We start from the raw sequence: 111,120 nt of genomic DNA on the forward strand, positions 1-111,120 counted from the left end.
CCCGAGACCCTCATCACCTCAGACCCGCGAACCGCCTACGACTGGGCGAAGGAGCTTGGGCGTCCGATCGTCTACAAACCCATGGACGGAGTGGTCCACGCCGACGAGGGACGGGTCCGCATCCTCTACACCGCCCCCGTCATCGATCGTGAGAGCCTTCTCGATCCTGCGTTCGGCCGCACTGCCCAGATGCTCCAGGAGCGCGTCCAGAAAGCGTTCGAGGCACGCGTGACCGTGCTCGGAAACGAGGTGTTCGCTGTCCGCATCGACGCCACCGGCACCGCGGCACAGGAGGACTGGCGGTCGGACTACGACGCCCTGTCCTACAGCGTCGTCCATTTGCCGTTCGAGCTTCGGGCCAAGCTGCTACAGCTGATGGCGCGGCTCGGCCTCGTGTACGGCGCGTTCGACCTGATTCATGACGTCTCGGGCCGCTGGGTCTTCCTGGAGGTGAACCAGCGCGGCGAGTTCGGATGGATCGCCGACGCGACCGGTCTCGGGATCTACTCGGCCATGGCCGATCTACTGGAGAAGGGTGCATGAACAACACCGAGGAACTGGCCGCTTCGCTCGGCGTCGGCGGGGAGTGGCTGCGGGCGATGCGGGCGGCACCCCGCGAGATCTTCGTGCCGGACGTCGGTCTGGCCTGCCCCGAGGGCGGTGCCTGCTACCCGATCGACCGGCGGGCGCGTCCTGAAGAGTGGCTGGGGGCCGTCTACTCGGACGCCTCGATCATCACCCAGCGCGAAGACGGCAAGGGTGACCCCCTGAAGATCTCGGACGGAATGCCGTCCAGCTCGATCTCCGCACCCGGCATCGCCTTCCAATGCCTGGAACTGCTGGCCCCGCGCGACCACGACCGGGTCCTGGAAATCGGCACCGGAACCGGATACACCGCCGCCGTCCTGTCGGCGCGCGTCGGGGAGAAGAACGTCGTCACCGTGGAGGTGGACGCCGGGATCGCCGAGCAGGCCGAGGCCAACCTCGCGAGGGCCGGATTCACGCCGACCGTGGTCCTGGGAGACGGCCGGGCGGGGTTCCCGGACAACGCGCCTTACGATCGCGTGCACGTGACCGCGGCCGTCGCCGAGGTGCCCTTCACCTGGGTAGAGCAGACCCGGCCCGGCGGCGTCATCGTGGCGCCGTGGCAGCCCCTTCGCGGCCACGGCCTGCTCACACGGCTGACGACGACCCGCGACGGCGCGTACGGGCGGTTCCACGGACCGGCCGGGTACATGATGCTGCGTTCCCATCGCGCCGAGCTGGTCTGGCAGGTCCGCCACGAGGACGAGGCCGAGGTGACGGCGACCACGTTGGATCCCCGTACCGTCTTCGCGGCCGGGCCGGGGCTCCAACTCGCCACCGTGGCTCTGTCGCCTGGTCTGGCGTATTGGGAAAAGCACTTCGACGACGGGTCGTTCTCACTGCTGCTGTTCGAGATCGGCGATCCCGACGGACCGTGGGCCGCCTGCGACTGGGAGCCCGGACACGACCACTACGAGGTCACCCAGTACGGCGGGCGCCGCCTGTGGGACGAGTTGGAGGACGCCTTCGAGTGGTGGGTGCGGCATGACGGTCCCGGCGTCGACCGGTTCGGGCTGACCGTCACCCCCGAGGGCGACAGGCTGTGGCTGGACGAGCCGGCCCGCCTGGTGTGACCGGACGCGAACGAGCCCCGGACCGGCCTGGTCCGGGGCTCGTGCTGCGCGTGCGGTGTCAGATGAGGCCGAGCTTGCGGACTGCGTCGCGCTCCTCCGACAGCTCGTTCACCGAGGCGTCGATGCGGGCGCGGGAGAAGTCGTCGATCTCCAGGCCCTGGACGATCTCCCACTTGCCGTCCTTCGTGGTGACCGGGAAGGACGAGATCAGGCCCTCGGGGACGCCGTAGGAGCCGTCCGACACGACCGCCATGGACGTCCAGTCGCCGTCGGCGGTGCCGTTCACCCAGGTGTGGATGTGGTTGAGCGCTGCGGACGCGGCCGACGCCGCCGACGACGCGCCGCGCGCCTCGATGATCGCGGCGCCGCGCTTGGCGACGGTCGGGATGAAGTCGTTCTCCAGCCAGTTCTGGTCGTTCACCGTCTCGGCGGCGTTCTTGCCGGCGATCTCGGCGTGGAAGATGTCCGGGTACTGGGTCGCGGAGTGGTTGCCCCAGATCGTCATCTTCTTGATGTCGGCGACGGACACGCCCGCCTTCTTCGACAGCTGGGCGAGGGCCCGGTTGTGGTCGAGGCGCGTCATCGCGGTGAAGCGCTCGGCGGGGACGTCCGGCGCGTGCGCCTGCGCGATCAGCGCGTTGGTGTTGGCCGGGTTGCCGACCACCAGGACCTTGATGTCGTCCGCCGCGCCGGCGTTGATCGCCTCGCCCTGCGGCTTGAAGATGCCGCCGTTGGCCTCCAGCAGGTCACCGCGCTCCATGCCCTTCGTGCGCGGCCGGGCGCCGACGAGCAGCGCGACATTGGCCCCCTCGAACGCCTTGGTCGCGTCGTCGAAGATGTCGATGCCGGACAGCAGCGGGAACGCGCAGTCGTCCAGCTCCATCGCGGTGCCCTCGGCGGCCTTCACCGCCTGCGGAATCTCCAGCAGCCGCAGGCGTACGGGCACGTCCGCGCCGAGGAGGTGGCCGGCCGCGATGCGGAACAGCAGCGCGTAGCCGATCTGGCCCGCGGCGCCGGTAACGGTGACGTTGACTGGGGTGCGCGTCATTGTCCTTCTTCTCCTGCAGTGACCTGACGGGGCTCAGGCGGCCATCCTTGCGACCCCGACCGCCCAGAGTCCCCCTGCGGCCGATACGGCGCGGGTTCTCTCGCCGTCGAGATACTTCCGGGCTCAGGCTATCGCGCACCCCCTACCCGCCGGCGCGCAGGTGCACCCACCCGTCTCCGAACATGTGGAAGGCCGCCCCGGACGGATCCGGGACGGCCCTCGAAGACTCGGCGAATCAGCCGTTGATCTTCTTCTGGAGGTTGGTGTCCAGGGCCTCCAGGAATTCCTGCGTCGTCAGCCAGGGCGTCTCGCGGCCGACGAGCAGCGCCAGGTCCTTGGTCATCTGGCCGCTCTCGACCGTCTCGACGCAGACCTGCTCCAGCTTGCGGGCGAAGTCGATGACCTCGGGCTGGCCGTCGAGCTTGCCGCGGTGCTCCAGGCCCCGGGTCCAGGCGAAGATCGACGCGATGGGGTTGGTCGACGTCGGCTTGCCCTGCTGGTGCTGCCGGTAGTGCCGGGTCACGGTGCCGTGCGCGGCCTCGGCCTCGACGGTCTTGCCGTCCGGGGTCATGAGGACGGACGTCATCAGGCCGAGCGAGCCGAAGCCCTGGGCCAGGGTGTCGGACTGGACGTCGCCGTCGTAGTTCTTGGCCGCCCAGACGAAGCCGCCGTCCCACTTGAGCGCGGCGGCGACCATGTCGTCGATGAGCCGGTGCTCGTAGGTGAGGCCCTTGGACTCGAAGTCGGCCTTGAACTCCGACTCGTAGATCTCCTGGAAGATGTCCTTGAAGCGGCCGTCGTAGGCCTTGAGGATCGTGTTCTTCGTGGAGAGGTACAGCGGCATCCGGCGCTCAAGGGCGTAGCGCATCGTCGCCCGCGCGAAGTCGCGGATCGAGTCGTCGAAGTTGTACATGCCCATGGCGACGCCGCCGCCGGGGAACTGCGCGACCTCGAACTCCATCGGCTCGGCGCCGTCGTCGGGCGTGTAGGTGATCGTCACCTTGCCGGGGCCGGGGACCACGAAGTCGGTGGCGCGGTACTGGTCGCCGTGCGCGTGCCGGCCGATGATGATCGGCTTGGTCCAGCCGGGGACGAGCCGGGGGATGTTGGAGCAGATGATCGGCTCACGGAACACCACGCCGCCCAGGATGTTGCGGATCGTCCCGTTCGGGGACCGCCACATCTTCTTCAGGCCGAACTCCTCGACGCGCGCCTCGTCGGGGGTGATGGTCGCGCACTTGACGCCGACGCCGTGCTGCTTGATGGCGTTGGCGGCGTCGATCGTGACCTGGTCGTCCGTGGCGTCACGGTGCTCCATCCCCAGGTCGTAGTACTTCAGGTCCACATCGAGGTAGGGCAGGATCAACTGGTCCTTGATGAATTTCCAGATGATCCGCGTCATTTCGTCGCCGTCGAGTTCGACGACCGGGCCCGCTACTTTGATCTTGGGCATACTTGTGCTGTCCCTTTCCTACACCTGGCCAGCAGTCCTTGTAAGGCTCAACTGGCAAGGCTAGCCGAGGCCGTTACGCGGTCTAGACCTGACCTGGCCTCGCGCTCCGCCACCTGGGACGACGTGTCAGCCCGGGGACCGCTTCCGGGACGGCGAGGAGCGCCCGGTGAGCAGGAGGCGGCCGCCGCGGACCGCCATCGTGAGGGCGATCAGGACGCCGAACGCGCCCGCGAGGATCAGACCGGTCTTGTTCATCGGCGGGACGCTCAGCGACACGAACGCCACCATCTCGCCGAGGATCACGAGCGTCCAGCAGTCGACGGAGCGGCTGCGGACGGCGAGCGGGCCGAGCTGCGACTCCGGCAGCAGCAGCCGGGCGAGCGCGCCGATCAGCAGCGCGGCGGCCATCAGGCCGGAGCCCTTGCGGAAGTAGTTGAAGGCGCACAGGGTCAGCCCGGCACCGACCCCGCTGAGCACGAGGAGATACGGCAGTTGCACGAGCCAGTGCGGCGCGGCGTCCCCGCGGCGCGGCGCCTTCCGCCTGCGCCGGTGCACCTGAGTGCTCATGGCCCTCACGGTATCGCCCCTCGGACGGGGGGACGACATCGCCGCGACGGTCCGCCTTGTCGTCCCGCGCCTGGAATGACCGCGCTACGGACGGTGTCCGGGTGATGCCGAAGTGGCCGGAATCCCTTACGCCATCGGTGCTACTCGCCAGTAGGAGGGTGTGACGGCACCACGCCCGGGTAACCCGGCAGACAGGGGTCGCTAACTAGCTGGGAGGACTGCCGTGGAGGGGCCGTTCATGCGGATCGAGGACAGCGGGCTGGTGATGCCGCTGCGCCCCGACGTTACAACGGTCGGGAGAGGGAGAGGAGTCGATATCCGCCTCGACGACCCGAGTGTGTCCCGATTGCACGCAGAGATCGTCCGACGCGGTCCGTACGTCTACGTGGTGGACATGGGACTGTCCCGCAACGGGACGCGCGTCAACGGCCGGCCGATCGCCCGCCGTGTCCTGGAGGACGGTGACGTCGTGAGCTTCGGCACGGCGCGCTGCCGGTTGGGGGGCATCCCCCGTGAGGAGGTCGACCCGGACGTCGAACTGCGGCGCGCCGTCGCGCCCGAGCTCACCCGCCGCGAGGTCGACGTGCTGACCTCGCTGTGCCGTCCCGCCCTGTCCGACGAGGCGTTCGTGGCCCCCGCCACGGCGCGCGACATCGCCGGCGAACTGGTGGTGACGGAGGCCGCGGTCAAGCAGCATCTACTGCGTCTCTACCAGAAGTTCCGGATTCCCGAGGGCGCCAACCGGCGCACCCGGCTCGCCAACGAGGTCATCGCGATGGGCCTCGTCCGCCCGCTGCCGCCGGTGCACGTCCCCCACCAGGGCCGTCCGCCGATGGACGGCCGGGTCTCCGGCGTGCGGGGCACGACGGAGACGCGCCGGCCGGGCTCGCCGGGTCACGGACACGGGCCGGGACGTCCGGCACCGAGCACCGCGGGACGGAGGGCCAGCTGAGGTGAACCTGCGGTCGCCCTCACGGCAGCGCGAGCACGAGGGCGATCGCTGAACCCTCCAGGACGGGCCGCGTAAGTGACGGCGCGGCACCGGCCGGAGCAACGGGTACGGGGCCGCCACCCGGGTGCTGGGTGGCGGCCCCGACCACGTCTCGGGCGCCCCCGTCAGGCGCTCTGCTCGGCGGCCTCGACGACGTTGGCGAGCAGCATGGCGCGGGTCATCGGGCCGACACCGCCGGGGTTGGGCGCGACCCATCCGGCGACCTCGCGGACGTCGGCGGCGACGTCGCCCGTGAGCTTGCCGTCCACCCGGGACACGCCCACGTCGAGGACGGCGGCGCCCGGCTTGACCATGTCGGCGGTGATGAGCCCGGGAACGCCGGCGGCGGCCACGACGATGTCGGCCCGGCGGGTGTGCGCGGCCAGGTCACGGGTGGCGGTGTGGCAGAGGGTGACGGTCGCGTTCTCGGTGCGGCGGGTCAGCAGCAGGCCGAGCGAACGCCCGACCGTGATGCCGCGGCCGACGACGGTGACCTCGGCGCCCTTGAGCGGGACGCCGAAGTGCCGCAGCAGTTCGACGATCCCCTTCGGGGTGCACGGCAGCGGCCCAGGCTGCATCAGGACGAGCCGGCCGAGGTTCGTCGGGTGCAGCCCGTCGGCGTCCTTGTCGGGGTCGATGCGTTCCAGCACGCGCTGCTCGTCCAGGCCCTTCGGCAGCGGAAGCTGGACGATGTAGCCGGTGCAGGCGGGGTCGGCGTTCAGTTCGGCGACGGCCCGCTCCACGTCGTCCTGGGTGGCGGTGGCGGGCAGGTCGCGGCGGATGCTCTGGATGCCGACCTCGGCGCAGTCCCGGTGCTTCATGCCGACGTAGGCGTGGCTGCCCGGGTCGTCGCCCACCAGCACCGTGCCGAGCCCCACGGTGACGCCGCGGTCACGAAGCGCCTCGACGCGGCCCTTGAGGTTCGAGCGGATCTCGGCGGCCGTGGCCTTGCCGTCAAGGATCTGTGCCGTCATGCGTACCTCCGCGTGTCGCCAAGGGCCCGCAGGACCGAGCCCGGCTCAAGGTCCCGTCCACCCAGGCGCGCGGTGTCCGGACTGTCGTTCGCTCCCCGGTGGTGCCCCACCTTGCCGCGCCAGTCACGTGAACCCCATGGTAGCGGCGGGGTGCGCCGGCCCTTCGAGCGCTAGTCCTCCGAGCGCTGCCGCCAGGCGATCACGCGGTCGGTGCCGTGCCAGCCGAGCCGCGCGGCGAGGACCGCGGCCAGGAAGGCGGCGATCAGCCCGATCAGCTGCCGGGACTCCATCAGCAGCGCGTCGGCCTGGTACACCGACCTCAGCATGAGGGCAATCAGCACGTCCATCGCGCCTCCATCAGCGGAATGCCCGCGCCGGGGTCAGGGGGTCACGATGGGCGCGGTCGGGCAGAGGGTACCCGACCGGACAGCGCGGGAAATCCGGCCGCAAACCCGGTGCGGCGGTGTTCTGCGCCACACCGGGCCCCGCGCCGGTCAGTGGAAGAAGTGCCGGACGCCGGTGAAGTACAGGCTGACCCCGGCCTTCTCCGCCGCCTCGATCACCTTGTCGTCGTTGACGGAACCGCCCGGCTGGACGATCGCCCGGACGCCCGCCTCGGCGAGCACCTCCAGGCCGTCCGGGAACGGGAAGAACGCGTCGGACGCGCCCACGGCGGACGCGGCCCGCTCCGCGCCGGCCCGCGCGACCGCGAGCTTGGCGGAGTCGACCCGGTTGACCTGGCCCATGCCGACGCCGACGGTCGCGCCGCCCGCGGCCAGCAGGATCGCGTTCGACTTGACCGAGCGGATCGCCCGCCACGCGAACGCCAGGTCGCGGAGCGTCGCCTCGTCCGCGGCCGGGCCGGTCTTCAGCTCCCAGGTGGACGGGTCGTCGCCGGACGCGTCCACCCGGTCGACGTCCTGCAGCAGGACGCCGCCGTCGATGCGCCGGTACTCGGTCGCGCCCGCCGGGGCGTCCGGGCAGACCAGCAGCCGGACGTTCTTGAACCGGTTCTTCAGCACGGTGACGGCCTCGTCCTCGAAGGACGGGGCGACGACCACCTCGGCGAAGCTCTCGGTGACCTGCCGGGCCATGTCCGCGGTGACCGGGCGGTTCGCCGCGATCACGCCGCCGTAGGCGGACACGGGGTCGCAGGCGTGCGCCTTGCGGTGCGCCTCGGCGATGTCCGCGCCGACCGCGATGCCGCACGGGTTGGCGTGCTTGATGATCGCGACGCAGGGCTCGGTGAAGTCGTGGGCGGCGCGGCGGGCGGCGTCGGTGTCCACGTAGTTGTTGTAGGACATCTCCTTGCCGTACAGCTGCTCCGCGCCGGCCAGGCCGGTCTCGCCGGCCGCGCGGTACAGGGCCGCGCGCTGGTGCGGGTTCTCGCCGTAGCGGAGCGTGGCCGAACGCTCCCAGGTGACGCCGAGGAAGTCGGGCCACCGCGTCTCGGCGGCGGTCTCGTCGGGGGCGTAGGTGCTCGCGAACCAGGAGGCCACGGCCACGTCGTAGGACGCGGTGTGCGCGAACGCCAGCGCGGCGAGGCGGCGGCGCTCGTCCAGGGTGAAACCGCCGGCCCGCACCGCGTCGAGGACCGTCCCGTAGGCGGACGGGTCGACGACGACGGAGACGCTCGCGTGGTTCTTCGCGGCGGCGCGCACCATGGTCGGCCCGCCGATGTCGATCTGCTCGACGCACTCGTCGGGCTTGGCGCCCGAGTTCACGGTGTCGGCGAACGGGTACAGGTTCGCGACCACCAGGTCGAACGGTTCGACGTGCAGGTCTTCGAGCTGCTGGAGGTGGTCCTGTTTGCGGCGGTCGGCGAGCAGGCCCGCGTGCACCTTCGGGTGCAGGGTCTTGACCCGTCCGTCCAGGCACTCGGGGAACCCGGTGAGCTTCTCCACCTTCATCACCGGGACGCCGGCGGCGGAGATCCGGCCCGCCGTGGACCCGGTCGAGACGATCTCCACTCCCGCCTCGTGCAGGCCCCGGGCCAGCTCCTCCAGCCCGGTCTTGTCGTACACGCTGATCAGCGCGCGCTTAATCGCCACCCGACTCACCGGCCGAGCTCCCCTCTTGATCGGACGAATCACCACAGGTCCTGCTCTTCAACGAGACCCGCCTGCCGCGCGTGGTCCAGCCGTCGCGGGCGAGCCGTCCGACGACGCCGACGAGGAGCCGGCGTTCCACCCGCTTGATGCGCTCGTGCAGGGAGTCTTCGTCGTCGTCCCCGCCCACGGGGACGGTCTCCTGGGCGATGACGGGTCCGGTGTCCACGCCTTCGTCGACGAAGTGAACCGTACAGCCCGTGACCTTCACGCCGTACGCCAGGGCGTCCCGAACGGCGTGCGCGCCCGGGAACGAGGGGAGCAGCGCCGGATGGGTGTTGACCGTCCGGCCGCCGAACCGCGCGAGGAAACGCGGGCCGAGGATCTTCATGAAGCCGGCGGAGACGACGAGGTCGGGCTCGTGCTTCGCGACGGCCTCGGTCAGGGCCGCGTCCCAGTCGTCCCGAGACGGATAATCTGGGATACAAACCGTGAAAGTGGGCAAACCCACACGTTCTGCGCGCTCGGTTCCCCCGATATCCGGGCGATCGGCCCCCACGGCCACGACTTTCGCCCCGTAGGCTGGATCCGCGCACGCGTCGAGCAGCGCTTGTAGGTTGGTCCCCGCACCGGAGACGAGGACGACGAGCCGGGCGGACACCATGACTCCCTGCTGGACGTTGACGGGGTTGTGCGGCCGTTACGAAGCCTATCGGCCGCCTCGACGCCGCTTCACCGCAGAGCACACCACCCCCGGTCAGGAGGAGACGAACGTGAGCGAGCAGCAGGGCCGCGAGGTCCGGCCCGAAGACCGCCCGGACGGGCGGCCGGCGGGGCAGCCGCCCGCGGGACCGCGGACGCGGCAGACCGGCCTGCGGGCCCTGTGGCTCGGCGGCACCGCCCTGCTGACCGTGTTCTTCTTCTACCCGCTCAGCCTGGTGCTGGGCGTCGCCGCGCTCGTCGCCGGGGTCAAGGCCCGCCGGGAGGCGCGCCAGGCCAGGGACGTCGCCCCCGGTGCCGTCCAGGGCATGGTGCTGGGCGCCGTCGGCCTCGGGCTCTCGCTGGCGGCGGTGACGACGACGGCGGTCCTGTGGACCGAGTGGAGCGGCTACCAGAAGTGCGTCAGCACGGCCAACACGCACCTCGACAAGCAGTCGTGCCGCGACGAGTACTACCCGAAGATCGAGAAGAAGCTCGACCTGCCCGCGGGCACCATGGACAAGTACGGGATCCTGCTCTAGCTCCCGCTCCGCCCGTCCCGCTCGGGCTCTTCCCGCAGGACGTAGATCGCGCCGCCCCGGTTCTCGGTGCGTCCCGGGTCCGTGCGCGGCGGCGGGACGGCCCCCGGCGGCTCCCCGGGCCCGGGGCGCGGCTCGGCCACGATCTCGTCCGCGATGTGGCCTTCGAGGACGACCGTGCCGGCACCCGGGGGCGGCGGGGCCGGTTCCGGATCGGTCCGCTCCCCGTCCGGATCGGGCGGCGCCTCCCCCCGGCGGCGGGGCCGCCGGGGGGCGAGGACGGGGTCGGCCTCCTCGAACTCCACCGGATCGGGCGCATGCGGCGCCTTCGGCGCCGGCTCCCTCCGCTCGCGCAGCTCCCGCAGGTCGTAGTCGCCGGGGACGGGCGCCCCCAGCGGCACGGTCGCGGGCTCCGGACGGGCGGGCCTCCCGGCGCGCCGCTCCGGCATCCCCGGTTCCTGCGCCTTCCCCGGCTTCTTCGGCCCCCTCGGCTCCTTCGGCTTCCTCGGGGCCTTCGCGCGGGCCGGACGCCGCAGCACCATCCAGTTCGCCACCCACGCCGCGATCGCCGCCGCGATCCCCACCTCCAGGGCCGCGAGCAGCCCCACCTGCCAGGCGGACGGCCCCACGGTCGCCATCCGCCCGCCGCCGAGCGGCCCGCCGGACAGCGCGCTCAGCAGCGCCGCCACCACGCCGGTCAGCGCGCCCGACACGAACCCCCACAGCGGCGCGCCCTCCGACACCGGGCTCGGCAGCGACCTGATCGTGAGGACGCCGCCGACCGCGCCCGCGACGAACGGCGCGGCCAGCGCGAGCAGCGACAGCGCGGGCGCCGGCCCCGGCTGCGGCAGCGCGGCGAGCGGCGGGAACGCCGGGACGACGTCCAGGACCACCCCGGTCGGGGAGACGCTCGTCCCGGCACCGACCGAGAACCCCGCCCCGACCGCGTACGCCATCCCCCAGATGACCGCGTTCGGCAGGAACGCCAGCTCGACCAGCAGCAGCAGGACGCCGCCGACGACGCCGGGCGCGAGCACCCGGTACAGGTTGTCGGCGTCCGGCATGTGCATCGCGAGGGCCGCGGCCACGAGCACCGCACCCGACGCGAGCAGCACGCCGAGCGCCCCCGCGACCCCGATCACCAGCGAACGCGGCCGTTCGGGCAGCAGCCGCAGCAGCGCGCCGAGCCCGGACCGGACCCGCCGTCCGCGCGCCTCGGCCGCCACCTGCGCGGCGACCACGGCCCGCGCGGCACCGAGGCCGCCCGCGATGACGGCGACGAGGAAGCAGGCGACGAGCGCCTGCCACACCGACGGCCGCACCTCCCGCGCCGACGCCGCGATCGCGAGCAGCGCGGCCAGCCCGGCGTACGGGGCGGCCTGCGCGACCGCGACGTGCACGACCGCGACGCGGGGACGGTGCCGCAGCCCCGCCACCCGGATCATCCACCCGCCGCCCCGGTACAGCAGCGCACCGGGCAGGACGAGGACGCCGAGCGGCAGCAGCCCGACGCGTCCCTGCCCGTAGGAGAAGCCCGCGTGGTGGGACACGAGCCAGAAGTTCACGGCCGTCCGGAACACGCCGGCCAGGCCGTGGCCGAGCGCGGTCTTCGGCGCCGCGATCCACCCGATCAGCGTGATCGTGGTGAGCACCGCGAGCCCGATCCCGACGCACCACAGCGCGGCGACCAGCCCGGTCACATACAGCGGCCGGGCCGCGGCGGGGGCCGGCGGGCGCCGCGCCGCGTGCTGCGCACGCGCCCGCCCCGCCGCGGTCTTCGACGGTTCCCGCTTCGCGCGCCGTCCGGGGATCTTGTCGCTCACCGCTCCATGCTGGCACCGGCTCCGCCCCCCGCCGCCCCGCCCGCCCGGCGTGTCGCCTTTGTCGTCCCGGCTTCCGGGCGCACACGAAAGACGCCCGGGCCGCGGGGGCGGCTCGGGCGTCTTTCGTGTGCTCGCGCGGGATCAGCGGTTCTGCATGATCTCCCGCATGATGACGGCGGTCTCGCTGGGGGTCTTGCCGACGCGGACGCCGACCTTCTCCAGGGCCTCCTTCTTCGCCTGCGCGGTGCCGGCGGAGCCGGACACGATCGCGCCCGCGTGGCCCATGGTCTTGCCCTCGGGGGCGGTGAACCCGGCGACGTAGCCGACGACCGGCTTGGTCACGTGCTGCTCGATGTAGGCGGCGGCGCGCTCCTCGGCGTCGCCCCCGATCTCACCGATCATCACGATCGCGTCGGTGTCCGGGTCGTCCTGGAACGCCTGGAGGGCATCGATGTGGGTGGTCCCGATGATCGGGTCGCCGCCGATGCCGACGCAGGTGGAGAAGCCGATGTCGCGAAGCTCGTACATCATCTGGTAGGTCAGCGTGCCCGACTTCGACACCAGGCCGATGCGGCCGGGCGTGGTGATGTCGGCCGGGATGATGCCCGCGTTCGACTTGCCGGGGGACGCGATGCCGGGGCAGTTCGGCCCGATGATCCGGGTCTTGCTGCCCTTCTCCTCGGCGTACGCCCAGAAGTAGGCGGTGTCGTGCACCGGGATGCCCTCGGTGATGACCACGCAGAGCGGGATCTCGGCGTCGATCGCCTCGACGACGGCGTCCTTGGTGAACTTCGGCGGGACGAAGACGACGGAGACGTCCGCGGTCGTGTGGGCCATGGCCTCCTTGACGGTGCCGAACACCGGGAGGGTCGTGCCGTCGAAGTCGACCGTCTGGCCGGCCTTGCGGGCGTTCACGCCGCCGACGACCTGGGCGCCGGACGCGAGCATCCGGCGTCCGTGCTTGGTGCCCTCGGAGCCCGTGATGCCCTGGACAATGATCTTGCTGTTCTCGGTGAGCCAGATGGCCATGTCATGCACCTGCCGCTGCGAGTTCGGCGGCGCGCTTGGCCGCCTCGTCCATGGTGTCGACCTGCTGGACGCCGGGCAGCGCCGCATCGCTGAGGATCTTGCGCCCGAGCTCGGCGTTGTTGCCGTCCAGCCGGACGACGAGGGGGCGGTCGACGGCCTCGCCGCGGTCGGCCAGCAGCTGGTAGGCCGAGACGATGCCGTTGGCGACGGCGTCACAGGCGGTGATGCCGCCGAAGACGTTCACGAACACCGACCTGACGGCCGCGTCGGACAGCACGATCTCCAGCCCGTTCGCCATCACCTCGGCGGACGCGCCGCCGCCGATGTCGAGGAAGTTCGCCGGCTTCTGGTTGTCGAACTGCTCGCCCGCGTAGGCCACCACGTCCAGGGTGGACATGACCAGGCCGGCGCCGTTGCCGATGATGCCGACGGTGCCGTCCAGCTTCACGTAGTTGAGGTCCTTGGCCTTGGCCGCGGCCTCCAGCGGGTCGGCGGCGGCCTTGTCCTCGAACTTCTCGTGGTCCTGGCGGAACCCGGCGTTGTCGTCCAGCGTGACCTTGCCGTCGAGGGCCTTCACCTGGCCGTCGGCGGTGAGGATCATCGGGTTCACCTCGACGAGGGAGGCGTCCTCGTCGGTGAACACGGCCCACAGCCGCTCGATCAGCTCGGCGGCGCCGTCGAGCGCCTCCTGCGGGAGTCGGCCCTTCTCGGCGATCTCGCGGGCCCTGGCCCGGTCGATGCCGTCCAGCGGCGAGATCGGCACCATCGCCAGCCGGTCGTGCGGCACCTCCTCGATCTCCACGCCGCCTTCGACGGAGCAGATGGACAGGAAGGTGCGGTTGGCGCGGTCGAGCAGGAAGGAGAAGTAGTACTCCTGCGCGATCGCGCTGCCCTCCTCGACCAGGACCTTGTGGACCGTGTGGCCCTTGATGTCCATGCCGAGGATCTGGCCGGCGAGCGTCTCCGCCTCGTCGACCGTGTCGGCCAGCTTCACGCCGCCGGCCTTGCCGCGGCCGCCGGTCTTCACCTGGGCCTTGACCACGACCTTCTTGCTGCCCGCGGAGAACAGCTCCTCCGCGATGGCACGCGCTTCCTGGGGAGTACGGGCGACCTTGCCGGTGGGCACCGGTACCCCGTACTCGGCGAAGAGTTCCTTCGCCTGATGTTCGAACAGGTCCACGAGGGCGTCCTTAACGGATCGACAGCCAAAGACCACACGAGTCGGCGATCTGCACGGGTTGCCGTGCGGCCGGCGCTCTGCGGTCCGCTCCGTCGATGCAGCCTAGTCAACCCCACTTCGTGGTGATGCCGCCGGGTCCATATGTCACCGGCCTGATTCCCGCGAGGGCAAGTGCCACCAGGCAAGAGGTGTCTCATCCTGAAGGGTGGGCACGAGTGGCCCCTGAGGAGGATGAACCGATTGACGTAGTTTGATGTACTCATTTCGCGTCGGCGGGTGCGGCAAAGGGGACGAACGCATGGCGATGGCGGAAGAACGGGACACATCCGTCGTTTCCCCCGTCACCGCGGCACCGCCCCCGCCCGACCGGGCACCCGCGCGCCGGCGGTCCGGGGTTCACAAGATCCGCCGCACGGCCGCCCTGCTGATCGTGGCCGCGCTCGTCGCCACCGGCGGCGCCACCGTACCGGAACCGCCGAGCCCCGGCTGGGCGAGCCCCGGGCTGATCGGCGGGGGCGGCTGGCCGTTCACCGGCGTCCCGATCTCCCCGGAGCAGGGCGAGGGGGCGTCCTACCTGCCGGACAGCTCGGTCGTCCGGCTTGAGGACGGACGTATCCGGCTCATCCCGTCCGGTGGCGATACGCCCATCACGGTGGACGCCTCCGACCCGCGGGTGGACCGGGCCGTCCGATCCGACAGCGCGTGGCTGGCACAGGGCACGATCCCGACCGGCGGGCACGACCGCGCCTACCGCGACATGGCGGTGCGCGCCCTGCTCGACCTGCGGCTCCTCACCCGCCCGAACGGGGCGTCACTGGCCTCCTGGTACACCAAGTGGCGGTACTGCTGGCCGCGTGACTCCGCGTTCGCCGTCGCCGCGTTCACCGTCACGGGGCATCCGTCGGAGGCCCGCCGCGTCCTGCGCTTCCTCGCCCGCACCCAGAGCGGCAACGGCATGTGGGCCGCCCGCTACAACCCCGACGGGACGGCCGTCGCCGACGGGCGCGCGTTCCAGCTCGACTCGCTCGGCTGGGTGCTGTGGGCGGCCTGGTTCCACCGCGCCCGGACCGGATCGTCCGACGAGCTGCCCGTCCTGTGGCCGATGGTGCGGCGCGCGGCCGACCATCTGGCGCGCTCGCTGGACGCCGAGGGGCTGCCGCCCGCCTCGTCCGACTACTGGGAGCGCGACCCCCAGCGCGAGCAGGACCCGCGGCGCCCCACGCTCGGCGTCGTCGGGCCCGTGCTGGCGGGCCTGCGGGCCGCCGCCGACCTCGCGCGGGCGCGCGGCGAGACCCGCAAGGCGGCCGAATGGCGGCACGCGGCGCAGCGGGTCTCCGACGCCGTGGCCAGGCAGTTCGCCCCTTACGGCTACCCGCGCTCGCCCATCCGCGGCGGGCGGATGGACACCTCCGTGACGTTCCTCGCGCCGCCGTTCGCACCGGCCGACACGCGGGTGACCTCCGCGATCGCCGACGCCGCCCGCAAGCAGGCGCTGCCGAACGGGGGCGTCCTGCCGGGCGAGCGCTGGTCCGGCGACCCGAAGGTCGCCTGGACCCCGGAGACGGCGCTCTTCGGGCTGGCCGCCGCCGCGGCGGGGCGGACGGACGAGGCGCACGAGCGGCTCGGCTGGCTGGCCTCCCACCGCACCTCCCTGGGCGCCCTTCCGGAGAAGGTCGGCCAGACCGGCAGGCCCGCGGGCCCGGCCCCGCTCGGCTGGACGGCGTCCCTGGTGCTGCTCAGCCTCTCGGCTCTGGAGCGGCCTCTCCCCATTCCGTAGCGAGGACGGCCCAGACCTGGCTGTCGCGGCGCTTCCCGCCCAGCACGAACGACTGCCGGTGGACGCCCTCGCAGGTCATGCCGAGCCGCTTCGCGACGGCCGCGCTGGCGGTGTTGCGCGTGTCGCAGACCCACTCCACCCGGTGCATTCCCCGCTCGTGGAACGCCCAGTCGATCATGTGGCGGACGGCCCGGTTGATCAGCCCCCGCCCCCGCATCTCCGCGGCGAGCCACACTCCCACCTCGCAGACGCCCGTGCCGGCGTCGAACGTCCGGAAGACCGTCCCGCCCTGGAGGACGCCGTCGACCCAGATGCCGTAGATGCCCGCTTCGTCCTTGGCCTGCTTGTCGGCGTAGGACTGCAGGTACTCCCCGGCCGTCCGCTCGTCCACGACCGTCCAGGCCCAGGGGATGTAGTCACGGATGTCCGGGCGGACCCGATCCGCGTGCTTGGCGAACTCGGCCGCCCGCCACGGCTCCAGCGGACGGAATTCGGCACCGTCGGCGAGCTGGTGAGCGAACATCGGGCCTCCCGGGGGCACGTACCGAACGTTTGTTATGTACTCTACGGGAATGCCCGCCCGAGGTGATCACGATGCCCGCCGCCGGGACGTGTCCGAGGCCGTCTGGCGCGTCCTCGCCGACCGCGGCTTCGGCGGCCTGACCCTGCGCGCGGTCGCGGCGGAGATGGGCGCCTCCACGGGCCTGCTCACGCACTACTTCCCGAACAAGAAGGCCCTCGTCGCCCACGCCCTCGACCTGGCCGACGAACGCACCGCGAACCGTCCCCTCCGCACGGCCCCGCCCGGGCTCCCCGGCCTGCGCGCCGCCCTCCTGGACGTCCTGTGCGTCACCCCCGCCGCCACGGCCATGAACCGCGTCTGGGTGAGCTCGTGGGACGTCTCGCTGGCCGACCCCGACCTCTCCGCCCGCCAGAAGGACCGCTACGAGAACTGGCGCAACCGCCTCCGCCCGCACGTGGCGGCGGCGGTCTCGCTCGGCGAGCTCCCCGCCGCATCCGACATCGACGACATCGTCGCCGCTTCGGCCGCCTTCGCCCACGGCCTGGTCGTCCACGCCCTGTTCGACCCCGGCGCGTTGCCGCCCGAACGCCAGACCGCGATGCTGGACGCCTTCCTGGCCTCCCTCGGGACGTGAGCATCCCGGTGCCATGACGACCGGCAGGCGGGGGGCACAATGGCCCTCGAAACGGCTTCCGTCAGAGCTTTTCGATCGTGGCGAAGCGCAGCACCAGCGTCCGCACACCGTACTCGCCACCGAAGTCGACGCTGGCCTTTTCACCCCGGTCGTAAACGGAGACGACGGTGCCGAGGCCGAAGGCGTCGTGGGTCACCTTGTCGCCGGGAGAAAGGGACGGAACCGGCCGATTCCCCGAGGATCGGGTCCCCGGCCGCTGCGCCATCCGCGACATCGCCGGCGTGGACATGGACGACGCCTCACGCTCCCATTCCATCAGGGATTCCGGCACCTCGCCCAGGAACCGGGACGGCGGATTGACCTGCGGCGCGCCCCACGAACTGCGCATCGCCGCACGTGACAGATAGAGCCGCTGCCGGGCACGGGTAATGCCGACATAGGCGAGGCGGCGTTCCTCTTCGAGTTCCTTGGGATTGCTCATGGCGCGCAGATGCGGGAAGACGCCGTCCTCCATGCCGGTCAAGAACACGACCGGAAATTCGAGGCCCTTTGCCGTGTGCAGCGTCATCAGCGTGACAACGCCCTGATCGGTCTCTTCCGGCTGCTCGCCCGGCGGAACCGGACCGCCCTTGGCGCCGCCGGGAATGGAGTCGGCGTCGGCGACCAAGGCGACCTGTTCCAGGAATTCCGCCAGCCGCCCCTCGGCGGACTCGCCGTCCAGCCGCTCCTCGAACTCGCGCGCCACCGCCTCCAGTTCCCGGAGGTTCTCGACGCGGGTCTCGTCCTGCGGGTCCTTGGACGCCTCCAGTTCGGCGAGGTAGCCGCTGGCCTCCAGCACCTCGGCGATCAGGCCGGCGGGGGTGAGCGATTCGGCGGCGGCGCGCAGCTCGTCCAGCAGCGCGACGAACTCGCGGACGGCGTTGATCGAGCGGGTCGCCATGCCGGGCACGTCCTCGGGCACCCGCAGCGCCTGCCAGAACGAGATCCGCTCGCGGGACGCATGCGCCTCCACGCACGCCTCGGCCCGGTCACCGATCCCCCGCTTCGGCACGTTCAGGATGCGCCGCAGCGAAACGGTGTCCTCGGGATTGGCGAGCACCCGCAGATAGGCGAGCGCGTCCCGGATCTCCTTGCGCTCGTAGAACCGGACCCCGCCGACGACCTTGTACGGCAGCCCGACCCGGATGAACACTTCTTCGAAGACACGCGACTGGGCGTTGGTCCGGTAGAAGATGGCGACGTCACCGGGGCGGGCGTCCCCCTCGTCGGTGAGCCGGTCGACCTCGTGGGCGACGAACGCGGCCTCGTCATGCTCGTTGTCGGCCACATACCCGGTGATCTTGTGGCCTTCGCCCTGGTCGCACCAGAGCTTCTTCGGCTTCCGGTCGGCGTTGCGCTCGATGACGGCGTTGGCCGCCGACAGGATCGTCTGCGTGGAGCGGTAGTTCTGCTCCAGCAGGATCGTGGTCGCCTCCGGATAGTCGCGCTCGAACTCCAGGATGTTCCGGATCGTCGCACCCCGGAACGCGTAGATCGACTGGTCGGCGTCACCGACCACGCACAGTTCGGCCGCGCCGACCCCCTCCACCGGGGCGGTCAGCTCGCGCACCAACTGGTACTGCGCGTGGTTCGTGTCCTGGTACTCGTCCACGAGGACGTGCCGGAACCGCCGCCGGTAGTGCTCGGCGGCCTCCGGGAACACCTGCAGCAGATTGACCGTCATCATGATCAGGTCGTCGAAGTCCATCGCGCCGGCCTGCTGCAGCCGCGCCTGGTACATCTCGTACGCCTCGGCGAGCGTCTGCTCCATGTGCGTCGACGCCCGCGCTTTGAACGTCTCGTAGTCGATCAGCTCGTTCTTCAGGTTGGACACCTGGGCGCTGAACGACTTCGGCGGATACCGCTTGGGGTCGAGGTCCAGTTCGCGGCAGACGAGCGCCATCAGCCGGTTCGCGTCGGCCTGGTCGTAGATCGAGAAGCTCGTCGGGAAGCCCAGCCGCTTGGCCTCGCGCCGCAGGATCCGGACGCACGCGGAGTGGAACGTCATCACCCACATGGCCCGCGAACGCGGCCCGACCAGGGCGTCGACGCGCTCCTTCATCTCGGCGGCGGCCTTGTTGGTGAAGGTGATCGCGAGGATCTGCCCGGGGTGCGCGTCCCGCTCGCCGAGCAGATGGGCGACGCGGTGGGTGAGCACCCGGGTCTTGCCGGAACCGGCCCCCGCGACGATCAGCAGGGGTCCGCCGGAGTGCACGACGGCGGCGCGCTGCTGCGGGTTGAGGCCATCGAGCAGGGGATGAGCTTCGGTCTTCGACATCATGTGCGAGTCTACGGCGCCCGCCGGATGTTTTCGGCGCCTCCGCCAAGCCGGCGAACCGCTCCGGCACCCCCGCGATGGCGACATGTGGACAGCGCGATGGCGACATGTGGACAGATGGCGATGCTTTTTGATTCCGCAGGTTGACTCGATCTCTCCACCGGCGGAGCGTGTGGCACAACGGGGTGGACACTTACCGGCCGGGTCCGCCGACCCGGCCGCCCAGGAGAACCCGGCCGTGCCGGGGAGCCCGGCCGCACGGGGGGGAACTCGGCGGTACAGCGGAGCAGCAGGACCCGTACCGGCATGTCCATCCACAGAAGCGCAGAGTCGGCAGGGACTCGCGCACTGTCAGGGGAGGTGGCTTCACATGAAGATCCACCAGCAGGACATCCAGGCCCAGCGGGAGACCGAGACCATCCAGGTCGAGGTACCCGCGCAGTGGCCGGGACGGGCGTCCACGGCCGTGCAGGAGGCGGCTCCGCCGACTCCGCGTCCCGCCCCGAGGCCGGTTCCGATCCCGGTGCCGATCCGCACGGGTCACCGGTTCCTCATCTACAAGCAGGACCCGTCGGTCACCGAACTCGGCGCCCGGCTGACGTTCATCCCGACCGTGGTGCTGAACGGCCCGGCGGACGCACGCGTCCGGACGGAGCTGCAGGACGTCACCCCGGTCGCCCGCAACATCAACGGCGACTTCGTGTTCACCGCCGGCAGCCCGCAGTTCGACTGCGCGCACACGTTCGCCGTCGTCCGGCAGACGATGGCGATGTACGAGCGGCACAACGGCGGCGACCCGATCCCGTTCGCGTGGAACGTCGACGGCGACACCGAGCGCATCACCGTCTTCCCCCACGCGGGCGAGGGCGCGAACGCGTTCTACACGAGGACGGGCAAGGCGCTCAAGTTCCTGTTCTTCACACCGCAGGGGCAGCCGCCGGGCAGCGTCCTGCACACGTGCCGGTCCCACGACATCGTCGCGCACGAGACGGGGCACGCGATCCTGGACGGGCTCAAGCCGGGCTGGCTGTCGGCGGGCAATCCGCCGCAGACGGGCGGCCTGCACGAGTCGTTCGGCGACATCACCGCGATCTTCCTGGCGCTGGCGGAGCCGGACCAGGCGGATGCGCTCGTCGCGCTCACCAAGGCGAACCTGCACGACAAGTCGTTCCTGTCGGAGCTGGCGGAGGAGTTCGGCAAGGCGCTCGGCATGCCGTCCGGGCTGCGCAACGCCGACAACGATCTCAAGCTCAGCCAGGTCGGCAACGAGGTCCACGCGATCTCGCAGGTGTTCACCGGCGCGATCTACGACGTGCTCGCGGACGTGTACACGTTCGAGCTGAGCCGGCAGCGGCGCACGAAGGACCCGGCGATCGTGCTGATCGAGACGGCGTCCGCGCTCTGCAAGCTGGTGTTCGACGCGATCGTGGCGTCCCCGGCGACCGGCGCCCGGTACGTGGACGTGGCGAACCAGATGCTGCAGGTCTCGGCGACCCGCGGCGACCCGGCGATCTACCGGACGTTCATCCGCAACCGGTTCGCGGTCCGCGAGATCACCACGGCGGTGACGCCGCTGCGCGACCTGATGAGCGGGCGGATGGCGATGACCGAGGCCGGCTACACCGGGGACGGGCAGGACGTCACGGAGGTCGAGCCGCACGACGAGCACTCGGCGAGCCTGCGGGCCGACCAGGACAGGTCGCGGTGCTGCGGCACGATGCAGATGCCCGAGTACGAGGTCATCGACGCCGAGAAGCTGGCCAGGGGCGGCTCGCTGGAGGACGATGACATCCTCCGCGACGAGCTGGACGGGCTGCGCCGGGCCTTCAGCGCGTAGCGGGCGGCGGAGATCCGGCGGGGAGGTGCGGACGGCATGCGCGTGCGGATCGAGAGCACCGGCGGGTTCACCGGCCGGAGCACGGTCGTCGCGCTGTACGACACCGCCACGCTCCCCGCCGGGACGGCCGGGCGCGTCCGGGACGCGGTGGACGCCCTCGCCGCCGCCCAGGCCCGCGGCGAGCCGGGCGAGATCGGCGCCGACCTGCCCGCGTACCGGATCACGGTGGACGAGCCCGGCGAGGAGTCCCGCGTCTACGAGGTGCGGGGCGAGCCGGCGGCGGGCGTCACGTCCGCCCTCGGCATCCTCCTCGAAGGCCCCGACCTGTCCTGACCGGCCGAACCCGGCCCGAACCTGGCTCGGCGGAGGCTCAGCCGGCCTTGCGGTGGTCGCGGGCGGATTCGGCGGCGGCGTGGACGGCGGCGAGGCCGGCGCCCGCCGCGGCCATGGACGCGGCGGCGACCGACCCCTCGACCAGCGGCGCGTCCGCGAGCAGCACGTCGTCGCCGGCGTCCTCGATGAGCGTCTTCGCGGTGAGCACGGAGCTGCCGATGTCGGCGAGCAGCACGACGCCGTCCCCGTCGTTCGCCGCCGCGACGGCCTGTTCGACGAGGTCGATGCTGGTGCCGAGCCGTCCCTCCGCGTCGCCTCCGGCGGGTTCGACGACGGCCTTGCCGACCCCCATCGTGCGGGCGACCTCGGCGGCGCCCTCGGCGAGCGTGCGGCTGTGCGAGATGATCACGATCCCGACCATGTCAGCCCTCGCCCGCCACGTCGGCGAGCCCGCGCAGCACCAGCGCGGTGGACGCGGCGCCCGGGTCCATGTGCCCGACGCTGCGCGGCCCGAGATAGCTGGCCCGTCCCTTGCGCGCCTGCATGAGGACGGTGTCGTCCGCGCCCTTCGCGGCCGCGTCCGCGGCGGCGCGCACGCAGTCCGCCAGGCCGGAGCCGTCCGCGAGCGCCGCCTCGTAGGCCGCGACGGCGGGTGCCAGCGCGTCGACCATCGTCTTGTCGCCCTCGGCGGCCTTGCCCAGCTCCTGCACGCCGTCCAGCGCGGCCCGGAGCGCGGCACCGAGCCCGGCGGCGCCCACGTCGCCGGCGTCGCCGACCGCCTTGCCCGCGCGGCGCAGCGCCGTCCCGTAGAGCGGCCCGGACGCACCGCCGGTCCTGGACACGATCGACCGTCCCGCCGCCATCAGCACCTTGCCCGGGGGGACGCCGTCCGGCAGCGCCTCGGCGGCGGCGCGGAACCCCCGGTCGAGGTTGTGGCCGTGGTCGCCGTCGCCGATGGCGGCGTCCAGCCGGGTGAGCCGCCCGGCGTCGGCGGAGACCAGTTCCGCGGTGTGCCGGATCCAGGCGGCGAAGGCGGCGGCGTTCACCGGCCCCACCGCAGCCCCGGCGTCTCGACGGGCGCGTCCCAGAGCCGGGTCAGCTCGGGCGTCATCCGGCACACACTGATCATGCAGCCGGCCATCTCCAAACTCGTCACGTAGGGGCCGACCAGCCGCCGGACGACGGTCGCGCCATGCCCCGCCAGCCATTCGGCCGCCGCCGCGTACGCGATGTACTGCTCGATGAGCGGGGTGCCGCCCATCCCGTTCACCAGCACCAGCACCTCGGACCCGGCCAGTGGCATGTCCGCGTTGATCGCGCTCAGCGCGGCGTCCACGATCTGCGCCGCCGTGCCGGCCTTGGCACGTTCCCGGCCGGGCTCGCCGTGGATGCCGATGCCCAGCTCCATCTCGTCCTCGCCCAGTTCGAACGTGGGCGACCCGGCGGCCGGCACCGTGCAGGACGACAGCGCGACGCCGAACGACCGGCTGCGCTCGTTCACCTCCCGCGCGGCCGCCGCGACCGCGTCCAGCGACGCCCCCTCCTCGGCGAGCGCACCGGCGATCTTCTCCGCGAACAGCGTGGCGCCGGTGCCGCGCCGCCCGGCGGTGAACGTGCTGTCCTCCACGGCGACGTCGTCGTCGACGATGACGGAGGTGACCTCGATGCCCTCGTCCTCTGCCAGCTCGGCGGCCATCTGGAAGTTCATGACGTCACCGGTGTAGTTCTTCACCAGGTGCAGGACGCCGGCGCCGCCGTTCACCGCCATCGTCGCCGCGATGATCTGGTCGGGCACGGGGGAGGTGAACACCTCGCCGCAGCAGGCGGCGTCCAGCATGCCGGGGCCGACGAACCCGGCGTGCAGCGGCTCGTGCCCGGACCCGCCACCCGACACCAGGGCGACCTTCCCGGCGCGCGGCGCGTCCGCCCGCACGACGGTGCCGTTCGCCGGATCGACCTTCAGCGACGGATGCGCGGCGGCCAGGCCGCGCAGCGCGTCGCAGACCACGTCCGCCGGGGCGTTGATGAGTTTTCGCATGTCTCAGCTCTACCCCGGCGCGGCACCGCGTCCCAGGCCCAATTAGTGATCACTGCGACGCGGGGTCCCGTATAGGTTGCCTCTGTGACCAAGGCGACCACGTTCCTGTACGACTGCGACACCGGCATCGACGACGCGATGACGCTGCTGTACCTGGCCTCACTCGTCCAGGCGGGCGAGGCGGAGCTGGTGGGGGTCGGCACGGTGCACGGCAACGTCGACCCGCTGACCGGCGCGCTGAACACGCTGCGCGTGCTGGAGGCGGCGGGGATCACGGAGGGCGTGCCGGTCGCGGTGGGCGCGACCCGGCCGATGGCGCAGGACGTCCACTACGCGCTGGACTGGCACGGGACGGACGGCCTCGGCGACACGCATCTGCCCGCCCCGGCGGGACGCCCGGTCACCGGGTCGGCGGCCGCGCAGATCGTCCGGCTGGCACGGTCCAGGCCGGGCGAGCTGACGCTGCTGGCGACCGGCCCGCTGACGAACCTGGGCGCGGCGCTGCTGCTGGACGACGCGTTGCCGTCACTGATCCGCGAAGTCGTCATCATGGGCGGCGCGTTCGACCACCCCGGCAACATCACCACCCACGCCGAGGCGAACATCTGGCACGATCCGGAGGCCGCCGACCTGGTGTTCGCGGCGGACTGGCCGATGATCCTGGTGCCACTGGACGCCACGCACCCGACCGCCGTCCACGACGACTGGCTGGACCGGCTGGCCGCCCACGACGCCCCGGTCGCCCGCTTCGCCGCGAAGATCCTGAAGTTCTACGAGGAGGCGTACACGCCCACCCTCAAGCGGCGGGGCGCGGTCATCCACGACGCGCTCGCCGCGATGCTGGCGGTCGACCCGGAGCTCGGTGAGTACGTCCACCGTTGCGTGCGGGTGGAACTGCGGGGCGAGCTGACCCGTGGCACGACGGTGTGGGACGCCCGGTCGCTGCCCGCCGAGGACACCCGCCGCCCGGTGCAGGTCGCGGTCGGCAGCGACGTGCCGGCGTTCCAGGAACGCCTGCTCACGGCCCTGCTGTCGCTCTGACGGGGCCGCCCCTCCGGCGGGGGACGGCCCTCCGGCGGGCGTCCTGCGCCGAATTTCTGATCAACTGGCGGTGCCCGAACCCGTTCGCGGAGCTTATGGTTGAAACTGTGACCAATGTTCTGGACGACGGCGACCTGCAGCGGATCCTCGTGGTGATGGCGCACCCCGACGACGTCGACTTCGGCGCGGCCGGGACGGTGGCCGGCTGGACGGATCTGGGCATCGAGGTCGTCTACCTCATGGTGACCGACGGGGACGCGGGCGGCTCCGACGACGCCGTCACGCGCGCGGAGATGGCGGCGCTGCGGCGGGAGGAGCAGCGCGCGGCGGCCAAGTGCGTCGGAGTGAGCGACGTCCGGTTCCTGGGGCGCCCGGACGGCCGGGTCGAGGCGACGCTGGACCTGCGCCGCGACATCGCACGGGCGATCCGGCAGGTGCGACCGGACCGGGTGCTGATGCCGAGCCCGGAACGCAACTACGAGCGGATCCACCCGAGCCACCCCGACCACCGGGCGGTCGGCTCGGCGGCGCTCGACGCCGTCTATCCCGACGCCCGCAACCCGTACGCGTTCCCGGAACTGCTCGCCGACGAGGGCCTGGAGGCGTGGACGGTACGGGAGGTGTGGCTCAGCGGCGGACCCGTCGTGAACCACTACGTCGACATCACCGACCGGTTCGAGCGGAAGGTGAACGCGCTGCGGGCGCACGTGAGCCAGACCGGGCACATGGGGGACGGGCTGCCGGAGATGCTGCGCGGCTGGCTGGGCGCCAACGCCGCGGCGGCGGGACTCCCCGAGGGCCGGTTCGCCGAGCCGTTCCAGGTCGTCAATACGGCCTGAACCGCACCCCCGGTTTTCGTCACCCTCGAAATACATCTACTTACCAACCGTAATCGGGGCCGAAGCGGGCATGTACCCCCTGCGACAGAACACGGGGGGTTGTCATGCCGGACGAGATAGAGGCCATCGCCACCTCCTGCGCGGAGCCGGAGGTGATCTTCAAGCATCTGTGCCTCCCGGAGGCGTGGCGCGAATGGGGCGGCCTGTGGATCCGCGCGCGGCGCGAGGCGGACGGGACCGACCACCGGAACGGGATCGGGGCCGTCCGGTCCGTCCCACCCTGGCGTGAGGAGGTCGTGGCCTGGGATCCGCCCCGGCACTACGGCTACCTCGCGCTGGCCGGGCATCCGCGGCGCAGCGTCCGGGCGGACGTCACGCTGGAGCCGCACGCCGCGGGCACGCTGATCCGCTGGCGCGGCGAGGTCGACGCTCTCCCGGGCACCGGGCCGTTCACCCGGGCGGCGCTGCGCCGCCGCTTCGGGAAGTACGCGCGCCGGGTGGCCCGGCACTCCGAGTGCTGCGAGCCCGGCTGCCCGGCCCGGCTGCCCGGCGTCCTGTGACCCGCGGATCACCACAGGCCGCAGTGCCAGGCTCACGGGGTTCGTCCCTGGCGGACAGGCGAGGAGGGGCAGCGCGGGGGCACTTCCAGGCGGAAGGCGGCGCCGAAGAGAGGCGGCGCTGAAGGAGGAGTGGCGCTGAAAAAAGGGGGGGCGGTGAACGGCGCCGGCCGCGTCACCGGACGCGATCACGCACCCTGCGTGCCGCGTACTGAGCGAGATGTCCCGGTATGTCCCGGGACCGGGCGGCGGGCCGGCCGCCCAGCGGACGCCGGGATCGTCAGCGGTGCAGCGGCCGGGTCAGCTTCGTGCCCTCGCCCGCGGCCACGGCGACACAGGTGACGTCGCGGTCACCCTGCCTCCACGACTCGGCCGTGGGGTAGTAGTAGGAGTTCGCGAGGCTGCCCGCGGCGGGGTCGCGGCCGATCCTGGCCTGGGTGCGGATCTTGCATCCGTTCGAGGCCAGCTGGCGCAGTTGCGCGTCCGCCGGCATCGTGAACCCCGACAGCTTGAAGATGGCCATCACCTCGCCATCGTGGGGCCCGGTGCACGGGACGATCTTGACGCTCTGAACCTCGACGGGCTCGCTGGTCGAGGGGTTGGACGCGCTGGCGTTGTCGTTGATGCAGTCGCCGACCTTCATCTTCTGCGCGTCCACCTCCTTCGGCTTGGTCCGGGTCGCGGTGGGCGCGGGCCCGGCGCCGCTGGAGGAGTCACTGCTCGCGGCGAGGACAGCGATGGTGATGCCGGTGACGAGCCACAGGCAGGACAGGACGATGCCGGCGATCGCGAACCCGCGGCCCCGGCCGCCGTTCCGGCCGATCTGCACCAGCGAGATCGCCCCGAGGACGATGCCGAGGACACCGAGGCAGCCGAGCAGGCCGGTGACGAAGGCCGCGACCGCCAGGCCGTTGGTCTTGTCGTTCCGGTACGGGGAGCCGTGGCCCGGGCCGGGCGGCATCGGCGGAGGGGGATAGGGGGCTTGTGGACCTGGATGGCCAGGTCCGGGGGGAGGATATGTCATGGTCAGCGACTTTATCGGCCGCCGGAACCGGTTTTATCCGCGACGCCGCTAGACGAGTCTCCGGGCGGCGGCCCAGCGCGACAGTTCATGCCGATTCGACAGCTGGAGTTTGCGCAGGACGCTGCTCACGTGCGTCTCCACCGTCTTCACCGAGATGAACAGCTCCTTGGCGATCTCCTTGTAGGCGTAGCCGCGCGCGATCAGCCGCAGGACCTCCCGCTCCCGCTGGGTGATCTGGTCCAGCTCGGGGTCGACGGCCGGGACGTCGGTGGCGGCGAACGCGTCCAGCACGAAACCGGCGAGGCGCGGCGAGAACACGGCGTCGCCCTCGGCCACCCGCCCGATCGCGTCCGTCAGCTCCGGGCCGGAGATCGTCTTGGTGACGTAGCCGCGCGCTCCGCCCCGCACGACCCCGATCACGTCCTCCGCCGCGTCCGACACCGACAGGGCGAGGAACTTGGACGGGACGGTGCCGTGCAGCCGCCGCAGCACCTCGATGCCCCCGCCGCCGGGCAGGTGCACGTCCAGCAGCACCACGTCCGGCAGCGTCTCGCGGATCACCGAGACGGCCTCGTCGACGTCGCCGGCCTCCCCGACGATCTCGACGCCGCCGCCCAGCTCCGCCTTGACCCCGGTCCGGAACATCTGGTGGTCGTCGACCAGCACGACCCTCTTCAACGGCTCGCTCACACCCTGCCCCTTCGGGGGGACGCCCCCGGTCCGCTCATGATTTCTTCATCTCCAAACGCACTTCGGTGCCCTCGCCCGGCGCGGTGCGGACGGTGGCCTTGCCGCCGTTGCGCTCCATACGTCCGATGATGGACCCCCGTACGCCCATCCTGTCCTCCGGGACATCGTCCAGGACGAACCCCTTGCCGCGGTCGCGGACGAAGATGGCGATCCCGTCGCTCTCGACCTCCGCGTACACCGACACCGACGGCGCCTCCGCGTACTTGGCGGCGTTGACCATCGCCTCCCGGGCGGCCTGCAGCGCGGCGCCGAGCCGCTCGTCCAGTGCGGTGTCGCCCACGCAGACGATCTCGATCGGCACGCCGTGGTCGTCCTCGACCTCCCCGGCGATCTCCCTGATCGCGGCGGCGAACGTCCGGTCGGGGTCGGCGCGCGGCTGGTAGAGCCACGTCCGCAGCGTCCGCTCCTGGGACCGGGCGAGGCGCTGCACCTCCCGCGCGTCGTGCGCGTTCCGCTGGATCAGCGTCAGCGTGTGCAGCACCGAATCGTGGATGTGCGCGGCCAGCTCGGCACGCTCCTGGGAGCGGATGCGCTCGTGCCGCTCGGCGTCCAGGTCCTGCCAGAGCCGCACCACCCAGGGCGTCACGATCACCGCGACCCCGGTGAGGATGATCAGCATGGCGATCACGACGGACCGCGCCTGTTCGGCCTCCACGTTCTGCGCGACGACGCCGCCGATGCCGCCGACGACGAGCAGCAGGCCGAGCAGGCTGCGCAGCCACCGCTCGCGGAGCGGCAGCGTCCAGCGCTGCCGCTGGTCGCGGTCGGCCTGCTGCCACAGGATCGCGGCGCCGACACCGCCGATGACGAACGGCCACAGCGCCCACTGGACGGGCCCGGCCACGCCCCACGGCAGCGCCGCGAGCCCCAGCGTGACCACCACGTAGACGAGCAGCTGACCCCAGTCGCGACCGCGCCGGAGCCCGGCCGCCGGGACCTTCTCCGGCGCGGGAACGAGGATCCAGAACGCCGCGTACGCGGCGATGCCGAGCCCGCTCGCGACCGTCAGCAGCACGAAGGCGGCGCGGACGAGCAGCACGTCCACGCCCAGGTGCACGGCGAGCCCGCGGCACACCCCCGCCACGAGCCGGCCCGCGGCGGCGCGTTCCAGCCCGGAGGCCCGCGCCGGCGTCGCACCGGGCCGTCCGGCCGTCTCCTGTTCCACGTCATCGATCGTCACACGCCCACGCGGGGTCCGCATCCGGGGCCTACCCGGGGACCCGGCTCAGGGGCGGATCAGGGACGTCCCCCATACCCCGCGCGGGACGGGACGGGCCACGATGGTGGCATGGGCATGGCAGGCATGGCGGGCAAGAGCGAGGCGGAGAGCCGGGAGCGGACGGGCCGGGGATACCCGCGGCTGTCGCGCGACGCCGACCGGCGGCTGATCGCGGGCGTGTGCACCGGGCTCGGCCGCTACACCGGCATCGACCCCGTCGTCTTCCGCGTGGGGTTCGCGATCCTCGTGCCGGCGCCCGGGCAGGGCGTTCTCCTGTACATCGCGGCGGCGCTGCTGATGCCCGCGAACCCCGGCGAGTCGTCGGCCGCGGAGCGGTTCTTCAAGCGGTGGTTCGACGCGCAGGCCGTCCTGTCGATCCTCGGGGCGCTGCTGTGCGTGGGCGTCGCGCTGACCCTGTTCGGCGGGGCCTACACCGACGCGGTCGCCGTCCTGGTGGTGTTCGGGCTGGTGCTGCTCGTCGCGCGTTCGCGGGGCGTGGACCTGGTGGCGGCGGCGCGGACGGTCCCCGAGCGGCTCGCCGGGCATCCGCCGGACCCGTCCGCCGGGTGGACGCGGCCGGAGGACACCACCGCGGGCGGCGTGTCCCTCGCCAAGGGCCGGCCGGGCGGGCCGGCCGCGCCGGCCGGGGGCGGGCTGCCCGAGGGCATGGTCGACCTGGCCGAGTACTCGGCCGCGCACACCGACGTCCCCGCCGCCGGCGTCCCCGCCGCCGGCGAGCCCGCGGCGCCCCGCGAGCGCGGCGGGTCGCCGGTCGCCGCGCTCACGCTGATGGCGGCGATGGCGGCCGGCGCGGCGATGATCCCCGTCGCGGCGTCCCGCCCCGCGCCGGACTCCTGGCTGATCGTCATGGCGCCCGCGCTCGCGGTCATCGGGCTGGGCCTCGTCCTCGGCGGCTGGTTCCGGTCGCGCGGCCTCGCGACGGCCGGCACCGTGCTGACGCTCGCGATGCTGACCACCTCCGTCACGGGCGACGCGCCGCGCAACGCCGAGTACGGGGAGGTCGACTGGCACCCGACCGACGTCTCGCAGACGAACCAGACCTACAAGATCGGCGTCGGCCAGGGCGATCTGGATCTCACCGCCCTCCCGCTGTCCCCCGGCCAGCGCGTCACGATCGACGCGCGGGTGGCGCTCGGCGGGCTGGAGGTGACGGTGCCGCCGGCGGCCCGCGTGCTGGTGGACGCGAAGATCGCCCTCGGCGACCTGCGCATCCGACACCGGACGACGAGCGGGCCGAACGCCAGGGTCATCCGGGTTCTCGAACCGGAGCGACCGGGCGGCGACCCACCCGTGATCGAACTGCGGATACGTGGCAAGGTCGGAGACGTGGACGTGCACCATGGCTAGGAGAAACGCGGCAGAGAAGAACGTGTCCGGGCGCTACCGGTTCGACCCCGCCGGCCCGGTGGCCGGGCTGTTCTTCCTCGCCCTCGCGGGCCTGTTCCTCGCGGACGGCCTGTCGGACGGAGGCGTCCTGTCCGCGACGATCCTGGCGCCGGTGGTGCTGATCGGGCTCGGCCTCGTCGGGACCGTCCGGGTGCTGACCCGCTCCCGCCGCCGCCACCTGCGCTGACCGCGCTCCCGACCGGCCCCGCCTGCCTCCCGGACACCCGGAGCGGGAAGTAGTGTGATCTCGACGGCTGGTGACGGAGTGGGGTTCGATGTCAGGGCACACTAGGACGCCGGAAGCGGGATGCACCGACGTGCTGCCCGGCTCCCGTTCCGCGCTGGACCCGGGCCGCGCCATCAAGCCCGGACGGCACGGTCTCTCCCCCGAGACCGTCGCCGGCATCCAGCGGGAACGGCTGATCGACGCGTTCGTCCAGGTCGTCTCCGACCGGGGGTTCGCGCACACGACGATCAGCCGGGTCACCTCGGGCGCGGGCGTCACGAAGAAGACGTTCTACGCGCACTTCACCGATCTGGACGAGTGCTTCCTCGCCGCCTACCAGCGCGGCATGGACATCCTGCTCCGCCGTATGACGGAGGCGCACGAGGCGGCCCCCGACTGGCCGGACGGGATCCACGCGGCACTGCGCACGCTGCTCGCCGCGCTCGCCCGCGAGCCCCGGTTCGCGCGGGTGTCGCTGGTGGAGGTGAACGCGGCGGGCCCGCAGGTGCGGCAGGCGCGGATCGACAACCTGACCAGGTTCCGCGGTTTCTTCACCGGCCCGTCCCCGCCGCCGATACCGGTCGCCGTGGTGGACGCGATCGTGGGCGGCATCTACAGCGCGATCCACGTCCAGATGGAGACGGGCGAGGCGGAGGAGCTTCCCTCGCTGCTGCCGTCTCTCACCTACTTCGCGCTGCTCCCCCTCATCGGCCGGGAGGCCGCCGCCGGCTACCTCGGCGACCAGCCCCGCTGAGACCGGACGGCCGGTCTCAGGGACGGGCGGTCTCAGGGACGGGCGGTCTCGGGGACGGGCCCACCCGCGTGCAGGCTGACCGCGAAGGCCGGGCCGGGGTTCGTCAGTGCCTGCGGGCCGCCGTGCACGCGGACGCGGTTGGCGCGCAGCGGGCGTTCGGTGACGCCGCGCTCGGTGAGCGTCACCACCGCCAGCTCACCGGCGACCAGGGTGCTGACCCGGCCGTGGACCGTACCGCCGTGCCCGGGTGGCCAGGTGGTGAGCCAGGTGGTGTCGTCCAGCGGGACGTCCCGGGGGCGGTCGCCGTCGAACCGGACGAGCCGCCACCATTCGTCGGGACGTCCGGCCAGGTCGCGGATACGGGCGGCGAGCTGCCCGGCGGTCGGCGGGCGGACGGTGGCGGTGCGGCCGTGCGGATCGTCCTGGCCGCGCATGGTGAGATCGGGAACCACGGAGAGGTCCACGGAAGAAAGTCCTTCGTGTACGGGTGTCGGCCGGAATGAACGGGTTCAGCGACAACACGAAGGACACAGCGCGCTGGCCGCGCGGCGCAGGGCCACGGGGCTGTCGGTCGACACGCGCTCGGTCACGCTCCAAGCAGACACCGGTGACCGAGGGTTGTCAAGCTGATCATGGCGGATCAGCGGCTGATGAGCACGTACACGATCCCGCTGAGGATCAGGGTGACGATCAGTGACCCCAGACATCCAAGTCGAGACGAGGAGGACAGGAACATAACGCCCCTCTACCCGAAACCCCAGCTCATCGCCTCTCGGCCGGCGGCCATCCTTCTCCCAGACATCGGTAAATAAGCGACGTCGGGGACTAGTACGGGATTCACCCCCCGGCATAGGTTCGTAGGGTCGCCTGCCTCGGAGGTGGCCCCGATGACGTGGCCGGACCAGCGAGCCCCGCCCGGGGGACGTCTCTTCCAAGTCCACCCCAAGACGTCCCCGGGAGAAACGCATGCCACGTATCCGTGTCGAGGTCGACGGTGCGACGTATGAGGACGACGTCGAACCTCGCCTCCTTCTCGTCCACTATCTGCGCGAACGGCTGGGGAAGGTCGGGACCCCGGTCGGGTGCGACACCAGCAACTGCGGAGCCTGCACCGTCCTGCTGGACGGGATGAGCGTGAAGAGCTGCTCCGTGCTCGCCGTCCAGGCGGACGGCCGTGACGTGACGACCGTCGAGGGGCTCGGCGTCGACGGCACCACGCATCCCATGCAGCGGGCCTTCCACGAGGAGCACGCGCTCCAGTGCGGCTACTGCACGCCCGGCATGATCATGGCGTCGCTCGATCTGCTGCGGGAGAACCCGGACCCGTCCGAGGAGGAGGTCCGGGAGGGGCTGGAAGGCAACCTGTGCCGGTGCACCGGCTACCAGAACATCGTCAAGGCGGTCCGGCGGGCGGCGAGCGAGATGCGCGAGCCCGCCGGGCGGGAGGTGACGCCGTGACCACGCAGGAGGTCGGCAGCCCGCGGAAGCGGTCGGAGGACGCCCGGCTCATCACCGGGCGGACGCGGTGGACCGACAACATGACACCGGCGGGGACGCTGCACGTGGCGTTCCTGCGCAGCCCCCACGCACACGCCCGGATCACGGGTGTCGACACCTCGCAGGCCAAGAAGAGCCCCGGTGTCGTCGCCGTGTTCAGCGGCCGGGACCTCGCCGAGGAGCAGGGGGCGCTGCCGTGCGCGTGGGTCGTGACCGAAGACATGAAACACCCCGACCATCCGCCCATGGCGGTGAACGAGGTGCGCTACGTCGGTGAGCCGGTCGCGTGCGTCGTGGCCCGTGACAAGGCCGCGGCCGTGGACGCCTTGGAAGAGATCGACGTCGACTATGAGCCGCTGCCCGCGGTCGTGGACATGGAGGCGGCACTGGCCGAGGGCGCCGACCTCGTCCACGATGACCTCGGGACGAACAAGTCCTACACGTGGGTGTTCGAGAACGGGGATCTCGACGCCGCGATGAGGGACGCACCGGTCGTCATCGAGCGCCGCTACGTCCAGCAGAGGCTCATCCCCACGGCGATGGAACCGCGGTCGGTTCTGTGCGTGCCCGAGGGGGACGAGTTCACGCTGTACTCGGCCACGCAAATCCCGCACATCCTGCGGCTGATGCTGGCCATGGTCACCGGAATCCCCGAGCACCGGATCAGGGTCGTCGCACCGGACGTCGGCGGCGGCTTCGGCTCCAAGCTGCAGGTGTACGGGGAGGAAGTCCTCGCGCTGCTGCTGGCCCGCAGGCTGGGCCGCCCCGTCAAGTGGACGGAGACGCGCAGCGAAGGCAACATGACCGTCCACCACGGACGCGACCAGATACAGCGGCTCACGCTCGCGGCAGAGCGGGACGGCCGTATCCGTGGCCTGAAGGTGGACCTGCTGGCCGACATGGGGGCATACCTCATGCTGGTCACACCCGGCATCCCGCTGCTGGGCGCGTTCATGTTCAACGGCATCTACAAGATGGACGCGCTGTCGTTCACCTGCACAGGCGTCTTCACGACGAAGGTGCCCACGGACGCGTACCGGGGCGCGGGCCGTCCGGAGGCCACGTTCGCGATCGAGCGGATGATGGACGAGCTGGCCGCCGAACTGGACATCGACCCCATCGAGGTCAGGCGCCGCAACTGGATCAAGCATGAGGAGTTCCCGTACGAGACGATCGCGGGCCTCACCTACGACTCCGGCAACTACGAGGCGGCGACGGACAAGGCCCTCGAACTGTTCGGGTACGACAAGCTGCGCGCCGAACAGGCCGACCGGCGGGAGCGCCAGGACCCGGTGCAACTGGGCATCGGCGTATCGACGTTCACCGAGATGTGCGGTCTGGCACCGTCGCGTGTGCTGGGCTCGCTGTCATACGGCGCCGGTGGCTGGGAGCACGCGTCCGTGCGCGTTCTGGCCTCCGGCAAGATCGAGGTGATCACCGGTGCGTCCGCGCATGGGCAGGGCCACGAGACGGCTTGGGCTCAGATCACCGCCGACAGGCTCGGGGTCCCGTTCGAGGACGTGAAGGTCCTGCACGGCGACACGGCGATCTCGCACAAGGGCATGGACACCTACGGTTCCCGTTCACTGGCCGTGGGCGGGGTCGCGTTGTTCTCCGCCTGCGAGAAGGTCGTCGACAAGGCCCGCAAGGTCGCCGCGCATCTACTGGAGGCGTCCGAGCAGGACCTTGAGTTCACCGGCGGACGGTTCAGCGTCCGCGGTGTCGAGCAGGAGGGCAAGACGCTGCAGGAGGTCGCGCTGGCCGCGTTCTTGGCGCACGACCTGCCGGACGGCATCGAACCCTCGCTGGACTCCGAAGTCACGTTCGACCCGGAGAACTTCTCCTTCCCGCATGGCACGCACCTGTGCGCCGCCGAGGTCGACACAGAGACGGGCATGGTGAAGATCCGCAAGTACGTGGCGGTGGACGACGTCGGCAAGGTCGTCAACCCGCTCATCGTGGAGGGCCAGGTCCACGGCGGGCTGGCGCAGGGCATCGCCCAGGCCCTCTACGAGGAGGCCGTGTACGACGCGGAGGGCAACCTCACGACGACGACCATGGCCGACTACCTGATCCCGTCGGCGATGGACCTGCCGACGTTCACGACCGACCGCACCGAGACGCCCGCGACGTCCAACCCGATGGGCGTGAAGGGCGTCGGCGAGGCGGGCACGATCGCCTCGACCCCCGCGGTCGTCAACGCGATCGTGGACGCGCTGCGCCCGCACGGCGTCACGGACGTGCCGATGCCGTGCACGCCCGAACGCGTCTGGCGCGCGCTGCGCGCGGAATCCAGGCCGGCGGCGACCGAACCGGGCGCGGGCGGCGGGCTCGGCTCGGCCGGAGGTGACCAGTGATCCCCGCGACGTTCGACTATGTGCGGCCCGCCTCGCTGGACGACGCCGTGCGGGCGCTGTCCGACGCGGGCGAGGACGCGAAGGTCCTGGCCGGCGGGCAGAGCCTGATGCCGCTGCTGCGGCTCCGGCTCGCCGTCCCGGACGCGCTGATCGACCTGGACCGCATCGAGGGGCTCCGGGAGATCCGCGACACCGGCGACGCGATCGTCATCGGCGCGATGGCGACGCACCACCAGGTGATCCGCGACCCGCTGGTGCGCGCGCACCTTCCGCTGATCGCGCAGGCCACGCAGACGGTCGCCGACCCGGCCGTGCGGCACCGCGGCACGTTCGGCGGCTCCCTGGCGCACGCCGATCCGGCGGGCGACCTCCCGGCGGTCGCGTCGGCGCTGGACGCGGTGTTCCTCGTCCGGTCCACGCGCGGCGACCGGGAGATCCCCGCTTCGGAGTTCTTCGTCGACTGGATGACGTCGGCGATGGAGCCGGACGAGCTGCTCGTGGGCGTCCGCGTCCCGAAACTGGGCGCGGGCTGGGGCGTGCACTACGAGAAGTTCCATCGGACGGCGCAGGCGTGGGCGATCGTCGGTGTCGCGTGCGCCGTCCGCCGCGATGGCGACGGGATCGAGGACGCGCGTGTCGCGCTGACCAACATGGGGCCGGCCCCCGTGCGGGCCGGCGCGGTCGAGACCGCGATCAGGGGCGGGCCGGCGTCGCAGGACGCGATCCGGGCCGCCGCCGCGCAGGCGCCGGCGGGCACCGAACCGCCCACCGACCTGCACGGATCATCGGAATACCGGACGCATCTGGCGACGGTGCTCACCGCGCGGGCGCTGACCGCCGCGGCGGGATGACATGATCATGCGGCCGGATTCCGGGATCGGCGTCCGGCCGCATGATCGCGCCGCCGCGGGGTACCCGCCCCGTGAACCGCGCTTTGGACAAGCTGGACCGGGCCCTACTGGCGGCGGGATGACCCGCCGCCGTAATGTCGCGGGCAAGTTCTCCGGACGATAAGGACTTTGATCATGGAGCTCGACCACGATTTCACCGTCCCCGTGCCGGTGGATCAGGCCTGGTCGGTGCTGCTCGACGTGGAGCGGGTCGCGGGCTGCATGCCGGGCGCGACGCTCGACTCCGTCGAGGGCGAGGAGTACTCGGGACGAATGAAGGTGAAGGTCGGCGCCATGACCATCACCTACCGCGGCACCGCGCGGATCGTCTCGGCCGACGAGGCGGCCCGGGTGCTGACGCTGGAGGCGTCCGCGAAGGAGGCCCGCGGCTCCGGCACGGCGGCGGCGACCGTCCAGGCGCGGCTGAACGCCGAGGACGGCACGACGCGGGTGGCCGTCCACACGAAGCTGAACGTGACGGGGCGGCCGGCGCAGTTCGGCCGCAACATCCTGTCCGAGGTCGGCGCGAAGATCATCACGCGGTTCGCGAACGCGCTGGCGGCCGAACTGGAGTCGCCCGGCGAGACCGCCCCCGCCGTCTCGGCCACCGCCCCTGCCGAGCCCGCCGAGCGCCCCGCCGAGCCGACCGAGCACCCGGCCGAGCCCGCCGAGCGCCCGGCCGAGCCCGCGGAGAGCCCGGCGGAGGCGGCCGAGCCCGAGGCGGCGGCCGAGTCCGGGGCCGCGGCCGCGCTGCCCGAGGAGCCCGCCGAAAAGCCCGGCCCGGTGGAGGCCGAGGCGGCACCGGCGCGGCCGGAGCGGCCGCTGCGGGTGGCGCGGGAGGAGGAGGCGATCGACCTGCTGGAGATCGCGGGTCCGTCGATCGCCAAGCGGGCCGTCCCGGTCATCGGCGGCCTGGTCGCGCTGCTGCTGGTCATCCGCTTCCTCGTCCGGCGGCGCCGTAACCGCTGACATCGGCGCGCCGGGAGCACGGGCACCCGGCGGGGTCAAGCGCGGGTCAATGATCCGTCCGGGGTCGGCGACAACGGTGGAACGGGCCACCGCCGATGCCGTCGGCTTGTCCACGTGGACACCATCGAGCTTCAGCGGATCACGCGGATCGAGAACGACAACTGGTGGTACCGCGAGCGGCGGAAGATCCTGTCCGCGGAGCTGCGGCGGTTCGGCGCGCCGGGCACGGCCGTCGACATCGGCGCGGCGTCCGGGGCGGGCTGCCGGGTGCTGGCCGAGCACGGCTGGCACGCGACAGGGATCGACCTGAGCCCGGCCGCGGTGGCGCTGGCGCGCGCGCACGGCGTCGAGGCGTACGAGGGCGACGCGCGCTATCTGCCGCTTCCGCCGTGCGAGTACGACCTGGCGCTGGCACTGGACGTCCTGGAGCACATCGAGGACGACGCGCGGGCGGCGGCGGAGATCGCGCGGGTGTTGCGTCCGGGCGGGACCGCGCTGGTGTCCGTGCCGTGCGACATGGCGCTGTGGTCGGCGCACGACGTGGCGCTCGGCCGCGTCCGCCGTTACACCCGCCGGGGGCTCGTGGAACTGGTCGAGGGCGCCGGGCTGGTGCTGGAGGCGGTGTGGAGCAGGGGCGTCCTGCTCCGTCCGCTCCTGCGCGGGCTCAGGCACCGGACGGCCCGGTGCGAGGACCTGGCACCGCTGCATCCGCTCGCCAACGAGGTGCTGCGCCGGTCGGCGGCGCTGGAGCGGCGGCTGCCGGTGCGCGGATGGCCGGGCGTGTGGCTGTTCGCGCGGGCCCGCCGCCCCGGCTGACGCTCAGGTCTCCCCGAGGAGGCGGTCGACGACCCTGGCCGCGGCCCGGCCGTCGTCGTGCGGGCAGTACTTCACGAAGAACCGGTCGTAGGCGTCGGCGTAGCGCCGTTCACTGTCGGGTGCCGCCCTGACCTCCCTGGCGACCTCCGCCGACGTCGTCACGACCGGTCCCGGAGCCTCCGCCTCGAGGTCGAAGTAGAGGCCGCGCATATGGTCGCGGTAACGCTCCAGGTCGTAGGTGTAGAGGACGATGGGGCGGCCTAGGACGGCGTAGTCGAACATGGCGGACGAGTAGTCCGTGACGAGGACATCGGCCACCATGTAGAGCTCGGCGATATCGGGGTAACGGGACACGTCCAGGAGGAAATCGTCCGTCGCCGTAGGAGCTCGGTCGGTGACGAGGTGATGGGCCCGCAGTAGAAGGACGTGGTCGTCGCCCAGGGCCTGCCGCATGGTCTCGATGTCGAGTTCCAGGGAGAAGCCCTGCCTGCCGGGGCCGTGGCGCCGGTCGTCCCGCCATGTGGGTGCGTAGAGGACGACCTTCTTCCCGTCGGGGATACCTAGGCCCTTGCGTACACGGGACTCGACGTTCTCCCATTCGGGGGGACTGAGGACGTCGTTGCGCGGATATCCCGCCTCCAGGACCTCCCCCTCGTAGCAGAACGCGCGACGCATGAGCCGGGTCGCGTACGGGCTCGGGGACAGCAGCAGATCCCATCGCGGCACCTCCCGCTCCGTCCAGTCCACCCAGTCCATGCGTCCTGTGCGCTGGTACGGCATGTCCCGAAGGTCGTAGCCGAGACGCTTCAGCGGGGTGCCGTGCCATGTCTGGACGTAGGTCTGGCCGTCACGCTTGAGGTACCAGGGTGGAAGCCCATGGTTGGTGATGATGTGCCGAGCCCCCGCGAGGACGCGGTAGTGCTCGCGGCTTCCCGCCAGGACGGTCCTGGCCTTCCCCTCGACCACGAACTGGTTGTCCTGGGTGACCCACACGCATTCCAGGTCCGGATTGCGGAGGACGAGTTCTTTATAGATGGCCTTGGGGCTGCAGCTGTATTGGGTGCCGCCGTAGCTGTCGAAGACGACGAGGTCCGACAGTGGGCTTCGCAGATAGGCGGGGTAGTCCCGCTGCTGGAGCAGTGCTTGTGCGCGTCTTCCTCGCTCGTCGTCGCCCAAGGCGGGACGGCTGCGCAGCGTCAGCGCGTCGACCTGGTGTACGCCGATCTCGAATTCGTGGGTGCCGACGCGTCGCCGGCCGGGCAGGCCGGGGATCGCCTCACGTTCGACGACCACCGCCACTTCCCCGGAACGCATGTGCGCCAGCACATCCCATGTTCCGCTGCTGAGCGGCAGGTCCGTTCCGAACACGGCCATCGCGGCGGGCGTGAACGCGGCGGTGAAGCGGTGCTCCTCCCAAGTGACGGGGATGCGGTGCTCGTCGCCCGAGCAACGCCGGCGCAAGAGGAAGTGGTCTGGCCGGTCCTGCGGATCGGCGAAGTCACCGTTGAGGGTGAGGAGGCCGCTCACGTCCCATGCGGCGGTCCTGACGACCGGGCGGGCCGTGCGCTCGACGGCGCGCAGATTGCCGAACGCCGTCCGCATGAGGGCGACCTCCCGGACGGGTCCGGCACCCGCCGGCGGGTTCGGGACGGGCAGGACGTACCGGACGGGCTCGACGTCGCTCGCGACGGTGACCCGCAGCGGGCCGCCCTCGCCGGTCAGCCGGATGTCCCAGTCGATGGCGTCCCGCAGGTGCGTCCGATAGGGCGCGGGGCCGTCGGGGGCGGAGGTCAGCGACGTCAGCGGGAGCCTCGCCGTGAAGTCGAACCCGGTGCCCTCCGCCATGCGCATGACGGCCGACTGGCGCAGCGTCACCTCGCCGTGGACCTCCTGTCCCCCGTGCCGGCGGGACGCGACCACGGCGGCGTCCGTGCCGAGGGCACGTCGCGTCCAGCCGGCCAGTTCGAGCACGTCCCCGTCGCGGTGGATCCGGAGGAGGACGGCCTTGGCCCGTTTGACGTGGATGGCGAACACGTCGTCGTCACCGGCCGCCGGCTGGACGGCCACGTGCTCGTCCACCTGGCGCGCCTCCGTCCAGCGCACGGCCGGAGCCATGGCGGTCAGTCTCCGCACCGCCCTGTGTCCCGCCGTGGTCACCTCGGCGAACAGCTCGTAGGTGGCCGTCCGCCATCCGCCGCCGTCCAGCAGGTATTCGGGCTCCACTCGCACGATGAATCCCGACCAGTCGTAGGAGACGTTCGCCTGTCCGGACCTTGCCGTGACCTCCGGCTGGCGGACCCGTTTCACCGGCAGCCGGACCTCTTTGCCCGTCTTCGCATCCCGCATCCAGACCCTGATCCGGGAGTCGGTCACCGCGGATACGTCGAACCGGTCGAAGTGAGCGTGCCCTTCGATGATGAGGGTGTCGACCTCCCATTCGACACGGTCGACATCGGCCTGTAGGTCGATCTCGTCGGTGACGTCGTACACGTCCTCGGGAATGCCGCGTCCGGCCTCCCCAAAGAAGGGGTAGCCGGCGTACCAGCGCGGACGGAGGCGCCCCCTGGACACGATCGGGACGTCCCGGAGAAGCCCGTCCTCCTCGAAGCGGAGCACCTCCAGCAGTTCGGGCACCCTCCTTTGGCCGAGCAGGTGCAGCTCAAGGCGCCTGATCGCCTCCAGCCCCGCAGTACATGACCGGCCGGCGGCGGTGACGGCCTCCGCGCCCAGCTCGACCAGCCGTCCGCATTCCTCCAGTGTGGCAGCGGGCAAGGCGAGCATCAGCTCGTGCACATCCATGTCGAGCGCGTACATGTCGTGGACGGCGAGAAGCTCCGGCGCATGGTCGTGGACGCACTCCCGCACGGCTGCCAGGGTCGCCATCCGGCGAATGATGTCGGCGGGTTCGGGACGGGGGCGCGTGGCCGTCCCCGGACGGTCGCGCCGAAAGTAAACGGGCGTGTCCAGGACGTCCACGGCGGAGGCCCAGAGCTGCGCCTGCACGGCGACCAGGACGTCCTTGTCCTCCCCCAACTCGAACCGGTGTGCGTCCCAGAAGGAGCGCCGGAAAACCTTGTTCCAGAGCGTCCTGTCCCGTAGGAGAGCCGGGTGATGGATGACGTGCGTCGACTTCCTGGTCATCGCGTAGGGCTCGCTGTGCGGCGGTGACTGCCGCACCTGTTCGCCGTCCAGGCACATGACGTTGCCGCCGGCGAAGTCCGATCCGGTCGAGTCCAGAGTGCCGACCATCAGCTCGTAGGCGTAGGGCGGGAGCACGTCCTCACCGGCCACGAAGGCCAGATACCTGCCCTTGGCCTGTTCCACGCCGGCGTCGGCGGCCGTTGTGCCGGGGCTCGGCTGGAGCAGCGTGAAGCGGCCGTCGCGCCCGGCGAACTCCTTGGCGACGACCCCGCCGCCATCGTCCGGCCCGTCGTCCACCATGAGCACCTCGATATCGCGCAAGGTCTGCCCGGCGAGCGACTCCAGGCACTCGGTGAGGCGGTCGCCGGTGTCGCGGAACGGGACGACGATGCTGATGTGCGTGGGACTGATGTGCGGGGACACGAGTGACTCCGTGATGGGGGTTCGAGCGGGGCTCTTCGCCGCGCCGATGGGATTCAGTGAACGTCGTGGAGGACCCGGTCGAGGACGCGGGCGGCGGCGTGACCGTCGTCGTGCGGGCAGTACCGGGCGGCGAACGCGGCGCGCGCGTCCCGGAATCCGTCCGCCAGCACGTCCGGCTCGCGCAACGCGTCGATGACCTCCTGCGACGTGCTCAGCAGCGGCCCGGGGGCCTCCGCCTCGAAGTCGAAGTAGAAACCGCGCACATGGCCGCGGTAACGCTCCAGGTCATAGGTGAAGAACACCATTGGACGGCCGGTGACGGCGAAGTCGAACATGGCCGACGAGTAGTCCGTGACGAGCACGTCGCTGATGAGGAACAGTTCGGAGATGTCGGGGTAGACGGACACGTCCATGACGCAGTCGCCCGCCCGCGGCTTCGGCCGGTCGGTGACGAAATGGTGCGTGCGCAGAAGCAGGACGTGGTCACGGCCCAGCACCGCCCTGAACCGGTCGATGTCGAGTTCGAGGCGGAACGCGCGCTCTCCGATGGCGTGGTGCAGGTCGTCGCGCCACGTCGGCGCGTACAGGACGACCCGCTTGCCCTTGGGGATGCCGAGCCGCCGCCTGACCGCCGCCGCGATCTCGTCCCGGTGCGGGCTGCTCAGGGCGTCGTTGCGGGGGTAGCCGCTTTCGAGGACGTCCCCTTCGTAGCCGAACGCCTGCCGGAACAGCGGCACGGAGAAGTCGTTCTGCGCGAGGAGGAGATCCCACTGCGGAACGTCGTGCTCCATCCAGTCGACGTCCTCGGTGCGTTTGCAGGGCATCTGCTCGACGTCGCGCCCCAGCTTCTTCAGCGGCGTCCCATGCCAGCACTGCACGTACGTCTGGTAATTGCGTTTGGTGAACCATTCCGGCTGCGACCAGTTGCCGAAGACATAGCGCGCGTGGGCGAGCGCCTCGTAGTACTCCCGCGTACCGGCGAGAACGGTCCGGGCGCCCGGCGGTCTGCCGAACTGACCGTTCTCGGTGACCCACACGCACTCCAGGTCGGTTCCGCGCCGTCGAAGCTCCTCATAGATGCCGCGCGGGTTGCACGAGTATTGGCGTCCTCCGTAGGAGTCGAACACGGCGAGGTCGCGCACGGGAAGGTTGAGGTGGCGCCGGTAGTGCCCGGACCGCAGCTGGCTCTGCGCATAGGCTCCACACTCGTCGTCGTCCAGTGCTGTCTCGATCCGCAGCACCAGTTGGTCGGTCTTCTGCGCATGGACGGTGACGAGATGCAAGCCCGCTTCGAAAGGCTCGGGCAGGTCACGGAGGGTGTGGCGCCTGACGACGACGGGCTGTTCCTGCCCGCCGATGGTCGTGAGCACGTCCCATCGGCCGGCGACCAAGGGACGGGACAGGCCGAGCACAGACATGCGCGCGGGAGCGAACTTCGCGGTGAAACGGTCACCTTCCCAGACCAACCTGACGATGTGCTCCTCGCAGGAACGTCGTCGTCGGAGCGTCAGTGAATCAGGCTGTCCAACACGGTCGGTGCATGTTCCCGCCAGGTGCAGGGCTCCGTCGTCCGACCAGGAGACCCCGTCCACGATGAGCGCCCGTCCGCGCGCGACGATCCGCAGGGTGCTCCGCCGCGTCCTGGCGATCTCCAGCTCGCCGCCGGGGACGCGGAACGCGGTGCCGGCCGCGGCCGCGTCCAGGTACGGCTGCACGCCGCCCGGCAGGCTGATCTCCCACTCGCCCTGGCACCGGGCCAGCCCCGCCACGGGCAGCCTGGCCCGCATCCCCTCGCCCCGGGCCGCCTCGCCCTCCTCGCCCTCGATCCTTTCGACCGGGCCGGTCACCGTCGCCCGGCCCGTCTTCGGCGTCGCGGTGATGCGCGGCTCATCGCCGAGCGGGGCACGGCTCCAGCCGTCCAGGCACAGCTCACCGTCCTCCAGACGGCACCGGACGACCGCCGCGGGCGTCCGCCGCACCTGCACCACGAACCCGTCCCGGCCCGCGACGCCCTGCACGAGGACGCCCGGCGCGCACTCCCGGTCGTCCGGCCACCGCCGCCCGGTGAGCCGCGGGTTCGCGAACGTCGCGCGGCGCCGCAGCCCCCGGTTGACGATCTTCGCGTGGGGGACCCAGTCGGCGTCCCGCCAGCGTCCGAGCGTCTTCAGCGTGGACGGGTCGATCTCCGCGACGAACCCGGACCAGTCGTAGGAGACCACCGACTGCCCCGACCGGGCGGTCACATCCGGCCTGCGGACCCGGCGGACCGGGACGCGCAGCATCCCGCGCCGGTTCGCCGCCCTCAGCCGCAGCCGGATGCGGGACCCGTCCCCGGTGGAGGAGTCCAGGTGCCGGACGTAGGCGTGGCCCTCGATGCGGAGCCGCCCGTCCACCCAGGTCACCCGGTCGATCGCCGCGACCGGCTCCAGCTCGTCGGTCACGTCGTACACGTGCGCCGGAACGGCCCGCTCCTCGTCCTCGAAGAACGGGAACTCCGCATACCAGCGACGCCGCAGGCCGCGCCGGACCCTCGGCGCGTCCACCGCCTTCCCCGACTGGACGAACCACAGGACCTCCAGCAGCTCCGGCAGCATCCGCCGGCGGAGCAGGTGCAGTTGCAGCCGCGTCATCGCGGGCCGGCGCTTCAGCACGCGGGGGCCGATCCGGGCGGCCAGGTCCGCGCCGACCGCGACGAGTTCGTCGCGGTGCTCGTCCCGCGTCCTGGGAAGCGCCTCGAACAGGGCGTGAAGCTCCACCGGAATCAGGACATGCTCGTCGTAGGCGTTCAGCAGACGCGGTGCGTAGTCGGCCAGACCGTCCCGTACTACGCCCGCGGACGCCATGCGCCGGCTGATGTTGTCCCAGTCATAAGGGTCCTCTGTGGTGGACCCCGGCTGCTTACGCCGGTAGTAGACCGTCTCACTCAGGACGTCCACGGAACGAGCCAGCGCGTACGCGCGCACCGCGACAGGAGGCCCCTCGTAGTAGCCCGTGGGAAATTCGAGGCCGGCCTTGTCCCAGAACCCACGCCGATACACCTTGTTCCACGGCGTGCCGTCGCGCACCAGCACCGGCTTGGACAACACACGCGTCCCCGAGCACGGCTCCGTGAACACACCGTCATGCAGAGGCGACTGCCATTTGCGGTCGGCGTCCATGTGCTCGACGTTGCCGGACGCGATGTCGGAGCCCGTCCGGTCAAGGGAGCCGACCAGCCGCGCATAGGCGTCCCGCTCCACGACGTCGTCGGCATCGGCGAAGGCCAGGTAGTCGCCCTTCGCCTGCCGCACCCCCGCGTCACGGGCCGGTCCCGGGCCCTCGTGCTCTCGCGTGAGCAGGTGGAACCGCTGGTCGCGGGCGCACATCTCCTTCGCGATCACGGCGCCGTTGTCGGCGGACCCGTCGTCCACCAGGATCACCTCAAGGTCGCGCAGGGCCTGACCGGCGAGCGACTCCAGGCATTCCCGGAGGTACTCCTCGGTGTTGTGGAACGGCACGACCACGCTGAGCTTCGGGGACATGGGGCCTCCTCCTCGCCCCACCGATCATGATGACGACACGCCACCGCATGAACGCACATCGCCATGGCCGGGCCGTCCCCTGACGCAGACTTGACCTTGCCCGGCCGCGTTTTACCGGCGCGTTAGGTTCGGACGGCGCGGATGCCAGGGGCGACGCCGGAGTCGGCGACGGCGACCCGGACGCTCTCCGCGAGCGTCTGGAACTCCTCCACGCGCGGGCACGTCGACCGGAACCCGAGCCCGATCCTGCGGAACGGCGCGGGCGCCGCGAACCGGTGCAGGCCGAGGTTCGGCGCCCGGCGCGTCTCCACCGGCAGCGCGGTCTCCGGCACGAGCGTCACGCCGAGCCCGCCCGACACGAGCTGGACCAGCGTCGCCAGGCTCGTCGCGTAGGTCGCCGCCGCGGCCCGCGCGCCCACGTCCCGGCAGACCTCCAGTGCCTGGTCGCGCAGGCAGTGGCCCTGGTTGAGGAGGAGGACGTCCAGGTTGTTCAGGACCTCGCGCGGTATCTCCGCGCCGCCGAGGTCGAACCCGGCGGGCGCGACGAGCACGAAGTCCTCGTCGTACAGGGGGATCTCCGTCACGCCGGCCGCGGGCACGGGCAGCGCCAGGAGCACGACGTCCAGCCGGCCGGCGAGCAACTCCGTGACGAGGTGCTCGGTCTGCTCCTCATGTACCGACAGTTCCAGCTCGGGGAACTCCTTGGCGAGCCTCGGCAGGACGATGGGCAGCAGATACGGCGCAACGGTCGGGATCACCCCCACCCTGAGCGGCCCCACGAGCGGCCCCCGGACGGCCTTGACCTCGTCTACCAGCCGCTCCAGTTCCGCTAGGACGACCTCTGCGCGCCGCGCGACCCGCTCCCCCGCCGGTGTCAGCAGGACTTTCCGTGTCGTCCGCTCCACGAGCCGGGTGTCGAGGGTCTCCTCCAGCGCGGCCACCGCCCCGGACAGGGCGGGCTGGCTCATGCGCAGCGCGGCGGCGGCGTCCCGGAAATGCAGGTTCTCCGCGAGTGCCAGGAACGCCCGCAGCTGAGCCACCGTCGGTCTGCTGATCGCCATCTTGACCTGAACGTTACCCAACTCCGGTCACAGATCGTGACGCTCCACAGGTCATCGCCAGTGGCCTTCGCCACAGTTTGCGATCCCCGCAGGTCGGACAGCCCAGGCGCGGGTTCAGGGCGCTGGCCGGTTCACCGGTGGACTCGGGCGCGGGGAGGTGGGCCGGGAGTCCGCTGTGAGGCTTTCGTCGCTTGGTGTACGTTCGGCGCGCCGCGCTCTACACTGGCTCGCCACGGAGAGCAATGTACCTTTTGGGCACCTCAATGTGATTTACACCAAATCGACGCGCGGACATCTGGTTCGATGCTCTGCTCCGCCGCAGGTCAATGGGCTTCTCCTGGGATTGATAGGCATCCCCTATCACATCATTGGGATATATCGATTTCTCTTTTCGGGTGAGCTGCGGCACGCTGAGTGACATCGGCCGCCGAGGGTGCAACCCTGCGGCCCCTGGGCCTCCTCAGAGTGGAGGCGACCCTTTCTCAAGATGAAGGAGCATGCGTGCTTACTGTCGGTGACCAGTTCCCCGAGTACGAGCTCACCGCCTGCGTCTCGCTGGACGCCGAGAACGCGTTCGAGACGATCAACCACAAGTCCTACGAGGGCAAGTGGCGGGTCGTGTTCTTCTGGCCGAAGGACTTCACGTTCGTCTGTCCCACCGAGATCGCCGAGTTCGGCCGGCTCAACGAGGAGTTCGCCGACCGCGACGCGCAGGTGCTCGGTGCGTCCGTCGACAACGAGTTCGTCCACTTCGCGTGGCGCAAGGACCACCCGGACCTGCGCGAGCTCCCGTTCCCGATGCTGTCCGACCTCAACCGCGAGCTGTCCGAGGCCCTCGGCATCCTCACCGAGGACGGCGTGGCGCAGCGCGCGACGTTCATCGTCGACCCCAACAACGAGATCCAGTTCGCCATGGTGACCGCTGGTTCCGTCGGCCGGAACGTCAAGGAGGTCCTGCGGGTCCTGGACGCGCTGCAGAGCGACGAACTGTGCCCCTGCAACTGGAACAAGGGCGAGGACACCCTCGACGCCGCCAAGCTGATGGCCGGCGCCTGATCCGCCGAGCTCGTTCACGGCCGGCCGCCGACGGCGGCCGGCCGTTCGCACGAAAGGACGCATGACCATGAGCGTTGACGCGCTGAAGAGCGCCCTTCCGGGCTACGCCAAGGACACCAAGCTCAACCTCGGTTCGCTGACCACCACCTCCCAGCTCACCGAGCAGCAGCTGTGGGGGACGGTCCTGGCCTGCGCCCTCGCCACCCGGAGCGCCACCGTCATCCGGGAGCTGGCCGAGGAGGCGGGCGGCTACCTGTCCGCCGAGGCGTTCGAGGCGGCCAAGGGCGCCGCGTCGATCATGGCGATGAACAACGTGTACTACCGCGCCACCCACCTGATCGGGGACGAGACGTACGCGACACTGCCCGCCAGGCTGCGGATGTCGATCATCGGCAGGCCGGGCGTGGACAAGGTCGACTTCGAGCTGTGGTGCCTCGCCGTGTCCGCGATCAACGGCTGCGGACAGTGCCTGGAGTCGCACGAGAAGGTCGTCCGCGAGGGCGGCCTGTCGCGGGAGCTCATCCAGGAGGCACTGCGGATCGCCGCCGTCGTCAACGCGGCCGCCGCGACGCTGGACGCCGAGGCCGCACTGGCCCCCGCCACCGTCTGACCCGCGCACAATCCGAGGCCCGAGCGCGGATCGCGCTCGGGCCTCAGGCTCTGTGGGTCACTCCCACTCGATGGTGCCCGGGGGCTTGGACGTGATGTCGACCGTGACGCGGTTGATCTCGCGGACCTCGTTGGTGATGCGGGTGGAGATCCGCTGCAGGACGTCGTAGGGGAGCTTCGCCCAGTCGGCCGTCATCGCGTCCTCGCTGGTGACCGGACGCAGGACGATCGGGTGCCCGTACGTACGGGAGTCACCCTGCACGCCCACGGACCGGACATCCGCCAACAGCACCACGGGGAACTGCCAGATGTCGCGGTCGAGACCGGCGCGGGTGAGCTCCTCACGGGCGATGGCGTCGGCGTCGCGGAGGATGTCCAGGCGGTCACGCGTGACGGCGCCGATGATGCGGATACCGAGGCCGGGGCCGGGGAACGGCTGCCGCCACACGATTTCGGACGGCAGGCCGAGCTGCTCACCGAGCGCACGGACCTCGTCCTTGAACAGGCTCCGCAGCGGTTCGACGAGCTTGAACTGGAGGTCTTCCGGGAGGCCGCCGACGTTGTGGTGCGACTTGATGTTGGCCGCGCCGGTGCCGCCGCCCGATTCGACCACGTCCGGGTAGAGGGTGCCCTGGACGAGGAATTCGACCGGTTCGGCGCTGTCGCCGACGATCTCCCGGGCCGCCTCCTCGAAGACCCGGATGAACTCACGGCCGATGATCTTGCGCTTCTCCTCGGGATCGGTGACCCCGTCGAGGGCGGCGAGGAAACGGTCCTGTGCGTCCACGACGTGCAGGTTCACACCGGTGGCGGCGACGAAGTCCTTTTCGACCTGTTCCGGCTCGCCCTTGCGCAGCAGCCCATGGTCCACGAACACGCAGGTCAGCTGGTCGCCGATGGCCCGCTGGACGAGGGCGGCGGCGACGGCCGAGTCCACCCCGCCCGACAGCGCGCAGATCGCCCGCTTCTCCCCCACCCGCTGCCGGACGGCCTCGATCGACTCGTCCGCGATGTTCACCATCGTCCAGTTCGGACGGCATCCCGCGCCCTCGTACAGGAACCGCCGGAGGATCTCCATGCCGTGCTCGGTGTGGAGCACCTCCGGGTGGAACTGGACGCCGAAGAAGCCGCGTTCCAGGTCCTCCATGCCGGCGACCGGCGTGACGTCGGTGCTCGCCGTCACCGTGAAGCCGGACGGGGCGCGGCTGACGTAGTCGCGGTGGGACATCCACACCGCCTGCTCATGCGGCAGCCCGGCGAACAGCATGCCCGGGGACGCGACGGAGACGGTCGCGCCACCGTACTCGGCGACATCGGAGTTCTCGACCGTGCCGCCCAGGGCCTGCGCCATCACCTGGTGGCCGTAGCAGATGCCGAACATGGGGACGCCCAAGTCGAACAGGCCGTCCGGCGCGCCCGGGGCGCCCTTCTCGTACACCGATGCGGGCCCGCCCGACAGGATGATCGCCTTCGGCCGCTTGGCGAGCATCTCCGCCGCCGGCATGGTGGACGGGACGATCTCGCTGAACACATGGCATTCACGGACCCGCCGCGCGATCAGCTGCGCATACTGCGCGCCGAAGTCGACGACGAGAACGGTGTCAAAGGACTGGTCTGCGACCACCAACTGAGCCTTTCGCACGGCCGGGAAGGGGTCTCCAGTCTACGGGCCCGCTTGCCTGCACCGATGCGCCGCACCTCGACCCCCGATCATCACACACTGCGGTTGGCCGATAACGGACGGCATGCATTTACCGCGATCCCCCTCGCGGTGGCATTTCACTCTGATAGGTCTTGACCACACTCTGTGTCCGCATGGTTCCCATCCGCAAGCGACCACCCGAGGAGTGCCGTGAAGCTGCTCGCCGCCACCGTTCTGTTCGCAGCCGCCCTCGCCCCCGCCGTACCGTCCGCAGCGTCCGGGCCGTCCGCCTCGCGTGGGCGCATGGACGGCTGCGCACGGCCAGAGGCACGGCTACGGACGGGGGGCCAGGGCCAGGAGCGCAACGACCTGACCTCCGCGCAGGCCGCGACCGTGGAACTGGACCTCGACCAGATCCTGGACGGTCTGGCCCAGCCTCTGAGCGGCCTGACGGACGGCGCCGGCCTCCGTTCCGCGCCTCGGATCACCGTTCCCGTCTACTTCCACGTGCTTCACGACGGGGCGAAGGGCGACGTGTCCACGACGGAGATCATGCGCCAGATCAGCACGATGAACGCGTCCTACGGCGGACACAACGGAGGCGCGAACACCCGCGTCTCCTTCGCACTTCGCGGGATCACCCGTTCCGACAACGCGGCCTGGTTCCAGGATCCTGAACGGTACGAGGGCACCTACAAGCCGATGCTGCACAAGGGCGGCAAGGGCACGCTGAACATCTACAGCACTTACATGGGCGGGGATCTGCTCGGCTGGGCGACGTTTCCCTGGAAGTACAAGACCGACCCCGAGATGGACGGTGTGACCATCCACTACGGCAGCATGCCGGGCGGCTCCATAGAGCACTTCAACAAGGGCTTCAGTGCCACCCACGAGGTGGGGCACTGGCTCGGGCTCTACCACACGTTCCAGGACGGCTGCAGCAACAAGGGCGACCGGGTCGCCGACACCCCCGCCGAGCGCGATCCCTCGGACGGCTGCCCGTCCGGTAAGGACACCTGCCCCTCCCCTGGGGACGACCCGATCCACAACTACATGGACTACTCCTACGACACGTGCATGACGTCCTTCACCGCCGGTCAGGGCACCCGTATCCACAATGTGTGGAAGGCCTACCGCGCCTAGGACGGCGGCTTGCGGAGCCGAGCGGCCTCCGCGGCCGGGAGGCGGCGGACGGCCTCGCGGAGTGTCACGCCCGAGAGGGTGGCGAGACGAGGCTCGACCCACTGCACCACCCAGAACGGGTCCTTCTTGGCCAGCTCACGGAGGACCCATCCGAGAGCCTTGCGGATGAAGAACTCGCGCTCCCCTAGCAGCACGTCCCCGAACCGGCCGATTCTCTCCAGATCCGGGTTCCCCGCCCTGACGCCCGGAAGCAGAGCCAGGACGGCTGTACGCCGTATCCACATGTAGGGGTCGGTGACCCATGCGTCCAACACCGTTGCCAGCTCCGGGTGCCTGACGACCAGTCCGCCGACGACCTTTTCCGCGAGAGGGTCGACGTAGACCCAGCTCACCGAATCACGGACGAACCGTTCGGCCGGCCCCAGGTCGCGAGGCTCCAGCAGGGCGACTCGCTTAACCAGCACTTCCACCGCGGCCATGCGGGCCTCGTGCACGGGAACGCCCTCGTCGGTCACGTCCCAGAGGGTCTCAGCGAGGGCGAGCAGTTCATCCCGCGTGGGCGTGGCCTTCACCGTCGACAGAGCGACCTTGCGCAACACCGGGACGGGCACCCCGATGTGAATGAAGTCACTCTTCAGATAGCGCTTCTCGGCTCCGGCCCGAACCGGGTCCGCCTGTGCGCGCAATTCCGCCAGCACCCGCGCCGTCTCGGCCGTCACGTCCATGCCGGACACGCTACGCCGCGCGCTAGGGCGCCGTATTCAACATTGCCCGCCCCCGTTTGTTCAACTTTGCCAAAGACAGGACGTATGTCCACCCCCACTCTTGATCCCTGTTGACTCCGCTCCCACTGCGCGCGCTCCCCGCTCGCGCCGCTCCCCAAGGAGTTTCATGAAACGCGCTGGAATCGCGACCGTCCTCGGTCTGGCCGCCGCCTTCACGGCGTACGCGCCCGCCGCCCCCGCCACCCTGGCCGCGCCGTCCACCCTGGCCGCACCGTCCACCAAGTGCGCCGACCAGCCCGCGCAGGCCCGCGTCCGGGCCGGTGCCCACGTCACCGAACCGAACCAGCCGAGCGCCGCCAAGGTCGTCTCGATGGAGAAGGACTTCCACAACCGCCTCCGCAAGATCAAGAAGGTCCGCGCGGCCGCGGCCATCAATGTGAGGGTCCACTTCCACGTCATCTACGGCAGCAGCGGGGGCGACGTGTCCGACGCCACGCTGCAGCAGCAGTTGGACGTCCTCAACTCCGCCTACGCGGGCAGTGGTGTCTCGTTCACCCTTGCGGAGATCAGAAGGACGCAGAACGACGCGTGGTTCTCCGACCCCCAGTACTACGAGCGCGAAATGAAGACCGCCCTGCACACGGGCACCGCGCAGGACCTCAACATCTACACCGCCGACCTGGGGAACAGCCTCCTCGGCTGGGCCACGTTCCCCATCGGCTACCGCTCCATGCCCGAGATAGACGGCGTCGTCATGCACTACCAGAGCCTGCCGGGCGGCTCTCTCACCAACTACAACGAGGGTGACACCGCCACCCACGAAGTAGGCCACTGGATGGGCCTGTACCACACGTTCGAAGGCGGATGCAGCGGCGCCGGCGACGAGGTCGCCGACACACCCGCCGAGCAGAGCCCCGCCTCCGGCTGCCCCACCGGCAGCGACACCTGCCCCGCACCGGGCCTCGACCCCATCCACAACTTCATGGACTACAGCTACGACTCGTGCATGTACGAGTTCACGCCTGGTCAGGCCCAGCGCATGCAGGCCCAGTGGGCCGCCTACCGCGCCTGACCCCCTGACGTCCGGCGCCGGAGTACAAGGCCGCAGGCGCGCCCGAAATTCTCCGGCGCCGGACAGGCCCCTCAGCCGGGTGTGACCACCGCCCGGCGTCCCTGAGCGGGAGATCCGCACACATGGACGCCCTGAGATCCTCCGCCTCATGGCCGGCCATGAGGCGGAGGATCTCAATGTCCCGCAGGTCTGCCGCTCATCACGGCCTCAATGGCCACTCCGACTGACAACCAGCAGTAACGGCCGTGCCCTCACCCCAGGCGACGACCCCGCCTTTGGCGGGCGAATGCGGGCGCGGTTCTCATCCGCCTGGGCCTATGATCGGCTGGCGTGGCGCTACGACTTGTTCAGGTGAATTTCAAGGCTCGGGATGACTCGGCGCTCGGCCGGTTCTGGGCGGAGGTGCTCGGCTGGGGTGTTTCCAGCGAGGGACCCGGTGTGACCAACGTTGAACCCGTGGGCTTTGTCTGGCCGGACCCCGTCGCCGTCTGCGTCGATGTCGTCACCGTCCCGGACCCCGAAACGGTGAAGTACCGCGTGCACCTTGATCTCGCCACCACCTCGGCGGCCCATCAGGCGGAGTTGGTCGCGCGCCTACAGGATCTCGGTGCGACGCCCGCGGATGTGGGCCAGGGCGATGTCCCATGGACGGTTCTGGCCGACCCGGAGGGCAACGAGTTCTGTGTGCTGGAGCCTCGGGAGATCTACCGGGATACCGGGCCGATCGCCGCGGTGGTGGTCGACTGTGCGGATCCGCGGGCCATGGTCCGGTTCTGGGGCGAGGCGATCGACTGGACCCTGCACGAGGTGACCGATGATCATGCGGTGCTGCGTTCGGCCGAGGGTGTCGGGCCGTATCTGGAGTTCCTTCGCACGCCCGGCGTGAGGACATGGTGGAACCGCGTGCATCTCGACCTGCTGCCGTACCCCGTTGACGACAAGGAGGCGGAGGTGGCCCGGCTGCGGGCTCTCGGCGCCACCGACATCGATCTCGGCCAGGGCGACGTGCCGTGGACGGTTCTGGCCGACCCGGAGGGCAACGAGTTCTGCGTCCTCGGCCGGGGCTGACGCGGAGCTTCTTCACCTGCGGGTCGTGCAACGGACTCCTCGGCGGCCTCGTTGGCACTTTCTCGCACAGCGAGGCCGTCGTCGGCCTGATCGGCGCCGTCCTGGCCAAGCGGAACAACGAATGGACCGAAGGCCGCCGCTACTGGGTGGCGAGTTCTGCGATGGCGCGGCCGCCGTTCCAGAGTTCGGCGACGTGGTAGGCAAATCGGTCGTACAGCCCGTCTTCCTGCTGGCGTTGTATGTGGAGCATCGGGGAGTCGTGCCCCACCAGGTGCGCGAGATGTGGAGTCACGAGCATCTCGTCATCGAAGATGAAAACGCTCATGGCAATGTGATCGTCCCCGTAGCGGGCTTCGATGCCCGGCACGTTCATGACCTTGGACAGTTCATCAATGGTGATCTTGATCCGGGTGCCTACGGTGAGCGGCACGGATTCGAGTTCCTCGCGACGCCGTGTGACGTCGCTGTCGGGATCTCCGATCAGGAAACGGACTCGGCAGCCGTGTTCGGCCTTCCGGCGGAGGACGGCCCGAAGGTTGGGGATCTCCAGCCATAGGAAGTAGTTGGTGTAGCCGGCGAAGGTCAGTTCCTTGTTCGCTCCGCCTATGAGGCGGCGCCACACCGACTTCGGGCAGGCGGAGCGGTAGGGATACACCGCGAGGACCTCGCGGTCAGGTCCGGTCTTCACGTTTTTGCGGATGGTGTCAGGCCACAGCATGCCCTCATCAACTCCCAAGGCGTCCGAAGCTGCCCAGCGGTGACGCGGGTGGGGGGTGCGATCTTCGTCCGCCGCCCACCGTGCCACGGTCTTAATGTCCACTTGACAGGCTTCAGCGAGTTCCTTCTCTGTCAGTCTCGCGTTTGCCATGGCCTGTCTTAACGCGTCATTTGTCACACATACACCCTTTTGCTGGGCCGGATAGGACGTTCTCAACGCTAGCTCGAAAACGTCCTAGACGTCCCAGGAACGGTGTTCAGGTGTCCATGGGAGGGGCGCATCCTCGATGCCCCGGACAAGACGGGCTCGGACGCAGCGATTGCCCCGCTGGCCGAGCCCTTGACCGGAAGGTGGTTCCGGCCCATGGCAGATATTACGGGCAAATCGCTGGAGGAGTTGGCGGCGCAGCTTGCGCAACGAGGTGTCCGAGCGGAGATGCGCGGGAGAACGCTCATGGCGTCGCTGGGCGCACGTCGCGAGCAGGTGATCGTGTGCGACGGCCGGTGCTTCCGGTGGGGCGGGGAGCGCGGGCACGTGCTGGGCGAGGTGGGGCGTGAGGGTGCGGCGGCGGAGCGGGCGGTGCTGGTGCTGCGGCAGATCGCGCGGCATCCCGCTGACCACGGTCTGGACGTGACGTTCCTGGCGGCGCGGACGGCTCCGGGGCAGGTGCGGGCGCAGGTGGAGTTGCGGCTGGGCGCGTGGGGGCTGGCCGGGCTGCGCGATGAGGTGACGCTGATCGCCAGTGAGCTGGTCACCAACGCGATCCGGCACACCCCCGACCGCAAGATCCGGGTGCGGTTCACCCGCGAGGTGCGCGGGGTGCTGCCGGCGGTGTGGGACTCCTGCGACGCCCTGCCGGTGCGCAGGCGGGCGTCCAGTATCGCCTCGCCGGACGCGGCGGCGCTGGAGGCGGGCCACATGGAGGAGACGGGCGGGCGGGGGCTGCCGATCGTGGAGGCGCTGGCCTCCGCGTGCGGGGTGTCCCCGACCGTGCCGCACGGGAAGTGGGGGTGGGCACGTGTGGCGGCATGACGTGCTCGCGCTCGGCCGGGCGGCCGAACGGATCGCGGCGGAACGGATAAAAGTGAAGGGAGCGGGCGCGGCACTGGACCTGATCCTGAAGCACCGGATGTCCCCCACCAGGCAATGGGGTCAGCCGCTTTGAGGGCACGGCGGACCACAGCGCGCCGTTTTCCACAGGATCGCGTTCTGCTTCCAAGCCGTTCGCGGCGGCCCGAGAATCCGGTCAACGAGTCTGATCGGGGGTTGTCGTGTCAGGTGATGTCGACGATCGGAAGGTTCAGGGCCGCCGGGGCGGCGGCCGGGACGACCGGGTTCTTCGGGGCGACCGGGCTGAGACGGCGGTACGGCTCCCCCAGGGCGGGGCGAAGGTCGTCCTCGGAGCGGTTCGGCCAGAACGACATCGCGCGCTCGGCCTGGGCGGTGATGGTCAGGGACGGGTTGACGCCCAGGTTGGCCGAGACGGCGGAGCCGTCCACGATGTGCAGGCCGGGGTGTCCGTAGACGCGGTGGTAGGCGTCGATCACGCCGGACTCGGCGGAGTCGCCGATGACGCAGCCGCCGAGGAAGTGCGCGGTCATCGGGATGTCGAACAGATCGCCCCAGGAGCCGCCGGGGATGCCGCCGATCTCCTCGGCGATCCGGCGCGTCGCCTCGTGCCCCTCCGGGATCCAGGTCGGGTTCGGCTCACCGTGCCCGGCGGACGCGCGGACGTCCCACCCGAACGGCCCCCTCTTCGGGCGCAGCGTGATCGAGTTGTCGCGGGTCTGCATGACCAGCGCGATGACCGTCCGCTCCGACCAGTGCCGCACGTCGAACAGCTGGACGAGGTCGCGGGGGCGGCGCACCGCCTCGCGGGCGAACTTCAGGATGCGGGGCGTGTGCCGCTCGCCCGGACGGTCACCGTCCACGAGAAGCGTCTGCAGGCCGGCGAGGAGGTTGGAGCCCCGGCCGTAGCGGACGGGCTCGATGTGCGTGTCCGGGGCGGGATGGAACGACGAGGTGATCGCGACGCCCTCGGAGAAGTCGGGGCCGGGCCTGCCGTTGCGGCGGCCACCGCCGAGGATCGCCTCGGAGTTCGTGCGGGTCAGGGCGCCCAGCCGGCCCGACAGGCGGGGCAGGGCCCCGGCCGACTTGAGCTTGTGCAGGAGCTTCTGCGTCCCGTAGGTACCGGCGGCGAAGACGACCTGCTCGGTGGTGAACGTCTTGCGGTTGCGCCCGAACGAGCCCGTCCGGACGATCTCGACCTCGTAGCCGCCGCCGGGCAGCGGCCTGACCGACGTGACGCGGCTGAGCGGCATCACGCGGGCACCGGCCTTCTCGGCAAGGTACAGGTAGTTCTCGGTGAGCATGTTCTTCGCGCCGTGGCGGCAGCCCACCATGCACTCGCCGCACTCAAGGCAGCCGCGCCGGCGCGGGCCCGCCCCGCCGAAGTACGGGTCGGCGCTCTCGATCCCGGCGCCGCGCCCGAAGTAGACGCCGACCGGGGTCTTCACGAACGTGTCGCCCTTGCCCATCCCGTCGGCGACCTTCTTCATGACCTTGTCGGCCTCGGTCGTCGTGGGGTTCTGGACGACGCCGAGCATCCGCTTGGCCTGGTCGTAGTAGGGCGCCAGCTCGTCCCGCCAGTCGGTGATGTGCGCCCACTGCCGGTCCTTGAAGAACGGCTCCGGCGGGACGTACAGGGTGTTGGCGTAGTTGAGCGACCCGCCGCCCACACCCGCGCCCGCGAGCACCATCACCCGGCTCGACTTCGCCCCCCGGATGAGGTGCATCCGCTGGATGCCGGTCAGGCCGAGCGCCGGTGCCCAGAGATACCGCCCGATGCGCCAGTTCGTCTTGGGCAGCTCCGGATACCGGGATCCCGGCGCGCCCGACGGGTTCGTGTCGAAGCGGCGGCCCGCCTCGATCACGCCGACCTTGTAGCCCTTCTCGGTCAGCCGCAGCGCCGAGACGCTGCCGCCGAATCCCGACCCGACGACGAGCACGTCGAAGTCATGCTTCACGAACGATCCCTACTTGATGTGCAGCTTCTTCATGAGCTTGATGCCGGACGCCATGTAGTCGGCGAACTTGTCGTAGCCGATGCCGGCCGGCGGTTCGAGGTCCATGAGGTGCTGGCTGGCGATCGTCTGCACCTCGGTGAACTTCAGCAGGCCCTCGGCCCCGTGGCGGCGTCCCACACCGGACTGCTTCATCCCGCCCATCGGCGAGTCGTAGGACGCGTACGCGGCGCCGTAGCCGTCGTTGATGTTCACCGTCCCCGCCTGGATGCGGGCGGCGAGCCGGCGGGCCCGCGCCGGGTTCTTCGTCCACACCGACGCGTTCAGCCCGTACGGGGTGTCGTTGGCGCGGGCGACGACCTCGTCCTCGTCCCGGTACTTGTAGACCGCGACGACGGGCCCGAACGTCTCGTTCGCGCACAGGTCCATGTCGCCGTTGACGTCCGCGAGGATCGTCGGCTCGTAGAAAAGCGGGCCCACGTCGGGACGGGCCTTGCCGCCGGCGAGGACGGTCGCACCCTCCTTGACGGCCTGGTCGACATGCCGCGTCACCGCGTCCAGCTGGCGCCGGTGGGTCAGCGAGCCCATGTCGGCGTCGAAGTCGAGTCCCGCGCCGAGCCTCATGTCCTTGGCCAGCTCGACGAACCGGGGGACGAACCGGTCGTAGATGTCCTCGTGCACGTACAGCCGCTCGATCGAGATGCACAGCTGGCCGGCGTTGGTGAAGCACGCGCGGACGGCGCCGCGCGCGGTCCGCTCGACGTCGGCGTCCGGCAGGACGATCATCGGGTTCTTGCCGCCGAGCTCCAGCGAGTAGCCGACGAGGCGCGGCGCGACCTTCTCGGCGATGGCCTTGCCGCCGCGCGTCGACCCGGTGAACGAGACATAGTCGGCGTTCTCCACCAGCGGGTCGCCGATCTCGGCCGGCTCGCCGACGACGATCTGCCACAGGTCCTTGGGCAGCCCGAGCGCGACCAGCAGGTCCAGCACCCACAGGCTCGACAGGCACGTCTGGGTGTCCGGCTTGTGGATCACCGCGTTGCCCGCCATCAGCGCGGGCGCGATGTCGCCGGCCCCCAGCGCGAAGGGGTAGTTCCACGGGGCGATCAGCGCGACGACGCCCTTCGGGTGCCGCAGTTCCCGCACCCGTGTCAGCCCCGTCACCATGCCCTGCCGGCGTTTCGGCTTCAGCAGCCTCGGGGCCCGCCGGGCGTAGTACAGCGAGCACAGCGCCACATCGAGGAACTCCTCCATCGCGTGGCGGCGCGCCTTGCCGGTCTCCAGCTGGATGATGTCGAGGATCTCCGCACGCCGGTCGACCAGCGCGTCCGCCAGGCGGAGGAACGGCTTGACCCGCTCGCCGGCCGGCAGCGCCGCCCAGGCCCGCTGTGCCTCGCGGGCGCGCTCATAGGCCCCGCGGACGTCGCCGGCACCGGAGAGCGGAACGGTCGCGAGGGGCTCACCCGTGAACGGGCTGGGGATCGTCGCGCTGTCGGTGCCGTCCGAGACGACGTGGGAGGCCAGCCGGTCGATCAGGGGCTGGGGGAGCCTGTGCTCTGCCGCACCTTTGGCAGGGACCGTGGGGGATGCCATGCAGGCAGCGTAGGACCCCGCGATCATTTTTGCTACCCGCAAGTAACGCACTACTTGCAGTGATATGCCCCACCCGGTTCCGTTCCCAGGTCAGGGGGTGGCGATTGGGACGATGTCGGGGGCGCCTCGGCGGTGGGCGTCGGCTTCCTGGTCGCCGTCCTGGGTCTGGGAGGCTCGTTCGGCTTCCACCCGCTTGCGGTAGTACTCGATCTCGCGGTCGCGCTGCTTCTTGGACCAGCCGAGGACGGGGGTGAGGAGGTCGGCGGCCTCCTGCGCGACGCCCACGCCGCGGTCCCAGGTCTCGATGGAGATGCGGGTGCGGCGGGCCAGGACGTCGTTGAGATGGCGGGCGCCCTCGTGGGTGGCGGCGTAGACGACCTCGGCGCGGAGGTAGTCCTCGGCGCCGGTCAGCGGTTTGCCCAGGTCGGGCTTGTCGGAGATCAGGTCGAGCAGGTCGTCCACGAGGGTGCCGTAGCGGCGGAGAAGGTGCTCGACGCGGGCCACGTGCAGGCCGGAGCGGGCGGCCAGGCGGTGGCGGGCGTTCCACATGGCCTGGAAGCCGTCACCGCCGACGAGGGGCACGCGGTCCGTGCAGGATTGGGGGATCTTGCCGTCGAGGCCGTGGGCGACGGCGTCGATGGCGTCCTTGGCCATGACGCGGTACGTGGTGTACTTGCCGCCGGCGACGAGGACCAGGCCGGGGACGGGGTGCGCGACGACGTGCTCGCGGGAGAGCTTGGAGGTCTCCTCGGTCTCCCCGGTGAGCAGCGGGCGCAGGCCCGCGTAGACGCCCTCCACGTCGTCGTGGGTGAGGGGGGTGTTGAGGACGGCGTTGACGTGGTCCAGGACGTAGTCGATGTCGGCCTTGGAGGCGGCGGGGTGGGCCCGGTCGAGGTCCCAGGCGGTGTCGGTGGTGCCGATGATCCAGTGGCGCCCCCACGGGATCACGAACAGGACGGATTTCTCCGTGCGCAGGATGATGCCCGCCGAGGAGTGGATGCGGTCCTTCGGGACGACGAGGTGGATGCCCTTCGACGCCTTCACGTGGATCTGGCCGCGACCGCCGACGAGTTCCTGGATGTCGTCCGTCCACACTCCGGTGGCGTTGACGACCTGCTTGGCGCGGACCTCGCTGGTCGTGTTCGCTTCGAGATCGCGGATGCGCAGGCCGGTGACGCGCTCCCCTTCGCGGAGGAAGCCGACGCACTGGGTGCGGGACGCGATCTGGGCGCCGTACTCGGCGGCCGTCCGCAGCACGGTCATGACGTAGCGGGCGTCGTCGACCTGCGCGTCCCAGTACTGGATCGCGCCCGTGAAGGCGTCCTTGCGCAGGGACGGCGCGAGCCGCAGCGCGCCGCGCCGGGTCAGGTGCCGGTGGTGCGGGACGCCCCGGGTGCTGCCCATCTGGAACGCCAGCACGTCGTACAGCGCCACACCGGCGCCGAAGTACGCGCGTTCCCACACGCGGTGGGTGGTCGGCAGCAGGAACGGGACGGGCTGCACCAGATGCGGCGCGATCTGCTGCAGCAGCAGGCTGCGCTCGGTCAGCGCCTCCCGGACGAGGTCGAAGTTGTACTGCTCCAGGTAGCGCAGCCCGCCGTGGATCAGCTTGGACGAGCGCGACGACGTTCCTGACGCGAAGTCGCGGGCCTCGACCACCGCGACCGACAGTCCCCGGGTGGCCGCGTCCAGCGCCGCGCCCGCGCCGACGATGCCGCCGCCCACGACGACGACGTCGAACTCCTCGCGCGCCATGCGGTCGAGCGCCGCGGCCCGCTCGGCAGGGCCCAGCCGCGAGCTTCCAAGGCCGGTCACCGGTGATGCCGTCATCGCATATCCCCCCATAGCGTTCGGTTTCCCAGCAGTACCTACCCAAGAGTAGGGATGGGCCCACCCCGGAAACGATCGAGTTCCCTCCGGGGAGGTCCAACAGCCGGGACAAACCCCGACGCGCGAGGGGGTCCGCTCAGTCGGTGGACCGGCGGGGAGCCACCACGACCTGGACCCGCTGGAACTCCTTCAGCTCCGTGTAACCGGAGGTCGCCATGGCGCGGCGCAGCGCGCCGATGAGGTTCATGGAGCCGTCCGCGACATGGGACGGCCCGTGCAGGATCTGCTCCATCGTCCCGATCGTCCCGAGTTCGAGGCGGGTGCCGCGCGGGACGTCGCCGTGGTGCGCCTCGCTGCCCCAGTGGTAGCCGCGTCCGGGCGCCTCGGCGCAACGGGCGAACGGCGACCCGACCATCACGGCGTCGGAGCCGCAGGCGAACGCCTTGGCGATGTCGCCGCTGTTGACCATGCCGCCGTCGGCGATCACGTGGACGTACCGTCCGCCGGACTCGTCCATGTAGTCGCGGCGGGCGGCGGCGACGTCCGCGACCGCGGTGGCCATCGGGACGGCCACGCCGAGGACGGTCCGGGTCGTGTGCCCGGAACCGCCGCCGAACCCGACCAGCACCCCGGCCGCGCCGGTGCGCATCAGGTGCAGCGCGGCCGTGTAGGTGGAGCAGCCGCCGACGATCACGGGGACGTCGAGGTCGTAGATGAACTGCTTGAGGTTCAGCGGCTCGGCGCGTCCCGACACGTGCTCGGCGGACACGGTCGTCCCGCGGATCACGAACAGGTCGACGCCCGCGTCGATGACGGCCTTGTGGAACTGCGCGGTGCGCTGCGGCGACAGCCGAGCCGCGACGGTGACGCCCGCGTCCCGGACCTCCTGGATCCGGCGGCCGATCAGCTCCTCCTTGATCGGCTCGGTGTAGATCTCCTGGAGCCGCCGGGTGGCACCCGCGTCGTCCAGCGAGGCGATCTCGGCGAGCAGCGGCTCGGGGCTCTCGTACCGGGTCCACAGCCCTTCGAGGTCGAGGACGGCGAGGCCGCCGAGCCGGCCGACGGCGATCGCGGTGGCGGGGCTGACGACGCTGTCCATCGGGGCGACGAGCAGCGGGATCTCGAACCGGTAGGCGTCGATCTGCCAGGCGACGCTGACCTCCTTGGGATCGCGCGTCCGGCGGGACGGCACGATGCCGATGTCGTCGAAGGCGTACGCCCGGCGGCCGCTCTTGCCACGGCCGATCTCCACCTCAGCAGCCACTGCGCCCTTCCTCCACGTGATCGGTGTTCCCGGCGACCCCGGAACCAAGCCCCGGAAGAGCTTACGTCACCCGTCCCGGCACGTCGCACGGGCGGCGGGCGTCAGCGGCCCTGGTAGTTCGGGGCTTCCACCGTCATCTGGATGTCGTGGGGGTGGCTTTCGCGGAGGCCGGCGACGCTGATGCGCATGAGCTGGCCGCGCTCCTGGAGTTCGGGGATCGTGCGCGTCCCCGCGTACCACATGGACTGGTGGAGGCCGCCGACGAGCTGGTGCGCGACGTTGGCGAGCGGGCCGCGGTAGGGCACCTGGCCCTCGACGCCCTCGGGGATCAGCTTCTCCTCGGAGGTGACGTCGGCCTGCGCGTAGCGGTCCTTGGAGAACGAGGCGCCGCGCTCGCGGTTGCGCATCGCGCCGAGCGAGCCCATGCCGCGGTACGACTTGTACTGCTTGCCGTGGACGAAGATCAGCTCGCCCGGGGACTCCTCGATGCCGGCGAGCAGGCTGCCGAGCATCACCGTGTCGGCGCCCGCGACCAGGGCCTTGGCGATGTCACCGGAGTACTGCACGCCGCCGTCCCCGATCACCGGGACGCCCGCCTCCTTCGCCGCGCGGGACGCCTCGTGGATCGCGGTGATCTGCGGGACGCCGACGCCGGCGACGACGCGGGTGGTGCAGATCGAGCCGGGGCCGACGCCGACCTTGACCGCGTCGGCGCCCGCCTCCACCAGGGTCTTCGCGCCCGCGTAGGTGGCGACGTTGCCGCCGACGACCTGGACGGACGAGCTCCCCTTGATCGCGGCGATGGTGTCGGCGACGCCCTTGGAGTGGCCGTGCGCGGTGTCCACGATGATCACGTCGGTGCCGGCCTCGATCAGGGCGCGGGCACGGCGGACGGCGTCCTCGCCGACACCGACGGCCGCGGCGACGAGCAGCCGCCCGCCGGCGTCCTTGGTGGAGTTGGGATACTGCTCGCTCTTGGTGAAGTCCTTGGTGGTGATCAGGCCCTTGAGCCGGCCGTCGGCGTCCACCAGCGGGAGCTTTTCCACCTTGTTGCCCCGCAGCAATCGGAACGCCTCGTCCCGCGACACGCCCACCGGCGCGGTCACCAGCGGCATCGGCGTCATGACCTCGCGGACCGGACGGGACAGGTCCGACTCGAAGCGCATGTCACGGTTGGTCACGATGCCGACCAGGACGCCCCGCACATCGGTGACCGGCACGCCGGAGATCCGGTAGTGCGCGCACAGGGCCTCGACGTCGGCGAGCGTGGCGTCCGGCAGGCAGGTCACCGGGTTGGTGATCATCCCGGACTCGGACCGCTTGACCCGGTCGGCCTCCTCGGCCTGCTCCTCGATCGGCATGTTGCGGTGCAGGACGCCGATGCCGCCCTGCCGCGCCATCGCGACCGCCGTCCGGGCCTCGGTCACGGTGTCCATCGCCGCCGAGACGAGCGGGATGCGCAGCGAGATCTCGCGGGTGAGGCGGGTCGTGGTGTCGGCCTCGCCGGGCTGCATGTCGGAGTAGCCCGGCAGCAGGAGCACATCGTCGAAGGTCAGGCCCTGCGGGAGGAACTTGTCGGGCTCGGCGGCGGGGTTCATGACAACCTTCCCGTGGTGGTGGCGGCATCGGGCCAGGTCGCGAGGGCCCTGCTTCCATGGTAGGGCGTGCGCCCGCGCCGGGACGGGCTGTTGCCCGCGACCGCCGCGTGGTCTTGCTGACATCACGCAACAAGCAGGACGGTCCTGAACATTCCCGGCCTATTTCGGACACGCGCGCACGCCGCGTGATTGTTCACGCACAAAGAAGACTCGGGGGGTGCACCTCGCGGGGCGTCCCGCAGTAGCGTGGGAGTGTGCACGATGACGCACCGCTCGACCCGTTCGCCGGAGATCCGGATGACCCGGCGGCGGCGCTCGGCGACCCAGGTGGCGATACCGCTCCGCTCAGCGTGACGGAGCGGGAGGACGTGCTGGCCGACATCGCCGACCTGGAGGTGTTCCGGGCCCTGCTGGAGCCGCTCGGGGTGCGCGGGCTCACCGTCGACTGCGGCGACTGCGGCAAACTCCACTACATCGACTGGGAACTGCTGCACGGAAACCTGCGCCACCTGCTGGACGAGGGCCTGCCCCGCGTGCACGAACCCGCCCTGTCCCCCGATCCCGTCGACTACGTGAGCTGGGAATACGCCCGCGGCTACGTCGATGGCGTGATCGACAGCGAAGAGGGACGCGACGACGGCTGACCCCGCCGCCCTGGCCGCCCGCTAGTCGTCCCAGCGGGCCGTTAGTCGTCCCAGCGGGGGTTGTCGTAGCGGTTCGCCTGTTTCCCGGCTTCGCGGCGCAGGTCGTCCAGGCGGCGGAGCGGGTCGTCGTCCGGCGGGGTGTTCGGACGGGCGGCCGGGGCCGAGCGCGTGATCAGGGTGGGGACATCCGGGCGGCCGGCGCGGGGACGGGGCGGGAACAGGTACTCCAGGCGCCGCTTGAGGCGCGCCATGTCCTCGCGTTCCGGGTCGCCGGACGGCTCGCGCGCCGCCGGGGGCGCCGGTGCGGGACGGGCGGCGGCCTGCGGGCGGGTACGCGTCTCGGCATCGAGGTCGCGGACGGGTTTGTCCGCCTTCCCCGAGATGCCGGACGCGCTCGGCACCGGGGCCGCGGACGTGCGGTCGGCGACGCCGCCGCCCGCCGCCGCGACGCCGGTGCTGGCGAGGACGGCACCCGCCACGCCCAAGGCCACGATCGTGCGCGACCCCCGGCGGCGGGAACCGGGGCCGGGCGGCGCGGGCGGCGGTGCGGACGGGCCGGGGTCGCCGTCGCGGCCGGGGTCCTGGTCGTCCACGTCGATGATCAGTGCGCGCAGCAGCCGCACCGCCGGGTCGGAGTCGTCGGCCTGGCGTCCGGCCCCGCCCTCGGGGCGGACGGCGCGCCGCGCGGCCAGCGCCTCGATGAGCGCGTCGGTACGGCGGACCGCGGCCAGGTCCACGGCCGGGACGGCGGCGGGCGGGCGGCCCGCCGGCGCCGGGGCATCGCCGGAGTGCGAGGACCCGGCCGGATTCGGGGCGCCCCCGATGCCGGTACGGGGGCCTCGCTCCGTCAAGCGATCGACTCCTCTCTGGCCATTGCCCGGAGCCGGGTGAGGGCCCGGTGCTGCGCGACCCGCACCGCGCCCGCGGACATGCCGAGCACGTTGCCGGTCTCCTCGGCCGACAGGCCCGCGACGACCCGCAGCAGCACCAGTTCGCGCTGGTGGTCGGGCAGCCGCGTCAGCAGGTCGCGGGCGCGCTGGGCCTCGATGCAGCGGACCACCGTCTCCTCGGGCCCCGGGCGGTCGTCCGGACCGTCCGGCAGGTCCTCGGTGGGGACGGCCGCGCGGACCGCGCTGCGCAGCGCGTCCGCGATCTTGTGCGCGGCGATGCCGAAGACGAAGGACGCGAAGGGGCGGCCCATGTCACGGTAGCGGGGCAGGGCCGACACGACCGCGATGCAGACCTCCTGGGCCACGTCGTCGGCGATGTGGTACTGCCCGGAGATCCGTCCGAGCCGGGCCCGGCAGTACCGGACGACCATGGGGCGCACCTCGGCGATGAGGACCTCGATCGCGCTCGGGTCGCCCTGCACGGCGAGGTTCGCCAGTTCCCTGAGATCGCCGTCGGCACTGTCCGCCGCGCGCCGGGCCCGCGCCCCGCGGCCGGGGTCGCGGGGCTGTGGAGGGGCGGGCCCTCCCGAGGGTTCGGCAGCGCGCGCGGTCATGGTCCCGGCGTAGCATCCCTCGGTCACGTCAAGCATGATGCCCAGCACCGCCGGTCATGTCTGCCCCGTCCTTTACAACGGAATGGTCACAGTGCTGGAACGAACCTGGGGTTATTACTCCACGCGTTCATCTGACTGCCCGGCGTTACCGAATCTTAAATGGCCCATTAGGTGACGAACACCCCATTAGCCGACATAAAGGCAAGACCCCCGGCCCGGGACGGGACGGGGGTCTGCCGACGCGCTCCGGACGGGACGGACCCGTCCGGAAGGCGATCAGTGGCCGTGACCGTGGCCGTGGCCGTGACCGCCGCCGGCGGCCTCCTCGGCCTCCTCCGGCTTGTCGACCACGAGCACCTCGGTGGTGAGCAGCATGCCCGCGATCGAGGCGGCGTTGGTGACCGCCGAGCGGGTGACCTTCACCGGGTCGATGACGCCCTGGGCGACCAGGTCGCCGTACTCGCCGGTGGCGGCGTTGTAGCCGTGCCCGGCCTTCAGCTCCTGCACCTTGGAGACGACGACGTAGCCCTCCTGGCCGGCGTTCTCGGAGATCCAGCGCAGCGGCTCGCTGAGCGCACGGCGGACGGCCTCGGCGCCGGTGGCCTCGTCGCCGGACAGGCCGAGCGCGTCGAAGCCCTCCTTGGCGACGTGGACCAGCGCGCTGCCGCCGCCGGACACGATGCCCTCCTCGATCGCCGCGCGGGTCGCCGAGATGGCGTCCTCCAGGCGGTGCTTCTTCTCCTTCAGCTCCACCTCGGTGGCGGCGCCGACACGCAGCACGCAGACCCCGCCGGCCAGCTTGGCCAGGCGCTCCTGGAGCTTCTCGCGGTCCCAGTCGGAGTCGCTGTTCTCGATCTCGACCTTGATCTGGTTGATCCGCGCGCTCACGTCCTCCGCGGAGCCCTCACCATCGACGATGGTGGTGTTGTCCTTGGTGACGGTGATCCGGCGGGCGCGGCCGAGGTCCTCCAGCCCGATGGAGTCGAGCTTGAGGCCGATGGCCTCGCTGACGACCTGGCCGCCGGTCAGGGTGGCCATGTCGCCCAGCATCGCCTTGCGGCGGTCGCCGAAGCCCGGCGCCTTCACCGCGACGGACGTGAACGTGCCGCGGATCTTGTTGGCGACCAGCAGCGCCAGGGCCTCGCCCTCGACGTCCTCGGCCACCACGAGCAGCGGCTTCTTGGTCTGCGCGACCTTCTCGGCCAGCGGCAGGAACTCCTGCACGTTGGAGATCTTGCCGTCCACGATGAGCACGTAGGCGTCCTCCAGGACGGCCTCCATGCGCTCGGGGTCGGTCACCATGTGCGGCGACAGGTAGCCCTTGTCGAACTGGAGGCCCTCGGTGAACTCCAGCTCCAGGCCCATGGTGTGGGCCTCCTCGACGGTGATGACACCGTCCTTGCCGACCTTCTCGAACGCCTCGGCGATCAGCTCGCCGATCTGCGGGTCCTGCGCGGAGATGGTCGCGACGTGCGCGATCTCGCCCTTCTCCTCGACCTCGCGGGCCGACTTGAGGAGCCGGTCGGACACGTACTGGGCGGCCGCGTCGATACCGCGCTTGAGCGCGAGCGGCGACGCGCCGGCCGCCACGTTGCGGGTGCCCTCCCGGACCATCGCCTGCGCCAGGACGGTCGCCGTGGTGGTGCCGTCGCCCGCGATGTCGTTGGTCTTGGTCGCCACCTCCTTGGCGAGCTGGGCCCCGAGGTTCTCGTAGGGGTCCTCCAGCTCGACCTCGCGGGCGATGGTGACGCCGTCGTTGGTGATCGTCGGCGCCCCGAACTTCTTGTCGATGACGACGTTGCGGCCGCGCGGGCCGATCGTCACCTTGACGGCGTCCGCGAGAGCGTTGACGCCGCGCTCAAGAGCCCGGCGAGCGTCCTCATCGAACTCCAGGATCTTCGCCATGCGGATACTCCTCTCCACGCGATCCGCCCCGGCGGGCCCGCCGAAGGCGGCGCCGACCGGGGCGGGTGCATCACGTTCTCGGTGATTACTTCTCGATGACCGCGAGCACGTCGCGGGCGGAGAGAACGAGGTACTCCTCGTTGTTGTACTTGACCTCGGTGCCGCCGTACTTGCTGTAAAGCACGACCTCGCCGACCTTCACGTCGACCGGGATACGCTCGCCCTTGTCGTCGACACGACCCGGGCCAACGGCAAGGACGGTGCCCTCCTGGGGCTTCTCCTTGGCCGTGTCCGGAATCACCAGACCCGACGCGGTGGTGGTCTCGGCCTCAAGCGGCTGGACGACGATGCGGTCCTCAAGCGGCTTGAGAGCAACCTTGGTGGCGGTCGTCACGATCTGACCTCCCCTTCGATTGGTCCTCGGCCGGCCATGGATGACCGGCCAGCACATGTGGCAGAAGAGGCGACCCTGGACCGGCCTGTCGTCGCGGGTGCCAGACCGACCTTGTCGCTTGTTGGCACTCTCAGTACGAGAGTGCCAGTCATGGAGACTATTCCGTGCCCGGGAGCCCGTCAACACGGACACGGAGGAGCCCGGCGGTGTTCACCGGCGGCTAACTTCTCTTTGTGGACATCGCGTCGTTCCGGGCTCTGCTCGCCCCCTCCGGCCAGGCGGTCCTCAGCGAGGCATCCGCCGCGGACCTGAGCGAGGACGGTCTGCTCGGCACGGCGACGCGGCTGCGCGAACGGCACGATCCCGCGCTCGTCGCGGCGGCGCTCACGCAGGTGCGGTTGCGGGAGCGGGCGCGGGCCAAGTTCGGCGCGGACGCCGGCCGCATGTACTTCACGCAGGCGGGGCTTGAGCAGGCGACCCGGGCGAGTGTGGCGGCGCATCGTGCCCGGCGGTTCGCTGCTCGCCTGGACGGCGCGCGTGTGCTGGAACTGGGATGCGGGATAGGAGCGGATCTCCTCGCACGCGGGCGCGCGGGCCTTGCCGGGGAGGGTGTGGAACTCGACCCGCTGACGGCTGAGGTGGCGCGGGCGAACGTGGCCGTTTTCGGACTGGACGCCCCTGTGCGCGTGGGGGACGCGACCAAGGTCTCTTTGGACGGGGCCGCCCTGGACGAGTTCGACGCGCTGTTCGCCGACCCTGGACGCCGTACTGCCCGGGGCAGGGTCTTCGATCCCCGCTCCTACGAGCCGCCGCTTGATGCCGTCCTGGACATGGCCGCGAAGGTGCCTGCGGCGTGCGTGAAGGTGGCGCCGGGCATTCCGCATGAGGCCGTGCCGGACAGCGCGGAGGCCGAGTGGATCTCGGTCCACGGTGACGTTAAGGAGGCGGCCCTCTGGCTGGGTGAGCTCGCAGGGGACGTGGAGCGCCGGGCCACCCTGCTCTCATCCGACATCGATCCGGAGGTCTCGACGCTGACCCCGCAGGGCTTGGACGACCCGGATGTGCGCGCGTGGGGGCGTTACCTGTACGAGCCCGATGGAGCGGTGATCCGCGCCCATCTGGTGGGTGAGGTCGCCCAGTTGGTGGACGGCGGGCTAGCGGACCCGCACATCGCCTACATCACGTCCGACCGGCTGCGTCCGACACCGTTCGCGACCGCCTACGAGGTCGAGGACGTGATGCCGTTCTCCGTGAAGCGCCTGCGCGCGGAGCTGCGGCGCCGCGGGATCGGCGTGCTGACCGTCAAGAAGCGCGGCTCGGCCGTGGACGTCGACCGGCTGCGCCGCGACCTCGGCTTCGGCGGACGCAAGGCGGGCCGGGGCGCGCAGGAGCTCACCCTGGTCGTGACCCGTGTCGGACGCGACCCGGTCGCGCTCCTCACCCGTCCGGTCCCGGGCCGGTGACCCGCCCGGCACCGCGGCCGGTCATGACCCTTTCCGAAGATCTTACGCCCGGCCGAAAACACCAAGGCGGGTTCATCGGAATGCCGTCCGAAAGCGACGCACGGCGCCACGGCCCGGCCGACACGTGCCGGCCACCCGTATTCGCCACCGGTTCGGGAGCCGCTGATTTCGGGCGTGATGCGCGGACACGTCCCCCACCGTCCGCACCACCCCGTCACCATGATCACCCCGATGGCCGCGAAGCGGGAGAACAACCTGTACCCGGCCGTTTCTCTCTATTCACCCCAGCCGGATAAGAGGCACATTCCACAGAACTCACATTCTTCTCTGCCCCTCGTTTTCAGCGGCGCTCCGTGTGCGCACTACAGTGGCCATCTCAGCGATTCATCTGCCGTGCATCATTTCGTCGCGCCGGCACACGAAGGAGCATTGGGTGGAAACGAGGCACAACTTCCCGTGGACCGGGGATCGACCGATCTCGGCGAGATGTCCGAGCGGATCGGCCGGCTCCCCGGCACGCCGGAGATCGCCGAGCCGCACCGCCCGCTGACCCGAACCGCGCGGCGTCCGATGCGGGCCCCGCCCGGTCCACTCGGATGCCCAACGGAATCCGTGGCATTTGTCCGGTCAACCGCCGCGACGACCGAAGCCGCACCGACCAACCATCCCGATGACGTGCAGTTTGTCACGATACGTCCTCGGAAAATCACTCCCAACACCCTTCGGAATCCGTTTTCATGGATCAGGTGACTCACACACCGGCCCCCTGCCTGCCGACCGGCGCCCCACCCGGCCCCACCACTTTGCGCTGGGTCGAGAACTGCCTCGGCAAGGGCGCCGAAGTCCGCATGGTGCGGCCCCTCGCAGGCGGCACGGCGCACACCAACCACGCCCTCCTCGTGGAGAGCGGCTCCGGCAGCGCCCACCGTCTCGTCCTGCGCCGCTGGACGGCCCGCGACCCGGCACGCCGCTCCCCCGGCGACGCCGGTTTCTCCCCCGAACGCGAGATCGCCGCGCTCGCCCTCCTCGCCGGCTGCGAGATCCCCACCCCGCAGCTCGTCGCCGCCGACCCCGCGGGCGCCTACTGTGACGTCCCCGCCCTGCTCGTCACCCGGCTCGGCGGCCACCCGCCCCGCCCGTCCCCCGACGACCTGCCCGAATACCTCATCCAGTGGGCCGCCGCGCTGCTGCCGGTGCACGCGCTGAACGGCGCGGCCACGATGCCGCCGTACGTCCCGCACAACCGGCTCGACGTGCGCCGCCCGCCCGAGCACGCGCTCCGCCCCGCCCTGTGGGAACGCGCCTTCGAGGTCGCCGCCCGGCCCGCCCCCGAGGCGCCCGCCCGCTTCATCCACCGCGACTACCACACCGACAACACCCTGTGGTCCTACGGCAGGCTCACCGGCGTCGTCGACTGGTCGGACGCCTCGTCCGGCCCCGCCGCCGTCGACATCGCCCGCATGCGCCGCGGCCTGGCCCTCCGCTACGGCCCGTCCGTCGCCGACCGCTTCCTGTCCGCCTTCGACCAGGTCTCCGGCGGCCACCTCCACGACCCCTACTGGGACGTCCGCTGCCTCCTGGACCTGCTCCCCGAAACCGACGACCGCCCCTTGGACGAGGCGGCAGTCCCCCTCTACGAGGACTACCTGAGCAGGCTCCTGGCCGACTGCTGACCCCGAAGCCAGAGGGTGCAGGGTCAGAGGGTGATGGACTCTATGGGGAGGCTGGAGTCGGCCGGCAGGTCCAGGGCCGAGGGCGCTCTGCCGGTGGCGACCAGTTCGGACCCCAGGGCGGCCACCATCGCGCCGTTGTCGGTGCACAGTTTGGGGCGGGGGACGCGGAGGCGGACGCCGGCCGCTTCGCAGCGTTCGGCCGCCAGGGCGCGCAGGCGGGAATTGGCGGCCACGCCGCCGCCGATCAGGAGGTCGTGGACGCCGTTGTCCTTGCAGACCTTCAGTGCCTTCTGCGTGAGGACGTCCACGACCGCCTCCTGGAAGGACGCGGCGACGTCGGCGACCGGAACGGGCTCGCCGGCGCGCTCCTTGGCCTCGACCCAGCGGGCCACGGCCGTTTTCAGGCCGGAGAACGAGAAGTCGTAGGTGCCGTCCTTGTACTTGCCGCGCGGGAACGCGATCGCGGCCGGGTCGCCCTCGCGGGCCATGCGGTCGATGACCGGGCCGCCCGGGAAGCCGAGGTCGAGGACGCGGGCGACCTTGTCGAACGCCTCACCCGCCGCGTCGTCCACCGTGCTGCCGAGCGAGCGGACATCGGCCGCCACGTCCGGGACGAGGAGGATCGAGGAGTGGCCGCCCGACACCAGGAGCGCGACGCACGGCTTGGGCAGCGGGCCGTGTTCGAGCTGGTCGACGCACACGTGCGCGGCCAGGTGGTTGACGCCGTACAGCGGCTTGCCCAGCGACAGCGCGTACGCCTTGGCGGCGGCGACGCCGACCATGAGGGCGCCCGGCAGGCCGGGGCCGGCGGTGACCGCGAACGCGTCCACGTCGGCGAACCTCACGCCGGCGTCCGCCAGCGCGCGTTCCACGGTCGGCGCCATCGCCTCCAGGTGCGCGCGGGACGCGACCTCCGGCACGACGCCGCCGAACCGGGCGTGCTGGTCGACGCTGGAGGCGATGGCGTCCGCGAGCAGGGTGTGCCCCCGCACGATCCCGACCCCGGTCTCGTCGCACGAGGTCTCAATCCCGAGCACCAGCGGCTCGTCCCGAATCACGTGTTCTCCCTGTTGAAACCCATGGGCGGACGCGGCGTGAACCGGCGGCTCATGACGATCGCGTCCACGTTCGAGGGCTGGTAGTAGCGCTTGCGGAGACCCACCCTGGCGAAGCCGAACCGCTCGTAGAGGCGGCGGGCCGCGTCGTTGTCGGCGCGGACCTCCAGGAACACCGCCTCGCTGCCCCGGCGTACGGCCTCGTCCAGCAGTTCGGTGAGCAGCGCGGCGCCGATGCCGTTCTTGCGGTGGTCGGCGCGCACCCCGATGGTCTGCACGTCGGCCTGCCCTCCGGCCGCGGCGAGGCCCGCGTAGCCGACGATCTCGCCGCCGGGGCCCTCCGCGACGACGTAGTGGCGGGTGCGGGGCTGGTCGGCGAGCTCGCCGCGGAGCATCTCCTCGCTCCAGGCGTCCTCGGGGAACAGCAGCCGCTCCAGGCGGTGGACGGCGGGCAGGTCCGCGCCGGTCATGGGCCGCAGGACGACGCCGGTCATGCGGGAGTCACCTTCTTGCGGGGGCCGGGCTCCCTCGCGTCCGGTCTGCGCAGGTAGAGCGGTTCCGGGGGGAGGAGGCCGGGTCCCTTGAGGCCCGCGAGGCGGGCGACGGTCAGTTCCGCGAGGGCACTGGCGGTGGGGAGCAGGGGGTCGTGGCAGGAATCGCCGAGGATCTCCGGGTACAGGGCCGCCCCCTCGCCGACGACGGGGAGCCCTTCCGGGACGTCCGACGGCGGGCCCACGGCCGGGCCGGTGACGCGCGTGCGAAACGAGTCGTACCGCGCCCAGTAGACCTCCTTGCGGCGGGCGTCGGTGGCGACGACGAACGGCTCCGCACGCCCGGTGGCCCAGGCGATGACGTCCAGCGTGCAGACACCGTGCACGGGGATGGTCAGGGCCTCGCCCATGGCGCGGGCGCTGACCAGGCCGACACGCAGACCCGTGTACGGTCCAGGCCCGACACCGACGGCGATGGCGCTCAGGTCGTCCGGCGCCGCCCCGGCCTCCGCCATCACCGCCGCGATGGAGGGGGTGAGCAGTTCGGTGTGCCTGCGCCGGTCGACGGCCTCGGCCACACCGCGCGGCACGGCACCCTCGCCCGGAGTCCACTCGTACAGCGCCACGGTGATCGCGGCGGTTGCGGTGTCGAAAGCCAAGACCAGCACGGATTGTAAGCCTACCGGTCGGCGGGAATGGCTCAGCCCTGGTTGAGGGCCTCCACCACGGCCTTGGCGACCTCGGTGGCGCCACCGGTGGCGGCCTTCGACGACAGCGGGTCGCCGGAGTTGGAGCCCGAGTAGTGAATCGTGATGAGGACGTTCACCAGCCGGACGTTGCCGACGGCCTCGCCCGCTCCCTGCTTGTCGTCGACGCTGTAGACGATGTAGCCGTCGTCGCCGACGCCCGTCAGGCGGATCTTCTCGGTGAGCTTCTGGCCGCTCAGCAGTGCCTTGCCGGACTCGTCCGCGGCGCGCTCGGCCATGAACGTCTTGACGGCGGTGCCCGTGGGCGTCTGGCCGCCGCTCCCGGCGATCGTGCGCAACTCGATGGTGAGCTGGCGCTTGTTGTCGCCCGTGTAGGCGCCCCACACACACTGGTTCTGCTGGTCGTTGCCCTGGTAGTTGTCGGCCTGGGTGCGCTCTGAGCCGGGGGCGAGCCTGTCGATGAGGCCCTGCCCGACGATCGTGCAGGAGTCGGGAACGAGGGTGCGCTCGCCCTTGGCCGCCGGGGAGTTCTCGGTGGCGCCGCTGCCGACGATCTGGCCGCCGTCCTTCTCCTTGTCCGCGCCGGCGCCGCTCAGCACGAGGAACACGGCGAGGACGCAGACGCCGACGCCCGCGCCGGCCCCCGCGAGGATCGCGGCCCAGTGCCGTCCGCCGCGGCGCCTGCGCGCGACCCGGTGGCTGCCGGTGCGGGATCCGCCGCTGCCGCGCGGGTAGCCGCCGTCCGCGCGGTAGCCGCCGGTGCCGGTCCGATGGCCGCCGGTGTCGGTGCGATATCCGCCGGAGCCGGACCGGTAATCGCCGCTACCGGTCTGGTACGGGCCGGTCTCCCGCTGATACGGACCGCTGTCCCGCTGGTACGGGTCGGCCTCGCGCCGGTAGGGGCCACTCTCCTCCTGATAGGGCGTGCCGTATCCACCGCCGTCCGGCCGGTAACCGCCGCCTTGCCCCTGGCCACCGCCCAAGCCGCGGTAGCTGTCGCGGTCACTGCCGCTGCGATCGCTACCACTCACCGGTTCCACTCCTGCTGAGGAAAACGATATGTCGCGTAGTGGGGTTCGTTCCGGCAAAGAGTACGACACGCAACCGTAAAGTGGCTCAACCCGCCCGGCGAAAAACGCAGAAGTTGCCGGACACCTGTCATCCGGCGTCGAGTTCCAGGTCAGACCAGCGATGACCGACCCCGACGATCCTTACTTCGCGCTCCTCGCCGGACCCGGCTCCGCGTGAAATGATCACTTCCAGACGATCTTCGGCAAGGCCCTCGGCGAGCCCTTCTCCCCATTCCACGACCGTCACCGATTCCGCGACCGACGCGTCGAGATCGAGATCGTCCAGTTCCGCGAAACCCCCCAGCCGGTAAGCGTCGACGTGCACCAGCGGCGGCCCGCCCGCGAGCGACGGATGCACCCGCGCGATGACGAACGTCGGCGAGGTGATCGGGCCCCGCACCTTCAGGCCCTCGCCGATGCCCTGGGTGAGCGTCGTCTTGCCCGCACCCAGGTCACCCGTCATCACCAGCAGGTCGCCCGCGCGGACCAGCCCGGCAAGGCGCACGCCCAGCTCGTGCATGTCCGCCGCGGTCGGGACGGTGACGGTGATCGCGTTCACGCGGTGCGCTCCTCCTCGTCGTACTCGGACCCGCCGTACTCGGACCGGACGCGCTCGACCAGCCGGCGCAGCCCGCCGGTCACCACCCCCGGACACTCCAGCGGCAGCACATGCCCGGCCACTTCCACCTCTACCAGCTCCGCGTCCGCCAGCACCTCCGCGATGCGGCGCGAGTGCCCGGCCGGGGTGAGCCGGTCCCGCCCCCCGGCCAGCACCAGGACCGGCACCCTGCCGAGGACGCCGAGGGAGCCGCTCTTGTCGTGGCCCATCAGCTCCGGGTAGAACTCCGCGATCACGTCGATCGGCGTCGCCCTGATCATCTGCTCCAGGAAGTCGACGACGGACGGGCTGACGTACTTGTCGGCGAACGCCATCTTCCGGGTGATGACGAACGCGAGGTCGGCGCCGAGGCCGCGCGCCTTGTCCACGAGGCCGGGGCGGCGGCCGAGGCCGCGCAGCGTCCCGGGCGCCAGCGGCCGGACGGCCTTCGCCAGCACCAGCGGCAGCCCCAGCGTCATCTCCGCCAGATCACCGCAGGAGGTGTTGACCAGCGCGACCCCGGCGACCTGCCGGTCGAACAGCTCGGGATGCCGCTCGGCCAGCGCCATGATCGTCATCCCGCCCATGGAGTGCCCGACGAGGATGACGGGCTCGTCCGGGCGCACGGTCGCCCCCAGCACGGCGTACAGGTCGTCGCCGGTCTGGTCGATCGTCGCGTGCGCCGGCCGGCTGCGCCCCGACCGGCCGTGGCTGCGCTGGTCCCAGAACACCATCCGCAGCCCCCGCAGGTCGCGGCGCTGATAGTGCCACGAGTCCTGGTTGAGGGTGTAGCCGTGGCAGAACACCAGGGTGAGCCCGGCGTCGTCGGGACCGTCCACCTCCACGTGCAGCGGGACGCCGTCGTCGGCCTCGACGGTCAGCTCCCGCCCGCGCAGTTCGCCGAACGGCTCGCCGGCGTCCGGGTCGGGCTGCAGCCGCACCCGGCCGACGGCGAAGTGCCGCAGCCCGACGGCCGCGCCCACGCCCGCGGCGCCGATGCCCGCGACGGCGCCGAGGACGCCGATCCTGCGCTTGCTCTTGCTGTCCATGCACGCGCCCCCTACAGCGCCCGTCCCGGATACGCCCTCGGCACCCGGGACCCGATGCGGGTGACGATCTCGTAGGAGATCGTTCCCAGCGCGTCCGCCCACTCCTGCGCGGTCGGCTCGCCCTGGTCGCCCGGCCCGAACAGGATGATCTCCTCACCCGCCGACAGCCGGTCGTCGCCGAGGTCGATGACGAACTGGTCCATGCAGACCCGTCCGGCGATCGTCCTGCGGCGGCCACCCGCGAGGACCTCCAGGAGGTTGGACCCGTGCCTGGGGATTCCGTCGCCGTACCCCACGGGCACCACAGCCAGATTGGTCTCCCGCGGAGTGGTGTACGTGTGACCGTACGACACTCCACGACCTGCTGGGACCCGCTTGACCAGCGCGGTGTCCGCCACCAGCGTCATCGCGGGCCGCAGCCCGAACGTCCCGAGCGCCGGGACCGGTGTCAGCCCGTACGTCGCGATCCCCGGGCGGACGAGGTCGAACCGGGCCTCCGGAAGCGTCAGCGCGGCGGCCGAGTTCGCGATGTGCCGGACCTCGAACCGCGCTCCCGCGCGCTCCGCGTACGCCACCATCGCGGTGAACGCTTCGAGCTGCGCGGCGATCGACGGGTGGCCCGGCTCGTCCGCGCAGGCGAAGTGCGACATGACCCCGACGACCCGCACGTGGCCGGCGGCCTCCGCCTTCAGCGCCGCGTCGACCAGCGCCTCCCAGTCCCCGCCGCTCACGCCGCCCCGGGACATGCCCGTGTCCGCCTTGAGGTGGACGCGCGCCCGGCGTCCCGCCCGCTCCGCCGCCCGGACGATCTCGTCCAGCAGCCACACCGCCCCCACGGTCAGGTCGATGTCGCGGGCGACGGCCTCCTCGTACGGCTCGCCGGGCACACCGATGCACGTCAGCGTCCGGGCGGTGAGACCCGCCTCCCGCAGCCGCAGTGCCTCGGCCAGTTTCGCGACCCCGAGCCATGCCGCGCCCCCGGCGAGCGCGGCCCGCGCCGCCTCGACCAGCCCGTGCCCGTACGCCTCGGCCTTCACCATGGCCATGACCTCGGCGCCCCGGGCGCGCTCGCGCAGCAGTCCGATGTTGGCGCCGATGGCGCCGAGATCGACGCGCGCCTCCGCAGGAACCTTCATGGTCACCCAGTGTGCCGTCCCGGCGGCAATGCCCGGGCATTATCGCCAGGTCAGGCCCGGGAGGCCGCCGTCCAGTGAGCGCTCCGTCAGCCCTCCACACCCGGTAGGACGCGTGGGCCCGCCCCGGAGTTCGCCGCCGGTCAGGCGACGCCGCGGAAGGCGGCGGGGAGGGCGTCGATCACGTCGCAGGCGCTGATCGGGGCTTCGGGGCCCGGGGCCGGGGCGGCGGCCAGGCGGGCGGCCAGGCCGTGCAGGTAGGCGCCGGACGCGGCCGCCTCCAGGGCCGGCAGGCCGCCGGCCAGCAGGGCGCCGATCAGGCCGGACAGGACGTCGCCGGTGCCGGCCGTCGCCAGGCGGGGAGTGCCGGTCGGGTTCACGCGGACGGGACGGTCCGCCTCCGCGACCAGGGTCGTCGAGCCCTTGAGCAGGACGGTGGCGGACAGTTCGGCGGCGGCGCGGCGCACATGGTCGAGGCGGGCGGCCTCGATGTCCTCGCGGTCCGCGGCGATGAGACGGGACAGTTCACCGGCGTGCGGGGTGAGGACGGTCGGGGCGGCGCGGCGCAGCAGGTCGCGGCGGCGGGACAGGACGGTGAGGCCGTCGGCGTCCACCAGCACGGGCAGGTCGGTGGTGAGGGCGGCCTCCAGCAGCGACTCGGCGGCGTCGCCGGTGCCGAGGCCGGGGCCGACGACCCAGGTCTGGACGCGTCCGATGCGCTCCAGGACCTTGCCGTTGTGGCGGCCCGGCTCGATCACCGTGGTCACGGCCTCGGGCCAGCGGTGCCGGACGAGCTCCACCGGGCGCGCGACCGAGGCGAAGCGGACCATCCCGGCACCACCGTGGACGGCGCCGCCGGTGCACAGCACGGCCGCGCCGGTGAACGCGTCGCCGCCCGCGAGGATGCCGACGACGCCCCGGCGGTACTTGTCGGACTCGGCGCCGGGCTCGGGCGGCTGGACGTCCGCCGGGAGGGCCGCGACGACGTCCGGGTCGGGCAGGTCGGCGCCCAGTCCGATGTCGACCAGTTCGACCACTCCGCAGTAGGACGCTCCGGGATCGATGAGAAGGCCCGGCTTGTGCGTCCCGAACGTGACGGTGACGTCGGCGTGGACGGCGGTGCCCTCGACGCGGCCGGTGCTCGCGTCCACGCCGCTCGGCACGTCGCAGGCGACGACGATTCCGCTGGACCGGGAGGCCAGCGCGGCGTACCGGGCGTGCGGTTCGCGGAGACCGCCCGTCCCGCCGATGCCGGTGAGGCCGTCGATGATGAGGTCGGCGGCGGCGATGGCGGGCTCCTCGCCGCCGTCCAGGAGCCGCCCGCCCGCGGCCCGCAGCGCCGCCAGCCCGGCCTCGTGGATCGTGGTGCCGGCCTGGACGGCCTGGACGCGGGCACCGCGCCGGGCGAGCCCGGCCCCGGCGTAGAGGGCGTCGCCGCCGTTGTCACCGCCGCCGATCAGGAGGACGACGCGGGACCCGTACACGGCGGGCAGGACGCGGGCGCAGACCGACGCGAGGCCGGCGGCGGCGCGCTGCATGAGGGTGCCCTCGGGGAGCCGGGCCATCAGGGCCCGCTCGGCCGTCCGCACCTTGCCGACCTCGTGCGCGTACCTCATCCGCGACTCCCCCAGTCGATCACACCCCTAGGGTGCCACGGGAACGCGTTCGGCAACCCTTCGTGCGGCGTCCGTGCAGGTTATTTGCAACTTACGCCGCAAATTTCAGTGTCACGTGCGCAAAAGAATCATGGGTCGTAGAATCTTCCTCATCCGCTCCGATGTATTCGCACTGCGGCACCGAGGTGCGGCAGAATGCGCCCAGATCAGTCCGCCGGGACTGGAGAGGCCCCAGCAATGAGCACTTCCCGAGGTCCCTCCGTCCGGCAGCGGCGGCTGGCCGCCGAGCTCCGGAGGCTGCGCGAACGCCGGGGTCTCACCGGGGACGAGGTCGCCGAGCGGCTCACCTGGTCCACCGCCAAGGTCAGCCGGATCGAGAACGCCCGGACCGGAGCGAAGATCAGCGACGTGCGGCGGCTGCTGGAGCTGTACGAGATCGACGGCGCCCGGCACGAGGACCTCATCGCCCTGGCGCACGACGCCGCGCAGCGCGGATGGTGGGAGGAGTACCGCGACCTGCCGAGCCCGCTCGCGAACTTCATCGCCCTCGAATCCGAGGCTGGGACCATTCGGCAGTGGGAGGGCAACTCCGTCCCCGGCCTCCTCCAGACCAGGAGGTACGCACGGCGTGTAATCGAAGGCTACAATGATATATCCACAATCCCGCCGCAGGAAATCGATCGCCGCGTCGAAGTGCGGATAAGACGTCAGGAGGTTCTGTACCGACAACAGCCGCCGCAGCTCGTGCTGATCGTCGATGAAGCCGTACTGAAACGGCGAGTAGGCAACGACGAGATGATGCGTGAACAGCTTGATCGAATGCTTTTTGCAAGTGGCTTGCCGCAGGTGACTCTACGGATACTTCCATTGGACGCTCCTCGCCGCGTGATGGCAGACTCCTTCACTATTCTCGAATTCCCGGCGACACACGATGTCACTTTTCCTGATATCGTGCACACTGAAAGCATCACCATCAGCCACCTTGTCGATGAGAGCGTCACCTATATGTATCGCCTCGCTCACAACAGCCTTGCGAGCCAAGCGCTCAGTCCCACCGAAACCCGGCAGCGGATCATCGAAGCGCGAGCCTTGTGGTAACGAGTCGGCAGGTGGCCTTCAGAGCACCGAAAGGCACGAAGTGTCTGTTTCCGACGTCATCGGGCATAGTTGGCGGCGAAGCACCCACTGTGGTGCAAACGGAACCTGCGTCGAGGTAACCGAACTACCGTGTACGGGACTCATCGGGGCGAGGGATGCCAAGCACGGCGACCGCAGTCCGGTCCTGACCTTCGACCGAGCAGAATGGAGCGGCTTTATCAACCGGTTGAAAGAAGGAGCATTCGACCTGTCCCAGTGAGCAGGTTCGACGAGGGCACCTCGTAGAACCTGCAGGAAGATGAAGCGAGCCGAGGTCCTCTACCCGAAGACCTCGGCTTTTCCCACGAGGGCTACGCCGCCCGCGAGCGCCACAGAAGACGGTGACAGGCCATTCCCGCCACGGCGCCCGCCCCCAACGCCGCTGCAATCACGGCTCGCCGACCCGCCGCACTACGAACGTTCCTTCGCCGATCAGGCGGCGGCTCCACCGGCTCTGCGACCATCGCCGCCGCATGCTCCTCGGCGAATATTTCCTCGAATCGCCGCTCCCGTCGCGTTTTAGCAAACAAAAGCCGTTTCTCCCCCTGCCTACGCCAGTAGTCACGCCCCGCCTTCCCAGAGAAGACGTCCCGCCTCGCAGCCTCTCGTACCTCTACTTCGGGCATGTCCTTGAACTCCCAAAGCATCCGCCACCAGTTCAGCAGCAGATTGAGATAAATGTCTCGCCGGAACTCATCGGAGGCCAAGCCCTCCTGAGCACCCCAACCCACCACCTCTCGGTAAACCGGGTCATCGAGGATCATCCGCATCAATTCGAACTGAGTACTGCGCGCGGCCTGTTCTCGCGAATGCCGTACCTCCCTGGCCTGCAGTGCCACCGAAAATCCGAGCACCACCAAGGCGCCGGCCGCCAACAATGCCGACACCGCCCCATAGGTCTGGCCGATATTGCTGAGCAGCGGCCAGTCAACGTCGATTCCCGCGAACAGGCCCCGCAAAGCGATGGGAGATAGAATGATCAACGCCATCGCTCCGACGACGCCGGACGTCATCATCAGCCGTGACGAGATGTGGGCAGAACCAATCAAACGCAACACGACCCCCGTGAGTCAGACGCGCCAATCGACAGGGCGATGGAACGCCAATTCTCACATTAGTTCAATGCCGGGTCAATCAAGCCATATGCCGGCCTGCTCACTCGACCGTGACGGACTTGGCGAGGTTGCGCGGCTGGTCGACGTCGTGGCCCTTCGCGGTGGCCAGCTCGCACGCGAACACCTGCAGCGGGACGGTCGTGACGAGCGGCTGCAGCAGCGTCGGGACGGCCGGCACGCTGATCAGCGTGTCCGCGTACGGTTCGACCGACTCGTCGCCCTCCTCGGCGATGACGATCGTCCGGGCGCCGCGGGCGCGGATCTCCTGGATGTTCGACACGATCTTGTCGTGCAGGACGGCCCGCGCCCGCGGCGGCACGACCACCACGACCGGCAGGTCGTCCTCGATGAGCGCGATCGGGCCGTGCTTGAGCTCGCCGGCAGCGAAGCCCTCGGCGTGCATGTAGGCGAGCTCCTTGAGCTTGAGCGCGCCCTCCAGCGCGACCGGGAAGCCGACGTGGCGGCCGAGGAACAGCACGCAGTGCTCGTCCGCCAGCGACCGGGCCAGCTCGCGGACCGGCTCCATGGTCTCCAGGACCTTCTCCACCTTCTCCGGCATCCGCTCAAGGAGCTGCACCATGGCGAACACCTCGTCCCCCCACTTGGTGCCGCGCACCTGCGCGAGGTAGAGCGCGATGAGGTAGACGGCGACGAGCTGGGTGAGGAACGCCTTGGTGGAGGCGACCGCGATCTCCGGCCCGGCGTGGGTGTAGAGGACGCCGTCGCATTCGCGCGGCAGCGTGGACCCGTTGACGTTGCAGATGCCGAGCAGCTTGGCCTTCTGCTCGCGGGCGTGCCGGACGGCCATCAGCGCGTCCATCGTCTCGCCCGACTGGGAGATCGCGATGACCAGCGTCGCCGGGGACAGGATCGGGTCGCGGTAGCGGAACTCGCTGGCCAGCTCCACCTCGCAGGGCAGCCCGGCCCAGTGCTCGATCGCGTACTTGGCGATCAGGCCCGCGTGGTAGGACGTCCCGCACGCCACGATGATGATCTTGTCGACCTCGCGGAGCTCCTGGTCGGAGATGCGCATCTCGTCCAGGCGCAGCCGCCCGTCGGCGCCGATCCGGCCGAGCAGGGTGTCGGCGACCGCGCGCGGCTGCTCGGCGATCTCCTTGAGCATGAAGTAGTCGTAGCCGCCCTTCTCCGCGGCCGACACGTCCCAGTCGACGTGGTACTCCTTCACCTCGGCGGGACGCCCGTCGAAGTCGGTGACCGTCACCCCGGCGGCGCGCAGCTCGACGACCTGGTCCTGGCCCAGCTCGATCGCGTCGCGGGTGTGCTCGATGAACGCGGCGACGTCGCTGGCGAGGAAGTTCTCGCCGTCCCCCACACCGACGACGAGCGGCGAGTTGCGGCGCGCCCCGACGACCAGGTCGGGGTCACCGGTGTGCACGGCGACCAGCGTGAACGCGCCCTCCAGCCGGCGGCAGACACGGCGCATCGCCTCGGCGAGGTCGCCGCCCGCCTTCAGCTCGTTCTCCAGCAGGTGCGCGACGGCCTCGGTGTCGGTGTCGGACGCCAGGCCGTGCCCGCCCTCCTCCAGTTCGGCGCGCAGCGCGGCGAAGTTCTCGATGATCCCGTTGTGGATCACCGCGACGGAGCCGGTGCAGTCGACGTGCGGGTGCGCGTTCCGGTCGTTCGGCGGGCCGTGCGTCGCCCACCTGGTGTGCCCCATGCCGAGCGTCCCCGCGGGCGGCGGCTCCTCCTCCAGGGCGCCCCGGAGGTTCACGAGCTTGCCCGCGCGCTTCGCCGTCGCCAGCTTCCCGTCGGCCAGCACGGCCACCCCGGCCGAGTCGTAGCCGCGGTACTCCAGCCGCGCCAGCCCGTCGACGACCACGTCAAGGGCCGGCCGGCCGCCCACGTACCCAACGATTCCGCACATGGCGGCAACTCTATTCGGTGTCCTGGCCTGGACCTACCCGCAGGCTGCGAAACAGGCGGCGCTAGCGTGTAACGGGCGGTGAAAACCCGGTGACGGGCCGACCCGCGCGAATAGTGTTCAGTCATGACGAGCGGATGGGACAGCATGCCGAGCCCCTATGTGGAACTCTCCCGCGAGTCCTGGCGCGGCCTGCGCGCGAACACCCCGCTGCCGCTCACCCCCGGCGAGCTGAACGCGCTGCGCGGGCTGCGCGACCCGATCGACATCACCGAGGTCGAGGAGGTCTACCTGCCGCTGTCCCGGCTGCTCAACCTGTTCTTCCTCGGGGACGGACGGCTCCGCGACACCGTCAGCGGGTTCCTCGGCGGCGAGGTGCGGCCGACCCCGTTCATCATCGGTGTGGCGGGCAGCGTCGCGGTCGGCAAGTCGACCACGTCCCGGGTGCTGCGGACACTGCTCGCGCGCTGGCCGGAGCATCCGAGCGTCGAACTCGTGACGACCGACAGCTTCCTGTACCCGAACGCCGTGCTGTCCGAGCGCGGGATCATGGACCGCAAGGGGTTTCCCGAGTCCTATGACCGCCGCGCCCTCGTCCGCTTCGTCTCGGCGATCAAGGCGGGCGCCGCGGAGGCGGCGATTCCGGTGTACTCCCACCTGGAGTACGACATCGTGCCGGACGCGCTGCAGACCGTCCGGCGGCCGGACATCCTCATCGTCGAGGGGCTGAACGTGCTGCAGGCCCCGCCTCCCGGCGCCCTTGGCGTGTCCGACTTCTTCGACTTCTCCATCTATGTGGATGCGCGGGTCGAGGACATCCGGCAGTGGTACATCGACCGGCTGTTCGCACTCCGCCGGACGGCGTTCACCGACCCGCGCTCCTACTTCCACAAGTACGCGCACGAACTGGACGAGGACGAGACGGCCGCGTTCGCGCAGCGCGTGTGGCGGGACGTCAACGAGATCAACCTCGTGTCCAACATCCTGCCGACACGCGCGCGCGCCACTCTCGTCTTGCACAAGGACCGCGACCACGCCGTCCAGCGCGTCCGGCTCCGCCGGATCTGACCGGGGCCAGACCTGACGCGGCCAGACCTGACGGGGCCAGACCTGACGCGGCCGGATCTAACGCCAGGGACCGGTGACCGCGAACGTCGTGCCCGGGTTGTAGACGTTGACGAACATCGTCCGCTGGTCGGGGGAGAACGTCACGCCGGCGAACTCGCCCCAGGCCGGCGCCTGCTCCGTGCCGATGTTCTGCCTGTTGCGCGCCATGGGGTACACGGTGCGGTTCCGCGACACGCCGAACACGTGCTGCGCGCCGTTGCCGTCCTCGCACACCATCAGCCCGCCCTGCGGTGCCAGGCAGATGTTGTCGGGCGACTCACCGGCCTTCTGGACGTCGGTGGCCGGGCCGAACACGATGACGAGGGTCAGCCGGCGGTGAGCCGGCTCGTACGACCACACCTGCCCGAAGTGGTCGGCCTGGGAGCCGTCCTTCGTCTTGGCGAAGCTCGACACGAAGTAGACGCGGTCGCCGCCCCAGTAGCAGCCCTCCAGCTTCTGCGCGTGCGTGATGCCGCCGGAGCCGAAGTCCTGGAACCGGATCGGCGTCTCCTGCGCCAGCGGGTCGGGCACCTTCTTCCACTCGACGCCGTCGAACACCGTGCCCGCCTCCTGCACGACCGACAGGTCCGGGACGCCCGGGACGCACAGCGCCTCAAGCCGTCCACCGGCCCGCAGGCTGTCGAACCCGCCGCGCGGCTTCTTCGGCAGGAACCGGTAGAACAGCCCGAACGGCTTCTGGAACGCGTCCTCGGTCTCGTAGACGGTGCCGTCGCGCGGGTCGACGGCGATCGCCTCGTGCGCGAACCGCCCCATCGCGGTCAGCGGCTCGGGGACGGTCCGGTCCTGCCGGTACGGGTCGACCTCGAAGATGAACCCGTGGTCCTTGGTGTAGCCGTTGGTGCCGGCCCTGTCCTCGGTCTCCTCGCAGGTCAGCCAGGTGTGCCAGGGGGTCGGGCCGCCCGCGCAGTTGACCGCCGTCCCGGCGATGGCGACGCGTTCGGTGTGGACGCGGCCGGCCCGGTCGACCTCCAGCGCGGTGCAGCCGCCGAGGCCCTGGGGGTCGTAGGTGACGCCGTCGACGGCCGGTACCCGGCGCTCCGCCGTCGGCTTGTTCTCGTGGTTGCGGACGAGCCAGGTCCGCTCCCGCGGGCCGGGGAACGCCGACATGCCGTCGCAGTGACTCGGCACCGCGCCCTCTCCGGAGCGCAGCGGCTCCCCCTCGCGGGACAGGACGGTGTACCGGAACCCGCGGGGCAGGTCCAGCAGGCCCTCCGGGTCGGGCACGAGCGGCCCGTACCCGTCCTGACGGCCGGTCGGCGCGGCGGACGCGCTCCCGGCGAACAACTGCTCGATGGCGCCGGTGAAGGCGATACCCGCCCCCACCGCTCCCGCCCTTGTCATGAGTTGGCGGCGTGTCACTGACATCGGCATGCACACTCCCAGTGGTTCGGATCATCAAGAGATCCCAAACCGTTTGTAACACGAGTCACATGCCAGAAGTGGCCAGACCGAAAATCCTCCACATTACGCGCATTTCGCATATTCTGCTCACGGAATCGGAATGTTCCGCGCTAGTCGGCGCTGGCGACCGGGAGGGAGCGCAGGCGGAACGCGGCGAGGAACGTCGCCACGGCCGTGACCGCGATGAGCAGGGTGACCGCCACCGGAAGGTCCACCGACGACCTCACCGGCGACGCGTCGGTCAGCGCGTCCGTGATGGACAGGCACCACTGCTGGATGGACGCCGACTTGGCGCCCGGCGCGAAGCTGCCCAGCAGCGACTCCCAGACCAGCGCGTACAGCAGGCCGATCGTGACGGCGTTGCGGCTGGCGACCGCGAGCGCGACGAACACCGCGCTGTAGGCGAAGCCGCCGACCAGGACGCCGACCGTGAAGGCCGGGGTCAGCCCCGCGGTCGTCCCGGCCAGGACGAGCCCCGCCAGCAGCGTCGGGACGACCGCGAACACCGTCACCAGGACGATCGCCACGACGAGCTTCGTCAGCACGATCACCTCGCGCCGGATCGGTTTCGTCAGCACGTACATGATCTGGCCGTCGTCGATCTCCGGGCCGATCACCCCGGTGCCGGCGATCAGCGCGAGCAGCGGCAGCAGCGTGGCGAGGCCGAACCGCTGCAGGGTCTGCGCCGAGACGTCCAGGTCGTCGTTGCCGGTCGCCCGCAGGCCGACCGCCAGGACGAGCAGGAGCAGCGGCAGCCCCAGCAGGAGCAGCGCGCGCTTGCGTCCGAGCATCGCCCGGAACGTGATCATCGCGATTGTGCCGTTCATCGGGCCACCAGGTAGGAGAAGACGCTTTCGAGGGACTCGTCCGCCGGGGAGACCTCCCACAGCCGCACGCCGGCGTCCCGGGACACCTGCGGGAGCAGCCAGGTGAAGCGCTGGAAGTCGACCGCCTCGATCCGCAGCCCCTTGTCGGTGAGCTGGACGCTGCGGGCCGAGCCGTCCGCGATGACGGCGGCGGCGAGCCGCCGGTCGTCGGACGAGCGGACCAGGAAGATGTGCGGCCGGTCGGTCATCAGCCGCCGGATCTTGCGGAAGTCGCCGGACGCGGCGTGCCGGCCCGCGACGATCACCTCGATGTGGCTGGCGAGCCGCTCGACCTCCTCCAGGATGTGCGAGGAGAACAGGATCGTGCGGCCCTCCCCGGCCATCCGGGTGATGAGGTCCATCAGCTGGAGCCGCTGCCGCGGGTCCATGCCGTTGAACGGCTCGTCCAGCAGCAGGACGGGCGGGTCGTGCACCAGCGCCGACGCCATCTTGATGCGCTGCTTCATGCCCTTGGAGTAGGTGCCGATCGGACGTCCGGCGGCGTACTCCATCTCGACCAGGCCGATGGCGCGGCGCGCGGCGGCGACCGGGTCGGGCAGCTTGTGCAGCTTCGCCATCGCGACGATGAACTGCTCGCCGGTCAGAAAGTCGTACGCCGTCTCCCGTTCGGGAACGAGCCCCAGCCTGCGGTAGACACCGGGGTTGCGCCAGATCGGCGTCCCGTCCAGCGTGACACTGCCGGACGACGGCGCGAGGAACCCGCCCATCATGTGGATGAGCGTCGACTTGCCGGCGCCGTTCGGGCCGAGGAGCCCGGTCACACCGGGGCCGATCCTCATCGACACGCCGTTGACGGCGACGACGTTCCCGTACCAGCGGGACACGTTCTCCAGGATCAGCTCGCTCATGAAAGGCCCGCCTTCCGGAAACGGCGGTACAGGACCGCGATGGACCCGGCGACGACCGCGGCGATCAGCGCGAGCGCCACCAGCCCGGGGGTCACCCCGGACGGGACGCTGGGCACCGTCGGCTCCGCGCCGAGCAGCCGGACCTGGGCGATCTCCACCAGGTTGAACGGGGACAGCAGCCCGATCCAGCCGGACAGGGTGAAGTTCGTCCGCGCCTCGGCGATGCCCTGGACGACCGCGACGAAGCCGGTGCTGAGCATGTAGACGGCGATGACCGCCGCGACCCCGAATCCGCGGCGCGGCGTCCACGCCGCGACCACCAGCCCCACCGCCGACAGCAGCGCGGCGAACAGCACGCAGCCGGCCAGCCCGCCGAGGTAGTCCAGCAACTGCCGTCCAGGGTCGGGCGCCTTGGACACCAGGCCGCCCGCGTACAGCACCGTGACCGGCACCGCCATCAGGGCGAACATCGCGGTGGCCAGGGCGCCGAGCTTGGCCAGGACGAAGTCGAGATGCCCGACCGGACGCGAGAAGTACAGCGGGACGACGTGGAACCGCAGTTCCCTGGAGGCCAGCACCGGTGCCTGCGTGGCCAGGAAGATCGCCACGATGACCTGCATGAGGTTCGCGTAGGCCGAGTAGTCGATCAGCGCGTCCGGCTCCTTGGTGAACGCGAACGCCGCGACCGAGCCGGCCGCGGGCAGCAGCATGATCGCCCCCAGCAGGAACGGCATGATCTTCGCGCGGGCGGGACGTCCGAGCCCGTAGGCGGCGCGCAGGTTGTGCGTGTACAGCGACCGCAGCACGTACGCGCGGCCATTGCGGCGCCCGCCGTAGTGGCGGTAGCCGATGTCGTGGATCGTGCTCGTGCTCATCGGGGCGCTCCCTGCTGGACGGTTCCGGCGGGGGCCTGCGGCGCGGGCGGCGCGGTCTGGAAGACCTCCTCGATGTGGTGGCGGCGCTGCTCCATCCGGATCAGCCGCAGCCCGAGGTCGGCGACGCCGTCGCGGATCAGGTCGTAGGTCGTCTCACCGGCGATGTCGACGATGAGGAACCGGCCCTCCGGGCGGACGGAGACGCCCTGGTCGAAGAGGTGCTGCCCGAGCACGTCCCGTCCCTCGTCGACCTCGACGGTCAGCACGCCGCTCGCGGCGGTGTACGCCTCGACGGCCTGGGAGCGCAGCAGCCTGCCGCCGTCGATGATGACGACGTGGTCGCAGACCCGTTCCAGCTCGCCCAGCAGGTGGGACGTGACGAGGACACTGATCCCGAACTCGGCGCCGATGCGGCGGATCAGGTCGAGCATCTCGTCGCGTCCGGCCGGGTCGAGGCCGTTGGTCGGCTCGTCCAGGAACACGAGCTTCGGGTCGTGGACGAGGGCCTGCGCGAGCTTCACCCGCTGGCGCATGCCCGTGGAGTAGCCGCCGATCGGGCGGTAGCGCTCCTCGTACAGCCCGACGTGGCGGAGGGTGTCGGCGGCGCGTTCGCGGGCCGCGGCCGGGGGAAGCCCGCACATCCGGGCCATGTGCACCACGAACTCGGTCGCGGACACGTCCGGCGGCAGGCATTCGTACTCGGGCATGAACCCGACGCTCTCCCGGATCCGCAGGCCCTCGCGTGCGATGTCGAGTCCCAGCACGGTCGCGGTGCCGGACGTCGGCGGCAGCAGCCCGAGCAGGATCTTGATGAGCGTCGACTTGCCGGCGCCGTTGGCTCCGACCAGCCCGACGACGCCCGGTTCGACGGCCACGGAGAGGTCGTCCAAAGCGGTCACCCGGGGGAACCTCATCGTCAGGCCCTGGGTGGCGATGATCGGCATGCTCCGAACCTAGCGGCTGGTTTCGCGCGGCACGTCCCCCTGAAGGGCGATGAGTAGGCAGCCTTTCGTCTGATCCGGCATCGACCTAAGTTCCCCCCGGACGGCTCTTTTCGCCCCGGCCGGCCGGCCTCGCCGGCCACCCCGGCCGTACACCCCGGCGGAGGACGATGCCCCACAGCACCTTCTGGACGAGCAGCGTCAGCGTCCCCGCGATGATCATCCCGGCGAAGTTGACGGCGAGCTGGAGCAGCGACCCGGTGATCTCGCTGCCGTGCTTGAGCGCCAGCGCGACCGCGAGGTTTCCGGCGGCGGGCACGGTGGTGACGGAGATGAACACCCCGACCAGCGCCGACGACTTGCCCGCGGTGAGCGAGAGCACCCCGGCGCCGCCGGCGAGCAGCGCGACGATGAACGACCAGCGGTCCGGGCTGTAGATGAACGCGGTGAGCGGACGCTCGTCGGGCAGCCGGTCCAGCTCGATCACGCCGGTCCACCGGCCGGCCAGCGCGCCCACGTAGGTGAGCACGACCGCGGCGGTGAACCCGATCAGCAGCACCCGCACCGCCCGCACGATGCGGAACGGCTGCCACCGGACGATCCCGTAGCAGATCGCCGCGACCGCGCCGAACTCCGGCCCGAGGACCATCGCGCCGACCACCAGCACCGGCGAGTCGATCAGCGCCGCGATCCCGGCCAGCTGGGTGGCGAGCACGAGGAACGCGACGAACGACCAGGTCAGCGCCGTCCCTTCGCTGACCTGCCGGTCGAATTCCTCCCAGACGACCGCGTCGTCACCGTGCCCCGGTGCCCGGTCCCTGGCCTCCTCGGCGGTCTCCGACAGCGTCAGATCGACCTTGTCGAGAGCGATGGAGCCGTCCCGGTCGACGCCGAGGGCGCGCAGCGCGTCCAGCACCTCGTTGGCGGCCTCGCGGGCCACGTCGCTGGTCACGAGGTCCCCGCGCGGGGACAGGGCCGCGTCCTCGATGAGGACGACGTTGGTGGCCCCGGCACAGTCCGCCAGTGCCTTGCAGACCGCGTCCGTGCGGTCCGCCGGGACGATCGCTCTGAGATGCAGCACATACCAATCGTGCCGTAAACGACAGGTCTGTGTCGCCAAGACGTAAGGTCATACGATTTGATCGGCTATTTACTGCTCAATCGGCAAATATGCGCAGAAACTTTCTGGGACGGTGACGACGTGGCACGGACGGCGGTACGAGTGAAGGCTGGACGGGCGGCTGTGGCGGGCCTGGCGCTCGCCCTGCCCCTGGCGGCGGGCTGCGAGGCGGACGTCGGCCTGTCACAGACCGCGTCCCCGTCCCCGGCCGGCTCCAGGCCCGCGGCCGGCGAGCAGGCCCGCGCCCGCAAGGACCTGTCCGGTCTGCGCATCGCGTCCGAGGGCACCGGCGGCGGCTACGCGCGCGACAAGTTCGGGACGCGCTGGAAGGACACCGACCACAACGGCTGCGACCAGCGCAACGACGTCCTCGCCCGCGACCTGGGACAGGTCGAGAAGCAGGGCCGCTGCATCGTCGTGGCCGGGCGCCTCACCGACCCCTACAGCGGCAAGGCGATCACCTTCGAGAAGAAGGACGCCGCCGAAGTCCAGATCGACCACGTCTACCCGCTCGCGCTCGCCTGGCGGATGGGCGCCTCCCGCTGGAGCGAGGACAGGCGCGAGCAGTTCGCCAACGACCACGCCAACCTGCTCGCCGTCTGGGGCGTCCCCAACCGCCAGAAGAGCGACTCCGGCCCCGGCGAATGGAAGCCCCAGAAGAGCTTCCAGTGCGCCTACGCGATCAAGTACATCACCGTGGCCGAGAAGTACTCCCTCCCGGTGACCCGCCCCGACCACGACGCGCTGCAGAACTTCCTCACCCGCTGCTGAGCTCCGTAGGCTGCTCCCATGAGCGATGAAGCTGACGAGCAGGGTGCAGTGGACGAGCGGCCGCGGGTCCGCACGGAGCGGGGCGTCGGCGCGCGCGCCACCGGGGCCGAGGTGACCGGGGCGTCCGCCACCGGGCTCACGGTGCGGCTCGGGAACGGGCTCGGGTCCCTCGCGGTGGGGTCGATGGCGCTCGGCGCGCTGGCGGTCGGTGCCGTCGCGATCGGCAAGCTCGTCGTCAAGCGCGCCGTCATCGCCCACCTTGAGGCCGGGACCGTGGAGATCAGGCACCTGAAGGTGGGCCGGCTGGAGATCGACGAGCGGTAGCCGAGCGTCAGCCGAGGGCCGTCTTCACCACACCGGCGAGGTGTTCGGCGACCGACTGGGCCTGGTCCTGCGACGCCGCCTCGACCATCACGCGGACCATCGGCTCGGTGCCGCTGGGGCGGATCAGGACGCGGCCCGTGTCGCCGAGGCCGGCTTCGGCGGCGGCGACGGCCTCGGCCAGTTCGGGGGACGTCTTCGCGCGGTTCTTGTCGACGTCCCTGACGTTGATGAGCACCTGCGGAAGACGGGTCATCACCTTCGTCAGCTCGTCCAGCGGACGGCCCCGGCGGGCCATCGCGGCCAGCAGGTGCAGGCCCGTCAGGACGCCGTCACCGGTCGTCGCGTGGTCCAGCATGATGACGTGGCCGGACTGCTCGCCGCCGAAGCCGAAGCCGCCCGCCTTCATCGCCTCCAGGACGTACCGGTCACCGACGGCGGTCTCCACCACGGTGATCCCGGCCTCCCGCATGGCGAGCTTGAAACCGAGGTTCGACATCACGGTCGCGACGACGGTGTCGGCGGGCAGCGCGCCCGCCTCACGCAGGTCCAGGGCCAGGATCGCCATGATCTGGTCGCCGTCCACGATCTCGCCGGCCGCGGTCACGGCCAGGCAGCGGTCGGCGTCGCCGTCGTTCGCGATGCCCACGTCCGCGCCGCGTTCCCGGACGGCCTTCCGCAGCGCCTCCAGGTGCGTGGAGCCGCAGCCCGCGTTGATGTTCAGGCCGTCCGGCGCCGTCCCGATCGTGTGGACCTCGGCGCCGGCACGGCGCAGCGCCTCCGGGGCCACGTCGCTGGACGCGCCGTTCGCGCAGTCGACCACGACGCGCAGGCCGTCCAGCGACACCGTGACGGTCGACAGCAGGTGCGCCACGTACTGCTCGACGGCGCCGTGCGCCTCCCGGACGCGGCCGACGCCCGCGCCGGTCGGCGGGTCCCACCGCGCGCCGAGACTCGCCTCGATCCGGTCTTCGAGCTCGTCCGGCAGCTTGTAGCCGCTGCGGTCGAAGAACTTGATGCCGTTGTCGGGGGCCGGGTTGTGCGACGCCGACAGCATCACGCCGAGATCGGCGTCCAGCGCGTGGGTCAGGTACGCGACCGCCGGGGTCGGCAGGACGCCGAGGCGCAGGACGTCCACCCCGGAGCTGGCGAGACCCGCCACGACGGCCGCCTCCAGGAACTCACCGGAGGCCCGCGGGTCGCGACCGACCACGGCGAGCGGCCGATGGCCCTTGAAGGCTCCCTGCTCGCCCAGCACCCGCGCCGCCGCGACGGACAGGTCCATGACGAGCGGGGCGGTCAGGTCGCGGTTGGCGAGCCCGCGCACACCGTCGGTCCCGAACAGACGAGCCACAGTTCAACTCCCGATGAGACAGGATGACCCCGGAAAAGCGGACGAGCCGCCGCACCGGAGCGCCCGCCACGCGGACCGGCCGCGTGGAGGCCACGGGGTGCGACGGCTCGTACCGTCGATCAACGCTTGCTGTACTGCGGAGCCTTGCGGGCCTTCTTGAGACCGGCCTTCTTGCGCTCCGGCACCCGCGCGTCACGGGTGAGGAAGCCGGCCTTCTTCAGCGCCGGGCGGTGCTCGATGTTCGCGAACTGCAGCGCGCGGGAGATGCCGAGGCGCAGCGCACCGGCCTGGCCGGTGGTGCCGCCGCCGTTGACGCGCGCGAGCACGTCGAACTGCCCCTCCAGGCCCAGCAGCACGAACGGCTCGTTCACGATCTGCTGGTGCACCTTGTTCGGGAAGTACTGGTCCAGGGTGCGGCCGTTGATCTTCCACTGGCCGCTGCCGGGGACGATGCGGACCCGCGCGATGGCCTGCTTGCGGCGGCCGGTGCCGGCGGCCGGGCCGGTCGCGACCGGCTGGCCGAGGTAGCCCTCGCCGGCGGCCTCGGGGGTCTCGGTGCTGTACTCGGACGGCGCGTCCTCGTACGAGTCGAGCTCGGCGCTCTCAGCGCTCTCGGCGCCGGTGGTGTCGTCCACGGTTCTCCTTGGGTGTTCTAGCCAGGGCGGCAGGCCCGTTCAGGGTGCCCCGGCGGCCTCGTGTTTCCTGGTGCGCCCGGAGGCGCGGGTGTCACTTCGCGGTCTGGCTGATCTGGGTGATCTCGAACGGGACCGGCTTCTGCGCCTGGTGCGGGTGGTCCGGACCGGCGTAGACCTTCACCTTGCCGAACATCTTCCGGCCGAGGGAGTTCTTGGGCAGCATGCCCTTGATCGCCTTCTCGACGGCCCGCTCGGGGTGCTTGGCCAGCAGCTCGGCGTAGGTCACCGAGCGGAGTCCGCCCGGGTACCCCGAGTGCCGGTACGCCTTCTTGCGCTCCGCCTTGTTCCCCGACAGCGACACCTTGTCGGCGTTCACGATGACGACGAAGTCACCGGTGTCGAGGTGCGGGGCGTAGATCGGCTTGTGCTTACCCCGAAGCAGCTGTGCGACCTGACTGGCGAGACGGCCCAGCACGACATCGGTCGCGTCGATGACGTACCACTGACGCTGGACGTCAGCGGGCTTAGGGGTGTACGTGCGCACGGTCGTAAGCCTTCGTTTCTCGTCGACTTCTCAGCGGTTCGATCCTCCGCCCGTCCTCGCGGACGGGCGCCACTTGGCAGCGGAATCCTGCTCGCGCCGATCAGAGGATCATCCGACCTGGCGCTCCGGGAGGCCGGTGCCCACATGCGGCACGGGGCGCACATGGCGGGGACACATCGGCACGTCGTCGCGTAGCCTCCCGCCCGCACTGGGCAGGCGTCAACGCACACAACAGAAACGCAGGATACTCGGCCTCTTGGTCACGGGTCAAAACGAAGCCGCCATGGCCGGCCCCGACCGCGCCTGCCACATGACATATCCCCCAAAGTCTCCCAAAAAGCAGGGACGGACGGCGCCCCGCCCATCACGAAGCGTAGCGATTTTCAGGTTTTTTGGGGGATCTTCGTAACTCGGGGTGCATACAAGGATATGGTGCCGGGCGACCGGATCAACGCCGGCGTGTGCCGGCCCGTACCCGGGAGCCCCCGCTGTCCACTCCCCGAAGACCCGGCGGTCCCGCCGGAGGCCACCAGCCCAGGCACGACGGGCGCGGTGGCTCAACGCCTCGTCCCAACGTCTCCCCTCCCCGCGACGAACTCGTCGCCGGCGGCCCGCGGCACGGCACGGCCCGCTCCGGTCCTCCGGCCGGTGGACGCCGGCCGGACGGCGGCGCATCCCGCGCCGGCCGGTCCCGGGCGAAGAGCGCGACCGGGCTCGTGCTGGCCGTCACCGCCTCCGGTCTCGCCATCGGCGCCGGCGTCGCGATCGACCGGCTCGTCCTGCCCGAACTGCGGTCGGAGAGGACCTCCGCGGCCGGGCCGCGGTCACAGCCGTCCAGCGCGGCCCCGCCGGGGCCGCGGGGCGACGTGCCGACCACGCCGGACGACGGGTCCCCCACCGGCACCGGCACCGGCACCGGTGAGCCGAGTTCGCCGCCGCGGCCCGCCGCGGAGGAGCAGACGCCGCCGCTGAAACCGATCCACCCGCCGAAGAGCGCGGCGGCGAAGCCGTCGAAGTCCGCGAAGGCGGCCGAGCCGGACGCGCCGCCGTCGCCGGACGCGGGCGGTGGTTCGCCGGGCGGGGGCGGTTCGTCCGGCGCCGAGGCGACCGTCGTGTCGCTCACCAACGCCGAGCGCGCCAAGGAGGGCTGCAAGCCGCTGCGCACCGACCAGCGGCTCGCCGTCGCCGCCCGCCGGCACTCCGCGGACATGGCGGCACACGACTACTTCGACCACACGTCCCGCAACGGCGACAGCCCGTGGGAACGGATGGAGGACGCCGGTTACCCCAGCCCCGGCGCCGAGAACATCGCCAAGGGCTACCCGACCGCCGCGGCCGTGGTGAAGGGCTGGATGAACAGCCCGGGACACCGCGCGAACATCCTGAACTGCGACCTGCGCGCCATCGGCGTCGGGATGGCGACCGGGCCGGACGGCACGCTGTGGACGCAGGACTTCGGCTGGAAGTGACCCGGTCCACACCGTCCGGAACATGACCTTCGGCAAACCGCTGACGTCCGGTTCGCCCCCCATGTCATGGTGGTTGTCCAAAAGTCCAGAGCCCTGAATAAGGAACGGTAAGGTCCAACCCATGGGTTATCCGGGCAATCAAGGCAAACCCGGCGACTGGCCCTCTCGGCAGTCGCCGCAAGCGCCGTACGGACCCGGAGCCGAAGCGCCGCCGTACGGACACGACAAGGACGAAGCCCCCTTCGCACCACGCGACGGGGGAGGCGAGCCCACCCCGTGGGCCGACCAGCCCACCGCGTGGGACGACCAGCCCACCGCGTGGGACGACCAGCACGCCGCGTGGGACGACCAGCACGCCGCGCAAAACGACCAGCCCACCGCACAGACCGACCGGCCCGCCGCGTGGAGCGACCAGCCGGTCATGCAGAGCGGCCAGCCCACCGCGTGGGCGGACGAGCCCGTCGCGGGCAGCGCGGTCGGTGATGGCTCCTTCGGGTCCTACGAAGGGGCGCCTCCGGGACCGTCCGGCGAATCGTCCCGGCCCGAGAAGCGCCGCAACCTGCCGCTGATCATCGGCGGCTCGGCGGTCGCCGGAATCCTCCTCATCGGCGGCGGCGTCGGCCTGTCGTCCATGCTGAAGGGCGACCCCAAGCCGAAGGCGACGCCGACGCAGGCCCCGTCCACGCAGGCGCAGCCCGCACCGAGCCCCACCCAGCCCGTCCTTGCGCCGGTGAAGCTGCAGAGCCGCACCACCGACCCCAAGCCGCTGACCCTCAAGGAGGTCTTCGGCAAGGCGTCGTTCAAAGCGGGCGGCTACAAGTACGTGCGGACGGCCGTGAACGCGCAGAAGAGCTGCACCGGCGTCGTCGGCGGCACCGCCCTGGAGAAGGCCCTCAAGAAGGGCGGCTGCACCCAGGCGCTGCGGGCCACCTACGCACTCTCCAGCGGTTCGCTCATCGGCACGGTCGGCGTGTTCAACCTCAAGGACGAGACCGCCGCGAAGAAGGCCGTGAAGGCCGCCGCCGCCAAGGAGGCGTTCCTCCAGGCACTGCCCGGCAAGGGCGTCTCCAAGACCAACGGCAAGGGCGAGGCGTTCGGCACCTCGCAGGCACGCGGCCACTACGTCATCATGACGTGGGTGCAGCGGCCGGACGGCAAGAAGATCGTGAGCAAGTACCATGCGGCCGTCCAGGTCTTCGGCACGCAGATGGTCAAGGGCAGCAACCTGGCCCTGGCTCTGCACTACAGAGAGACCGAAGGCAAGCCCCTCCAAAAGTGACCCCCTCCGGAAACCCTCACTGCTTATGTCTGGACCTAGAGACTCCCGGGAGACCGCCGGGTCGGCGGGAACGTCCGGCGTCCCCGCCGACCCGGCGCCGCCCAGCTTCGGCGGCACGGCTCCCCCGGCCGACGCACCGCCCCCCGCGGACGCGTCACCGCCCGCGGCCGAGACCGCAGGCGAGCCGCCCGGCGAGACCGAGACGGCCGAGCCCGCCCCGCTTCGGCTGCCCGCATTCGGCCTGCAGACCCCCTGGTGGGCCGCCGAGTCCACGGACACGGCCCCGCCCGCCGGCGAACCGGCCGCGGAACCCGTCCCGGCCGGAGCGGAGCCCTCGGCAGAGGCGGCCGAGCCCCTGGCGTCCGGCACCGGGCAACTGCCCGGGACGCTCGTCGCCGGCGCGGGAATCCCGGCCGTCGACTCCCGCGGCGCCGTCCCCGCCGAACCGTTCGTCAAGCCCCCGATCTCGGGCGCCGACACCGACCCCGACGGCTTCCAGCCCGTTCCCCCAGCGGGCGACACCCCCGCCGTCACGACCGCAGAGGACGAGACCGCCGTGGACAACCCCCTCGTGAACGAGGCCGCGGAAGACCGTTCCGCGTCGCCCCACGCCTTCGAGAAGGCGAAGGAGGCCGAGAACGCGTCCGCGTCCCCGGCGGTCGTGCTGGTGCCCGACGCGATCCTGCCGCCCGGCTTCGTGCCGCCCACCGGCAGCGGACCGTTCCCGAACACCGGCCCGGCCGGCGGGGGCACGGCGACCGCCGAGCAGCCCGTGATCACGCCGGTCCACCACGCCGAGGGCGGCACCCCGCCCGCCGGCTCGCCGCCGGGCCGGCCGCCGAAGGGCACCCCCGGCGGCGCGGGCGGCGGGAGCAGGCGCCGGCCGCTGCTCATCGGCGGCGGCGCGGCGGTCGTCCTCGCGACGGCGATCGCGCTGTTCACCGTGGGCGGGACGGGTTCGAGCGGCGACGGCCAGCACCGCGGCGCGGCCGAGCCGTCCGCGGCGCCGAGCACGTCGGCCCCGGCGACGCCGGTCCCCTCGCCGAAGCCCGTGAACATCGGCGACGAGAAGACCGACCCCCAGGACCTCACGTTCCGCGACGTGTTCCCCGAGGAGACGATCCAGCTCGGTGGACGGACCTACGCCCGCGACCGCTGGTCCCTCAACCGCGACGTCTCCTACGCGGCCCGGGGCTCGATGCTGAAGGTGCTGAAGCGGGAGAGCTGCCGCAAGATCATCCGGGCCACGTTCATCGACCAGAAGAACGAGCTCGCCGTCACCTCCGGGATCGCCGTGATGCCGACGAAGGCCGCCGCGATGACGGTGAGCAAGGCCGGCGACCCGGCCGCGTACGAGTGGTTCCGCGGCATGGCGGGCAAGCGCTCCCCCGACATCGACCGCGCCGGCGGCTATGCGGCGGTCACCGTCCGCGGACGGTACGTCGCCTACGCCTACGTGCAGCGGGCGGACGGCAAGAAGGCCAAGCCCGGCGACCCGCTGATCAAGCAGGCGGCACAGCGGTTCCTCGACTACGAACTCCGCCCGATCATCGCCCGCACCCGCGGCTGACGTGAGACGTACGACCGGCGGCCCCCGCTCGGGGCAGCCGGTCGTACCGTGTCCGGCCCCTAGGACATCCCCGGCCGGGACGAGGCGGGCTGATCGACGGCCGCCGCCGTGACGCCGAGCGTCCGCACCCGCCGGGTCTCCCGGGCACGCCGCGCCAGCCCGTCGTCATCGGGGTAGCGGACCTCCTCCAGCGACAGGCCGTGCGCGGGCGCCACGTTCACGCCGGAGTCGCGGACGCGGGCGGCGAGCACCGTCGCGGGCCAGTCCATCTCGCGCCGCCCGTCCCCCACCATCAGCAGCGCACCGACGAGCGCGCGGACCATCGAATGGCAGAACGCGTCCGCCTGCACGGTCGCGGACATCAGATGCGGGTCGCGGTCGTCGCGCGCCCACTCGTAGCGCAGCAGCTCGCGGATCGTCGTCGCGCCCTCCCGCCTGCGGCAGTACGCGGCGAAGTCGTTCTCGCCCACGAGGCGCCGCGCGGCGTCGTTCATCCGGTCCAGGTCCAGCGGACGCGGATGCCACAGCACGTCGTGGCGGCGCAGCGGCTCCACCCCGGCGGGGTTGTCGCACACCCGGTACACGTAGCGGCGCGACAGCGCGGAGAACCGGGCGTCGAACCCCTCCGGCGCGACCGACACGCGCCACACCCGCACGTCCGGCGGCAGCAGCCCGGCGAGCCGGCGCGGCATCGTCCCCTCGATCGCCGAGTACGCCGCCACCGGCACCTCCAGGTGCGCGACCTGCCCGCGCGCGTGGACGCCGGCGTCCGTGCGGCCGGCGACGGTGAGCATGGGCGGCGGATCCATGCGCAGCATGCGGCCCAGCGCGTCCTCAATGACGCCCTGGACGGTCCGCTGGTCCGGCTGCCGCGCCCAGCCCGCGAAGCCCGACCCGTCATAGCCGATGTCGAGCCGAAGCCGCACCAGAGCGGTCATATCAGCCAACTGTCCTTCCGCAACGTCCGTTCCTCGTTGTTCCGCGTTCACCGGGCACTCCCCTGACCCGCTCCCGGCGAACCGTCACCCGCCCACCCTGCCCCCGGGACCAAGCCCGGAAAAAATCGGGCCCGCCGTTCCGTAGTGGAACGGCGGGCCCTCATCATGTCGGCCGAAACCCTCAGCGGAACAGCCAAGGGAGTGGATCACCCCACGTGCGCGGGGAGCACAGCTCGATCACGGCCATCGGGGCGTTGTCGCCCGGATCACCCCCGCCTACGCGGGGAGCACCCTTGGCAATCGAGATCTTACTTAGCGTCGCCCTCGTTGTCCTCGGACCCGGCGGGCGTGGCATCCACGGCCTCGGGCTCCTCGGCAGCGGTCTTGCTGAGGGTGACCTCGCCCTCGGCGGGCTGCTCCTCCTCGGCGGGCTTCGGCGCGGCCTTGCCGGTGGCGGCCGACATCGGCTCCCGCACCAGCTCGATCACGGCCATGGGCGCACAGTCACCCTTGCGCGGGCCGATCTTGGTGATGCGGGTGTAGCCGCCGGGACGGCTCTCGAAGCTCGGCGCGATCTCGGTGAAGAGCCCGTGCAGCACGCCCTTGTCGCGGATCACGCGGGCCACCAGGCGGCGGTTGTGCAGGTCGCCCTTCTTGGCCTTGGTGATCAGCTTCTCCGCGAGCGGACGCACCCGCCGGGCCTTGGCCTCGGTGGTGGTGATGCGGCCGTGCTCGAACAGCGCCGTGGCGAGGTTCGCCAGGATGAGTCGCTGGTGCGCGGCGCTGCCGCCGAGGCGGGCGCCCTTGGTGGGCTGGGGCATGGCGTTTCCTTCCTGCACCGGCCGTGTCAGGTACCGGTGTCAGCTGGTCCCGGGACGGCCGGGGAACGCGCCCCCGGCCGCCGGGAATCGGGTTTCTAGTACTGCTCGGTCTCGGCGTAGCTCTGGTCGTCGTCGCCGTAGTTGTCCGCCGCCGCGCTCGGGTCGAATCCGGGCGGGGAGTCCTTCAGCGACAGGCCCATGTCGCTGAGCTTCTGCTTCACTTCCTCGATGGACTTCGCACCGAAGTTGCGGATGTCCAGGAGGTCCTGCTCGCTGCGGGCGACGAGCTCGCCCACCGAGTGGATGCCCTCGCGCTTCAGGCAGTTGTAGGAGCGGACGGTGAGGTTCAGCTCCTCGATCGGCAGGGCCAGGTCCGCGGCGAGCGCGGCGTCCGTCGGGGACGGGCCCATGTCGATGCCCTCGGCCTCGACGTTGAGCTCCCGGGCCAGGCCGAACAGCTCGACGAGGGTCTTACCGGCGGACGCGACCGCGTCGCGCGGCAGCATCGCCTGCTTGGTCTCCACGTCCAGGATGAGGCGGTCGAAGTCGGTGCGCTGCTCGACCCGGGTCGCCTCGACCTTGTAGGTGACCTTGAGCACGGGCGAGTAGATGGAGTCGATCGGGATCCGGCCGATCTCCTGGCCCGGCTGCTTGTTCTGCGCGGCGGAGACGTAGCCGCGGCCGCGCTCGACCGTCAGCTCCATCTCCAGCTTGGCCTTGTTGTTCAGCGTGGCGATGTGCAGGTCCGGGTTGTGGACCTCGACGCCCGCCGGCGGCGCGATGTCGGCCGCGGTCACCTCGCCCGGGCCCTGCTTGCGCAGGTACATGACCACGGGCTCGTCGTGCTCGGAGGAGACGACGAGCTCCTTGAGGTTCAGGATGATGTCGGTGACATCCTCCTTGACCCCGGGGACGGTGGAGAACTCGTGCAGGACGCCCTCGATCCGGATGCTGGTGACGGCCGCACCGGGAATCGAGGAGAGCAGGGTACGACGCAGCGAGTTGCCGATCGTGTAGCCGAAGCCCGGCTCCAGCGGCTCGATGGTGAACCGCGACCGGTACTCGTCGACCTGCTCTTCGGTGAGAGTGGGACGCTGAGCGATGAGCATGGTGATGCCTTCTTTCCGCGGTGCCCGCTATTTGACGACCGCAGTGTTCCGGTGTTCCCGTCCCGCCGGGATCCATCCATGGACCCCGGCGGGACGCTGAGCCCTACTTGGAGTAGAGCTCGACGATCAGCTGCTCCTGGACGGGAGCGTCGATCTGCTGCCGGACCGGCAGCGAGTGCACGAAGATCCGCATCTTCTCCGCGTCCACGCCGAGCCACGCCGGGACGGTCACCTCGCCGGCCTCGGCCTTGGCGACCTGGAACGGCGTCATCTCCTGCGACTTGGACTTGACGTCGATGATGTCGGCCTCGTCCACCAGGGCCGACGGGATGTCGACCTTCTTGCCGTTGACCCGGATGTGGCCGTGGCGGATGAGCTGACGGGCCATGTCGCGGGACTTGGCGAAGCCGCCGCGGTAGACCACGTTGTCGAGCCGGCGCTCCAGCAGGACGAGCAGGTTGTCACCCGTCTTGCCCTGCTGGCGGTTCGCCTCGACGTAGTAGTTGTGGAACTGGCGCTCCAGCACGCCGTAGATGCGCCGCGCCTTCTGCTTCTCACGCAGCTGCAGCAGGTACTCGGTCTCCTTGGGCCGACCGCGACCGTGCTCACCCGGCGGGTAGGGACGGATCTCGATCGGGCACTTCGGGCCCATGCACTTGCTGCCCTTGAGGAACAGCTTCATCTTCTCGCGGCGGCAGAGCTTGCAGTCCGCACCGGTGTAACGAGCCATTGTCGTGTGTTCTCCCTGCCTCAGACCCGGCGGCGCTTCGGCGGGCGGCAGCCGTTGTGCGGAACGGGCGTGACGTCCTGGATCGAGCCCACCTCCAGGCCGGTCGCCTGCAGCGAGCGGATGGCGGTCTCGCGGCCCGAGCCCGGGCCCTTCACGAAGACGTCGACCTTGCGCATGCCGTGCTCCATCGCGCGCCGGGCGGCGGCCTCGGCGGCCTGCTGCGCGGCGAACGGGGTGGACTTGCGCGAGCCCTTGAACCCGACATGGCCCGAGGAGGCCCAGGAGATCACGTTCCCGTTGGGGTCGGTGATCGAAACGATCGTGTTGTTGAACGTGCTCTTGATGTGGGCGTGCCCGTGAGCGACGTTCTTCTTCTCCTTGCGGCGCACCTTCTTGGCGCCGACACGGCTCTTAGGAGGCATGTGCTCTCTCTACTCGTGAGGTCATCGATCCGGAGGACCGACTCCGGACTACTTCTTGCCGGCCTTCTTCTTGCCGGCCACGGTCTTCTTCTTGCCCTTGCGGGTACGCGCGTTGGTCTGCGTGCGCTGACCGTGCACCGGAAGCCCGCGGCGGTGCCGGATGCCCTGGTAGCACCCGATCTCGATCTTGCGGCGGATGTCCGCCTGGACCTCGCGGCGAAGATCACCCTCGATCTTGTAGTTCGCCTCGATCCAGTCGCGGAGCTTCACCAGCTCTTCGTCGCCGAGCTGGTGCACCCGCAGGTCGCCGCTGACGCCGGTACCCGCGAGGGTCTCCAGCGCCCGCGTCCGGCCGATGCCGAAGATGTAGGTGAGAGCGACCTCCAAGCGCTTGTCGCGCGGGAGGTCGACGCCGAGAAGGCGTGCCATGTTGGGCAGTTCCCTTCATAATGCGGAGGTATGGACGCACCGCGTCCGCACACACCCTGCCCGGGTGGCGGCCCCGGCCTCCGACGATCCGAGGGTGCTCCTCCACACGACGCTGCCGTACGGCCCGATCCAGGGGATCGGACGGCGTACGGCCACGTGTGAAGGCTGCGGTGCGCTTGTCTGTTGTGTGCGTCAGCCCTGACGCTGCTTGTGGCGCGGGTCAGAGCAGATGACCATGACCCGGCCGTGCCGGCGGATGACGCGGCACTTGTTGCAGATCTTCTTGACGCTCGGCTTGACCTTCACTGGGTCTCCTGGAGATAAGGGTCACCCCCGCGCCGCCACGCGCGGGGAAGGCAACCCCAGTGGGATTACTTGTAGCGGTAGACGATCCGACCGCGCGTGAGGTCGTAGGGGCTCAACTCCACAACGACGCGGTCGTCCGGCAGGATCCGGATGTAGTGCATCCGCATCTTGCCGCTGATGTGGGCGAGCACCTTGTGCCCGTTCTCCAGCTCCACCCGGAACATGGCGTTCGGGAGGGACTCGATGACGGTGCCCTCGATCTCGATGGCCCCTTCTTTCTTGGGCATGTCCTCCGCGCTTCGCTGATCGGCTCATTGGACGCGGCCCGGGTCTCCAGAGGAGAATCGGCCGCACCCCACCACGACGCGAGAGCGTCGGAAACGGGGATTCAGGCGGCCGGCGACGGACCGACAAAGGAGTCTACGTCAACCGGGCGCGCAACGCGAAATCAACACCTGCCACGGGTCCGGAGACTGCTCCCGACCCAAGCATACAACGCGTCCGCGTTGTACCTTTCGAGGAGAGAGACTTCGAGGAGGATCAGCATGCCGAGCTATGACTTCGCGCTGATCCTCAGCCGTCCCCTCTACGAGGAGGAGCTCGACCCGCTGTTCGACCGTACGCACGGCGCGGTCACGGTGTCGATCATCAGCGAACCGCAGCACGCCGACCGTCCTCCAGCCCCCGCCCACCACCATCCAAACGACGAGCTCCGCTCGGCGGACCGTCTGGGCAACGCGTCCTGCTCCTGGCCCGGCGCCACCCTCGCCGCGGCGATCATGGAGGTGGTCGAGCACGTCGAGGAGAGCGCGCCCGGCCTGCACGTCCTGCAGGTGGAGGCCGACCCGCTGCTGACGATCCGCGACATCGCCGAACGCGTCGGCCGCTCGTTCGACTCGGTCCGGCACGCCATCACCGGCGCGCGCGGCGCCACCGGCTTCCCCTCGTCGGAGATGTCGGCCGCGGGCCACCGCCTGTGGCGCTGGTCGAAGGTCGCCGCCTGGTACGGCCTGGAGGATCCGCAGCTCATCGAGGCCAAGCCCACCGTCCAGGCCATCAACGGCTGGCTGGCCCTGCGCGACGTGGTCCCCGACGTGGCCCCCGCTCCCGAAGAGGTCACCTCGGCCCTCTCCCTGGTGATCCCCCACGTCGCCTGACCTCCCCTGCCGTGGGCGTGGGGAGCGCCTCCCACAATGGATCATCTGCCCCGAGTCGACAGGGGCGCGGGCGGGGGCCAAGATCGTCACGTTGCACAGGCCCGGAGGTGCCCGGAGGAAGGCCCCCGTGATGTGCTGGGGGCAAGGGGAGGATCGATCGATGGCGATCATCGCGCAGCTGAGCGACATCCACCTGGCGGCCGGGCGGGACGGCGAGGTGGACGACGGCTCGGGACCGGTGCGCGCCCTGCGGGCCGCCGTGTCGAGCCTGCTGTCGCTGCCCGCGCGTCCGGACGCGGTGGTCCTCACCGGCGACCTCGCCGACGGCGGGCGGCCCGCCGAGTACACGCGGCTGCACGCGCTGCTGTCGCCGCTGCCGATGGCCGTCTACCCGATGTGCGGCAACCACGACGATCGCGACGAGATGCGGAAGGTGTTCAGCGACCATCCGGCCGTGGTGGCGTCGGCGACGGCCCCCCAGGCGCCCATGCAGTACGCCGTCGACGTGGCGGGCGTGCGGCTCGTCTGCTGCGACACCGTCGTGGACGGTCATCCGCATGGGCATATGAGCGAGGAGCGGCTGGCGTGGCTGGACGAGGCCCTGCGCGCCGCGCCCGACACGCCGACGGTCATCGCCACGCACCATCCGGCGTATCCGATCGGGATGCGGTTCATCGACGATCTGCGGTTCGTCGACCCCACCGGGTTCGTGGCCGTGATCTCGCGGCATCCGCAGGTGGTGCGGGTGATCTCCGGGCACGTCCACCGGGCGTCGGCGGGGTCGCTCGCCGGCAGGGTCAGCACCACGTGCCCCAGCACCTACCGGCAGCTGTTCCTCGACCTCACCAAGGAGGGACGCGCGGCCGTCACCGGGGAGCCCGCCGGGTTCGCCCTCCACCTCATCGGCGAGGACGGCACCGCCACCACGCACTTCGCCCCGACCGGCAACTACCGCCCGCTGATGGACGTGGAGTGAGGCGCGGAGTGGACGGTCAGCAGCCGCCGTGCCGGTCGCCGAAGATCGTGCGCATCAGCAGGATCGCGCCCCACGGACCCGCCACCCAGATCCACCACGGGTAGACCACGCCGGTCGTCGCCATGAGGATCAGCCAGATGGTGACGTTGATCGCGCTGACCGTCGCCCACGCGCCCCACATCGCGCGCATGCGCTGCGTCACGAGGTCCCCGGACGAGACCTTCGCCGCGGACGCGGTGCTCTTCGGCTGCGTCGCCGGGACGGGCAGCTGGTAGAGGTCCTCCTCCGGCAGGTCGGAGGTGACCTCCTGGAGCTGCCCGAGGGTCTTCGCCCCGTACACCGACTCAAGCCGCTCCTGCAGCTCGTCTATCGTGATCCGGCCGAGCGCGCAGTGCTCACGCAGGCTCGCGGCCACCCGGTCGCGGTCGGCGTCCGAGGCCCGGATGTCAGGGTTCGGCGCCATCGTTCCTCCGCTTCTCAGGACGAGCTGTCATTCCCATTCTGCGCGGGTGAACCGAGCTTGCGAAACCATTCACGGCCCTCGTCCAGTGCCGTCAGGACGCGCGGGCCGTCCGCGGTGACCGCGAACGTGTGCTCGAAGTGCGCCGAGTACCGCCCGTCGGTCGTCACGACCGTCCAGCCGTCGTCCAGTTCCAGGGTCTCCTTGGTGCCGAGGTTCACCATCGGCTCCACCGCGAAGCACATCCCCGGCTCCAGGACGGGACCGTGTCCCGGCGCGCCATGGTTGGGGATCAGCGGGTCCATGTGCATCTCGGTCCCGATGCCGTGCCCCCCGTAGCCCTCAACGATGCCGTAGCGGCCCTGAGAGCGAATGTGAGCCTCGATCGCGTGGGACATGTCCGTGAGACGGGCCCCGGCCTTTCCGGCGGCCAGACCGTGCCACAGGGACGTCTCGGTGACCTCCAGGAGCCGCCGCAGCTCCTCGGTGATCTCCCCGACGGGAACGGTGACGGCCGCGTCGCCATGCCAGCCCTCGACGATCGCGCCGCAGTCGATGGAGATGACGTCGCCGTCCCGCAGCACCTTCCCGGCCCGCGGGATGCCGTGCACGATCTCCTCGTTCACCGACGCGCAGATCGTCCCGGTGAAGCCGTAGTAGCCCTTGAAGGACGGGACGCCGCCGTTGTCGCGGATGTGCTGCTCGGCGAGCGTGTCCAGATCCAGGGTGGTGATCCCCGGTTTGACGGCCTCGCGCAGCAGTTCCAGCGTCCGGCCGACCAGCAGGCCCGCCGCACGCATCAGCTCGATCTGCTCCGCGGTCTTCATCTGGATCGCGGGCCTACGCCGTCTGAACATCATTCTCCCTGCACCGGGTTCGCCGGCACCGCCGGGCGGGCGCGGGACCGGGGCCCGCGCCCGTGCCGTTCACTTCTCCAGCGGGCGGAGCGCGGCCAGGGCGCGCTTGGTGACCTCTTCGACCGGGCCCGTCGCATCGATGCCGACGAGGATGCTCTCGTCGGCGTAGAACTGCACCAGCGGGGACGTGTCGTGCCGGTACACCTCCAGCCGGTGCATGACGACCTCTTCCTTGTCGTCGTCCCGCTGGAACAGGTGACCGCCGCAGTCGTCGCAGATGTCGTCCTGCTTGTCGTCGAAGTCGACATGCCAGATCCGGCCGCACTTGTCGCATGTGCGCCGGCCCGACAGCCGCCGGACGACCTCGTCCTCGTCGACGACCAGCTCCAGCACGATGTCCAGGCGGGTCTCCCACTCGGCGAGGATCTTCTTCAGTGTCTCCGCCTGGGGGACGTTGCGCGGGAAGCCGTCCAGCAGGAAGCCGTCGGCCGCGTCGTCCTGGGCGAGCCGGTCGCGCACCATCGCGATCGTGATCTCGTCGGGGACGAGGTCACCGCGGTCCATGAACTGCTTGGCCTGCCGGCCGAGCTCGGTCCCGCCGCTCACGTTGGCGCGAAAGATGTCACCTGTCGAGATCTTCGGGACCGACAGATGAGATGCGATGAACTGGGCCTGCGTCCCCTTGCCCGCTCCAGGGGGGCCCACCAGCACGATACGCACTACCGGAGGAAGCCCTCGTAGTTACGCTGCTGCAGCTGACTCTCGATCTGCTTCACGGTATCCAGTCCGACGCCGACGACGATGAGGATGCTCGTGCCGCCGAACGGGAAGTCCTGGCTGGCTCCCAGGATCGCAAGGGCCACCATGGGGATCAGGGACACGAGCCCCAGGTACACCGCACCGGGTGTGGTGATCCTGGTCAGCACGAAGTCGAGGTATTCGGCGGTCGGCCGACCAGGACGGATACCTGGGATGAATCCACCATACTTCTTCATGTTGTCGGCGACTTCAGTGGGGTTGAAGGTGATCGCCACGTAGAAGTACGTGAAGAAGATGATGAAGGCGAAGAAGATCACCATGTGCCAGGCGTTGTCCTGCTGCAGGTACGGCTGGACCTTCTGCAGCCACTTGGCGTTGGGCCACAGCTGGGTGGCCAGAACCGGCAGGTAGAGCAGCGAGGACGCGAAGATGATCGGGATGATGCCGGCCTGGTTCACCTTCAGCGGGATGTAGGTCGACGTCCCGCCGTACATGCGCCGGCCCACCATCCGCTTGGCGTACTGGACGGGGATGCGCCGCTGCGCCTGCTCGACGAACACGACCCCCGCCATGATCGCCAGACCCACCAGGACCACGATCGTGAAGACGAAGCCGTTCTTGCTCTTGTAGATGGCCCAGAACTGGGACGGGAAGACCGCCACCACCTGGGTGAAGATCAGGATCGACATGCCGTTGCCGACGCCGCGGTCGGTCACCAGCTCGCCGAGCCACATGATGACGGTCGTGCCCGCCACCATGCAGATCACCATCGTGATGATCGGGAAGATGCCCTTGTCGTACAGGATGTCTCCGCTGCCGGACACGCCCTGGAACAGCTGCCCGGTGCTCGCCATCGCCACGATGCCGGTCCCCTGGAGGATCGCCAGCCCGACCGTCAGGTACCGGGTGTACTGGGTGATCTTCGTGGTACCGGCCTGGCCCTCCTTCTTCAGGGCCTCCAGGCGCGGGATCACCACCGTCAGCAGCTGCAGGATGATGCTGGCCGTGATGTAGGGCATGATGCCCAGCGCGAAGACCGAGAGCTTCAGCAGCGCGCCGCCGCTGAACAGATCAACGAGCCCGTAGAGGCTGGTGTTGCTCTGCTTGGCCGCATTGGCGGTGTCCTTCAGCACCTTCACGTTCACGTTCGGTGTCGGCAGGATCGACCCCACCCGGAACACCAGGATCATGAAGAGCGTGAAAAGGATTTTTTTACGCAGGTCAGGCGTACGGAAAGCCCGAGCGAACGCGGTCAGCACCATTCCTCCTGAGGACCTGCATCTATTGCGGCAGTACCGTCCTGGTTGATCCCATAGCGAGCGGGTACATGGCCCGCCGGTGCACACTGTATCCGCCGTCCTGACCGAAGCCGCAACGGCGAAGGGAAAACAGCCCGCCACAGTGTAGCGACTCCGCGGACCGTCACGAACCCCCTCGCTCGCACCCGAAGTCCGTGGGGAACGGGCGGGCAAAGGAAGAAGGCCACGGCCGTTCCCTCCAGGAGGAGACGGCCATGGCCTTCTTGGAAAAACCTACAGCTCGTCGGTGGTACCACCGGCGGCGGCGATCTTCTCCTTGGCGGCGCCGGAGAAGGCGTGCGCCTTCACCTGGACCGCGACGGAGATGTCGCCGGTGCCGAGGATCTTGACCGGACGGCCGCGGCGCACCGCGCCCTTGGCCGCCAGGTCCTCCGCCGTGACCTCGCCGCCCTCGGGGTAGAGCGCGGCGAGCTTGTCCAGGTTCACCACCTGGAACTCGACCCGGTTCGGGTTCTTGAAGCCCTTCAGCTTCGGCACCCGGCGGATCAGCGGCATCTGGCCGCCCTCGAAACCGACGGGGACGGTGCTGCGGGCCTTGGTGCCCTTGGTGCCGCGGCCGGCGGTCTTGCCCTTGGACGCCTCGCCGCGGCCCTTGCGGGTCTTGGCCTTGTTGGCGCCAGGGGCCGGACGCAGGTCGTGCACCCTGAGCGGAGTTCCCTCGGTCGTGTCCTTACCGAGATCAGCCGCCATGTCAGTCGACCTCCTCGACGGTGACCAGGTGTGCCACCGTCCGGATCATGCCGCGCACCTCGGGGCGGTCCGCGCGGACCACGCTCTGCCCGATCTTCTTCAGGCCGAGGGTGCGCAGCGTGTCACGCTGGTTCTGCTTCTCGCTGATCACGGACTTGGTCTGCGTGATCTTCAGGTTGCTCATGAGGTCGCGACCTCCGGCCTCGGTTCGGTGCCGGCCGCACGAGCCCGCAGCATGGCCGCCGGGGCGACGTCCTCGATCGGCAGGCCGCGCTTGGCCGCGATCTCCTCCGGACGCTTCAGCGCCTTCAGCCCCGCGATCGTCGCGTGCACGATGTTGATCGCGTTCTCGCTGCCCAGCGACTTGCTCAGCACGTCCTGGATACCGGCCGCCTCCAGCACGGCGCGCACCGGGCCACCGGCGATCACGCCGGTACCGGGGCTGGCCGGACGCAGCAGGACCTCGCCCGCCGCGGCCCGCGCCTGCACCAGGTGCGGAATCGTGCCCTGGATCCGCGGCACCTTGAAGAAGTGCTTCTTGGCCTCTTCGACACCCTTGGCGATCGCCGCGGGCACCTCCTTGGCCTTGCCGTAGCCGACGCCGACGGTCCCGTTGCCGTCACCGACGATCACCAGGGCGGTGAAGCTGAAGCGACGCCCGCCCTTGACGACCTTGGCGACACGGTTGATCGCCACGACCTTCTCGATGTACGACTGGCCCTTGTCGGCGCCACCGCGGCGGTCGTCGCGGCGGTCGCGACGGTCGCCACCCTGACCGCCACCACGCCTCTGCGCTGCCATCAGTGGTTCCTCTCGTTCACCTTGTACAGGGCCATTAGAGCTTAAGGCCCCCCTCGCGCGCACCGTCCGCGACAGCGGCGATGCGGCCGTGGTACTTGTTGCCGCCGCGGTCGAACACGACCGCGGACACGCCGGCCTCCCTGGCCCGCCGGGCGACGAGCTCGCCGACCCTGCGGGACTTGGCCGTCTTGTCGCCGGAGTCGGCGCGCAGGTCCGCCTCCATCGTCGACGCGTAGGCCAGCGTGTGGCCCTTGTCGTCGTCGATGACCTGGACGAACACGTGCCGGGTGGAGCGGGTCACGACCAGGCGAGGCCGCGCGGCGGTGCCCACGACCTTCTTCCGGACCCGCAGGTGCCGGCGCTTGCGGGACTTGGCCCGCGCCGACGTGGCCTTCGCGGCCAGGGTCTTCGTGCCTGCCATGACTACTTACCAGCCTTTCCGACCTTGCGGCGGATCTGCTCGCCCTCGTAGCGCACACCCTTGCCCTTGTACGGGTCGGGCTTGCGCAGCTTGCGGATGCGCGCGGCGATCTCACCGACGAGCTGCTTGTCGATGCCCTCGACGACGAGCTGCGTCGGCTTCTCCACCTTGAAGGTGATGCCTTCCGGCGCCTCGAAGGGGATCGGGTGGCTGTAGCCGAGCGAGAACTCCACGTTCTTGCCCTTGGCCACCACCCGGTAACCGACGCCCTGGATGACCAGGGTCTTCTTGTAGCCGTCGGTGACCCCGACGACCATGTTGTTGATCAGCGTCCGGGTGAGCCCGTGCAGGCCGCGCACCTTGTTGACGTCGTTCGGCCGGGTGACGACGATCTTGCCGTCCTCCTGGCTGACCTCAATGGGTTCGACGACGGTGTGCGACAGCGTGCCCTTCGGCCCCTTGACGGTGACCTCCCGGCCGTCGAGGGTGATCTCGACACCGCTGGGCACGGTGATGGGAAGACGTCCGATACGAGACATTGGTCAGTACCTCCCCTCACCAGACGTAGGCGAGGACTTCCCCGCCCACGCCACGCTTGCCCGCCTGCCGGTCGGTCATCAGGCCGGAGGACGTCGAGATGATCGCGACGCCCAGTCCGCCCAGGACCTTCGGCAGATTGTCCTTCTTCGCGTACACGCGCAGACCCGGCTTCGAGACGCGCTTGATGCCGGCGATCGAACGCTCGCGGGTCGGGCCGAACTTCAGCTCGATCACGAGCTCCTTGCCGACCTTGGCGTCCTGCACGGTCCAGCCCGAGATGTAGCCCTCCTGCTGGAGGATCTCGGCGATGTGCGCCTTGATCTTCGAGTACGGCATCGCCACGGAGTCGTGGTACGCCGAATTCGCGTTCCGCAGACGCGTCAGCATGTCTGCGATCGGGTCGGTCATCGTCATGGCCTGCTGGCCCTCCCTCGCCACGGTTTCCTCGGGTCGATGCGTCCCGTGGACCTTTGGCGCGGTCGTGGACGCCCTCTCAGGCGCCCGG

Annotated in this window: 111 protein-coding genes and 1 riboswitch (1 of these 112 cut by a window edge); of the genes, 40 read left to right on the plus strand and 71 right to left on the minus strand. The window is 70.8% G+C overall.

Annotated features, from left to right (window positions below):
• Nucleotides 1-543 carry the 3' portion of an MvdC/MvdD family ATP grasp protein gene (locus ACQP1N_RS29670; RefSeq protein WP_433227731.1) on the plus strand. It extends 423 nt beyond the left edge of the window, so only the last 543 of its 966 coding nucleotides appear in the window; its start codon lies off the left edge, out of view; the stop codon is at nt 541-543.
• Complete coding sequence (locus ACQP1N_RS29675) at nt 540-1,658, plus strand: methyltransferase domain-containing protein (RefSeq protein ID WP_433227732.1); 1,119 nt, start codon at nt 540-542, stop codon at nt 1,656-1,658. Before ACQP1N_RS29670 ends, ACQP1N_RS29675 begins: the two co-directional genes overlap by 4 nt.
• A 58-nt stretch (nt 1,659-1,716) precedes the next feature.
• Here ACQP1N_RS29675 and ACQP1N_RS29680 read toward each other — a convergent pair whose 3' ends face one another.
• The 3 genes from ACQP1N_RS29680 to ACQP1N_RS29690 all read right to left on the minus strand — a co-directional run bounded on the left by ACQP1N_RS29680 (nt 1,717) and on the right by ACQP1N_RS29690 (nt 4,726).
• Complete coding sequence (locus ACQP1N_RS29680; RefSeq protein WP_067805303.1) at nt 1,717-2,706, minus strand: malate dehydrogenase; 990 nt, start codon at nt 2,704-2,706, stop codon at nt 1,717-1,719.
• 235 nt (nt 2,707-2,941) lie between these two features.
• A complete protein-coding gene (locus ACQP1N_RS29685) occupies nt 2,942-4,159 on the minus strand; it encodes an NADP-dependent isocitrate dehydrogenase (protein WP_433227733.1) in 1,218 nt (405 codons plus the stop codon).
• Nucleotides 4,160-4,285: 126 nt separating this feature from the next.
• On the minus strand, nt 4,286-4,726 hold the full coding sequence (locus ACQP1N_RS29690) for a DUF3017 domain-containing protein (protein WP_084263384.1): 441 nt from the start codon (nt 4,724-4,726) through the stop codon (nt 4,286-4,288).
• A gap of 223 nt (nt 4,727-4,949) precedes the next feature.
• Here ACQP1N_RS29690 and ACQP1N_RS29695 point away from each other — a divergent pair, with 223 nt between their 5' ends.
• On the plus strand, nt 4,950-5,678 hold the full coding sequence (locus tag ACQP1N_RS29695) for an FHA domain-containing protein (protein ID WP_067805312.1): 729 nt from the start codon (nt 4,950-4,952) through the stop codon (nt 5,676-5,678).
• Between the two features lie 164 nt (nt 5,679-5,842).
• Here the strand turns inward: ACQP1N_RS29695 and ACQP1N_RS29700 are convergent, their stop codons facing one another.
• From ACQP1N_RS29700 to purN, 4 genes are all read right to left on the minus strand, one after another.
• On the minus strand, nt 5,843-6,691 hold the full coding sequence (locus ACQP1N_RS29700; protein WP_067805315.1) for a bifunctional methylenetetrahydrofolate dehydrogenase/methenyltetrahydrofolate cyclohydrolase: 849 nt from the start codon (nt 6,689-6,691) through the stop codon (nt 5,843-5,845).
• Between the two features lie 52 nt (nt 6,692-6,743).
• Nucleotides 6,744-6,828, minus strand: a riboswitch (ZMP/ZTP riboswitch).
• Between the two features lie 33 nt (nt 6,829-6,861).
• Nucleotides 6,862-7,038, minus strand: a complete 177-nt coding sequence (locus tag ACQP1N_RS29705; RefSeq protein WP_157419307.1) for a hypothetical protein — start codon at nt 7,036-7,038, stop codon at nt 6,862-6,864.
• Between the two features lie 147 nt (nt 7,039-7,185).
• On the minus strand, nt 7,186-8,751 hold the full coding sequence (gene purH / locus ACQP1N_RS29710; RefSeq protein WP_067805318.1) for a bifunctional phosphoribosylaminoimidazolecarboxamide formyltransferase/IMP cyclohydrolase: 1,566 nt from the start codon (nt 8,749-8,751) through the stop codon (nt 7,186-7,188).
• Nucleotides 8,732-9,403, minus strand: coding sequence for a phosphoribosylglycinamide formyltransferase (gene purN, locus ACQP1N_RS29715; protein ID WP_067805321.1), 672 nt, complete (start codon nt 9,401-9,403; stop codon nt 8,732-8,734). Before purN ends, purH begins: the two co-directional genes overlap by 20 nt.
• Before the next feature lie 109 nt (nt 9,404-9,512).
• On the opposite strand from purN, the gene ACQP1N_RS29720 reads away from it, so the two are divergent.
• Nucleotides 9,513-9,980 carry a DUF4190 domain-containing protein gene (locus ACQP1N_RS29720; RefSeq protein ID WP_067805324.1) on the plus strand — a complete coding sequence of 156 codons (468 nt, stop codon included), beginning with the start codon at nt 9,513-9,515 and terminating at the stop codon, nt 9,978-9,980.
• Here the strand turns inward: ACQP1N_RS29720 and ACQP1N_RS29725 are convergent.
• The 3 genes from ACQP1N_RS29725 to sucC form a co-directional block, all read right to left on the minus strand.
• Nucleotides 9,977-11,800, minus strand: coding sequence for a cell division protein PerM (locus ACQP1N_RS29725; protein WP_433227734.1), 1,824 nt, complete (start codon nt 11,798-11,800; stop codon nt 9,977-9,979). The genes ACQP1N_RS29720 and ACQP1N_RS29725 overlap by 4 nt on opposite strands.
• 141 nt (nt 11,801-11,941) lie before the next feature.
• The gene (sucD, locus tag ACQP1N_RS29730) at nt 11,942-12,829 is read right to left on the minus strand and encodes a succinate--CoA ligase subunit alpha (protein ID WP_067807964.1); all 888 of its coding nucleotides are present in this window, start codon (nt 12,827-12,829) and stop codon (nt 11,942-11,944) included.
• Nucleotide 12,830: 1 nt separating this feature from the next.
• The gene (gene sucC / locus ACQP1N_RS29735; protein ID WP_067807963.1) at nt 12,831-14,009 is read right to left on the minus strand and encodes an ADP-forming succinate--CoA ligase subunit beta; all 1,179 of its coding nucleotides are present in this window, start codon (nt 14,007-14,009) and stop codon (nt 12,831-12,833) included.
• A gap of 298 nt (nt 14,010-14,307) precedes the next feature.
• On the opposite strand from sucC, the gene ACQP1N_RS29740 reads away from it, so the two are divergent.
• A complete protein-coding gene (locus ACQP1N_RS29740) occupies nt 14,308-15,786 on the plus strand; it encodes a glycoside hydrolase family 15 (RefSeq protein WP_433227735.1) in 1,479 nt (492 codons plus the stop codon).
• On the opposite strand, the gene ACQP1N_RS29745 is transcribed toward ACQP1N_RS29740, so the two are convergent.
• Nucleotides 15,746-16,309 (minus strand): GNAT family N-acetyltransferase, encoded by a 564-nt coding sequence (locus tag ACQP1N_RS29745; RefSeq protein ID WP_067807961.1) that lies wholly within the window; start codon nt 16,307-16,309, stop codon nt 15,746-15,748. The two genes, ACQP1N_RS29740 and ACQP1N_RS29745, sit on opposite strands and share 41 nt — an antisense overlap.
• 49 nt (nt 16,310-16,358) lie before the next feature.
• Between ACQP1N_RS29745 and ACQP1N_RS29750 the strand changes: the two genes are divergently transcribed.
• A complete protein-coding gene (locus tag ACQP1N_RS29750; RefSeq protein ID WP_433227736.1) occupies nt 16,359-16,943 on the plus strand; it encodes a TetR/AcrR family transcriptional regulator in 585 nt (194 codons plus the stop codon).
• A gap of 61 nt (nt 16,944-17,004) precedes the next feature.
• Here ACQP1N_RS29750 and pcrA read toward each other — a convergent pair whose 3' ends face one another.
• Nucleotides 17,005-19,260, minus strand: coding sequence for a DNA helicase PcrA (gene pcrA / locus ACQP1N_RS29755; RefSeq protein ID WP_165488398.1), 2,256 nt, complete (start codon nt 19,258-19,260; stop codon nt 17,005-17,007).
• A 370-nt stretch (nt 19,261-19,630) separates the two neighbouring features.
• Here pcrA and ACQP1N_RS29760 point away from each other — a divergent pair, with 370 nt between their 5' ends.
• On the plus strand, nt 19,631-21,097 hold the full coding sequence (locus tag ACQP1N_RS29760) for a hypothetical protein (protein ID WP_433227737.1): 1,467 nt from the start codon (nt 19,631-19,633) through the stop codon (nt 21,095-21,097).
• Nucleotides 21,098-21,133: 36 nt separating this feature from the next.
• Nucleotides 21,134-21,430 (plus strand): protealysin inhibitor emfourin, encoded by a 297-nt coding sequence (locus tag ACQP1N_RS29765; protein ID WP_067806468.1) that lies wholly within the window; start codon nt 21,134-21,136, stop codon nt 21,428-21,430.
• A gap of 37 nt (nt 21,431-21,467) precedes the next feature.
• Here ACQP1N_RS29765 and ACQP1N_RS29770 read toward each other — a convergent pair whose 3' ends face one another.
• The 3 genes from ACQP1N_RS29770 to dhaK are packed head-to-tail and all read right to left on the minus strand — an operon-like array spanning nt 21,468 to nt 23,468.
• On the minus strand, nt 21,468-21,851 hold the full coding sequence (locus tag ACQP1N_RS29770) for a PTS-dependent dihydroxyacetone kinase phosphotransferase subunit DhaM (protein ID WP_067806465.1): 384 nt from the start codon (nt 21,849-21,851) through the stop codon (nt 21,468-21,470).
• Between the two features lies 1 nt (nt 21,852).
• Nucleotides 21,853-22,476, minus strand: a complete 624-nt coding sequence (gene dhaL, locus ACQP1N_RS29775; RefSeq protein WP_067806477.1) for a dihydroxyacetone kinase subunit DhaL — start codon at nt 22,474-22,476, stop codon at nt 21,853-21,855.
• Nucleotides 22,473-23,468: a dihydroxyacetone kinase subunit DhaK gene (gene dhaK / locus ACQP1N_RS29780; protein WP_433227738.1), complete on the minus strand. Its 996-nt coding sequence runs from the start codon at nt 23,466-23,468 to the stop codon at nt 22,473-22,475. Before dhaK ends, dhaL begins: the two co-directional genes overlap by 4 nt.
• Before the next feature lie 84 nt (nt 23,469-23,552).
• Here dhaK and ACQP1N_RS29785 point away from each other — a divergent pair, with 84 nt between their 5' ends.
• The 3 genes from ACQP1N_RS29785 (at nt 23,553) to ACQP1N_RS29795 (ending at nt 25,908) form a co-directional block, all read left to right on the plus strand.
• Nucleotides 23,553-24,509, plus strand: coding sequence for a nucleoside hydrolase (locus ACQP1N_RS29785; RefSeq protein ID WP_067806458.1), 957 nt, complete (start codon nt 23,553-23,555; stop codon nt 24,507-24,509).
• A gap of 95 nt (nt 24,510-24,604) precedes the next feature.
• Nucleotides 24,605-25,348: a PIG-L deacetylase family protein gene (locus tag ACQP1N_RS29790; protein ID WP_433227739.1), complete on the plus strand. Its 744-nt coding sequence runs from the start codon at nt 24,605-24,607 to the stop codon at nt 25,346-25,348.
• 104 nt (nt 25,349-25,452) lie between these two features.
• The gene (locus ACQP1N_RS29795) at nt 25,453-25,908 is read left to right on the plus strand and encodes an SRPBCC family protein (RefSeq protein ID WP_433227740.1); all 456 of its coding nucleotides are present in this window, start codon (nt 25,453-25,455) and stop codon (nt 25,906-25,908) included.
• 277 nt (nt 25,909-26,185) lie between these two features.
• Here ACQP1N_RS29795 and ACQP1N_RS29800 read toward each other — a convergent pair whose 3' ends face one another.
• From ACQP1N_RS29800 to ACQP1N_RS29810, 3 genes are all read right to left on the minus strand, one after another.
• Nucleotides 26,186-26,866, minus strand: coding sequence for a DUF4190 domain-containing protein (locus ACQP1N_RS29800; protein ID WP_067806452.1), 681 nt, complete (start codon nt 26,864-26,866; stop codon nt 26,186-26,188).
• A 111-nt stretch (nt 26,867-26,977) separates the two neighbouring features.
• Nucleotides 26,978-27,574, minus strand: a complete 597-nt coding sequence (locus ACQP1N_RS29805; protein WP_433232858.1) for a LuxR C-terminal-related transcriptional regulator — start codon at nt 27,572-27,574, stop codon at nt 26,978-26,980.
• A 79-nt stretch (nt 27,575-27,653) separates the two neighbouring features.
• On the minus strand, nt 27,654-28,844 hold the full coding sequence (locus ACQP1N_RS29810) for an ATP-binding protein (protein ID WP_433227741.1): 1,191 nt from the start codon (nt 28,842-28,844) through the stop codon (nt 27,654-27,656).
• A 123-nt stretch (nt 28,845-28,967) separates the two neighbouring features.
• On the opposite strand from ACQP1N_RS29810, the gene ACQP1N_RS29815 reads away from it, so the two are divergent.
• The 3 genes from ACQP1N_RS29815 to ACQP1N_RS29825 all read left to right on the plus strand — a co-directional run bounded on the left by ACQP1N_RS29815 (nt 28,968) and on the right by ACQP1N_RS29825 (nt 31,285).
• Nucleotides 28,968-30,266 carry a PspC domain-containing protein gene (locus tag ACQP1N_RS29815; RefSeq protein ID WP_433227742.1) on the plus strand — a complete coding sequence of 433 codons (1,299 nt, stop codon included), beginning with the start codon at nt 28,968-28,970 and terminating at the stop codon, nt 30,264-30,266.
• Nucleotides 30,259-30,492: a hypothetical protein gene (locus tag ACQP1N_RS29820; protein ID WP_131732727.1), complete on the plus strand. Its 234-nt coding sequence runs from the start codon at nt 30,259-30,261 to the stop codon at nt 30,490-30,492. Before ACQP1N_RS29815 ends, ACQP1N_RS29820 begins: the two co-directional genes overlap by 8 nt.
• An 88-nt stretch (nt 30,493-30,580) precedes the next feature.
• Nucleotides 30,581-31,285: a TetR/AcrR family transcriptional regulator gene (locus ACQP1N_RS29825; RefSeq protein WP_067803686.1), complete on the plus strand. Its 705-nt coding sequence runs from the start codon at nt 30,581-30,583 to the stop codon at nt 31,283-31,285.
• 32 nt (nt 31,286-31,317) lie between these two features.
• Here ACQP1N_RS29825 and ACQP1N_RS29830 read toward each other — a convergent pair whose 3' ends face one another.
• Nucleotides 31,318-31,749: a cysteine dioxygenase gene (locus ACQP1N_RS29830; protein ID WP_084263279.1), complete on the minus strand. Its 432-nt coding sequence runs from the start codon at nt 31,747-31,749 to the stop codon at nt 31,318-31,320.
• 502 nt (nt 31,750-32,251) lie between these two features.
• Here ACQP1N_RS29830 and ACQP1N_RS29835 point away from each other — a divergent pair.
• From ACQP1N_RS29835 to ACQP1N_RS29855, 5 genes are all read left to right on the plus strand, one after another.
• On the plus strand, nt 32,252-32,743 hold the full coding sequence (locus ACQP1N_RS29835; RefSeq protein ID WP_067803689.1) for a (2Fe-2S)-binding protein: 492 nt from the start codon (nt 32,252-32,254) through the stop codon (nt 32,741-32,743).
• The gene (locus ACQP1N_RS29840; RefSeq protein ID WP_433227743.1) at nt 32,740-35,139 is read left to right on the plus strand and encodes a xanthine dehydrogenase family protein molybdopterin-binding subunit; all 2,400 of its coding nucleotides are present in this window, start codon (nt 32,740-32,742) and stop codon (nt 35,137-35,139) included. Before ACQP1N_RS29835 ends, ACQP1N_RS29840 begins: the two co-directional genes overlap by 4 nt.
• Nucleotides 35,136-35,990, plus strand: a complete 855-nt coding sequence (locus ACQP1N_RS29845; RefSeq protein WP_433227744.1) for an FAD binding domain-containing protein — start codon at nt 35,136-35,138, stop codon at nt 35,988-35,990. Before ACQP1N_RS29840 ends, ACQP1N_RS29845 begins: the two co-directional genes overlap by 4 nt.
• A 174-nt stretch (nt 35,991-36,164) precedes the next feature.
• The gene (locus ACQP1N_RS29850; RefSeq protein WP_433227745.1) at nt 36,165-36,998 is read left to right on the plus strand and encodes an SRPBCC family protein; all 834 of its coding nucleotides are present in this window, start codon (nt 36,165-36,167) and stop codon (nt 36,996-36,998) included.
• 114 nt (nt 36,999-37,112) lie between these two features.
• Nucleotides 37,113-37,814 carry a class I SAM-dependent methyltransferase gene (locus ACQP1N_RS29855; RefSeq protein ID WP_433227746.1) on the plus strand — a complete coding sequence of 234 codons (702 nt, stop codon included), beginning with the start codon at nt 37,113-37,115 and terminating at the stop codon, nt 37,812-37,814.
• A gap of 3 nt (nt 37,815-37,817) precedes the next feature.
• Here the strand turns inward: ACQP1N_RS29855 and ACQP1N_RS29860 are convergent, their stop codons facing one another.
• The 3 genes from ACQP1N_RS29860 to ACQP1N_RS29870 all read right to left on the minus strand — a co-directional run bounded on the left by ACQP1N_RS29860 (nt 37,818) and on the right by ACQP1N_RS29870 (nt 45,960).
• Nucleotides 37,818-41,378: a bifunctional glycosyltransferase/CDP-glycerol:glycerophosphate glycerophosphotransferase gene (locus tag ACQP1N_RS29860; RefSeq protein ID WP_433227747.1), complete on the minus strand. Its 3,561-nt coding sequence runs from the start codon at nt 41,376-41,378 to the stop codon at nt 37,818-37,820.
• Between the two features lie 53 nt (nt 41,379-41,431).
• The gene (locus ACQP1N_RS29865) at nt 41,432-44,899 is read right to left on the minus strand and encodes a CDP-glycerol glycerophosphotransferase family protein (protein ID WP_433227748.1); all 3,468 of its coding nucleotides are present in this window, start codon (nt 44,897-44,899) and stop codon (nt 41,432-41,434) included.
• Between the two features lie 122 nt (nt 44,900-45,021).
• On the minus strand, nt 45,022-45,960 hold the full coding sequence (locus tag ACQP1N_RS29870) for a LysR substrate-binding domain-containing protein (protein WP_433227749.1): 939 nt from the start codon (nt 45,958-45,960) through the stop codon (nt 45,022-45,024).
• Nucleotides 45,961-46,461: 501 nt separating this feature from the next.
• On the opposite strand from ACQP1N_RS29870, the gene ACQP1N_RS29875 reads away from it, so the two are divergent.
• Both ACQP1N_RS29875 and ACQP1N_RS29880 read left to right on the plus strand, forming a co-directional pair.
• The gene (locus ACQP1N_RS29875; protein WP_067803712.1) at nt 46,462-47,016 is read left to right on the plus strand and encodes a peroxiredoxin; all 555 of its coding nucleotides are present in this window, start codon (nt 46,462-46,464) and stop codon (nt 47,014-47,016) included.
• Between the two features lie 67 nt (nt 47,017-47,083).
• Nucleotides 47,084-47,626, plus strand: a complete 543-nt coding sequence (locus tag ACQP1N_RS29880; RefSeq protein WP_433227750.1) for a carboxymuconolactone decarboxylase family protein — start codon at nt 47,084-47,086, stop codon at nt 47,624-47,626.
• Between the two features lie 57 nt (nt 47,627-47,683).
• Here ACQP1N_RS29880 and guaA read toward each other — a convergent pair whose 3' ends face one another.
• Nucleotides 47,684-49,249 carry a glutamine-hydrolyzing GMP synthase gene (gene guaA, locus ACQP1N_RS29885; protein ID WP_174548889.1) on the minus strand — a complete coding sequence of 522 codons (1,566 nt, stop codon included), beginning with the start codon at nt 49,247-49,249 and terminating at the stop codon, nt 47,684-47,686.
• Between the two features lie 228 nt (nt 49,250-49,477).
• On the opposite strand from guaA, the gene ACQP1N_RS29890 reads away from it, so the two are divergent.
• Nucleotides 49,478-50,410: a zinc metalloprotease gene (locus tag ACQP1N_RS29890; protein WP_433227751.1), complete on the plus strand. Its 933-nt coding sequence runs from the start codon at nt 49,478-49,480 to the stop codon at nt 50,408-50,410.
• On the opposite strand, the gene ACQP1N_RS29895 is transcribed toward ACQP1N_RS29890, so the two are convergent.
• Nucleotides 50,407-51,135, minus strand: coding sequence for a DNA alkylation repair protein (locus ACQP1N_RS29895; protein WP_433227752.1), 729 nt, complete (start codon nt 51,133-51,135; stop codon nt 50,407-50,409). The two genes, ACQP1N_RS29890 and ACQP1N_RS29895, sit on opposite strands and share 4 nt — an antisense overlap.
• 166 nt (nt 51,136-51,301) lie before the next feature.
• On the opposite strand from ACQP1N_RS29895, the gene ACQP1N_RS29900 reads away from it, so the two are divergent.
• Both ACQP1N_RS29900 and ACQP1N_RS29905 read left to right on the plus strand, forming a co-directional pair.
• A complete protein-coding gene (locus ACQP1N_RS29900; RefSeq protein WP_433227753.1) occupies nt 51,302-52,207 on the plus strand; it encodes a zinc metalloprotease in 906 nt (301 codons plus the stop codon).
• A 351-nt stretch (nt 52,208-52,558) separates the two neighbouring features.
• Nucleotides 52,559-53,275, plus strand: a complete 717-nt coding sequence (locus ACQP1N_RS29905; protein WP_433227754.1) for a VOC family protein — start codon at nt 52,559-52,561, stop codon at nt 53,273-53,275.
• Between the two features lie 139 nt (nt 53,276-53,414).
• Here ACQP1N_RS29905 and ACQP1N_RS29910 read toward each other — a convergent pair whose 3' ends face one another.
• Nucleotides 53,415-54,170, minus strand: coding sequence for an XRE family transcriptional regulator (locus ACQP1N_RS29910; RefSeq protein WP_433227755.1), 756 nt, complete (start codon nt 54,168-54,170; stop codon nt 53,415-53,417).
• 186 nt (nt 54,171-54,356) lie between these two features.
• On the opposite strand from ACQP1N_RS29910, the gene ACQP1N_RS29915 reads away from it, so the two are divergent.
• Nucleotides 54,357-55,025, plus strand: coding sequence for an ATP-binding protein (locus ACQP1N_RS29915; RefSeq protein ID WP_433227756.1), 669 nt, complete (start codon nt 54,357-54,359; stop codon nt 55,023-55,025).
• Nucleotides 55,012-55,158 (plus strand): hypothetical protein, encoded by a 147-nt coding sequence (locus ACQP1N_RS29920; RefSeq protein ID WP_433227757.1) that lies wholly within the window; start codon nt 55,012-55,014, stop codon nt 55,156-55,158. Before ACQP1N_RS29915 ends, ACQP1N_RS29920 begins: the two co-directional genes overlap by 14 nt.
• 109 nt (nt 55,159-55,267) lie before the next feature.
• Here the strand turns inward: ACQP1N_RS29920 and ACQP1N_RS29925 are convergent, their stop codons facing one another.
• From ACQP1N_RS29925 to guaB, 5 genes are all read right to left on the minus strand, one after another.
• A complete protein-coding gene (locus tag ACQP1N_RS29925) occupies nt 55,268-57,019 on the minus strand; it encodes a GMC oxidoreductase (RefSeq protein WP_433227759.1) in 1,752 nt (583 codons plus the stop codon).
• 9 nt (nt 57,020-57,028) lie between these two features.
• Nucleotides 57,029-58,609, minus strand: a complete 1,581-nt coding sequence (locus ACQP1N_RS29930; protein ID WP_433227760.1) for a succinic semialdehyde dehydrogenase — start codon at nt 58,607-58,609, stop codon at nt 57,029-57,031.
• A gap of 90 nt (nt 58,610-58,699) precedes the next feature.
• Nucleotides 58,700-60,439 carry a glycerol-3-phosphate dehydrogenase gene (gene glpD, locus ACQP1N_RS29935; RefSeq protein WP_067799312.1) on the minus strand — a complete coding sequence of 580 codons (1,740 nt, stop codon included), beginning with the start codon at nt 60,437-60,439 and terminating at the stop codon, nt 58,700-58,702.
• A gap of 136 nt (nt 60,440-60,575) precedes the next feature.
• On the minus strand, nt 60,576-61,691 hold the full coding sequence (locus ACQP1N_RS29940) for a GuaB3 family IMP dehydrogenase-related protein (RefSeq protein ID WP_433232861.1): 1,116 nt from the start codon (nt 61,689-61,691) through the stop codon (nt 60,576-60,578).
• Nucleotides 61,692-61,804: 113 nt separating this feature from the next.
• The gene (gene guaB, locus ACQP1N_RS29945; protein WP_067799308.1) at nt 61,805-63,301 is read right to left on the minus strand and encodes an IMP dehydrogenase; all 1,497 of its coding nucleotides are present in this window, start codon (nt 63,299-63,301) and stop codon (nt 61,805-61,807) included.
• Between the two features lie 254 nt (nt 63,302-63,555).
• On the opposite strand from guaB, the gene ACQP1N_RS29950 reads away from it, so the two are divergent.
• A complete protein-coding gene (locus ACQP1N_RS29950) occupies nt 63,556-63,945 on the plus strand; it encodes a DUF5319 domain-containing protein (protein WP_067799304.1) in 390 nt (129 codons plus the stop codon).
• A 41-nt stretch (nt 63,946-63,986) separates the two neighbouring features.
• Here ACQP1N_RS29950 and ACQP1N_RS29955 read toward each other — a convergent pair whose 3' ends face one another.
• The 4 genes from ACQP1N_RS29955 to groES form a co-directional block, all read right to left on the minus strand.
• Nucleotides 63,987-64,796, minus strand: coding sequence for a hypothetical protein (locus ACQP1N_RS29955; RefSeq protein ID WP_067799301.1), 810 nt, complete (start codon nt 64,794-64,796; stop codon nt 63,987-63,989).
• Nucleotides 64,793-65,449, minus strand: a complete 657-nt coding sequence (locus tag ACQP1N_RS29960; protein WP_084263008.1) for a sigma-70 family RNA polymerase sigma factor — start codon at nt 65,447-65,449, stop codon at nt 64,793-64,795. Before ACQP1N_RS29960 ends, ACQP1N_RS29955 begins: the two co-directional genes overlap by 4 nt.
• A gap of 276 nt (nt 65,450-65,725) precedes the next feature.
• On the minus strand, nt 65,726-67,354 hold the full coding sequence (groL, locus tag ACQP1N_RS29965; protein ID WP_067799298.1) for a chaperonin GroEL: 1,629 nt from the start codon (nt 67,352-67,354) through the stop codon (nt 65,726-65,728).
• A gap of 85 nt (nt 67,355-67,439) precedes the next feature.
• Complete coding sequence (gene groES, locus ACQP1N_RS29970; RefSeq protein ID WP_067799295.1) at nt 67,440-67,748, minus strand: co-chaperone GroES; 309 nt, start codon at nt 67,746-67,748, stop codon at nt 67,440-67,442.
• A gap of 233 nt (nt 67,749-67,981) precedes the next feature.
• On the opposite strand from groES, the gene ACQP1N_RS29975 reads away from it, so the two are divergent.
• From ACQP1N_RS29975 to ACQP1N_RS29985, 3 genes are all read left to right on the plus strand, one after another.
• Nucleotides 67,982-69,211, plus strand: a complete 1,230-nt coding sequence (locus ACQP1N_RS29975; protein ID WP_433227761.1) for a THUMP-like domain-containing protein — start codon at nt 67,982-67,984, stop codon at nt 69,209-69,211.
• 219 nt (nt 69,212-69,430) lie between these two features.
• Complete coding sequence (locus ACQP1N_RS29980; protein WP_131732698.1) at nt 69,431-69,961, plus strand: hypothetical protein; 531 nt, start codon at nt 69,431-69,433, stop codon at nt 69,959-69,961.
• Nucleotides 69,949-70,884, plus strand: coding sequence for an aminoglycoside phosphotransferase family protein (locus ACQP1N_RS29985; protein WP_067799291.1), 936 nt, complete (start codon nt 69,949-69,951; stop codon nt 70,882-70,884). Before ACQP1N_RS29980 ends, ACQP1N_RS29985 begins: the two co-directional genes overlap by 13 nt.
• Nucleotides 70,885-70,907: 23 nt before the next feature.
• On the opposite strand, the gene tsaD is transcribed toward ACQP1N_RS29985, so the two are convergent.
• The 8 genes from tsaD to ACQP1N_RS30025 form a co-directional block, all read right to left on the minus strand.
• A complete protein-coding gene (tsaD, locus tag ACQP1N_RS29990) occupies nt 70,908-71,942 on the minus strand; it encodes a tRNA (adenosine(37)-N6)-threonylcarbamoyltransferase complex transferase subunit TsaD (protein ID WP_207394074.1) in 1,035 nt (344 codons plus the stop codon).
• Nucleotides 71,939-72,433, minus strand: a complete 495-nt coding sequence (rimI, locus tag ACQP1N_RS29995; RefSeq protein WP_067799288.1) for a ribosomal protein S18-alanine N-acetyltransferase — start codon at nt 72,431-72,433, stop codon at nt 71,939-71,941. The genes tsaD and rimI overlap by 4 nt, the downstream gene beginning before the upstream one ends.
• The gene (tsaB, locus tag ACQP1N_RS30000) at nt 72,430-73,098 is read right to left on the minus strand and encodes a tRNA (adenosine(37)-N6)-threonylcarbamoyltransferase complex dimerization subunit type 1 TsaB (protein ID WP_067799286.1); all 669 of its coding nucleotides are present in this window, start codon (nt 73,096-73,098) and stop codon (nt 72,430-72,432) included. Before tsaB ends, rimI begins: the two co-directional genes overlap by 4 nt.
• Nucleotides 73,099-73,130: 32 nt before the next feature.
• Nucleotides 73,131-74,168 (minus strand): hypothetical protein, encoded by a 1,038-nt coding sequence (locus ACQP1N_RS30005; protein WP_131732697.1) that lies wholly within the window; start codon nt 74,166-74,168, stop codon nt 73,131-73,133.
• Nucleotides 74,169-74,295: 127 nt separating this feature from the next.
• The gene (tsaE, locus tag ACQP1N_RS30010) at nt 74,296-74,727 is read right to left on the minus strand and encodes a tRNA (adenosine(37)-N6)-threonylcarbamoyltransferase complex ATPase subunit type 1 TsaE (RefSeq protein WP_084263007.1); all 432 of its coding nucleotides are present in this window, start codon (nt 74,725-74,727) and stop codon (nt 74,296-74,298) included.
• Between the two features lie 35 nt (nt 74,728-74,762).
• Nucleotides 74,763-75,854, minus strand: a complete 1,092-nt coding sequence (locus ACQP1N_RS30015; RefSeq protein ID WP_067799276.1) for an alpha/beta fold hydrolase — start codon at nt 75,852-75,854, stop codon at nt 74,763-74,765.
• An 11-nt stretch (nt 75,855-75,865) separates the two neighbouring features.
• A complete protein-coding gene (gene alr / locus ACQP1N_RS30020; protein ID WP_067799325.1) occupies nt 75,866-76,990 on the minus strand; it encodes an alanine racemase in 1,125 nt (374 codons plus the stop codon).
• Nucleotides 76,991-77,130: 140 nt separating this feature from the next.
• Nucleotides 77,131-78,603, minus strand: coding sequence for an NAD(P)H-hydrate dehydratase (locus ACQP1N_RS30025; protein ID WP_433227762.1), 1,473 nt, complete (start codon nt 78,601-78,603; stop codon nt 77,131-77,133).
• 237 nt (nt 78,604-78,840) lie between these two features.
• On the opposite strand from ACQP1N_RS30025, the gene ACQP1N_RS30030 reads away from it, so the two are divergent.
• Both ACQP1N_RS30030 and ACQP1N_RS30035 read left to right on the plus strand, forming a co-directional pair.
• On the plus strand, nt 78,841-79,701 hold the full coding sequence (locus ACQP1N_RS30030; RefSeq protein WP_433227763.1) for a helix-turn-helix domain-containing protein: 861 nt from the start codon (nt 78,841-78,843) through the stop codon (nt 79,699-79,701).
• Nucleotides 79,592-79,960 carry a DUF397 domain-containing protein gene (locus tag ACQP1N_RS30035; RefSeq protein ID WP_433227764.1) on the plus strand — a complete coding sequence of 123 codons (369 nt, stop codon included), beginning with the start codon at nt 79,592-79,594 and terminating at the stop codon, nt 79,958-79,960. Before ACQP1N_RS30030 ends, ACQP1N_RS30035 begins: the two co-directional genes overlap by 110 nt.
• A gap of 91 nt (nt 79,961-80,051) precedes the next feature.
• Here the strand turns inward: ACQP1N_RS30035 and ACQP1N_RS30040 are convergent, their stop codons facing one another.
• Both ACQP1N_RS30040 and glmS read right to left on the minus strand, forming a co-directional pair.
• Complete coding sequence (locus ACQP1N_RS30040) at nt 80,052-80,756, minus strand: DUF6082 family protein (RefSeq protein ID WP_433227765.1); 705 nt, start codon at nt 80,754-80,756, stop codon at nt 80,052-80,054.
• Between the two features lie 139 nt (nt 80,757-80,895).
• Complete coding sequence (gene glmS / locus ACQP1N_RS30045; RefSeq protein ID WP_067799268.1) at nt 80,896-82,740, minus strand: glutamine--fructose-6-phosphate transaminase (isomerizing); 1,845 nt, start codon at nt 82,738-82,740, stop codon at nt 80,896-80,898.
• Between the two features lie 123 nt (nt 82,741-82,863).
• Here glmS and coaA point away from each other — a divergent pair, with 123 nt between their 5' ends.
• Complete coding sequence (coaA, locus tag ACQP1N_RS30050; protein ID WP_084263005.1) at nt 82,864-83,805, plus strand: type I pantothenate kinase; 942 nt, start codon at nt 82,864-82,866, stop codon at nt 83,803-83,805.
• 57 nt (nt 83,806-83,862) lie between these two features.
• Here the strand turns inward: coaA and ACQP1N_RS30055 are convergent, their stop codons facing one another.
• The 6 genes from ACQP1N_RS30055 to ACQP1N_RS30080 form a co-directional block, all read right to left on the minus strand.
• Nucleotides 83,863-85,188, minus strand: a complete 1,326-nt coding sequence (locus ACQP1N_RS30055) for an alkaline phosphatase PhoX (RefSeq protein WP_217999826.1) — start codon at nt 85,186-85,188, stop codon at nt 83,863-83,865.
• 188 nt (nt 85,189-85,376) lie between these two features.
• Nucleotides 85,377-86,093: an ABC transporter permease gene (locus ACQP1N_RS30060; protein WP_067799261.1), complete on the minus strand. Its 717-nt coding sequence runs from the start codon at nt 86,091-86,093 to the stop codon at nt 85,377-85,379.
• Entirely contained in the window at nt 86,090-87,001 is a 912-nt protein-coding gene (locus tag ACQP1N_RS30065; RefSeq protein WP_067799258.1) for an ABC transporter ATP-binding protein, read from the minus strand. Before ACQP1N_RS30065 ends, ACQP1N_RS30060 begins: the two co-directional genes overlap by 4 nt.
• Nucleotides 86,998-87,876, minus strand: a complete 879-nt coding sequence (locus tag ACQP1N_RS30070) for an ABC transporter permease (protein WP_067799255.1) — start codon at nt 87,874-87,876, stop codon at nt 86,998-87,000. The genes ACQP1N_RS30065 and ACQP1N_RS30070 overlap by 4 nt, the downstream gene beginning before the upstream one ends.
• Nucleotides 87,873-88,820, minus strand: coding sequence for an ABC transporter ATP-binding protein (locus tag ACQP1N_RS30075; RefSeq protein ID WP_067799252.1), 948 nt, complete (start codon nt 88,818-88,820; stop codon nt 87,873-87,875). Before ACQP1N_RS30075 ends, ACQP1N_RS30070 begins: the two co-directional genes overlap by 4 nt.
• A gap of 85 nt (nt 88,821-88,905) precedes the next feature.
• The gene (locus ACQP1N_RS30080; protein ID WP_067799246.1) at nt 88,906-89,898 is read right to left on the minus strand and encodes a DUF389 domain-containing protein; all 993 of its coding nucleotides are present in this window, start codon (nt 89,896-89,898) and stop codon (nt 88,906-88,908) included.
• Between the two features lie 141 nt (nt 89,899-90,039).
• Here ACQP1N_RS30080 and ACQP1N_RS30085 point away from each other — a divergent pair, with 141 nt between their 5' ends.
• Together ACQP1N_RS30085 and ACQP1N_RS30090 are read left to right on the plus strand one after the other, a co-directional pair.
• Nucleotides 90,040-90,708 (plus strand): HNH endonuclease family protein, encoded by a 669-nt coding sequence (locus ACQP1N_RS30085; protein ID WP_242608858.1) that lies wholly within the window; start codon nt 90,040-90,042, stop codon nt 90,706-90,708.
• A gap of 18 nt (nt 90,709-90,726) precedes the next feature.
• Complete coding sequence (locus tag ACQP1N_RS30090) at nt 90,727-91,032, plus strand: hypothetical protein (RefSeq protein WP_067799243.1); 306 nt, start codon at nt 90,727-90,729, stop codon at nt 91,030-91,032.
• Between the two features lie 7 nt (nt 91,033-91,039).
• Here the strand turns inward: ACQP1N_RS30090 and glmM are convergent, their stop codons facing one another.
• The 3 genes from glmM to rplM form a co-directional block, all read right to left on the minus strand.
• Nucleotides 91,040-92,383, minus strand: coding sequence for a phosphoglucosamine mutase (gene glmM / locus ACQP1N_RS30095; protein WP_067799241.1), 1,344 nt, complete (start codon nt 92,381-92,383; stop codon nt 91,040-91,042).
• A gap of 119 nt (nt 92,384-92,502) precedes the next feature.
• The gene (rpsI, locus tag ACQP1N_RS30100; protein ID WP_067799238.1) at nt 92,503-93,018 is read right to left on the minus strand and encodes a 30S ribosomal protein S9; all 516 of its coding nucleotides are present in this window, start codon (nt 93,016-93,018) and stop codon (nt 92,503-92,505) included.
• A gap of 91 nt (nt 93,019-93,109) precedes the next feature.
• Nucleotides 93,110-93,562: a 50S ribosomal protein L13 gene (rplM, locus tag ACQP1N_RS30105; protein ID WP_067799235.1), complete on the minus strand. Its 453-nt coding sequence runs from the start codon at nt 93,560-93,562 to the stop codon at nt 93,110-93,112.
• Between the two features lie 461 nt (nt 93,563-94,023).
• On the opposite strand from rplM, the gene ACQP1N_RS30110 reads away from it, so the two are divergent.
• From ACQP1N_RS30110 to ACQP1N_RS30120, 3 genes are all read left to right on the plus strand, one after another.
• Entirely contained in the window at nt 94,024-95,031 is a 1,008-nt protein-coding gene (locus ACQP1N_RS30110; protein WP_433227767.1) for a CAP domain-containing protein, read from the plus strand.
• Nucleotides 95,032-95,152: 121 nt separating this feature from the next.
• Complete coding sequence (locus ACQP1N_RS30115) at nt 95,153-96,310, plus strand: hypothetical protein (protein ID WP_433227768.1); 1,158 nt, start codon at nt 95,153-95,155, stop codon at nt 96,308-96,310.
• 25 nt (nt 96,311-96,335) lie between these two features.
• The gene (locus ACQP1N_RS30120; protein WP_433227769.1) at nt 96,336-97,880 is read left to right on the plus strand and encodes a hypothetical protein; all 1,545 of its coding nucleotides are present in this window, start codon (nt 96,336-96,338) and stop codon (nt 97,878-97,880) included.
• A gap of 59 nt (nt 97,881-97,939) precedes the next feature.
• On the opposite strand, the gene truA is transcribed toward ACQP1N_RS30120, so the two are convergent.
• The 8 genes from truA to infA form a co-directional block, all read right to left on the minus strand.
• Nucleotides 97,940-98,818, minus strand: a complete 879-nt coding sequence (gene truA / locus ACQP1N_RS30125; RefSeq protein ID WP_174548920.1) for a tRNA pseudouridine(38-40) synthase TruA — start codon at nt 98,816-98,818, stop codon at nt 97,940-97,942.
• Between the two features lie 308 nt (nt 98,819-99,126).
• Nucleotides 99,127-99,639, minus strand: a complete 513-nt coding sequence (gene rplQ / locus ACQP1N_RS30130) for a 50S ribosomal protein L17 (RefSeq protein ID WP_433227770.1) — start codon at nt 99,637-99,639, stop codon at nt 99,127-99,129.
• 95 nt (nt 99,640-99,734) lie between these two features.
• Nucleotides 99,735-100,748 (minus strand): DNA-directed RNA polymerase subunit alpha, encoded by a 1,014-nt coding sequence (locus ACQP1N_RS30135; protein ID WP_067806168.1) that lies wholly within the window; start codon nt 100,746-100,748, stop codon nt 99,735-99,737.
• A 103-nt stretch (nt 100,749-100,851) separates the two neighbouring features.
• The gene (rpsD, locus tag ACQP1N_RS30140; RefSeq protein WP_067806165.1) at nt 100,852-101,478 is read right to left on the minus strand and encodes a 30S ribosomal protein S4; all 627 of its coding nucleotides are present in this window, start codon (nt 101,476-101,478) and stop codon (nt 100,852-100,854) included.
• A 20-nt stretch (nt 101,479-101,498) separates the two neighbouring features.
• Nucleotides 101,499-101,900 (minus strand): 30S ribosomal protein S11, encoded by a 402-nt coding sequence (rpsK, locus tag ACQP1N_RS30145; protein WP_021596710.1) that lies wholly within the window; start codon nt 101,898-101,900, stop codon nt 101,499-101,501.
• A gap of 48 nt (nt 101,901-101,948) precedes the next feature.
• Nucleotides 101,949-102,329: a 30S ribosomal protein S13 gene (gene rpsM, locus ACQP1N_RS30150; protein WP_067806162.1), complete on the minus strand. Its 381-nt coding sequence runs from the start codon at nt 102,327-102,329 to the stop codon at nt 101,949-101,951.
• 192 nt (nt 102,330-102,521) lie between these two features.
• Entirely contained in the window at nt 102,522-102,635 is a 114-nt protein-coding gene (gene rpmJ / locus ACQP1N_RS30155) for a 50S ribosomal protein L36 (protein WP_021596712.1), read from the minus strand.
• A gap of 65 nt (nt 102,636-102,700) precedes the next feature.
• Nucleotides 102,701-102,922 carry a translation initiation factor IF-1 gene (gene infA / locus ACQP1N_RS30160; RefSeq protein WP_067629441.1) on the minus strand — a complete coding sequence of 74 codons (222 nt, stop codon included), beginning with the start codon at nt 102,920-102,922 and terminating at the stop codon, nt 102,701-102,703.
• Nucleotides 102,923-103,180: 258 nt separating this feature from the next.
• Between infA and ACQP1N_RS30165 the strand changes: the two genes are divergently transcribed.
• Together ACQP1N_RS30165 and ACQP1N_RS30170 are read left to right on the plus strand one after the other, a co-directional pair.
• Nucleotides 103,181-103,792 (plus strand): hypothetical protein, encoded by a 612-nt coding sequence (locus ACQP1N_RS30165; protein WP_067806159.1) that lies wholly within the window; start codon nt 103,181-103,183, stop codon nt 103,790-103,792.
• 160 nt (nt 103,793-103,952) lie between these two features.
• On the plus strand, nt 103,953-104,768 hold the full coding sequence (locus tag ACQP1N_RS30170) for a phosphodiesterase (RefSeq protein ID WP_067806156.1): 816 nt from the start codon (nt 103,953-103,955) through the stop codon (nt 104,766-104,768).
• Between the two features lie 16 nt (nt 104,769-104,784).
• On the opposite strand, the gene ACQP1N_RS30175 is transcribed toward ACQP1N_RS30170, so the two are convergent.
• The 10 genes from ACQP1N_RS30175 to rpsH form a co-directional block, all read right to left on the minus strand.
• Complete coding sequence (locus tag ACQP1N_RS30175; RefSeq protein ID WP_433227771.1) at nt 104,785-105,231, minus strand: DUF1707 SHOCT-like domain-containing protein; 447 nt, start codon at nt 105,229-105,231, stop codon at nt 104,785-104,787.
• A gap of 14 nt (nt 105,232-105,245) precedes the next feature.
• Nucleotides 105,246-106,085, minus strand: a complete 840-nt coding sequence (gene map / locus ACQP1N_RS30180) for a type I methionyl aminopeptidase (RefSeq protein ID WP_067806177.1) — start codon at nt 106,083-106,085, stop codon at nt 105,246-105,248.
• A gap of 69 nt (nt 106,086-106,154) precedes the next feature.
• Nucleotides 106,155-106,805: an adenylate kinase gene (locus ACQP1N_RS30185; RefSeq protein WP_067806150.1), complete on the minus strand. Its 651-nt coding sequence runs from the start codon at nt 106,803-106,805 to the stop codon at nt 106,155-106,157.
• Nucleotides 106,805-108,103: a preprotein translocase subunit SecY gene (secY, locus tag ACQP1N_RS30190; RefSeq protein WP_067806174.1), complete on the minus strand. Its 1,299-nt coding sequence runs from the start codon at nt 108,101-108,103 to the stop codon at nt 106,805-106,807. The genes ACQP1N_RS30185 and secY overlap by 1 nt, the downstream gene beginning before the upstream one ends.
• Nucleotides 108,104-108,376: 273 nt before the next feature.
• Nucleotides 108,377-108,853: a 50S ribosomal protein L15 gene (rplO, locus tag ACQP1N_RS30195; RefSeq protein ID WP_067806147.1), complete on the minus strand. Its 477-nt coding sequence runs from the start codon at nt 108,851-108,853 to the stop codon at nt 108,377-108,379.
• A gap of 1 nt (nt 108,854) precedes the next feature.
• Complete coding sequence (gene rpmD / locus ACQP1N_RS30200; protein WP_067806144.1) at nt 108,855-109,037, minus strand: 50S ribosomal protein L30; 183 nt, start codon at nt 109,035-109,037, stop codon at nt 108,855-108,857.
• On the minus strand, nt 109,034-109,654 hold the full coding sequence (gene rpsE / locus ACQP1N_RS30205) for a 30S ribosomal protein S5 (protein ID WP_067806142.1): 621 nt from the start codon (nt 109,652-109,654) through the stop codon (nt 109,034-109,036). The genes rpmD and rpsE overlap by 4 nt, the downstream gene beginning before the upstream one ends.
• A gap of 34 nt (nt 109,655-109,688) precedes the next feature.
• Nucleotides 109,689-110,075: a 50S ribosomal protein L18 gene (rplR, locus tag ACQP1N_RS30210; protein ID WP_067806137.1), complete on the minus strand. Its 387-nt coding sequence runs from the start codon at nt 110,073-110,075 to the stop codon at nt 109,689-109,691.
• Nucleotides 110,076-110,077: 2 nt separating this feature from the next.
• On the minus strand, nt 110,078-110,614 hold the full coding sequence (gene rplF, locus ACQP1N_RS30215; RefSeq protein ID WP_067806135.1) for a 50S ribosomal protein L6: 537 nt from the start codon (nt 110,612-110,614) through the stop codon (nt 110,078-110,080).
• 16 nt (nt 110,615-110,630) lie between these two features.
• The gene (gene rpsH, locus ACQP1N_RS30220) at nt 110,631-111,029 is read right to left on the minus strand and encodes a 30S ribosomal protein S8 (RefSeq protein WP_067806132.1); all 399 of its coding nucleotides are present in this window, start codon (nt 111,027-111,029) and stop codon (nt 110,631-110,633) included.
• Nucleotides 111,030-111,120: the final 91 nt, after the last annotated feature.

Origin of the sequence: Actinomadura formosensis, from assembly GCF_050948385.1 — a bacterium.
Classification (GTDB): domain Bacteria; phylum Actinomycetota; class Actinomycetes; order Streptosporangiales; family Streptosporangiaceae; genus Spirillospora; species Spirillospora formosensis.

Bases quoted from the DNA above. Each gene is read 5' to 3' on its own strand.
- ACQP1N_RS29675 (WP_433227732.1), top strand. From the start codon at position 540: ATGAACAACACCGAGGAACTGGCCGCTTCGCTCGGCGTCGGCGGGGAG.
- ACQP1N_RS29680 (WP_067805303.1), bottom strand. From the start codon at position 2,706: ATGACGCGCACCCCAGTCAACGTCACCGTTACCGGCGCCGCGGGCCAG.
- ACQP1N_RS29685 (WP_433227733.1), bottom strand. From the start codon at position 4,159: ATGCCCAAGATCAAAGTAGCGGGCCCGGTCGTCGAACTCGACGGCGAC.
- ACQP1N_RS29690 (WP_084263384.1), bottom strand. From the start codon at position 4,726: ATGAGCACTCAGGTGCACCGGCGCAGGCGGAAGGCGCCGCGCCGCGGG.
- ACQP1N_RS29700 (WP_067805315.1), bottom strand. From the start codon at position 6,691: ATGACGGCACAGATCCTTGACGGCAAGGCCACGGCCGCCGAGATCCGC.
- ACQP1N_RS29705 (WP_157419307.1), bottom strand. From the start codon at position 7,038: ATGGACGTGCTGATTGCCCTCATGCTGAGGTCGGTGTACCAGGCCGAC.
- purN (WP_067805321.1), bottom strand. From the start codon at position 9,403: ATGGTGTCCGCCCGGCTCGTCGTCCTCGTCTCCGGTGCGGGGACCAAC.
- sucD (WP_067807964.1), bottom strand. From the start codon at position 12,829: ATGGCCATCTGGCTCACCGAGAACAGCAAGATCATTGTCCAGGGCATC.
- ACQP1N_RS29740 (WP_433227735.1), top strand. From the start codon at position 14,308: ATGGCGATGGCGGAAGAACGGGACACATCCGTCGTTTCCCCCGTCACC.
- ACQP1N_RS29745 (WP_067807961.1), bottom strand. From the start codon at position 16,309: ATGTTCGCTCACCAGCTCGCCGACGGTGCCGAATTCCGTCCGCTGGAG.
- ACQP1N_RS29750 (WP_433227736.1), top strand. From the start codon at position 16,359: ATGCCCGCCCGAGGTGATCACGATGCCCGCCGCCGGGACGTGTCCGAG.
- pcrA (WP_165488398.1), bottom strand. From the start codon at position 19,260: ATGTCGAAGACCGAAGCTCATCCCCTGCTCGATGGCCTCAACCCGCAG.
- ACQP1N_RS29760 (WP_433227737.1), top strand. From the start codon at position 19,631: ATGAAGATCCACCAGCAGGACATCCAGGCCCAGCGGGAGACCGAGACC.
- ACQP1N_RS29765 (WP_067806468.1), top strand. From the start codon at position 21,134: ATGCGCGTGCGGATCGAGAGCACCGGCGGGTTCACCGGCCGGAGCACG.
- ACQP1N_RS29770 (WP_067806465.1), bottom strand. From the start codon at position 21,851: ATGGTCGGGATCGTGATCATCTCGCACAGCCGCACGCTCGCCGAGGGC.
- dhaK (WP_433227738.1), bottom strand. From the start codon at position 23,468: ATGCGAAAACTCATCAACGCCCCGGCGGACGTGGTCTGCGACGCGCTG.
- ACQP1N_RS29790 (WP_433227739.1), top strand. From the start codon at position 24,605: ATGGTTGAAACTGTGACCAATGTTCTGGACGACGGCGACCTGCAGCGG.
- ACQP1N_RS29795 (WP_433227740.1), top strand. From the start codon at position 25,453: ATGCCGGACGAGATAGAGGCCATCGCCACCTCCTGCGCGGAGCCGGAG.
- ACQP1N_RS29800 (WP_067806452.1), bottom strand. From the start codon at position 26,866: ATGCCGCCCGGCCCGGGCCACGGCTCCCCGTACCGGAACGACAAGACC.
- ACQP1N_RS29805 (WP_433232858.1), bottom strand. From the start codon at position 27,574: ATGTTCCGGACCGGGGTCAAGGCGGAGCTGGGCGGCGGCGTCGAGATC.
- ACQP1N_RS29815 (WP_433227742.1), top strand. From the start codon at position 28,968: ATGGGCATGGCAGGCATGGCGGGCAAGAGCGAGGCGGAGAGCCGGGAG.
- ACQP1N_RS29820 (WP_131732727.1), top strand. From the start codon at position 30,259: ATGGCTAGGAGAAACGCGGCAGAGAAGAACGTGTCCGGGCGCTACCGG.
- ACQP1N_RS29825 (WP_067803686.1), top strand. From the start codon at position 30,581: ATGTCAGGGCACACTAGGACGCCGGAAGCGGGATGCACCGACGTGCTG.
- ACQP1N_RS29835 (WP_067803689.1), top strand. From the start codon at position 32,252: ATGCCACGTATCCGTGTCGAGGTCGACGGTGCGACGTATGAGGACGAC.
- ACQP1N_RS29850 (WP_433227745.1), top strand. From the start codon at position 36,165: ATGGAGCTCGACCACGATTTCACCGTCCCCGTGCCGGTGGATCAGGCC.
- ACQP1N_RS29865 (WP_433227748.1), bottom strand. From the start codon at position 44,899: ATGTCCCCGAAGCTCAGCGTGGTCGTGCCGTTCCACAACACCGAGGAG.
- ACQP1N_RS29870 (WP_433227749.1), bottom strand. From the start codon at position 45,960: ATGGCGATCAGCAGACCGACGGTGGCTCAGCTGCGGGCGTTCCTGGCA.
- ACQP1N_RS29880 (WP_433227750.1), top strand. From the start codon at position 47,084: ATGAGCGTTGACGCGCTGAAGAGCGCCCTTCCGGGCTACGCCAAGGAC.
- ACQP1N_RS29895 (WP_433227752.1), bottom strand. From the start codon at position 51,135: ATGGACGTGACGGCCGAGACGGCGCGGGTGCTGGCGGAATTGCGCGCA.
- ACQP1N_RS29900 (WP_433227753.1), top strand. From the start codon at position 51,302: ATGAAACGCGCTGGAATCGCGACCGTCCTCGGTCTGGCCGCCGCCTTC.
- ACQP1N_RS29915 (WP_433227756.1), top strand. From the start codon at position 54,357: ATGGCAGATATTACGGGCAAATCGCTGGAGGAGTTGGCGGCGCAGCTT.
- ACQP1N_RS29930 (WP_433227760.1), bottom strand. From the start codon at position 58,609: ATGGCATCCCCCACGGTCCCTGCCAAAGGTGCGGCAGAGCACAGGCTC.
- glpD (WP_067799312.1), bottom strand. From the start codon at position 60,439: ATGACGGCATCACCGGTGACCGGCCTTGGAAGCTCGCGGCTGGGCCCT.
- guaB (WP_067799308.1), bottom strand. From the start codon at position 63,301: ATGAACCCCGCCGCCGAGCCCGACAAGTTCCTCCCGCAGGGCCTGACC.
- ACQP1N_RS29960 (WP_084263008.1), bottom strand. From the start codon at position 65,449: ATGACCGCGCGCGCTGCCGAACCCTCGGGAGGGCCCGCCCCTCCACAG.
- groL (WP_067799298.1), bottom strand. From the start codon at position 67,354: ATGGCGAAGATCCTGGAGTTCGATGAGGACGCTCGCCGGGCTCTTGAG.
- ACQP1N_RS29980 (WP_131732698.1), top strand. From the start codon at position 69,431: ATGATCACCCCGATGGCCGCGAAGCGGGAGAACAACCTGTACCCGGCC.
- ACQP1N_RS29985 (WP_067799291.1), top strand. From the start codon at position 69,949: ATGGATCAGGTGACTCACACACCGGCCCCCTGCCTGCCGACCGGCGCC.
- rimI (WP_067799288.1), bottom strand. From the start codon at position 72,433: ATGACCGGCGTCGTCCTGCGGCCCATGACCGGCGCGGACCTGCCCGCC.
- tsaE (WP_084263007.1), bottom strand. From the start codon at position 74,727: ATGCACGAGCTGGGCGTGCGCCTTGCCGGGCTGGTCCGCGCGGGCGAC.
- ACQP1N_RS30015 (WP_067799276.1), bottom strand. From the start codon at position 75,854: ATGGACAGCAAGAGCAAGCGCAGGATCGGCGTCCTCGGCGCCGTCGCG.
- alr (WP_067799325.1), bottom strand. From the start codon at position 76,990: ATGAAGGTTCCTGCGGAGGCGCGCGTCGATCTCGGCGCCATCGGCGCC.
- ACQP1N_RS30025 (WP_433227762.1), bottom strand. From the start codon at position 78,603: ATGAGGTACGCGCACGAGGTCGGCAAGGTGCGGACGGCCGAGCGGGCC.
- ACQP1N_RS30030 (WP_433227763.1), top strand. From the start codon at position 78,841: ATGAGCACTTCCCGAGGTCCCTCCGTCCGGCAGCGGCGGCTGGCCGCC.
- ACQP1N_RS30035 (WP_433227764.1), top strand. From the start codon at position 79,592: ATGAGAGCGTCACCTATATGTATCGCCTCGCTCACAACAGCCTTGCGA.
- ACQP1N_RS30040 (WP_433227765.1), bottom strand. From the start codon at position 80,756: ATGATGACGTCCGGCGTCGTCGGAGCGATGGCGTTGATCATTCTATCT.
- glmS (WP_067799268.1), bottom strand. From the start codon at position 82,740: ATGTGCGGAATCGTTGGGTACGTGGGCGGCCGGCCGGCCCTTGACGTG.
- coaA (WP_084263005.1), top strand. From the start codon at position 82,864: ATGACGAGCGGATGGGACAGCATGCCGAGCCCCTATGTGGAACTCTCC.
- ACQP1N_RS30060 (WP_067799261.1), bottom strand. From the start codon at position 86,093: ATGAACGGCACAATCGCGATGATCACGTTCCGGGCGATGCTCGGACGC.
- ACQP1N_RS30065 (WP_067799258.1), bottom strand. From the start codon at position 87,001: ATGAGCGAGCTGATCCTGGAGAACGTGTCCCGCTGGTACGGGAACGTC.
- ACQP1N_RS30070 (WP_067799255.1), bottom strand. From the start codon at position 87,876: ATGAGCACGAGCACGATCCACGACATCGGCTACCGCCACTACGGCGGG.
- ACQP1N_RS30075 (WP_067799252.1), bottom strand. From the start codon at position 88,820: ATGCCGATCATCGCCACCCAGGGCCTGACGATGAGGTTCCCCCGGGTG.
- ACQP1N_RS30090 (WP_067799243.1), top strand. From the start codon at position 90,727: ATGAGCGATGAAGCTGACGAGCAGGGTGCAGTGGACGAGCGGCCGCGG.
- ACQP1N_RS30115 (WP_433227768.1), top strand. From the start codon at position 95,153: ATGGGTTATCCGGGCAATCAAGGCAAACCCGGCGACTGGCCCTCTCGG.
- ACQP1N_RS30120 (WP_433227769.1), top strand. From the start codon at position 96,336: ATGTCTGGACCTAGAGACTCCCGGGAGACCGCCGGGTCGGCGGGAACG.
- truA (WP_174548920.1), bottom strand. From the start codon at position 98,818: ATGACCGCTCTGGTGCGGCTTCGGCTCGACATCGGCTATGACGGGTCG.
- rplQ (WP_433227770.1), bottom strand. From the start codon at position 99,639: ATGCCCCAGCCCACCAAGGGCGCCCGCCTCGGCGGCAGCGCCGCGCAC.
- ACQP1N_RS30135 (WP_067806168.1), bottom strand. From the start codon at position 100,748: ATGCTCATCGCTCAGCGTCCCACTCTCACCGAAGAGCAGGTCGACGAG.
- rpsD (WP_067806165.1), bottom strand. From the start codon at position 101,478: ATGGCTCGTTACACCGGTGCGGACTGCAAGCTCTGCCGCCGCGAGAAG.
- rpsK (WP_021596710.1), bottom strand. From the start codon at position 101,900: ATGCCTCCTAAGAGCCGTGTCGGCGCCAAGAAGGTGCGCCGCAAGGAG.
- rpsM (WP_067806162.1), bottom strand. From the start codon at position 102,329: ATGGCACGCCTTCTCGGCGTCGACCTCCCGCGCGACAAGCGCTTGGAG.
- infA (WP_067629441.1), bottom strand. From the start codon at position 102,922: ATGCCCAAGAAAGAAGGGGCCATCGAGATCGAGGGCACCGTCATCGAG.
- ACQP1N_RS30165 (WP_067806159.1), top strand. From the start codon at position 103,181: ATGCCGAGCTATGACTTCGCGCTGATCCTCAGCCGTCCCCTCTACGAG.
- ACQP1N_RS30170 (WP_067806156.1), top strand. From the start codon at position 103,953: ATGGCGATCATCGCGCAGCTGAGCGACATCCACCTGGCGGCCGGGCGG.
- ACQP1N_RS30175 (WP_433227771.1), bottom strand. From the start codon at position 105,231: ATGGCGCCGAACCCTGACATCCGGGCCTCGGACGCCGACCGCGACCGG.
- map (WP_067806177.1), bottom strand. From the start codon at position 106,085: ATGTTCAGACGGCGTAGGCCCGCGATCCAGATGAAGACCGCGGAGCAG.
- rplO (WP_067806147.1), bottom strand. From the start codon at position 108,853: ATGGCGGCTGATCTCGGTAAGGACACGACCGAGGGAACTCCGCTCAGG.
- rpmD (WP_067806144.1), bottom strand. From the start codon at position 109,037: ATGAGCAACCTGAAGATCACGCAGACCAAGTCCGTGATCAGCGAGAAG.
- rpsE (WP_067806142.1), bottom strand. From the start codon at position 109,654: ATGGCAGCGCAGAGGCGTGGTGGCGGTCAGGGTGGCGACCGTCGCGAC.
- rplR (WP_067806137.1), bottom strand. From the start codon at position 110,075: ATGGCAGGCACGAAGACCCTGGCCGCGAAGGCCACGTCGGCGCGGGCC.
- rplF (WP_067806135.1), bottom strand. From the start codon at position 110,614: ATGTCTCGTATCGGACGTCTTCCCATCACCGTGCCCAGCGGTGTCGAG.
- rpsH (WP_067806132.1), bottom strand. From the start codon at position 111,029: ATGACGATGACCGACCCGATCGCAGACATGCTGACGCGTCTGCGGAAC.